The 114622-nt window shown below is 59.7% G+C and carries 106 protein-coding genes and 1 pseudogene (1 of these 107 cut by a window edge); 57 read left to right on the top strand and 50 right to left on the bottom strand.

Translation table 11 applies throughout. The annotated features are described in order from the left end of the window. From PMI18_RS28390 to tssA (PMI18_RS28325), 14 genes are all read right to left on the bottom strand, one after another. A partial coding sequence (locus PMI18_RS28390; RefSeq protein WP_007894463.1) for a hypothetical protein occupies positions 1 to 232 on the bottom strand: 232 nt, incomplete at its 3' end. A 12-nt stretch (positions 233 to 244) separates the two neighbouring features. Continuing rightward, entirely contained in the window at positions 245 to 679 is a 435-nt protein-coding gene (locus PMI18_RS28385; protein WP_007894466.1) for a DcrB-related protein, read from the bottom strand. An 18-nt stretch (positions 680 to 697) separates the two neighbouring features. After that, entirely contained in the window at positions 698 to 2635 is a 1938-nt protein-coding gene (locus PMI18_RS28380; protein ID WP_007894468.1) for a type VI secretion system Vgr family protein, read from the bottom strand. A gap of 172 nt (positions 2636 to 2807) precedes the next feature. Further along, positions 2808 to 5486 carry a type VI secretion system ATPase TssH gene (gene tssH / locus PMI18_RS28375; RefSeq protein ID WP_007894471.1) on the bottom strand — a complete coding sequence of 893 codons (2679 nt, stop codon included), beginning with the start codon at positions 5484 to 5486 and terminating at the stop codon, positions 2808 to 2810. Next, the gene (gene tssG, locus PMI18_RS28370) at positions 5479 to 6531 is read right to left on the bottom strand and encodes a type VI secretion system baseplate subunit TssG (RefSeq protein ID WP_007894475.1); all 1053 of its coding nucleotides are present in this window, start codon (positions 6529 to 6531) and stop codon (positions 5479 to 5481) included. Before tssG (PMI18_RS28370) ends, tssH (PMI18_RS28375) begins: the two co-directional genes overlap by 8 nt. Then, positions 6495 to 8354: a type VI secretion system baseplate subunit TssF gene (gene tssF / locus PMI18_RS28365; RefSeq protein WP_007894477.1), complete on the bottom strand. Its 1860-nt coding sequence runs from the start codon at positions 8352 to 8354 to the stop codon at positions 6495 to 6497. The genes tssG (PMI18_RS28370) and tssF (PMI18_RS28365) overlap by 37 nt, the downstream gene beginning before the upstream one ends. Beyond that, positions 8351 to 8863 (bottom strand): type VI secretion system baseplate subunit TssE, encoded by a 513-nt coding sequence (gene tssE, locus PMI18_RS28360; RefSeq protein ID WP_007894480.1) that lies wholly within the window; start codon positions 8861 to 8863, stop codon positions 8351 to 8353. Before tssE (PMI18_RS28360) ends, tssF (PMI18_RS28365) begins: the two co-directional genes overlap by 4 nt. Next, positions 8857 to 9354 (bottom strand): hypothetical protein, encoded by a 498-nt coding sequence (locus PMI18_RS28355; RefSeq protein ID WP_238542568.1) that lies wholly within the window; start codon positions 9352 to 9354, stop codon positions 8857 to 8859. The genes tssE (PMI18_RS28360) and PMI18_RS28355 overlap by 7 nt, the downstream gene beginning before the upstream one ends. A 10-nt stretch (positions 9355 to 9364) precedes the next feature. After that, positions 9365 to 9805: a hypothetical protein gene (locus PMI18_RS28350; RefSeq protein WP_007894484.1), complete on the bottom strand. Its 441-nt coding sequence runs from the start codon at positions 9803 to 9805 to the stop codon at positions 9365 to 9367. Beyond that, complete coding sequence (locus PMI18_RS28345) at positions 9802 to 10260, bottom strand: T6SS effector amidase Tae4 family protein (RefSeq protein WP_007894486.1); 459 nt, start codon at positions 10258 to 10260, stop codon at positions 9802 to 9804. Before PMI18_RS28345 ends, PMI18_RS28350 begins: the two co-directional genes overlap by 4 nt. Before the next feature lie 82 nt (positions 10261 to 10342). Then, the gene (locus PMI18_RS28340; RefSeq protein ID WP_007894494.1) at positions 10343 to 10831 is read right to left on the bottom strand and encodes an Hcp family type VI secretion system effector; all 489 of its coding nucleotides are present in this window, start codon (positions 10829 to 10831) and stop codon (positions 10343 to 10345) included. Between the two features lie 233 nt (positions 10832 to 11064). Next, positions 11065 to 12558 carry a type VI secretion system contractile sheath large subunit gene (tssC, locus tag PMI18_RS28335; RefSeq protein WP_007894498.1) on the bottom strand — a complete coding sequence of 498 codons (1494 nt, stop codon included), beginning with the start codon at positions 12556 to 12558 and terminating at the stop codon, positions 11065 to 11067. Positions 12559 to 12573: 15 nt separating this feature from the next. Further along, the gene (gene tssB, locus PMI18_RS28330) at positions 12574 to 13083 is read right to left on the bottom strand and encodes a type VI secretion system contractile sheath small subunit (protein WP_007894500.1); all 510 of its coding nucleotides are present in this window, start codon (positions 13081 to 13083) and stop codon (positions 12574 to 12576) included. Between the two features lie 80 nt (positions 13084 to 13163). Next, positions 13164 to 14189 carry a type VI secretion system protein TssA gene (tssA, locus tag PMI18_RS28325; protein ID WP_007894502.1) on the bottom strand — a complete coding sequence of 342 codons (1026 nt, stop codon included), beginning with the start codon at positions 14187 to 14189 and terminating at the stop codon, positions 13164 to 13166. A gap of 404 nt (positions 14190 to 14593) precedes the next feature. Between tssA (PMI18_RS28325) and tagH (PMI18_RS28320) the strand changes: the two genes are divergently transcribed. The 12 genes from tagH (PMI18_RS28320) to tagQ all read left to right on the top strand — a co-directional run bounded on the left by tagH (PMI18_RS28320) (position 14594) and on the right by tagQ (position 31825). After that, the gene (gene tagH, locus PMI18_RS28320; RefSeq protein WP_007894503.1) at positions 14594 to 16000 is read left to right on the top strand and encodes a type VI secretion system-associated FHA domain protein TagH; all 1407 of its coding nucleotides are present in this window, start codon (positions 14594 to 14596) and stop codon (positions 15998 to 16000) included. 75 nt (positions 16001 to 16075) lie between these two features. Then, a complete protein-coding gene (gene tssJ / locus PMI18_RS28315; protein WP_007894506.1) occupies positions 16076 to 16588 on the top strand; it encodes a type VI secretion system lipoprotein TssJ in 513 nt (170 codons plus the stop codon). A gap of 16 nt (positions 16589 to 16604) precedes the next feature. Next, positions 16605 to 17939, top strand: a complete 1335-nt coding sequence (gene tssK / locus PMI18_RS28310) for a type VI secretion system baseplate subunit TssK (protein WP_007894507.1) — start codon at positions 16605 to 16607, stop codon at positions 17937 to 17939. Between the two features lie 6 nt (positions 17940 to 17945). Further along, on the top strand, positions 17946 to 19244 hold the full coding sequence (locus PMI18_RS28305) for a DotU family type VI secretion system protein (protein WP_007894508.1): 1299 nt from the start codon (positions 17946 to 17948) through the stop codon (positions 19242 to 19244). Beyond that, entirely contained in the window at positions 19241 to 22741 is a 3501-nt protein-coding gene (gene tssM, locus PMI18_RS28300; RefSeq protein WP_007894509.1) for a type VI secretion system membrane subunit TssM, read from the top strand. The genes PMI18_RS28305 and tssM (PMI18_RS28300) overlap by 4 nt, the downstream gene beginning before the upstream one ends. Beyond that, positions 22738 to 23388, top strand: coding sequence for a type VI secretion system-associated protein TagF (tagF, locus tag PMI18_RS28295; protein ID WP_007894512.1), 651 nt, complete (start codon positions 22738 to 22740; stop codon positions 23386 to 23388). The genes tssM (PMI18_RS28300) and tagF overlap by 4 nt, the downstream gene beginning before the upstream one ends. Continuing rightward, positions 23389 to 24120, top strand: a complete 732-nt coding sequence (locus PMI18_RS28290; RefSeq protein WP_033035613.1) for a PP2C family protein-serine/threonine phosphatase — start codon at positions 23389 to 23391, stop codon at positions 24118 to 24120. Beyond that, the gene (locus PMI18_RS28285) at positions 24117 to 27161 is read left to right on the top strand and encodes a serine/threonine-protein kinase (RefSeq protein WP_007894516.1); all 3045 of its coding nucleotides are present in this window, start codon (positions 24117 to 24119) and stop codon (positions 27159 to 27161) included. Before PMI18_RS28290 ends, PMI18_RS28285 begins: the two co-directional genes overlap by 4 nt. Continuing rightward, positions 27161 to 27877: an ABC transporter ATP-binding protein gene (locus PMI18_RS28280; protein ID WP_007894518.1), complete on the top strand. Its 717-nt coding sequence runs from the start codon at positions 27161 to 27163 to the stop codon at positions 27875 to 27877. Before PMI18_RS28285 ends, PMI18_RS28280 begins: the two co-directional genes overlap by 1 nt. Beyond that, on the top strand, positions 27877 to 29076 hold the full coding sequence (locus PMI18_RS28275) for an ABC transporter permease (protein WP_007894520.1): 1200 nt from the start codon (positions 27877 to 27879) through the stop codon (positions 29074 to 29076). The genes PMI18_RS28280 and PMI18_RS28275 overlap by 1 nt, the downstream gene beginning before the upstream one ends. Positions 29077 to 29113: 37 nt before the next feature. Next, the gene (locus tag PMI18_RS28270) at positions 29114 to 30811 is read left to right on the top strand and encodes a formylglycine-generating enzyme family protein (RefSeq protein WP_238542571.1); all 1698 of its coding nucleotides are present in this window, start codon (positions 29114 to 29116) and stop codon (positions 30809 to 30811) included. A gap of 84 nt (positions 30812 to 30895) precedes the next feature. Continuing rightward, positions 30896 to 31825: a type VI secretion system-associated lipoprotein TagQ gene (tagQ, locus tag PMI18_RS28265; protein ID WP_007894524.1), complete on the top strand. Its 930-nt coding sequence runs from the start codon at positions 30896 to 30898 to the stop codon at positions 31823 to 31825. A 130-nt stretch (positions 31826 to 31955) separates the two neighbouring features. Here tagQ and PMI18_RS31810 read toward each other — a convergent pair whose 3' ends face one another. From PMI18_RS31810 to PMI18_RS28250, 5 genes are read right to left on the bottom strand one after another with little or no spacing between them, the layout of a single operon-like run. Next, on the bottom strand, positions 31956 to 33062 hold the full coding sequence (locus PMI18_RS31810) for a lipase family protein (RefSeq protein ID WP_007894526.1): 1107 nt from the start codon (positions 33060 to 33062) through the stop codon (positions 31956 to 31958). Further along, positions 33011 to 34291, bottom strand: a complete 1281-nt coding sequence (locus PMI18_RS31815) for a hypothetical protein (protein WP_007894528.1) — start codon at positions 34289 to 34291, stop codon at positions 33011 to 33013. The genes PMI18_RS31810 and PMI18_RS31815 overlap by 52 nt, the downstream gene beginning before the upstream one ends. Beyond that, the gene (locus PMI18_RS28260; RefSeq protein ID WP_007894536.1) at positions 34288 to 35079 is read right to left on the bottom strand and encodes a hypothetical protein; all 792 of its coding nucleotides are present in this window, start codon (positions 35077 to 35079) and stop codon (positions 34288 to 34290) included. Before PMI18_RS28260 ends, PMI18_RS31815 begins: the two co-directional genes overlap by 4 nt. Next, positions 35076 to 35924, bottom strand: a complete 849-nt coding sequence (locus PMI18_RS28255; RefSeq protein ID WP_007894538.1) for a DUF4123 domain-containing protein — start codon at positions 35922 to 35924, stop codon at positions 35076 to 35078. The genes PMI18_RS28260 and PMI18_RS28255 overlap by 4 nt, the downstream gene beginning before the upstream one ends. Next, positions 35921 to 37948: a type VI secretion system Vgr family protein gene (locus PMI18_RS28250; RefSeq protein WP_007894541.1), complete on the bottom strand. Its 2028-nt coding sequence runs from the start codon at positions 37946 to 37948 to the stop codon at positions 35921 to 35923. Before PMI18_RS28250 ends, PMI18_RS28255 begins: the two co-directional genes overlap by 4 nt. 724 nt (positions 37949 to 38672) lie before the next feature. On the opposite strand from PMI18_RS28250, the gene tssA (PMI18_RS28245) reads away from it, so the two are divergent. The 26 genes from tssA (PMI18_RS28245) (at position 38673) to PMI18_RS28130 (ending at position 69220) form a co-directional block, all read left to right on the top strand. After that, positions 38673 to 40229 carry a type VI secretion system protein TssA gene (tssA, locus tag PMI18_RS28245; RefSeq protein WP_007894544.1) on the top strand — a complete coding sequence of 519 codons (1557 nt, stop codon included), beginning with the start codon at positions 38673 to 38675 and terminating at the stop codon, positions 40227 to 40229. Positions 40230 to 40261: 32 nt separating this feature from the next. Beyond that, positions 40262 to 40765 carry a type VI secretion system contractile sheath small subunit gene (gene tssB / locus PMI18_RS28240; protein ID WP_007894548.1) on the top strand — a complete coding sequence of 168 codons (504 nt, stop codon included), beginning with the start codon at positions 40262 to 40264 and terminating at the stop codon, positions 40763 to 40765. A gap of 28 nt (positions 40766 to 40793) precedes the next feature. Next, complete coding sequence (tssC, locus tag PMI18_RS28235; RefSeq protein ID WP_007894551.1) at positions 40794 to 42269, top strand: type VI secretion system contractile sheath large subunit; 1476 nt, start codon at positions 40794 to 40796, stop codon at positions 42267 to 42269. A 14-nt stretch (positions 42270 to 42283) separates the two neighbouring features. Next, complete coding sequence (tssE, locus tag PMI18_RS28230) at positions 42284 to 42691, top strand: type VI secretion system baseplate subunit TssE (protein WP_007894554.1); 408 nt, start codon at positions 42284 to 42286, stop codon at positions 42689 to 42691. Between the two features lie 10 nt (positions 42692 to 42701). After that, on the top strand, positions 42702 to 43226 hold the full coding sequence (locus PMI18_RS28225) for a PAAR domain-containing protein (protein WP_007894556.1): 525 nt from the start codon (positions 42702 to 42704) through the stop codon (positions 43224 to 43226). Between the two features lies 1 nt (position 43227). Further along, entirely contained in the window at positions 43228 to 43878 is a 651-nt protein-coding gene (locus PMI18_RS28220; RefSeq protein ID WP_007894559.1) for a hypothetical protein, read from the top strand. Then, on the top strand, positions 43875 to 44240 hold the full coding sequence (locus PMI18_RS28215; RefSeq protein ID WP_007894571.1) for a hypothetical protein: 366 nt from the start codon (positions 43875 to 43877) through the stop codon (positions 44238 to 44240). The genes PMI18_RS28220 and PMI18_RS28215 overlap by 4 nt, the downstream gene beginning before the upstream one ends. A 28-nt stretch (positions 44241 to 44268) precedes the next feature. Further along, positions 44269 to 44628 carry a hypothetical protein gene (locus PMI18_RS0129210; protein ID WP_238542569.1) on the top strand — a complete coding sequence of 120 codons (360 nt, stop codon included), beginning with the start codon at positions 44269 to 44271 and terminating at the stop codon, positions 44626 to 44628. 263 nt (positions 44629 to 44891) lie between these two features. Continuing rightward, entirely contained in the window at positions 44892 to 46679 is a 1788-nt protein-coding gene (tssF, locus tag PMI18_RS28210; RefSeq protein WP_007894579.1) for a type VI secretion system baseplate subunit TssF, read from the top strand. After that, complete coding sequence (gene tssG / locus PMI18_RS28205) at positions 46643 to 47650, top strand: type VI secretion system baseplate subunit TssG (protein ID WP_007894581.1); 1008 nt, start codon at positions 46643 to 46645, stop codon at positions 47648 to 47650. The genes tssF (PMI18_RS28210) and tssG (PMI18_RS28205) overlap by 37 nt, the downstream gene beginning before the upstream one ends. A gap of 13 nt (positions 47651 to 47663) precedes the next feature. After that, positions 47664 to 50312, top strand: coding sequence for a type VI secretion system ATPase TssH (gene tssH, locus PMI18_RS28200; protein ID WP_007894583.1), 2649 nt, complete (start codon positions 47664 to 47666; stop codon positions 50310 to 50312). 10 nt (positions 50313 to 50322) lie between these two features. Continuing rightward, the gene (locus PMI18_RS28195) at positions 50323 to 51840 is read left to right on the top strand and encodes a sigma-54 interaction domain-containing protein (protein WP_007894586.1); all 1518 of its coding nucleotides are present in this window, start codon (positions 50323 to 50325) and stop codon (positions 51838 to 51840) included. A 270-nt stretch (positions 51841 to 52110) separates the two neighbouring features. Further along, positions 52111 to 52251 (top strand): hypothetical protein, encoded by a 141-nt coding sequence (locus PMI18_RS28190; protein WP_007894589.1) that lies wholly within the window; start codon positions 52111 to 52113, stop codon positions 52249 to 52251. Between the two features lie 17 nt (positions 52252 to 52268). Further along, on the top strand, positions 52269 to 53465 hold the full coding sequence (gene tagH, locus PMI18_RS28185) for a type VI secretion system-associated FHA domain protein TagH (protein WP_007894600.1): 1197 nt from the start codon (positions 52269 to 52271) through the stop codon (positions 53463 to 53465). Between the two features lie 5 nt (positions 53466 to 53470). Next, positions 53471 to 53971: a type VI secretion system lipoprotein TssJ gene (gene tssJ / locus PMI18_RS28180; protein ID WP_007894602.1), complete on the top strand. Its 501-nt coding sequence runs from the start codon at positions 53471 to 53473 to the stop codon at positions 53969 to 53971. Between the two features lie 2 nt (positions 53972 to 53973). Next, positions 53974 to 55305, top strand: a complete 1332-nt coding sequence (gene tssK, locus PMI18_RS28175) for a type VI secretion system baseplate subunit TssK (RefSeq protein WP_007894604.1) — start codon at positions 53974 to 53976, stop codon at positions 55303 to 55305. Between the two features lie 5 nt (positions 55306 to 55310). Continuing rightward, positions 55311 to 56186 (top strand): type IVB secretion system protein IcmH/DotU, encoded by an 876-nt coding sequence (gene icmH / locus PMI18_RS28170; RefSeq protein ID WP_007894606.1) that lies wholly within the window; start codon positions 55311 to 55313, stop codon positions 56184 to 56186. Positions 56187 to 56199: 13 nt separating this feature from the next. Further along, positions 56200 to 59739 carry a type VI secretion system membrane subunit TssM gene (gene tssM, locus PMI18_RS28165; protein WP_007894608.1) on the top strand — a complete coding sequence of 1180 codons (3540 nt, stop codon included), beginning with the start codon at positions 56200 to 56202 and terminating at the stop codon, positions 59737 to 59739. Next, positions 59739 to 60467, top strand: coding sequence for a PP2C family protein-serine/threonine phosphatase (locus tag PMI18_RS28160; RefSeq protein ID WP_007894609.1), 729 nt, complete (start codon positions 59739 to 59741; stop codon positions 60465 to 60467). The genes tssM (PMI18_RS28165) and PMI18_RS28160 overlap by 1 nt, the downstream gene beginning before the upstream one ends. Then, the gene (locus PMI18_RS28155; protein WP_007894612.1) at positions 60464 to 61480 is read left to right on the top strand and encodes a serine/threonine-protein kinase; all 1017 of its coding nucleotides are present in this window, start codon (positions 60464 to 60466) and stop codon (positions 61478 to 61480) included. The genes PMI18_RS28160 and PMI18_RS28155 overlap by 4 nt, the downstream gene beginning before the upstream one ends. A gap of 28 nt (positions 61481 to 61508) precedes the next feature. Then, positions 61509 to 63557, top strand: a complete 2049-nt coding sequence (locus PMI18_RS28150) for a type VI secretion system Vgr family protein (RefSeq protein ID WP_007894614.1) — start codon at positions 61509 to 61511, stop codon at positions 63555 to 63557. 11 nt (positions 63558 to 63568) lie between these two features. Further along, positions 63569 to 64600: a tetratricopeptide repeat protein gene (locus tag PMI18_RS28145; protein WP_033035635.1), complete on the top strand. Its 1032-nt coding sequence runs from the start codon at positions 63569 to 63571 to the stop codon at positions 64598 to 64600. Further along, the gene (locus tag PMI18_RS28140; RefSeq protein ID WP_007894618.1) at positions 64597 to 67593 is read left to right on the top strand and encodes a hypothetical protein; all 2997 of its coding nucleotides are present in this window, start codon (positions 64597 to 64599) and stop codon (positions 67591 to 67593) included. Before PMI18_RS28145 ends, PMI18_RS28140 begins: the two co-directional genes overlap by 4 nt. After that, on the top strand, positions 67583 to 68086 hold the full coding sequence (locus PMI18_RS28135; protein WP_007894620.1) for a hypothetical protein: 504 nt from the start codon (positions 67583 to 67585) through the stop codon (positions 68084 to 68086). The genes PMI18_RS28140 and PMI18_RS28135 overlap by 11 nt, the downstream gene beginning before the upstream one ends. A gap of 331 nt (positions 68087 to 68417) precedes the next feature. Further along, positions 68418 to 68717: a DUF1311 domain-containing protein gene (locus PMI18_RS31780; RefSeq protein WP_007894623.1), complete on the top strand. Its 300-nt coding sequence runs from the start codon at positions 68418 to 68420 to the stop codon at positions 68715 to 68717. Then, the gene (locus PMI18_RS28130) at positions 68714 to 69220 is read left to right on the top strand and encodes a hypothetical protein (protein WP_007894624.1); all 507 of its coding nucleotides are present in this window, start codon (positions 68714 to 68716) and stop codon (positions 69218 to 69220) included. The genes PMI18_RS31780 and PMI18_RS28130 overlap by 4 nt, the downstream gene beginning before the upstream one ends. A 55-nt stretch (positions 69221 to 69275) precedes the next feature. Here PMI18_RS28130 and PMI18_RS28125 read toward each other — a convergent pair whose 3' ends face one another. Beyond that, complete coding sequence (locus PMI18_RS28125; RefSeq protein ID WP_007894625.1) at positions 69276 to 69656, bottom strand: DUF6124 family protein; 381 nt, start codon at positions 69654 to 69656, stop codon at positions 69276 to 69278. Positions 69657 to 70242: 586 nt separating this feature from the next. On the opposite strand from PMI18_RS28125, the gene PMI18_RS28120 reads away from it, so the two are divergent. Both PMI18_RS28120 and PMI18_RS28115 read left to right on the top strand, forming a co-directional pair. Then, positions 70243 to 70629, top strand: coding sequence for an SCP2 sterol-binding domain-containing protein (locus tag PMI18_RS28120; RefSeq protein ID WP_007894635.1), 387 nt, complete (start codon positions 70243 to 70245; stop codon positions 70627 to 70629). Between the two features lie 153 nt (positions 70630 to 70782). Beyond that, positions 70783 to 72141, top strand: coding sequence for a delta-60 repeat domain-containing protein (locus PMI18_RS28115; protein WP_007894638.1), 1359 nt, complete (start codon positions 70783 to 70785; stop codon positions 72139 to 72141). Between the two features lie 95 nt (positions 72142 to 72236). Here the strand turns inward: PMI18_RS28115 and PMI18_RS28110 are convergent, their stop codons facing one another. The 6 genes from PMI18_RS28110 to exbB form a co-directional block, all read right to left on the bottom strand. Continuing rightward, positions 72237 to 73637: an aminoacyl-tRNA deacylase and HDOD domain-containing protein gene (locus tag PMI18_RS28110; RefSeq protein ID WP_007894641.1), complete on the bottom strand. Its 1401-nt coding sequence runs from the start codon at positions 73635 to 73637 to the stop codon at positions 72237 to 72239. Between the two features lie 78 nt (positions 73638 to 73715). Continuing rightward, complete coding sequence (gene recG, locus PMI18_RS28105) at positions 73716 to 75791, bottom strand: ATP-dependent DNA helicase RecG (protein WP_007894644.1); 2076 nt, start codon at positions 75789 to 75791, stop codon at positions 73716 to 73718. A gap of 9 nt (positions 75792 to 75800) precedes the next feature. Next, a complete protein-coding gene (locus PMI18_RS28100) occupies positions 75801 to 76730 on the bottom strand; it encodes a hydrogen peroxide-inducible genes activator (RefSeq protein WP_007894647.1) in 930 nt (309 codons plus the stop codon). A gap of 267 nt (positions 76731 to 76997) precedes the next feature. Then, complete coding sequence (locus tag PMI18_RS28095; protein ID WP_007894649.1) at positions 76998 to 77744, bottom strand: energy transducer TonB family protein; 747 nt, start codon at positions 77742 to 77744, stop codon at positions 76998 to 77000. Then, positions 77741 to 78169 (bottom strand): TonB system transport protein ExbD, encoded by a 429-nt coding sequence (gene exbD, locus PMI18_RS28090; RefSeq protein ID WP_007894651.1) that lies wholly within the window; start codon positions 78167 to 78169, stop codon positions 77741 to 77743. Before exbD ends, PMI18_RS28095 begins: the two co-directional genes overlap by 4 nt. 6 nt (positions 78170 to 78175) lie before the next feature. Beyond that, the gene (gene exbB / locus PMI18_RS28085) at positions 78176 to 79132 is read right to left on the bottom strand and encodes a tonB-system energizer ExbB (protein WP_007894653.1); all 957 of its coding nucleotides are present in this window, start codon (positions 79130 to 79132) and stop codon (positions 78176 to 78178) included. A gap of 189 nt (positions 79133 to 79321) precedes the next feature. On the opposite strand from exbB, the gene PMI18_RS28080 reads away from it, so the two are divergent. After that, complete coding sequence (locus PMI18_RS28080) at positions 79322 to 80179, top strand: SDR family oxidoreductase (RefSeq protein ID WP_007894654.1); 858 nt, start codon at positions 79322 to 79324, stop codon at positions 80177 to 80179. 120 nt (positions 80180 to 80299) lie between these two features. Here PMI18_RS28080 and PMI18_RS28075 read toward each other — a convergent pair whose 3' ends face one another. The 6 genes from PMI18_RS28075 to PMI18_RS28050 all read right to left on the bottom strand — a co-directional run bounded on the left by PMI18_RS28075 (position 80300) and on the right by PMI18_RS28050 (position 85593). Then, positions 80300 to 81040 carry a hypothetical protein gene (locus PMI18_RS28075; RefSeq protein WP_007894656.1) on the bottom strand — a complete coding sequence of 247 codons (741 nt, stop codon included), beginning with the start codon at positions 81038 to 81040 and terminating at the stop codon, positions 80300 to 80302. A 57-nt stretch (positions 81041 to 81097) separates the two neighbouring features. Beyond that, positions 81098 to 81478, bottom strand: a complete 381-nt coding sequence (locus tag PMI18_RS28070; RefSeq protein ID WP_003177257.1) for a RidA family protein — start codon at positions 81476 to 81478, stop codon at positions 81098 to 81100. A gap of 24 nt (positions 81479 to 81502) precedes the next feature. Continuing rightward, positions 81503 to 83608: a bifunctional GTP diphosphokinase/guanosine-3',5'-bis pyrophosphate 3'-pyrophosphohydrolase gene (gene spoT / locus PMI18_RS28065; protein WP_007894658.1), complete on the bottom strand. Its 2106-nt coding sequence runs from the start codon at positions 83606 to 83608 to the stop codon at positions 81503 to 81505. 57 nt (positions 83609 to 83665) lie between these two features. Next, positions 83666 to 83929 carry a DNA-directed RNA polymerase subunit omega gene (gene rpoZ / locus PMI18_RS28060; protein ID WP_007894670.1) on the bottom strand — a complete coding sequence of 88 codons (264 nt, stop codon included), beginning with the start codon at positions 83927 to 83929 and terminating at the stop codon, positions 83666 to 83668. 167 nt (positions 83930 to 84096) lie between these two features. Further along, positions 84097 to 84717, bottom strand: a complete 621-nt coding sequence (gene gmk / locus PMI18_RS28055) for a guanylate kinase (RefSeq protein ID WP_007894672.1) — start codon at positions 84715 to 84717, stop codon at positions 84097 to 84099. Between the two features lie 12 nt (positions 84718 to 84729). Next, positions 84730 to 85593 (bottom strand): YicC/YloC family endoribonuclease, encoded by an 864-nt coding sequence (locus PMI18_RS28050; RefSeq protein ID WP_007894674.1) that lies wholly within the window; start codon positions 85591 to 85593, stop codon positions 84730 to 84732. Between the two features lie 268 nt (positions 85594 to 85861). Here PMI18_RS28050 and rph point away from each other — a divergent pair, with 268 nt between their 5' ends. Together rph and PMI18_RS28040 are read left to right on the top strand one after the other, a co-directional pair. After that, a complete protein-coding gene (gene rph, locus PMI18_RS28045; RefSeq protein ID WP_007894675.1) occupies positions 85862 to 86584 on the top strand; it encodes a ribonuclease PH in 723 nt (240 codons plus the stop codon). A gap of 29 nt (positions 86585 to 86613) precedes the next feature. Continuing rightward, positions 86614 to 86982, top strand: coding sequence for a DUF4870 domain-containing protein (locus PMI18_RS28040; RefSeq protein ID WP_007894676.1), 369 nt, complete (start codon positions 86614 to 86616; stop codon positions 86980 to 86982). 165 nt (positions 86983 to 87147) lie between these two features. Here the strand turns inward: PMI18_RS28040 and PMI18_RS28035 are convergent, their stop codons facing one another. Then, positions 87148 to 87927 (bottom strand): exodeoxyribonuclease III, encoded by a 780-nt coding sequence (locus PMI18_RS28035; RefSeq protein WP_007894678.1) that lies wholly within the window; start codon positions 87925 to 87927, stop codon positions 87148 to 87150. 82 nt (positions 87928 to 88009) lie between these two features. On the opposite strand from PMI18_RS28035, the gene pyrE reads away from it, so the two are divergent. Beyond that, a complete protein-coding gene (gene pyrE / locus PMI18_RS28030; protein ID WP_007894680.1) occupies positions 88010 to 88654 on the top strand; it encodes an orotate phosphoribosyltransferase in 645 nt (214 codons plus the stop codon). Positions 88655 to 88749: 95 nt separating this feature from the next. Here the strand turns inward: pyrE and PMI18_RS28025 are convergent, their stop codons facing one another. The 9 genes and pseudogenes from PMI18_RS28025 to coaBC all read right to left on the bottom strand — a co-directional run bounded on the left by PMI18_RS28025 (position 88750) and on the right by coaBC (position 94423). Continuing rightward, positions 88750 to 89133 carry a hypothetical protein gene (locus PMI18_RS28025; protein ID WP_007894682.1) on the bottom strand — a complete coding sequence of 128 codons (384 nt, stop codon included), beginning with the start codon at positions 89131 to 89133 and terminating at the stop codon, positions 88750 to 88752. Next, on the bottom strand, positions 89120 to 89329 hold the full coding sequence (locus PMI18_RS31380; protein ID WP_238542570.1) for a hypothetical protein: 210 nt from the start codon (positions 89327 to 89329) through the stop codon (positions 89120 to 89122). Before PMI18_RS31380 ends, PMI18_RS28025 begins: the two co-directional genes overlap by 14 nt. 89 nt (positions 89330 to 89418) lie before the next feature. Continuing rightward, positions 89419 to 89691: a hypothetical protein gene (locus PMI18_RS31385; protein ID WP_007894688.1), complete on the bottom strand. Its 273-nt coding sequence runs from the start codon at positions 89689 to 89691 to the stop codon at positions 89419 to 89421. 17 nt (positions 89692 to 89708) lie between these two features. Beyond that, on the bottom strand, positions 89709 to 89969 hold the full coding sequence (locus tag PMI18_RS28020) for a hypothetical protein (protein ID WP_007894689.1): 261 nt from the start codon (positions 89967 to 89969) through the stop codon (positions 89709 to 89711). 201 nt (positions 89970 to 90170) lie between these two features. After that, complete coding sequence (argB, locus tag PMI18_RS28015; RefSeq protein ID WP_007894690.1) at positions 90171 to 91076, bottom strand: acetylglutamate kinase; 906 nt, start codon at positions 91074 to 91076, stop codon at positions 90171 to 90173. 17 nt (positions 91077 to 91093) lie between these two features. Then, positions 91094 to 92497, bottom strand: a pseudogene (locus PMI18_RS28010) (phosphomannomutase/phosphoglucomutase); the annotation flags it as partial. Beyond that, on the bottom strand, positions 92488 to 92688 hold the full coding sequence (locus tag PMI18_RS0129225; RefSeq protein ID WP_033035623.1) for a hypothetical protein: 201 nt from the start codon (positions 92686 to 92688) through the stop codon (positions 92488 to 92490). The gene PMI18_RS0129225 and the pseudogene PMI18_RS28010, both read right to left, overlap by 10 nt. Positions 92689 to 92753: 65 nt before the next feature. Next, positions 92754 to 93209: a dUTP diphosphatase gene (gene dut / locus PMI18_RS28005; protein WP_007894692.1), complete on the bottom strand. Its 456-nt coding sequence runs from the start codon at positions 93207 to 93209 to the stop codon at positions 92754 to 92756. Between the two features lie 5 nt (positions 93210 to 93214). Continuing rightward, positions 93215 to 94423, bottom strand: a complete 1209-nt coding sequence (gene coaBC / locus PMI18_RS28000; RefSeq protein WP_007894693.1) for a bifunctional phosphopantothenoylcysteine decarboxylase/phosphopantothenate--cysteine ligase CoaBC — start codon at positions 94421 to 94423, stop codon at positions 93215 to 93217. Positions 94424 to 94558: 135 nt separating this feature from the next. Here coaBC and radC point away from each other — a divergent pair, with 135 nt between their 5' ends. Next, a complete protein-coding gene (radC, locus tag PMI18_RS27995) occupies positions 94559 to 95233 on the top strand; it encodes a RadC family protein (RefSeq protein ID WP_007894694.1) in 675 nt (224 codons plus the stop codon). Between the two features lie 79 nt (positions 95234 to 95312). Here radC and PMI18_RS27990 read toward each other — a convergent pair whose 3' ends face one another. Further along, the gene (locus PMI18_RS27990; RefSeq protein WP_007894695.1) at positions 95313 to 96902 is read right to left on the bottom strand and encodes an ABC transporter substrate-binding protein; all 1590 of its coding nucleotides are present in this window, start codon (positions 96900 to 96902) and stop codon (positions 95313 to 95315) included. 444 nt (positions 96903 to 97346) lie between these two features. On the opposite strand from PMI18_RS27990, the gene rpmB reads away from it, so the two are divergent. Both rpmB and rpmG read left to right on the top strand, forming a co-directional pair. Further along, positions 97347 to 97580: a 50S ribosomal protein L28 gene (gene rpmB, locus PMI18_RS27985; protein ID WP_007894701.1), complete on the top strand. Its 234-nt coding sequence runs from the start codon at positions 97347 to 97349 to the stop codon at positions 97578 to 97580. Positions 97581 to 97591: 11 nt separating this feature from the next. Further along, on the top strand, positions 97592 to 97747 hold the full coding sequence (gene rpmG / locus PMI18_RS27980; RefSeq protein ID WP_007894709.1) for a 50S ribosomal protein L33: 156 nt from the start codon (positions 97592 to 97594) through the stop codon (positions 97745 to 97747). Between the two features lie 82 nt (positions 97748 to 97829). On the opposite strand, the gene PMI18_RS27975 is transcribed toward rpmG, so the two are convergent. Next, a complete protein-coding gene (locus PMI18_RS27975) occupies positions 97830 to 98102 on the bottom strand; it encodes a hypothetical protein (protein WP_007894710.1) in 273 nt (90 codons plus the stop codon). 108 nt (positions 98103 to 98210) lie between these two features. Next, complete coding sequence (locus tag PMI18_RS27970; protein WP_007894712.1) at positions 98211 to 98573, bottom strand: cupin domain-containing protein; 363 nt, start codon at positions 98571 to 98573, stop codon at positions 98211 to 98213. 227 nt (positions 98574 to 98800) lie between these two features. Here PMI18_RS27970 and PMI18_RS27965 point away from each other — a divergent pair, with 227 nt between their 5' ends. Continuing rightward, positions 98801 to 100294 (top strand): aldehyde dehydrogenase, encoded by a 1494-nt coding sequence (locus tag PMI18_RS27965; RefSeq protein ID WP_007894714.1) that lies wholly within the window; start codon positions 98801 to 98803, stop codon positions 100292 to 100294. Between the two features lie 185 nt (positions 100295 to 100479). Further along, positions 100480 to 101625: an MFS transporter gene (locus PMI18_RS27960; protein WP_007894716.1), complete on the top strand. Its 1146-nt coding sequence runs from the start codon at positions 100480 to 100482 to the stop codon at positions 101623 to 101625. A gap of 185 nt (positions 101626 to 101810) precedes the next feature. Here the strand turns inward: PMI18_RS27960 and PMI18_RS27955 are convergent, their stop codons facing one another. Then, complete coding sequence (locus tag PMI18_RS27955; protein WP_007894720.1) at positions 101811 to 103391, bottom strand: phospholipase D family protein; 1581 nt, start codon at positions 103389 to 103391, stop codon at positions 101811 to 101813. 56 nt (positions 103392 to 103447) lie between these two features. Continuing rightward, on the bottom strand, positions 103448 to 104869 hold the full coding sequence (locus PMI18_RS27950; RefSeq protein WP_007894722.1) for an aminotransferase-like domain-containing protein: 1422 nt from the start codon (positions 104867 to 104869) through the stop codon (positions 103448 to 103450). Between the two features lie 179 nt (positions 104870 to 105048). Here PMI18_RS27950 and PMI18_RS27945 point away from each other — a divergent pair, with 179 nt between their 5' ends. After that, entirely contained in the window at positions 105049 to 105294 is a 246-nt protein-coding gene (locus PMI18_RS27945) for a DUF1127 domain-containing protein (RefSeq protein WP_007894724.1), read from the top strand. A gap of 143 nt (positions 105295 to 105437) precedes the next feature. Here the strand turns inward: PMI18_RS27945 and PMI18_RS27940 are convergent, their stop codons facing one another. Then, positions 105438 to 106751, bottom strand: a complete 1314-nt coding sequence (locus tag PMI18_RS27940; protein WP_007894726.1) for an NAD(P)/FAD-dependent oxidoreductase — start codon at positions 106749 to 106751, stop codon at positions 105438 to 105440. Between the two features lie 147 nt (positions 106752 to 106898). On the opposite strand from PMI18_RS27940, the gene PMI18_RS27935 reads away from it, so the two are divergent. Beyond that, a complete protein-coding gene (locus tag PMI18_RS27935) occupies positions 106899 to 107252 on the top strand; it encodes a YkgJ family cysteine cluster protein (protein WP_007894729.1) in 354 nt (117 codons plus the stop codon). A 126-nt stretch (positions 107253 to 107378) separates the two neighbouring features. Here PMI18_RS27935 and PMI18_RS27930 read toward each other — a convergent pair whose 3' ends face one another. Further along, the gene (locus PMI18_RS27930; RefSeq protein ID WP_003206849.1) at positions 107379 to 107867 is read right to left on the bottom strand and encodes an Lrp/AsnC ligand binding domain-containing protein; all 489 of its coding nucleotides are present in this window, start codon (positions 107865 to 107867) and stop codon (positions 107379 to 107381) included. 156 nt (positions 107868 to 108023) lie between these two features. On the opposite strand from PMI18_RS27930, the gene dadA reads away from it, so the two are divergent. From dadA to PMI18_RS27900, 6 genes are all read left to right on the top strand, one after another. Further along, complete coding sequence (gene dadA, locus PMI18_RS27925) at positions 108024 to 109328, top strand: D-amino acid dehydrogenase (protein WP_007894735.1); 1305 nt, start codon at positions 108024 to 108026, stop codon at positions 109326 to 109328. Further along, positions 109300 to 109653, top strand: coding sequence for a RidA family protein (locus PMI18_RS27920; protein WP_007894740.1), 354 nt, complete (start codon positions 109300 to 109302; stop codon positions 109651 to 109653). Before dadA ends, PMI18_RS27920 begins: the two co-directional genes overlap by 29 nt. Positions 109654 to 109763: 110 nt before the next feature. Then, the gene (alr, locus tag PMI18_RS27915) at positions 109764 to 110837 is read left to right on the top strand and encodes an alanine racemase (protein ID WP_007894743.1); all 1074 of its coding nucleotides are present in this window, start codon (positions 109764 to 109766) and stop codon (positions 110835 to 110837) included. A 128-nt stretch (positions 110838 to 110965) separates the two neighbouring features. After that, complete coding sequence (locus tag PMI18_RS27910; RefSeq protein ID WP_007894746.1) at positions 110966 to 111514, top strand: cupin domain-containing protein; 549 nt, start codon at positions 110966 to 110968, stop codon at positions 111512 to 111514. Positions 111515 to 111696: 182 nt separating this feature from the next. Continuing rightward, the gene (locus tag PMI18_RS27905; protein ID WP_033035626.1) at positions 111697 to 112113 is read left to right on the top strand and encodes a c-type cytochrome; all 417 of its coding nucleotides are present in this window, start codon (positions 111697 to 111699) and stop codon (positions 112111 to 112113) included. Positions 112114 to 112247: 134 nt separating this feature from the next. Continuing rightward, positions 112248 to 114170 carry an acetyl-CoA hydrolase/transferase C-terminal domain-containing protein gene (locus PMI18_RS27900; RefSeq protein ID WP_007894751.1) on the top strand — a complete coding sequence of 641 codons (1923 nt, stop codon included), beginning with the start codon at positions 112248 to 112250 and terminating at the stop codon, positions 114168 to 114170. A 128-nt stretch (positions 114171 to 114298) separates the two neighbouring features. On the opposite strand, the gene PMI18_RS27895 is transcribed toward PMI18_RS27900, so the two are convergent. Continuing rightward, on the bottom strand, positions 114299 to 114622 hold the 3' portion of the coding sequence (locus PMI18_RS27895; protein WP_033035628.1) for a xanthine phosphoribosyltransferase. The gene runs 249 nt beyond the window's last position; 324 of the gene's 573 nt are visible here — the last part of the coding sequence; its start codon lies beyond the right edge, outside the window; it ends in the stop codon at positions 114299 to 114301.

Consider the following 114622-nt stretch of genomic DNA (forward strand, 5'->3'; position numbering starts at 1 on the left):
CGGTCTTGCTCATGGCAAGGCCGACGATCGTGCCCACCACCAGGCCGAGCACGATGCACCCCAACCCGCCAGTGACGACGGTGATGCCGGTGGCCGCCACCACGGCGGCGGTGGCCAGCGCGGTGATCGCGATGTTGGCCGCGACCTCGAGCACACCGCCGAGGATGTCGGCCATCATCGAGGTGTGATCGAGCGCGTCGCCCAGTCGGGCGGCCCAGAGTGCATCAGACATGCAGGGTGCTCATCAGGCCGGAACGTCGAACAACAGCGAACTCTTGATGGTCGCCCAATGCGCGGCTTCGGCATCGCCAAGTTTCTCGGCTTTCACGTAGCTCAGGGCAAGCATTTTGCGGGTGCCGGGCAACACCAGTGCCAACTGATATTGGAAGACTTTGTCGTTGCCCTTGTTGAACTGGCTGCGCAACTCGATGCCTTCGACTTCCTGGCTGGCGCCCAGACGCACGACGACGCCCGGTTGAAAACGCAAGTCTTGCACCTGTTTTTCCAGACGCTTGAGCTGGTCGTCGAAGTTGCTTTGCAAGGTTTCGCCCTCGGCCAGCAAGCTGCGGCTGACAATCAGCGAAGTGCCCAGTTCAGGGAACTTGAGGATGTTGATCGACGCGTCTTGCAGTTCGCCTGCCGGCAGTTGGAACTGGAATTCATTGATTCGGTAAGTCATGGAACACAGATCTCGTGATTAGCCCTTGGGCTTGGGAAACGCGGCGTTAATGTTGGCGTCGATGCTGGCCTTGACGCCCTGACCATCAGGCGTGGCGCCAGCGCCGCCGCCGTTGTTCAGGTGCAGCACGCCGCCGGTGTTGATCTCGGCATCACCGCTGGCATAGAAACTGATTTGCACGCCGGTCAGGTTGATCTGGCCGCTGGCATTGAGCTCCAGGATGCTTTCACCACAAACCAGCCGCAGGTTCTCGCCCACTTCAATGACGTAGCTCTGGCTGATGCTGTCGGTCTTGCGCTGGCCCACCGAAAGAATGTCTTCCTGTTTGACGATACGCAGGCGGTTGTTGCCGATGGTCACCGTCTCGTTATGCCCAATGCTCTTGTTGCGGTCGTGGCCCACCGAGTGGCTTTCATCCACCTCGACCACGATGTCCTGATTGCGCTCGGCATGGATGTACAGCTGCTCGGCGCCTTTCTTGTCTTCCATGCGGATTTCGTTGAAGTTCGCCGGTGTGCCGCCCTTGCTCGAACGGCTTTTCATGCCGCTTTGGGTGGCGTTTTCCGGCAAGTCGTAAGGCACGGTTTGTTCGGCGTTGTAGACGCGGCCAGTGATGATCGGCCGGTCCGGGTCGCCTTCGAGGAAGCTGACGATCACTTCCTGGCCGATCCGCGGGATCTGCATCGAGCCCCAGTTTTTACCGGCCCAGGATTGCGACACGCGAATCCAGCACGAACTGTTTTCGTTGGACTGGTCGTGGCGGTCCCAATAGAAATGCACCTTCACCCGGCCGAACTGGTCGGTCCAGATTTCCTCGCCCTTGGGGCCAACCACCAGTGCGGTCTGCGGGCCTTTGACGATAGGGCGGTGGGTGTTGGGCAGGGGACGGTAGCTTTGTTGCGCGTCGATGCAGGTCAGGCTGCTTTCGAACTGCGCCGAAGCGCCAGCGCCGCCGGTTTCCCCGCTTTCCTGGGCGACGTAGTAACGGGCGCCGACGATCAGGTATTCGCGGTTCTGGTCCTGGCGGCTGAAGCCCGTGAGGCTGAACAAATGTCCCGACCCCAGGCCCCGGGCGTTGCCGGCGAACTCGACCTGTTCGTGCAGGGTCTGCAAGGCTTCGATGCGGGTGCGGGCGTAATGTTCGCCGTCTGCGCTTTGCACATAAGTGCCGGGATAGTCGTACAGCGGATAGTCGCCGGCGGTGTGCGGACGAGGCATGGCCGAGCGCACGTCAATTCGCGCGCTGGGGCGCTGGAAGTCATAGTCGTTAAGTTCCAGCGAACCCGGCTGGACTTCCTGGGCCAGGCGCCAGTCGTGAATGTGATCGCGTTCGCGCTGCTGTTCATTCTTGGGGTAGTAGGGCACCGAAGCGTAGCCGGGCACGCTGGTGTGGGCGCCATAGGCATCGGCCAGCACCAGCACATGACGACCCTGTTCATGGCGGAAGAAGTAGTAGATCCCTTCCTGCTCCATCAGGCGGCTGACGAAATCAAAGCTGGTTTCGCGATACTGCACGCAGTATTCCCACTCGCGATAGGGCCGGCTCAGGGCATCTTCGAAGTCGGAAAAACCCAGGTCGCGAAAAACCTGCTTGATGATCTGCGGGATGGTCAGGTTCTGGAAAATCCGGCAATCGGAGGTGCGGGTCAGCAGCCAAAGCCAAGGCCGCAGCGTGGCCTGGTAGCTGGCGAACTGACCCTGGTCGACGTTCTGGCTGCAACGGGCAACGATGCCATGGAAATAGCGCTCGCCACCGCCGTCCAGTTGCAGGCTCAGGCACATGGGTTTGCCCAGCAACTGGTTGAGGTCGATGGCGTTGTCCAGCGAGTGCAGTTGCAGCTCATAGTTGAACAGCCGCCCCAGCTCTTCGCCGCCGCCCATGTCCTTGAGCAACAGCACATCCGGCCCCAGGGGGCTGGTGATTTTTGCCAGGCGTGAGAGTTGCTTGAATAGCATCAGTTATCCCGTAAACGTTGTAATCGCCGCGCCGCTTTCTCCCTGCCGGAACCGGATCAAATGTGGGAGCTGGCTTGCCTGCGATAGCGGTATATCAGTCGACATCAATGCTGAATGTCACACCGCAATCGCAGGCAAGCCAGCTCCCACACTGACCGCATTCCTCCAGGGGCTATGCGGCGTCGCTGAAGTCGTAGTGCAATTCGTTATCCCGGGCGCTGATCCGCACGCCTGCCAGCGCTTTGCCTTCGAGCATGCGGGTGAGGAACTCGCGGCTCATGTCCGGCAACAGGCTGTTGGTCAGGATGGTGTCGATCATCCGCCCACCGCTTTCGGTTTCGGTGCAACGGGAGACGATCAGGTCGATCACCGCGTCGTCGTAATCGAAGGCCACTTTGTGGGTGTTCTCCACGCGCTTTTTGATGCGGTTGAGTTGCAGGCGGGTAATGGCCTTGAGCATCTCGTCGCTGAGCGGGTAGTACGGAATGGTCACCAAGCGGCCCAACAATGCCGGCGGGAAAATCTCCAGCAGCGGCTGGCGCAGGGCCTTGGCGATCTCTTCGGGCTCGGGCACGCTTTGCGGGTCTTTGCAGACCTGGGCAATCAACTCGGTGCCAGCGTTGGTGGTCAGCAGGATCAAGGTGTTCTTGAAGTCGATCACCCGGCCTTCGCCGTCCTCCATCACGCCTTTGTCGAAGACCTGGAAGAAAATCTCGTGCACGTCCGGGTGGGCTTTTTCCACCTCGTCCAGCAGCACCACGCTGTAGGGTTTGCGCCGCACGGCTTCGGTCAGCACGCCGCCTTCGCCATAGCCAACGTAGCCCGGTGGCGCGCCCTTGAGGGTGGACACGGTGTGGGCTTCCTGGAATTCACTCATGTTGATGGTGATGACGTTCTGCTCACCGCCGTACATGGCTTCGGCCAGCGCCAGGGCGGTTTCGGTCTTGCCCACGCCGGAAGTGCCCGCGAGCATGAACACGCCAATCGGCTTGCTCGGGTTGTCGAGGCCGGCGCGGGAGGTCTGGATGCGTTTGGCGATCATCTGCAGGGCATGGTCCTGGCCGATGATGCGTTTCTTCAGGTGCTGGTCGAGGTTGAGCACCGTTTCCAGTTCGTTACGGGCCATGCGGCCCACCGGAATACCCGTCCAGTCGGCAACCACCGAGGCCACGGCCTGGTAATCCACGGTCGGCAGGATCAACGGGGTTTCGCCTTGCAGGGCGCTGAGGCGCTGTTGCAGGTCCACCAGTTTCTCGCGCAGGACGTGGCTGTCTTCGGTGCCAACGTCGCGGTCTACCACGCCGACGCTTTCGCGCAGGGTGGCGCGGGTGGCGAGCAATTCGTCCACCAGGGTTTTCTCTTCGGCCCAGCGGCTTTCCAGTTCGGCCAGGCGTTCGCGCTCGGCGGCCAGCAGGTTTTCGCTGTTGCTCTGGCGGGCGCCGATGACGATGCCGATGGCGTGCTCGCGGGCGATGATTTGCAGTTCGGTTTCCAGCGCCTCGATGCGGCGACGGCTGTCGTCCACTTCGGCCGGCACGGCGTGCAGGCTGATGGCGACCCGGGCGCAAGCGGTGTCCAGCAGGCTCACGGATTTGTCCGGCAACTGGCGCGCCGGGATATAGCGATGGGACAGCTTGACCGAGGCTTCCAGGGCTTCGTCAAGGATCTGCACCTGATGGTGTTTCTCCATGGTCGAGGCCACGCCGCGCATCATCAACAGCGCCTTGTCTTCGGACGGTTCGGCGACTTGCACCACCTGGAAGCGACGGGTCAGGGCCGGGTCTTTCTCGATGTGCTTCTTGTACTCGGCCCAGGTCGTGGCCGCCACGGTGCGCAGGGTGCCTCGGGCCAAGGCGGGTTTGAGCAGGTTGGCCGCGTCCCCGGTACCGGCGGCGCCACCGGCACCGACCAGCGTGTGGGCTTCGTCGATAAACAGGATGATCGGTTTTGGCGAGGCCTGAACGTCTTCGATGACCTGGCGCAGGCGCTGTTCGAATTCACCTTTCATGCTTGCGCCGGCCTGCAACAGGCCAACGTCGAGGCTGCGCAATTCCACATCCTTGAGCGCCGGCGGCACGTCACCGGCGACGATGCGCAGGGCAAAACCTTCGACCACGGCGGTTTTACCGACGCCGGCTTCACCGGTCAGAATCGGGTTGTTCTGCCGACGGCGCATGAGGATGTCCACCAGTTGGCGGATCTCTTCGTCACGCCCGACAATCGGGTCAAGCTTGCCGCTGCGAGCCTGCTCGGTGAGGTCGACGGTAAAACGCTTGAGCGCTTCCTGCTTGCCCATGGCGCTGGGGGCCATGGCGCCGCTGGCTTCGCCAGGCACGCTGCCGGCGTTGAAACCATCACTGGCGCTGAGCGCATTTTCCGGCGAGTCACCGACGTATTCATCAAAACGCTCGCTCAGGGCCTCGGCCTTGATCTTGTCAAACTCTGCCGACAGCCCCAGTAGCCCATGGCGCAGGCTCGGCGTCTTGAGGATGCCCAGCACCAGGTAACCGGTACGCACCTGGCTTTCGCCGAACATCAGGCTGCCGTAGACCCAGCCACGCTCCACGGCTTCTTCCACATGGGAGGACAAGTCAGTGATTGAAGTCGAGCCCCGTGGCAAACGGTCCAGGGCGTCGGTCAGGTCCCGGGCCAGGCGCGCCGGCTCGATATTGAACTGGCGGATGAGGCGGTGCAGGTCCGAGTCCTGCAATTGCAGCAACTGATGAAACCAGTGGGCCAGTTCCACATAAGGGTTACCGCGCAACTTGCAGAACACGGTGGCGGCTTCGATGGCTTTGTAGGCCACGCTGTTGAGTTTGCCGAACAACGCGGCGCGACTGATTTCACCCATGCTCTTGGCTCCTTGAGGTGTGTGAGGTGTTGGCCTGCTCGGCGTAATGCCGGGCCAGTATTAAGTCCTTGGCATCTTTTTCGGGCTTGCCCAGCCAGGTATTGAAACCCAGGCGGAACTGGCGATTGAGTTGCAGCGCCGGTACTTCGGGCTGTTTCAGAACCAGGTTCAGGTCCCAGTCCAGTTCATGGCCCAGGTATTCGGCTACCCAGGCCACCAGCTCATTGAAGGGTTGGCTACCGGGCAGCATGCTCATGTAGTCATCCAGCTTGAGTGGCCCCAGGCGAATGCGGAATTTGTGCTGGCGATCCCAGACGTAACGGCCCAGGCAAAAATCCACGCCCAATCGATGAGCGCTGGCGCCCACGCGGCTGCGTTCCGGCAGTTCCAGCCATTGGCCGACGTACTCTTCGATCTCCACCGGCAGGCCGAAGTACTCGCTGAGAATGGCCTTCAAACCATCCGGGTAGCGGGTTTGTGCCGACAGATGACCGCTGTAGTGCAACTTCGCCGTATCAGGGATCAGCCCTTGTTTGAGCAGGCTCGGCATGCCCCGGCCGCTCAGTGCTGCCAGGCGTGCCGACCAGTAGTCATCGTCCGGGCGGTCATGGCTGACCGTCGGCCGCGCTTCGGCCCAGGCCCGGTAAAACAGGCTCAGCAGACGGTGATGGAACACATCCAGGAAGCGTTTACTGGTGCTGTCGGCGTTGTTGCGCTGGCGTTCGCGCACATATTCGGTGAGGTGCAGCGGCAATGGGCCGTTGGGGCCGCCGAGGCCGAAAAAGAACTGCTCCAGGCGCGCCGGCGCACCGTCGACGCCCGGCTGTACCGACGCCAGGGTCGCCGGGGCGAAGGTGCAATCGGCTTGTTGCCCAAGGCGCAGCGGATCATCGGCCAGACGCAACGAATGGCCCAGGCGCGGCAGTTCAGGCGATTCGCACTCGATGCGCCGCAACGCCTGGAAGAAGTCGTATTCCCAGGGCTCCTGGTGCATCGCGTCCAGAGTACTCACAGGGTCGGACGGCGTCCTGGCTTGGCTTTCCATCGCATGATCTCGCCGCGTTCGGTGGTACGGATCACCGTCTCGGTAAAACTGTTGATCGACACGTAGCGTGCCAGGAAGCGTTCGAACACTGCACCGAGCAAGAAGACCCCAGTGCCGCGAAACGCGTTTTCATCGAATTCCAGGGTGATCTCCAGGCCACGACCAAACACGATCGGGCCGGGCATCGGCAGGCGTCGGGTGCAGGCCTTGCTGCTGACTTCGCGCAGGCCTTCGATCTGCAATTGCAGCGCCGCGTCGTTGCTATCGCCATACAGGCGCAGCAGTTCGCGCAGGGCGGCGGCGCCCTGGCCTTGCTCGCTGAGGGACAAGTAATTCAGCGAGAGCTGGCTGATCAACCGCCAGGCCTTGGCATCGTGGGCATGGCTGGCGCGTGGACGGCTCGGGCCTGCCACGCAGCGCACCGCCGCGACAGGTGCGCTGTCGGCCAGGGTGAAGTCGGTCTTGCTGTTGCCCACACTCATGAACAGCGGCAGGTCGCGGTTGGTGCACAACGCTGTTACGCCCAGTTGGCGCAAGTCGTGACGATAAGGCGCCTGCTGGCTGTCCACCAGGCTGACGAAGGTTTCGCTGCCGATGTAAGTCGAGCGCGGGCCGTTACGCCGCTGGCCGCTGGACAGCACGCGGGGTTCGCGCCGCACCGTGTACCAGGCCTGGTCGCGACCGTAGCGAGACGGATCGCGTACCGCATAGAACGGCAAAAAAGGCTGCTCCGACCCGGTGCCGTGGCCGGTGAGGGTGGTCAGGGAATGAATCTCGAAATCCATCGGCCGGGTGCGGTCGGCGATCACATGGTGTTCATTGACCCGTTCCGACAAGTGAATGCGATCCAGGCGCTTGGGAAACAGGTTGATGGCCGGGGTGCAGAATGGCAGGAACTGCGCGGCTCCGACGCTGCCTTCCAGGCTCGGATCGTGACGGTCGAACAGCACGATCAATTCCAGTTCCTGGCCGTCGCAGCGTTTGACCGCCCGGCTCAATTGGGTGAAGTCGACAAACAGAAAACGGTGGGGCAGGGCGAAGTATTCCTGCAACAGGCGATAGCCCTGGAAGGCCCGCGAGACCACTGGCAGCGCGGCGTCGGTATCGTCGAATCCCTGGGAGCGCAGTGCGTCCTGCGGCAGGCGCTCCACCCAGTTACCGCCGGGCTGACGGGCGAACACGGCGCAGACGTTACCCAGCAGCTGTTCGTAGAGGCGGAAGGGCTGCTCGTCTGCTCCGTTGAGGTACAGCGGCAGGTTGTCCAGGGCCAGACTGTTGAACGGTAGTTCGGCGCCGGTGCGCAGGGTCAGGCGCAGGCCGGCCTTGGCCTTGGGTTCACTGGCGGCCAGGCGCCCGAGCATGGCGGACGGGTTGCCGAAGTACTCGGCCTGGCTGACTTGCAACGGCCACAACGTCACCGCGTGGGCGGTGCGGTACTCGCAGCAGGTTTGGGTTTCGCGGCCCAGGGCGGCGCGCAGGACCGTGTCCCGGGGCAGCGGGAAGCCACTGCTCAGCGAGCCTTCATCGGGGTCGGCCTGCAATTGCACCACGGTCATCGACGGTGTCGGCGCCAGGTAATGGGGGTACGCGATTTCCAGCAGGTTGTGGGTGAAGGTCGGGTATTCGGCATCGAGCTTGAGTTGTACCCGCGCCGTCAGATAAGCAAAACCTTCCAGCAAGCGCTCGACGTACGGGTCGGCGCAGTCCATGCCGGACAACGTCAGCCGACTGGCGATTTTCGGGTATTCCTGGGCGAACTCCGCCGCGCTTTCGCGCACGTGGTGCAATTCCTGGTTGTACAGTTCCAGCAGGCGCGGGTTCATGAGCGTCTCCGCTGTTCGGCGTTGATCACTCGCACATGGCCGGATTCCAGGTCCAGGTCGGTCTGCAGCATCAGGCGCAGCGGCACTGGCTGCGCCCAGAGATCGCCTTCGATCTCGAAACTCAGGGCGTTGTGGTTCATCTCGGCGGATGCCCGGGCCCGCACGCGCAAGGTGTTACGCAGAATCCGCGGTTCGAAGGTGGCGATGGCCTGGTGGATCAGCGCTTCAAGCGCCGCGATATCGACGTTCGACGCACTGTTGCCGGCCAGCGCCGGCAGCCCGAAGTTGACCACCGACGTGCCGGCCGGGGTGTGCAACGTCGCATCGGCGCTGAGCAACGAAGTGGTGTTGAGCAGCCACGCCAGGTCACGCAGCACCGAAGCTTTCAGTTGGGTCAGGGAGAGCACGCGCTTGTCGGCGCTTTCCTTGAGGTTGCTCGGGTCGTCGTCGGTCAACCGGTCCAGCAGGGACGGTTGCAGGCGATCGCGGGTGGCGATTTCGGTTACCACGAGAAATGCGCCACGAAACTTTTCTGGTCCATGACGCCGGTCATGCAGCCAGCACTATGAGCGACTTTCGACACTTCCATGGGCTGGCCCTTGATTTGGCGGATGGCCTGATACCGAGCGTCACAATCACGGCTCGGAGGGGGCTCGGGCGTGGAGTGCTCCACGATAATGATTTGGGCGTTGTTGAAGGTTTCGACCCGTGGCTGCCCCTTGCGGTCGACGCTCAGAAAACACGGCCACGGCATGTCCAGTTTCAAGAGGCTTTGGTCCTGTTTGCGTAACGCACATTGCTGATCGTGGTTTTCCAGAGTCAATGTTTGTCCGGCAAAAATGACTTGGTTGCTGGGTGCCGCGAGTTGCTTTTGTTCGGCCCAGGCATTAGCGCTCAACAGGAGGCCGCTAGTGAGCAGAATCAACAGGGTTCGCTTAGTCATTTCAACCCTCAAAGCCAACCTGTCATGAGTGATACGCAAAATCGTGGGCGATTGCATGTGAAGTCGCTTACCAAGTGAAAAGCGCTGTGTAGTCTTTCTGATCACCTGCACCGCGCACGCAACTGGCACTGCGTGCGACGATCGAAGGTTCGAGCTGGCCGTTGATTTGACGAATGGCGCGGTACTCGGACCGGCATTCACGACTGTTCGCGGGGTCAACGTTCACATGCAGCACGATCACGATCGGTACGTTGTTGAAGGATTCAATGTGAGCCTTGCCCTGTCGGTCGACCGCAAACTGGCAAGGCCATGGCATTTCGAGGGCTAGCATGCTCTGATCTGGTTGACGCAACATGCATTGCTGCTGGTCGTTCTCCAGCATCAATCGTTGTCCGCCCAAGGTGACGACTTGATCCTCGGAAGCTGGAGTAGTTTGCTGGCCGGCGCACGCCCACAGGCTCGACAACACGCAGCACAAGGCCGCCAGGTTTCGGCTGGATTTGATCATGTCAGCTCCCAGAACCAGATGGCTTTGGATCGGTAGGCAGGGTCGTTGTAGCGGCCAATGGTCAAGCCACGATTCCATAGGTCGATATGATCGCCGGTGCGACCGTCCGGTGACTCTCCTACCTGCTGAAAACAATCCTTGAAGAAGATGAGCCCGGTCTTGTCTTGCAACTTGCGGCGTTCTTCGGCACTGCCACCGAGAATCTGTGGCCGCCCCAGATGATGCTTCCACAACCAGTTCGCCAGTGATTCGGCACCCCTGGCGTGCTCATGTGCACATTTGGGTTCGGTATAGGTGGATTTGTTGACCTTGATGGTCAGCTCTGCATTGAGCGTCATGCTCATGCGGATAGCACACTGGTTTGCCCAAGGCCCTTCACAGGGCTTTGCGTCAGGGTACTTAATCAGCAGATCGGAATACGCTTTCCACAAATTAATAAACGAAGGCTTGGCCATGACTCAGACACCGGATAGGAAAGGATTGGATTCGAGCAAGCACCAAAACACCCCCGGCGCATAACACCGGGGGCATCTTCGATTACACCTTGACGTTCTGGCGGATGTTCCAGCCGAACTTGACCGGCCCGCCTTCCTTGGTGCCGTCGGCTTTTTGCGGCTGGTAGTCCACCAGCACCTTGGCGAAGTTCAGGGTGAGGTTTTCGGTCAGGCGATCATCGCTACCCGAGCCGCCGGTGCTCAGGGAAGTGACCAGCACTTCTTCCAGGTTGATGATCATGTACTCGACCTGGCTTTCGCCACCGGCCTTGCGCACGGTCAGCTTGACCTTGTCGATGTGCTTGCCGCTGGCGCAGTGCATCATCAGGTTCGGTGAGGCTTTGTCGACGTACTTGGTCAGCGACAGGTCCTGGATGTTCACCTTGCCGGCACCACCACCGCTGCCCACGTGCATGTTGCCGGACTGAGACATGCCCCAGCTCCAGTTCAAGACGTCGATCTCGTCCTTGTGGGCCTTGTCCATGGACTCGCCCTTGATGTCGCCGATCTTGATGAAAATATCAACAGCCATGTTTTCTCCCTGTGTGGTCACTACCACATTGTTTGGTTAACGCCGACCTTGCGAAATCTGTTCAAAGCACCTGCAGAATCACGCTTTCTCGAGCCTGGTCCAATGCCAGTCAAGGCACAGAACCTGTGGGAGCCGGGCTTGCCCGCGATGCAGGCACTGCGGTTTTCAGCAGAACCGCGTTGATGCCATCGCGGGCAAGCCCGGCTCCCACACAAGCGTGCCGCCGCAGGTTTTTATGCGCCTTTGGCCGAAGGCAGCTTGGATACCAGGCGCAGCGACACGGTCAGACCTTCGAGCTGATAGTGCGGGCGCAGGTAGAACCTGGAGTTGTAGTACCCCGGGTTGCCTTCCACGTCCTCGACGATCACTTCGGCCGCAGCCAATGGGTGCTGGGCCTTGGTGGTTTCGGTGGAATGCGCCGGGTCACCGTCGACGTAGTTGAGGATCCAGTCCTGCAACCAACGCTGCATTTCGTCCTTCTCTTTGAAGGAGCCGATCTTGTCGCGCACGATGCACTTCAAGTAATGAGCGAAACGGCAGGTGGCGAACAGGTACGGCAGGCGCGCGGCCAGGTTGGCGTTGGCGGTGGCATCCGGGTCGTCGTACTCGGCCGGTTTCTGCAACGACTGGGCGCCGATGAACGCGGCGAAGTCGGTGTTTTTCTTGTGCAGCAGCGGCATGAAACCGTTCTTCGCCAGTTCCGCTTCGCGGCGGTCCGAAATGGCGATTTCGGTCGGGCACTTCATGTCCACGCCACCATCGTCAGTCGGGAAGGTGTGCGCCGGCAGGTTTTCCACTTCACCGCCAGACTCCACGCCACGAATGCGCGAGCACCAGCCGAAGTGTTTGAACGAACGGTTGATGTTCACCGCCATTGCGTAAGCGGCGTTGGCCCAGGTGTACTTGGAGCTGTCGGCACCGTCGGTGCTTTCTTCGAAGGCGAAGGCCTCCACCGGATCGGTCTTGGCACCATACGGCAGACGCGCGAGGAAGCGCGGCATGGTCAGGCCGATGTAGCGCGAGTCTTCCGATTCGCGCAGCGAGCGCCAGCCGGCGTATTCCGGGGTGGTGAAGATTTTGGTCAGATCGCGCGGGTTCGACAGTTCCTGCCACGAGCCCATGCCCATCACGGTCGGCGATGCGGCTGCGATGAATGGCGAGTGCATGGCGGCGCAGACTTTCGACAGTTCGCCCAGCAGTTCCACGTCCGGCGGCGACTGGTCGAAGTAGTAATCGCCCACCAGGCAACCGTAAGGTTCGCCGCCGAACTGGCCGTATTCTTCTTCGTACATCTTCTTGAAGATCGGGCTCTGGTCCCACGCGGTGCCCTTGAATTTCTTCAGGGTCTTGTGCAGGTCGGTCTTGGAGATGTTGAGCACGCGAATCTTCAGTTGCTCATCGCTCTCGGTGTTGTTGACCAGGTAATGCAGGCCACGCCAAGCGCTTTCCAGTTGCTGGAAATCGGGGTGGTGGATGACCTGGTTGACCTGGGCGGTGAGCTTGGCGTCGATGGCGGCGATGATTGACTCGATCGACTTGATGGCGTCGTTGGACACCAGGTCGGTCTGCGCCAGGGCCTGTTCGGCCAAGGTGCGCACGGCGGTCTCGACGGCTTCGCGAGCGCGTTCGGTCTTGGGTTTGAATTCTTGCAGCAGCAGGGAGGCGAACTCGCTGGCTTCTTCGGTGGTGCTCAGTGTCTGAGCGTCTGCACGTACTGAATCGGTCATGATCATTCGTCCTGATTAAGCCTGAGGCTCGGCTGGCTTCGGCGCACTGGCAAGCGCCTGGAGCAGCGCCGGATCCTTGATGGCCTTCATGATGATTTCTTCGGCACCGGTCTTGCCGTCCATGTAGGTCAGCAGGTTGGCCAGTTGGGTGCGCGCTTCGAGCAACTTGTTCAGCGAGTCGACTTTGCGCGCCACAGCGGCCGGGCTGAAGTCGTCCATGCTTTCAAAGGTGATGTCCAGGCTCAGGTTGCCTTCGCCGGTCAGCTCGTTGGGCACGTGGAACGCGACGCGTGGCTGCATGGCCTTGAGGCGTGAGTCGAAGTTGTCGACATCCACCTCCAGGAACTTGCGATCGGCCACAGGTGCCAGAGGCTCGGCGGGCTTGCCGGCGAGGTCCGCCATGACGCCCATGACGAAGGGCAACTGGACCTTTTTCTCGGCGCCGTAGAGCTCGACGTCGTACTCGATCTGCACTCGAGGCGCACGGTTGCGCGCGATGAATTTCTGAGAACTTTGCTTCGCCACGTTGCTGCTCCTGGTCGCTCAAGCGACGGTGTTGGCGTCATCGGTGGTACCGGTGACGTGACTGCGTGATCCGTTCGCTTTTATTCGCTGTCTGGTCCGCGCAGGTTTTCAAATTGGCTCATGCCATCGGGAATCAGGTTGCGCACGATGGCCGCAAAGTCGGCGTGCACCAGATGCTTCGCCCGGTTCAACAGCACCGGCAGTGGGCTGGAGGGCTCATGACGGGTGTAGTACGCAAGAATCCGGTCCAGGCTGCGCAGCACGTCGTCGCGGTTGTTGATTTCGCCAGTGCCGGTACTGCGCGGTGCGCTCGGTGTGGTGGCGTATTCAACCGGCGCGGTGCTGTCTTCGCTGAGAGTATCGGGCAAGGGGCTGTCGCCGTTCTGGGGGGCGAACTGGCCGAGAATCTGCAAGGCCATTTTGAGCGGTTGCTTCAATGGGCCAAGGTCAACGCCCTGGGCGGAACCGATTTGTTCGCTGACCTGTTGCTCGATGGCCTCGGCGACGCTGCGGGCCTCGTGCAAAGCGGCGCGGGTGATTTCCAACTGTTCGGGATCGCTGTCCAGGAACGCCCCGGCGAGCTGCTCGGCGCCGAGGCTTTCGTCAGGGAAGCTTTGCAGGCCGCTGGCATTGGCGGCGGCGCGCAGGCTGACAGCACCAAAGGTTCGCGAACGGGCCAGGATGCTTTCGCGCAGCAGGCGAATGGTGGCATCGGACGTCAGGCCGGCGAGGGCATTGATGCGCACGGTGGGGTCGTTGTTGTCTTCGGCATCCAGGCGCGGATGCAGGTCGGCCCAGTATTGCTTGAGCAATTCGCTGATCAGTGTCAGGACGCGAGCCAGGCCGGTGACGCCTTCGAGGGCAAGGGAGCTTTGCAAAAGGAAATGGGTGATACGCAGGTCTTTGCTGCGTTGCAACAAATCCAGACTTTGCTGCTGGATGCTGCGCCATTCAGGCGGGGCGGCAGGCAATATCGAATCGCCCATGCTGCGCTCGGGCTGGCCTTGGGAATCGCGTTCCAGGCGCAAAAAATCCGCGTCATATTCCAAATCTTCGCCACAAGGCGAAGTCGCGGAAACGGCGGCAAGCAGCAAAGGCACTTCCACTGAATTTGATCTCCATATCGCCCGTTCGAGAGTCGGGCCGTTCACATGTAAGTTCCAAATGGAACTTCACATGTTTCCTTGAGGGTAATGGCCTTTTAGATATTCGGCGATCTTAAAGTGCCATCATCTATATTCAAGAAGTTATGCATTTTTGGTGTAGTACTTATGGCTTGTCAAGGTAAGCTATTTCCTATGTGTGACAGATGTGAAGTGCTTAACAACCCGCGCGACCGATAGGTCGAAGCAGGCACTGATGCAGGTTTTTTGTCACGCAAGCCGGTTAAGATCAGCAATCATGCTGTTAAAAGACGGTTTCAAGGTTGTTTTTGCAAGGTTGTCGGAGCGAGTCTGGCGGGAATGAATCCCGATTCGCCCGCGCGCAAAGTGTTCAGCAAGGAGGCAAGATGTCGCTGTGTTTGACTATCACTAGTTATCACAAAATTACCCCTGGCCAGTGCCCTGAGAAATCCATGGATCAGGGCGTGATGGCAATTGGCCGTAATTCTGATAATGACTGGGTATTGCCCGATCCAGAGCGTTTGGTGTCCGGTAAACATTGCGTTATTCAATATAAAGATGGCCGGTATTACTTAACTGATAACAGCACTAACGGTGTGGAATTGGTCAAGGCCGGTATACGTCTGCGCAAGGGCAACAGTGAGCCGTTGCAAGATGGCGAAGTTATCCGCATCGGTGATTATGAAATCCAGGCGCGTATCGATTTCAGTCTGCCGGTGACCGACGGCAACCCTTTCGCCGATTCGTCCAGCAGCTTCGAGGCCCTGATGGGGCGTCAGGGCGCCGTCGTGAATACGCCGACGTCGTTGCCCGTGGCACCACCTGCACATTTTCAGGGCGTATCGGCCATGGACACGATGCCGGACCTGTTCGACTTTCTGACGCCGGCCAGCGTCCCGCCGGCCACTCAGCCCGACCATGTCCCGGCCGAGCAGCACGACTTCCGCCCACCGACCCCGATCCCCGTCCCAACGCCCGTGGCCGGGCCTGCGCCGCTGGTGTCGGCCCCGGTGATTCCGGAAGATTGGGACCTGTTCAGCGACAAGCCTGCACCGGTGGCGATCGCCCCGCTGCCTGTTACAGAGGTTGCGCCGCCGCCCGTACCTCACATCAGCGTACCGATCGAGCCGGCACCTCTTTGCGAACCACCCGTGGCCGTGGTCGAACGCCTGGTCGATCCGGTCAGCCCGGCCGACAATTCTCAACCCGACCTGTTGCAAGCCTTTCTGCGCGGTGCCGGGCTGGATCAAGTGCGTCTGGACAAGGCGCAGGCCGAGGCGCAAATGGAAAGCATCGGCCGCAGTTATCGGCTGATGGTCGAAGGCCTGATCGATGTCTTGCGCGCCCGTAGCAGCCTCAAGGGCGAGTTCCGCATTCAGCAGACGATGATTCAACCGGTGGAAAACAACCCGCTGAAATTCGCTCCCAACGTCGATGAAGCATTGCTGTTGCTGTTGCGCCACAGCAATCAGGCGTTCATGGCGCCGGACCTGGCCGTGCGCGACAGCTTCGATGACTTGCGTGCCCACCAATTGGCGGTGATGGCCGGCGTGGAAGCGGCGATCAAACACCTGCTGGCGCGCTTCGAGCCGGCGCAACTTGAAGAGCGCATGGGCAAGCCCGGTGGCCTGTCGAGCATTTTCAGTGGTTCGCGACAGGCCCAGTACTGGCAGCAGTTCACCGAGCTCTACAGCAATATTTCCCGCGAGGCCCAAGAGGATTTCCAGGACCTGTTCGGTCGTGAATTCAGCCGCGCCTACGAAGAACACAGTACAAGGCAGCGCCGCGGCTGAGCGTCGCCATCGCATAGCACCATTCCTAGCAAAAAACGGAACAACGGATAGCTGAAACGTCATTGAGGACGCAGGATGATTCCCAGGTTTTTACTCGCAGTTGCCACCGCGCTTCTGCTGACCGCATGTGCCAAGGATGCGGCCAAACCCCAGCCCGAAGAGGCTGAGGCCGAGGCCGATACGGCCGCCGTCGAGTTGCACTTTCACGCCATTGCCGGGCTCAACCCCGGCGCCACTGGCCAGCCAGCCCCGGTCCGGGTGCGTATTTTCGAATTGAAAAATGCCGCCACCTTCGGCCGTTCCGATTATTTCGCACTGGCCGAACGGGCCCAGGCGACGCTCGGCGCCGATCTGATCGATCAGGACGAAGTGCTGATCCAGCCCGGCCAGCAGTTGAGCCTGCAGCGCGACCTCGACCCGGCCACCCGCCATATCGGCGTACTGGTGGGGTATCGCGAGCTGGATCAATCGTTGTGGCGCGCGGTGATGAATGTCCCGCCGCGCCAATACACCGAATACCAGATCAGCCTCGACGTGCGAGCCGTGCGCAGCGCCGTTGTGGTTTCCCCATCCAGCCCTGCCCAATAAGCAATCGGAGCCCCCCATGTCCTGGAACAATCGTGTGGTCTGGTCGGAAGGCATGTTCATTGGAACGCAGCACTTTCAGCAGCATGACCGTTACCTGGAGAACCTCATCGACGCCCGGAGCCGCCCGTTGTCGGCCGGCGCCTGGGGGTTCTCCGAATTGCTGATCGACCAGGGTCTGCTGGCCCAGGGCAAACTGGCGATCATCTCGGCGCGGGGCCTGTTGCCGGACGGCACGCCATTCAACATCCCCCAGGATGACCTGGCGCCGAGCCCGCTGAATGTCGATGACAACCTGCGCGATGGCTTGGTGTACCTGGCCTTGCCGCTCAAGCGCGCCGGTGCGCGAGATACCGTTGACGAAGGCGAGGCCCTGGGCGCTGCGCGCTACGTGAGCCAGGTGCGCGAAGTCCGGGACGACAACGCGCCGTTCGAGAACCAGGCCCCCGTGGCCGTGGGGTCGAGGGCGCTGCGATTGTTGGTAGCCCAGGATGGCATCAGCGACTACGCCGCCATCGGTCTGGTACGAATCAAGGAGAAACGTGCCGACCGAGCTTTGGTGCTCGACGACACTTACATCCCGCCGCTGCTGGATGTGGTCGCCTCCAACCCCCTGGCGGCGTTTCGCAGCGAACTGCTGGGCCTGCTTCATCAGCGCGGCGAAGCCCTCGCCGGGCGAGTGGTGGCGTCCGGTGCCGGCGGTGCCTCGGAGATTGCCGATTTCATGCTGCTGCAACTGGTCAACCGTGCCCAGCCGCTGATCCAGCACTTGAGCCAGTTGAGCCCGTTGCACCCCGAGCGGTTCTACAGCGAGCTGGTGAGTCTGGCCGGGGAGTTCTCGACCTTTACTGCTTCCGGGCGGCGACCCCAGGAATACCCGCAATACCAGCACGATGACTTGGCGCTGAGTTTCGCGCCGGTGATGCAAGCCCTGCGTGAGGCGCTGTCGATGCTGATCGACAGCAAGGCCACGCCGATTCCGATTGTCGAAAAAGCCTACGGCGTCCACGTCGCGATGCTGGCCGACAAGTCCCTGCTCGACAGCGCCAGCTTCATCCTGGTGGTGCGCGCCGACGTGCCCGCCGAAACCCTGCGCGGCCACTTCGGCCAACAGAGCAAAGTCGGCTCGGTGGAGCACATCCGCAACCTGGTCAACCTGCAATTACCGGGCATTGGCCTGCTGCCGCTGCCGGTGGCGCCACGGCAGATCCCGTATCACGCCGGCTCCACCTATTACGAACTGGACCGGGGCAGCGAGCATTGGCAGCAACTGGCCAACTCCGGCGGTTTTGCGTTCTACATCGCGGGGCAATTCCCGGGGCTGAACCTGGCTTTCTGGGCGATCCGAGGATAAACCGCAATGAGCAACGACGATCGTACCCAATTCATGCCGACACCCGGTGGCCGTGGCGCCGACCCGGTCCGCCCGGAGGCTGGTCGCGCCCAGGCCGCGCCACTTTCGATGCCGGCCGCGCCGCTTTTGATCGGCAAGGCCGAAGGTCTCAACCCCCTGGAGAGCGCCGCTGGCCCGTTGCTGGCTTTGCTGACCCGTTTGCGCAACACCATTGCCCACCCGGCGCCGGCGAGCCTGCGCGCGCAATTGCTGGCCTATCTGCGCCAGTTCGAGGAGCGCGCCGAGGCTGCCGGCGTGCTGCGCAACGATGTGTTGCTGGCCCGTTACGCCTTGTGCACCGCCCTGGATGAAGCGGTGTTGAGTACACCGTGGGGTGGTGCCAGCGACTGGGGCAAACAGAGCCTGCTGATCACCGTGCACAACGAAGCCTGGGGCGGCGAGAAGGTGTTCCAGCTGTTGGAACATTGCCTGCAAAGCCCCCGCGAACGTTTGTATCTGCTGGAGCTGTTGTACCTGTGCATGTGCCTGGGTTTCGAAGGGCGTTATCGGGTCATGAACGACGGTCGCAGCCAACTGGAAGCCTTGCGTGAACGCACCAGTGCGGTCATCCGCAGCGCCCGTGGCGATTATGAGCGTGAACTGTCGCCCCATTGGCGCGGCGTCACCGTGGCCCGCGACCGGCTGGCGCAATTCATGCCGCCGTGGATCGCCGTGGCCATCGGCGTGGCGTTGCTGCTGGCACTGCTGTTCGGCCTGCGCTTGAAACTGGCCGCCGATGCCGAGCCGGTGTTTAAAAATATCCATGCGCTGGGCGAGATCCCGGTGCAGGCCATCGACCGTCCGGTGGTGCAACCGAAACTGATCGAGCGTCCCCGCCTGGCAGGCTTTCTGGCCGATGAAATCAAGGCCGGTCGGGTCGCTGTGGAAGATGCCGTTGACCGTTCAGTGGTGACCATCCGTGGCGATGAGCTGTTCGCCTCGGGCAGCGCCAGCATCGTCGACAATTTCCAGCCGCTGATGCTGCGCATCGCCGATGCCGTTCGCAAGGTCAAGGGCCAGGTCCGGGTGACCGGCCACAGTGACAATCGCCCGATTGCCACCTTGCGGTTTCCATCGAATTGGGCCTTGTCCGAGGCGCGGGCCAATTCGGTGCTGCAAATCCTTTCGGCCAAGACCGGTCAGCCCGAACGCTTCAGCGCCGAAGGCCGTAGCGACACCGAACCGTTGGCCTCGAACGCTACAACAGAGGGCCGCGCACGCAATCGTCGGGTCGAAATCACAGTGTTGGCGGAGGGGGTCGAGTGAAGGCGTTTTTCAGTTTTATCATCCGCTGGGTCATTCCGTTGCTGGGGCTGATCGCCCTGAGCCTGATCATCTGGTTTGTCGGGCCGCTGCTTGAATTCCTGGTGCCCGAAGGCCGGCGTTGGGCGCTGATCATTCTGGTGTTCGCGGTGTGGATCGCCTACCGGGTGTTTCGCATCATCCAGGCGCGCCGTCAGGCCGCTGAAGTCATGCGCAGCCTGGCGGCGCAAACCCCGCCAGACCCGACCAGCATCGCCACCTCTGAGGAGCTCGAAACCCTGCGCCAGCGCATGGACGAAGCCTTGGCGCTGTTGAAGAAAGCCAAGCTGGGCGGTGACGAGCGCCGTAACCTGTACGAGCTCCCGTGGTACGTGATCATCGGCCCGCCGGGGTCGGGCAAGACCACCGCGTTGGTCAATTCCGGGCTGCATTTTCCGTTGGCGGCGCAGTTGGGCGCCGGGGCAGTCCGTGGCGTTGGTGGCACGCGCAATTGCGATTGGTGGTTCACCGATCAGGCCGTGCTGCTCGACACCGCAGGGCGCTACACCACCCAGGACAGCGACGCGACAGTCGATAAAGCCGCGTGGCTGGGTTTTCTCGGCCTGTTGAAAAAACAGCGGGCCCGGCGTCCGATCGATGGCGCGTTTATCGCCATCAGCCTCTCCGACCTGCTGCTGGGCAGCGACGCCGAGCGCGCTGCCCATGCCGCCGCGATCCGCTTGCGTATCCAGGAGCTGTACACGCAACTGGGCGTGCGCTTTCCGATCTATCTGATGCTGACCAAGCTCGATCTGGTGCCAGGGTTCATGGAGTATTTCGATACCCTGAGCAAGGAAGAACGAGCGCAGGTCTGGGGTATGACCTTTGCCCTGGACGACGGTAAAAACAATGACAGCCCACTGGCTCATCTGCAAAGCGAATTCACCGGCCTGGAACAGCGCCTCAACGATCGTTTGGTGGAGCGTTTGCAACAGGAGCGCGACCCGGCGCGGCGCGATCTGATCTACGGTTTCCCGCAACAGTTCGGCGCGTTGAAGGATTGCCTGCAAAGCTTCCTTGAGGGCGTATTCAAACCCAACGCCTTTGAAGAGCGGGTGCTGTTGCGCGGGGTGTATTTCACCAGCGGCACCCAGGAAGGCAGCCCGATTGACCGGCTGATCGGCTCAATGGCCCAGAGCATGAACCTGGACCGCCAGCACCTGGCACGCCAGAACGGCACCGGGCGCAGTTACTTCATCGAAAAACTCTTCAGCGCCGTGGCCTTTGCCGAGCGTGGACTGGTGGGGGTCAACCCGAAAGTCGAACGTCGGCGCAAGTGGATCGCCCGGGGCGTTCTAGCCTCGACCGTGGCCCTGGTGCTGGTGGTCGGGACCTTGTGGTGGGTCAGTTACCGCGCCAACCAGGCGTATATCGCGCAAGTCGATCAGAAAGTCGCGCCCCTGGGCCAGGCCGTGCAGAACCTCAGCCCGGCACAACGGGACGTGCTTGCGGTGTTGCCTTTGCTCAACGCGGTGAAGCACCTGGCCGACGATTCGCCGAACTGGGCCGAAGGCCTGGGCCTGTATCAGGGCGACATGCTTGAAGCCGAGTCTGGCAGCGTCTATCGCAAGTTGTTGATCGCGGTCTTCGCGCCACGCTTGCTCACGCGCATCGAAGAGCAACTGCACGGCGGCGGCAATTCGGACTTCCTTTACGAAGGCTTGAAGGCCTACCTGATGCTCGCCGACAGCGAGCATTACGATGCCGACTTCATCAAGGCGTGGATCGCCCTGGATTGGGATCGCAGCCTGCCGCGCGACTTGCCGGCCGAGCAGCGTCTGGCCCTGGAGGAGCACTTGCAGGCACTGTTCGAGCGCCATCCGCCCACTGCACGTCTGGACCCGCGCCTGATCGACGACTTGCGCCGGCAGTTGCAACAACTGCCGGTGGCCCAGCGTGTCTATGACCGGGTCAAGCGGCAGAAACTGCCGGACGGCATCCCGGACTTTCGTATCAACGAAGCGGCCGGACGCGATGCCGCGCTGGTGTTCAGCCGCAAGAGTGGCAAGCCGCTGGGCGAACCCTTGAGCGGCTTCTTCACGGCCAAGGGTTACCGCCAAGGGTTTTTGCTGACCAGCCTGAGCCAGACCGGCACTCTGGCCGAGGAGCAGTGGGTGCTCGGTCGCGACCAGGCAGAACAACAGAACGTCGTCAGCCTGGCCGCCGACGTGCGCCGCCTGTACTTCCAGGATTATCAGCGCCAGTGGGACGCCTTGCTGGCTGATATCGACTTCGTGCCGATCACCAGCGTGGCCCAGGCCGCCGATGTGTTGCGGGTGATTTCCGGCCCGACCTCGCCGTTGAAAAAACTGCTGGTAGCAGTGGCGAAGGAAACCGACCTGCAACAGGAAGAACGCCTGCTGGCCGCCAAGGGCGTGCCGGTGGAGGGCGGGGTCGACAAGCTCAAGGAGCGCTTGGGCACCTTGCTCGGCCAGGAGCAGGCGACGCAAAACACAGCGGATGCCAGTGAAGATCCAATCACCGCGCATTTTGCCGAACTCAACAGCATCGTCAGCAAAAACGAAGGCGAGCCGGCGGCCATCGACGGCCTGCTGGCCGACATGAACGCCCTGTATGTGCAGGTCAGTGCCATGGTCGGCGCCAGCGGCGACGCCTTGCTCGGCGAAGCCAAGAACCAGGCTGCAGCGGCCGCGACACGGGTCAGCCTCAACGCCGAACGTCAGCCGCCGCTGGTGCAGGGCCTGGTCAAATCGGTGGTCAACTCCACCACCAACAGCATGATGGGCGGGGTACGCAATCAACTGAACGCGGCCTGGACCAGCGAAGTGGTGAACATCTATCGCCAGTCGCTGGCCGGGCGTTACCCAATGTCGCCGGGCAGTGCGCGGGATGCGACCCTGGACGACTTCGGCCAGTTCTTCGGTGTGGGCGGGGTGATGGACAACTATTTCCGCAAATACCTGCAGCCGTACGTGGATACCTCGACCCAGGCCTGGCGTTGGCAGCCGGGTGCCGCACAGAAGCTCGGCATCGCCCCGGGCGTGCTGCAAACGTTCCAACGGGCGGCGACTATCCGGGATGCATTTTTCCGTTCCGGTGGCACCCAGCCGATGGTGCGCTTCGAACTCAAGCCAGTGGCGATGGACGCCACCATCACCCAGTTTTTGCTCGACCTCGACGGCCAGCAATTGAGCTACGACCACGGCCCGAGTCGCCCCACCTCCATGCAATGGCCCAACCCCGGCAGCATCGGCGTGGTGCGGATCTCGATCATGCCGCCTTCGTCCAGCGGTCGTTCCGGGATCACCCTGGACGGGCCTTGGGCCTGGTTCCGCCTGCTGGAGCAATCGGACCTGACCGCCGGCAACTCGCCGGATCGCTTCAACCTGCGGCTGCGGGTCGACGGCGCCAGCGTCTCTTATGAGCTACGGGCCAACAGCGCCTTCAACCCGTTCAAGAGCCGTGTGCTCAGCGGTTTCAGCCTGCCGGAGCGTTTATGAGCACGCCGGGTTTCTATGGAAAGCTGGCCAGTCGCGGGGACTTTGTCAGCCGTGGCTTGCCGCAGAGTTTTATCGGCCCCTGGGATTCGTGGCTGGCGGCGGGCCTGCTCGCCAGCCAAAGCCTCGGGGACCGTTGGCTGGATGCCTATCTGGTCAGTCCGCTGTGGCGCTTCATGCTCGGGCCTGGTGTATGTGGACCGCAGGCCGCCGTTGGGGTGGTGATGCCGAGCATCGATCGGGTTGGCCGGTATTTTCCGCTGACGGTCGCGGTGCTGCTGGATCACGACGCTGATCCGGCGTCGGTGGTGGGCGGCTCGGATGTCTGGTTTGAGCAAGTTGAGCAATTGCTGTTGAGCACGTTGAGCGTGGAGGCGAGCTTCGAAGCCTTCGGTGCAGGGCTGGAGACGCTGGGCAGCCCAGCGTACCTGCCACGCGCGCCAAGCAGCCGTTTTGCTGGCTTGCATCGCTTTGATGCCACCGACCCGAAGGCGCGAATGACCGCGCTTGCCGAACTGGCCTGCGAAGGCGCAAGCCTGTGGTGGGGCCAGGGTTCGGAGCGTATCGCCCCTGCTTTATTGCGGTGCCAGGGCCTGCCGGCCGCCGCTGATTTTGCGCAATTTTTGCTCGGCCAAGAAGGTGTTGTGTAGATGTGTCCACGCGTTGGAAAGACGTTCAAGTCTGCAAGCAAGAGCCATGTCGGCATGGTCCGTCAGGTTAACGAAGATGCTTGCCTGGACCGGCCGGAAAACGGCCTGTGGGTGGTCGCCGATGGCATGGGCGGGCACGCGGCGGGCGACTACGTCAGCAGTCTGATCGTCGATAGCCTGCGCAACGTTGCCGTAGGCCGTTCGCTGGATGAATACGTCGCGGCGCTGAAAACCGACCTGCTGCGGGTCAATGCCGCCGTGCGTGAAGAAACCGCCAACCGCGGCGTGACCATGATGGGCAGCACCGTGGTGGCGTTGGTGGCGCGTGACTTGCGCGGAGTGTGCCTGTGGGCGGGTGACAGCCGTTTGTATCGCCTGCGTAACGGCCTGCTCGAAGGCATCTCGCGGGACCACAGTTACGTTCAGGATCTGCAGGACAGCGGCCTGCTCAGCGAAGCTGAAGCCCGGGTGCATCCACGGTCCAATATTGTCACCCGCGCTGTTGGGGTAGGGGCGCAGTTGGAGCTGGCGATGGTCGAGCTGCTGTTGATGCCTGGCGATAGTTACCTGCTGTGCAGCGATGGGCTGACCAAGACCGTCGAGGACCATGAAATCAGCGAGGTGCTGAGCCACGACGAACCCGGTGAAATCGTCAGCAGCCTGGTGTCCCTGGGCTTGATGCGTGGTGCTCCGGACAACATCACCGTCATCGTCGTGAAGGTGCCGTCATGAATTCCACGCTGAATATTCTGATCCCCGGCTATGACATCGACGGCGAGATCGGCGAAGGCGCCATGGCCAGCGTTTACCTGGCGACCCAGCGCTCGCTGGAGCGCAAGGTGGCGCTGAAGGTCATGGCCGCCGCGCTGGCGGCCGACCCGAGTTTCTGCGAGCGCTTCCTGCGCGAAGGTAAAACCCTGGCGCGCCTGTCTCACCCGCATACGGTCACCATCCATGACATCGGCCATGTCGGTGAACTGTATTACATGGCCATGGAATTCCTGCCCAACGGCACGCTCAAGGAGCGCATCGCCGCGGGCCTGACGCCGGAACAGGGCCTGATCTACATCCGTCATATCGCTTCGGCCCTGGGCTATGCCCATGGGCTGGGGCTGGTTCATCGCGACGTCAAACCGGCGAACATTCTGTTCCGTGCCGATGGCACGGCGGTGCTCTCCGATTTTGGCATCGCCAAGTCCATGGATGACCGCACCCAGTTCACCCAGGCCGGTTTCGCTGTCGGTACTCCCAGCTACATGAGCCCGGAACAGGCGCGCGGCCAGGATATCGATGGCCGAGCCGATCTTTATGCCCTGGGCGTGGTGCTCTACGAAATCCTCGTTGGCAAACTGCCGTATACCGGCAATGACGCACTCTCAACGGCCCTGGCGCATTTGACCGAACCGTTGCCGGAGCTGCCAATGCACCACGGTCGCTATCAAGAAGTACTGCGCAAGCTGTTGGCCAAGGATCCGGCCGACCGTTTCCCGAATGCAGCGGCGCTGTTGCTGGCGCTGGATAATCTGCCTCGGGAATCGGTTGAAGCGACCACGATCCGGCCATTGCCAATTCCGGTAGTGCCGATTGCGGTGAGCAATGACCTGGCGGGACTGACGCCGGTGTCCATCGATATACCGACCGGCCCCGCGCAGCCACAACCTCGATCCAATCCTGTTGCGCCGACTGTGAAGCCGACGCCGTCGTCCACGGTCTCGGAGCAGCGAAAGGGGCCGGTGTTCGCACTCGCCGCCGTCGCGGTGGCCGTGGCGCTGGTCTTGGGTGGCGCGGGTTATTGGTGGCTGTCCGGTGACGTCGAAGCCGACGCCAAGGTGCCGGTGGTTTCAGTACCGCCGGCCAGCCCGCCGCCGACCGTGGCGCCACCCGTAACCCCCCCCGTGGCACCGGAGGTCGATGGCGGTCAGCGGCCGCTGCTGATGGCCGGCAAAAAAACCTTGTTCCAGCGGGTACTCAGCAAGCCGGGGGCGAAACTCGCCAGCGACCCGGGGGCCACCCCTGACAAGGCCTTGCCGGCATTCTCGGTGCTTTACGTCTATCAGCGCAAAGAGGTCGATGGCAGCCCGTGGCTGCGTGTCGGCGCCGCCACCGACGGGCGCAGTGACGGCTGGTTGCCGGCCGCGCAAGTCAGCGACTGGAAGCAAAGCCTGGTACTCAAGTTCACCGAACGCTCCGGCCGTGCGCCGGTGATGTTCCTGCGTCAGCCCGGCGAAGTGGAGAGGCTGCTGGCCGATCCGTCGGCGGCAAAAAACCTGCTGCTCAAGGCCCAGCAGAATCACGAAGACAACCAACAGGTGCTGGCTCTGGAACCGGCCGCCAGCGCAGTTCCGCAGAACCAGTTTTACCTGTTGCCGATCTTCGATTCTCGCGAGAGCTTCGATGAGAACGGCCAGCCGGTGCAGTTGTTGAACGTGGCGTCCATCGACCCCGGCAATGCTCCAAAGGCCGCAACCAACAACACACCAATCACCACCGCCAATGCCGACGCGTTCCGCACCGCCGTGGTGTTGGTCGTTGACACCACCGTGTCCATGCAGCCCTACATCGATCAGGTCCGCGACGTCGTACACCAACTGCAAACCCGCATCGCCGAGCGGGGCGAGCAGGACAGTGTCAGCTTCGGCCTGGTGGGGTTTCGCAGCAGCACCCAGAAAACCCCGGGCCTGGAATACGTCGCCAAAACCTTGATCACCCTGGACCAGGGCCGCGACCCACAGCGCTTCATGGACCTGGCGCGGCAGGTCAAGGCGTCCACGGTCTCGAGCCATTCGTTCAACGAAGATGCGTTTGCCGGTGTGATGGAAGCGGTCGAGGGCATGGACTGGTCCGGCTATGGCGGGCGCCTGATTCTGTTGGTCACTGATGCCGGTGCCTTGCGCAAGAACGACCCGTATGCCGCCACGCAAATGAACGAAGCCGAAGTGCGCCAGGCTGCGCTGGGCAAGCAGATCAAGATCTACGCCTTGCACCTGCTCAGCGATGCCGGCAAGAAAACCCACAGCGGTGCGCAAAGCCAATACCGTACCCTGACCGCCGACGCCAACCCGCAGATCGGCGACCTGTACATTCCGGTGCCGGGCGCCGATGTACGCAAGTTCGGTGAGCGGGTGGACGAGATCGGTTCGGTATTTGCCGACCTGGTGCATCAGGTGCGTAGCGACAAGCCGCAAACCGTACCGCTACTGAGCGCCGCGCCGAGCCTGAGCGACAAATCGGCGGCCGTCGGCTATGCGATGCACATGGACTTCCTGGGGCGTAAAGCCGCCAGCCAGGCGCCGCAACTGGTCAGCGCCTGGACCGCCGACCGCGACCTGACCAACCCGGCACTGCCATCGTTCCAGGTGTGCGTGATGCTGACCAAGTTGCAGCTCAATGACTTGCAGCAATCGCTGAAACTGATTGTCGATGCCGCCCGCAAGACCCAGACCTCGCCGAAGAATTTCTTTCAGGAAATCGCCAGCGCCAGTGCCTACATGAGCCGCGATCCCTCGGCCTTGCGCAAGGGTGGCAACCTGGCCGATGGCGGGGTTCTGGGTGAGTACCTGGAAGGGCTGCCCTACCGCAGCAAGTCGTTGAACATGACCCAGGATTTGTGGCTTTCCTTGAGCGTGGCCGAGCAGGAGGACTTTATCGACGAACTGGACTCGAAAATCCGCCTCTACGAAACCTTCCACAACGACTTGGCCAACTGGGTGCGTTTCGGCGATGCCGAACCGGGTGATGCCTTGTACCGCGTTCCGTTGTCGACGCTGCCGTGATGCTGAACATGAACGCCGTGCACAAACACCGGGGGGGCGGCAGCCAACGCTACAGCCTGGTGATTCCACGGCTGCAACTGCGTGCCGGTGAGCAATTGGCGGTGGTCGGTCCCAGTGGCTGCGGCAAAAGCACCTTGCTGGATTTGCTGGCGCTGGTGCTGGCTCCGGATCAGGCCGCGCAATTTGATTTTGCGCCCGGCCAAACCCGCACGGACATTACCGGGCTGTGGCGCACAGAAGCGCAAAGTGCCTTGGCGGACCTGCGCCGCCGGCACTTGGGCTACGTGCTGCAAACCGGTGGCCTGCTGGATTTTCTGGACGTGCGCGGGAACATCGACCTGTCGCGCAAACTGCTCGGTTTGAAAGACGACGGCAGCGTGGATCGCCTGGCCGGGGCGTTGGATATCGTCGATCAACTGGGCAAGAAGCCGGGTGACTTGTCCGTCGGTCAACGGCAACGGGTGAGTTGCGCCCGTGCCTTGGCCCATGGGCCGCGTTTGCTGCTGGCCGATGAACCGACTGCCGCCCTCGATCCGCTGAACGCCGAACGGGTGATGCAGTTACTGGTGACCCAGGCCCGTGAACATGGCGTGTGCTGCGTCGTCGCCACCCACGATGAATCACTGGCCCGCGCCAGCGGTTTGCAGGTGCGGCGCATCAGTTGTCATCGCGACGTTGATGGCGGTGTCACCGCCACCCTCGGGGAGACCTGCTGATGCGCAGCGCGCTGGTGGCTTCCCTGGCCTGGCAGGATTACCGCAACGACGCGTGGCTGTCGGCCTGTTCGGTGCTGGCGCTGGTGGCGGTGGTCGCACCGCTGCTGGTGCTGTTCGGCTTGAAATTCGGCCTGGTCAGCAGTTTGACCGAGCGCCTGGAAAACGACCCGGCCACCCGGGAAATCATTCCCTTGGGCGGCGGCCGGTTCAGTGCCGCGTTTATCGAACAGTTGAGCCAGCGCAGCGACGTGGCTTTCGCCTTGCCGCGTACCCGGCAGATTGCCGCGACGGCGGACCTGACCGCTGGCGCTGCGACGGTGACCGTCGAAATGATCCCCACCGCCGCCAACGATCCCTTGCTGCTCGGCAGTCTACCGGAACCCCAAGGGCTGGATCAGGTGCTGCTCAGCCAGACCGCCGCCGAAAAACTCGGGGCCAAGGCCGGTGATTGGCTGCAGGCCAGTGTTGGTCGGCAAGTAGCCGGTCGTGGCGAGGCGCAGCGCCCTCGCGTCCAGGTACTGCGCGTACTGCCGCTGGAAGCCTTCGCCCGGGACGGATTGTTCGCACCGTTGGCCTTGCTGGAAGCGGCTGAAGATTACCGGGACGGCCGCGCCGTGCCAGCGCTCGGTTGGCCAGGTGATGCGGTGGGCGTGACGGAGCAACGGGTGTACCCGGCGTTTCGTCTGTACGCCCGTCGTCTCACGGATGTCGAGCCGCTGCGTCAGTACTTCGCTGCACAGAATCTGCTGGTCTCGACCCAGGCCCAAGCCATCGCCCAGGTGCAATCGCTGAGCCGCAACCTGTCGATCGTATTCTGGATCATCGCCGGATTGGCTTTGGCGGGAGCATTCGCGGCGATTTTTGCCGGTGCGCTGGCGGCGGTCGAGCGCAAGCGTCGAGCGTTGTCGGTGTTGCGCCTGCTGGGGTTTTCCACGGCGGCGCTGTTGCTGTTTGTTGTGTTGCAGGCGCTGTACAGCGCCGGCCTCGCGGCCCTGTTGAGCGCCGGGCTGTATGGCTTGGCGCAATCGGGCCTGAACCATTTATTTGCGCAGGCGCCGGGCGAATACGCCAGTCATCTGCTGGTGCATCACTACGCGTGGGCCTTGGTAGCCGTGCTCGGCGTCAGCGTCGTGGCGGCGGCCTGTGGTGGCTGGCGAGTGGCGCGTATCCAGGCGTTTGAAGGAATCCGAGATGTATAAGTTACTGGGCGCCGCCGTGGCGCTGAGCCTGGCCAGCATGGGCATGGCTAGTCTGGTGGGTGCCGATGAAAGCACCGACAAACTGGACAACCCAAAGCCGCTGGCCGACGACGTCAGCCTGCCGCTGCCGTGCGAAGGGCAGATGGTGTTCCGTTACGTCTACATCCTGGCGCAAGGCACTCTGGACGACCGCGAGATCAGCCTCGGCTATCCCTTCAGCGAGGGCGAGGCCGGTTATCAACAGTCGTTCATTTCCGGTTACCGCCGGGACTTTATCAACGGCCAGTTCACCCTCAAGGATCTGCCCAAGGATTGGGGCAAGACCATCACGCCGTTGATGCCCAAGACGGACGCCAAGACCCCGCTCAAACCGATGCTCTATTTCATCGGCAAATACGAAGTCACCGCCCGCCAATACGCCCAGGTCATGGCCCAGGCGCAATCGCTGGCCAGCGGCGAGCCGGCGCCCACCTGTGAGGCCCTGCAAGCGGAGACGCCGCAAGGCATGGCCGGGCGTTTGCCCAAGGTGAAGTTGTCGCGCTTCGAGGCCGAACGCTTCTCGGCGGTGTACAGCGCCTGGCTGATGAAATACCACAAGGACCTGCTACCGGTGAGCGGTCGCGGCACCTCGGCTGAAGATGGTGGGCTGGGTTTTGTGCGCTTGCCGACCGAAGTCGAGTGGGAATTTGCCGCCCGTGGCGGGCAGGCCATCAGCCGTCAGGATTTGGAAGGGCGCCTGTTCCCCCGACGTCTTGAGGGCAGCGAAAGCGACGGGCCACTGGCCGATTGGGCGGTGTTCAACCAAGTCGCCGGTGGCACTGGTCAGGCAGCGCGATTGATGCCGATCGGCACCAAACTGCCAAACCCCATCGGCCTGTTCGACGTGATCGGCAACGCCGCCGAGATGGTCCAGGAATCCTTCCAGCTCGTGCACGCCGGACGCCGCCAAGGCACCTACGGCGGCTTCGTGGTCAAGGGCGGCAACTACCTGGAAGGCGAGGGCACCTTGTTCACCGGGATGCGTCGCGAGTACCCGTTGTTCGCCGCCGACGGCACCGAGCAAAGCAACGAAACCACCGGGTTCCGGGTGGCGATTGGCGCGTTGTCGGCGCCACGTTCGCGCTACAAGGAACTGTTTGCCCAATGGCAGAAAGAAGGTCGGCTGGCTTCGCTGACCGATGCCATTGACGACGCCCAGGACCCGACCAAACGCCTGGACAGCATCATTGCTGCCAGCGTCGACCCGCGCCTGCAAGCCGAGTTGGGGCTGGTCAACGAAGAGCTCAAGCGCAACGTCTCGCTCATCGCCCAGCAGCGCGAGGAAGCGGCCGGCAACCTGATCCAGTCGGCGGCCCTGGTGGCCGAGACCGTCAACAACTACAACATCCGCCTGACCAATTTGCAGAAGAGTCGCCAGCAGGCCGTGGACGCCAAGGACGAGGCCAGCGCCAAGCTGTTCGCCACGGCCATCGACAATGGCCGCAGCGCGCTGGACGGCGCGGTGGCGATCTACATCGACAACCTGGCGACCGGCACGCGCTACACCGATGCCGTGATCCAGGCGCAGTTTCAACGCATCAAGGAAGAGTTGGAGCGCAAGCCGGTACTGGGCAAAAGCCTGGTAACGCGCGCAACGTTATTCGTTCGCCATGTCGGTGAATATCGTCAGCAACGACGAGCCGACCCGGCGGCGATATTGAAGGAATTGCTCGCATCGAACGCCCAGCGGTCTTGATCGTTCGTTGTACAGCGAGCTTGGAAGGGACTCAGGCGGCGGTGGGCCGTGCTGAGCTGGTCAAACTTAAAAGAGAACACAACTATGCTTTCCTCCCGTAAACCTGTTGCTTCGCTTTCCAAGCGTCACTTGCTGCTGATGGCCGTCGGCTTCAGCACCGTATTGACCGGTTGCGCCACGTCGCCGACCTCCAAGGTCGCCTCAAGCACCAAAGTCGAGTACTACCCGAACTGCTACGAGCCGGTGCAGCACCTGCGTGCCACCGATTCGAACATGACCAAGTCGGTTGTCACCGGCGCCGCCGTCGGCGCTGTCGGCGGTGCACTGCTGGGCGCCCTGGTCGATTCCGAGAACCGTGGTCGCAACGCCGCCATCGGTGCAGCGGGCGGTGCCCTGGCGGGCGGCGCGGCCGGTTACTACACCGAGCGCCAGAAGCAGATCGCCGATGACAACCAGCGCATCGCGTCCTACGCCTCCGACGTCAACAAAAGCGCCGCCGACATCGATCGCAGCACCGCATACGCCAAGACTTCGCAGCAGTGCTACCAGAACGCGTTCACCAAACTGGTCGCCGACCGCAAGGCCAAAACCGTCAACGACACCGAAGGCCGCAAGCGCCTGGCAGAAATCGTCGCAGGCCTCAAAGAGTCCAACGATCTGATCGTTGCAGTGAACGGCAAAGCCAGCGAAGACCTGAACAACTACACCCAGGCCTACGAAAAAGACCTGCAGCAAGTCGGCGTACAGCGCACTGACGTGGTCACCGTGGCAACCGCCGACACCACGCCAGTCGTGGCGCCGGCCAAGAGCAAAAAAGCGGTGAAACCGGCGAAAAAACCGGTACTGCCAACCGTGCCGAAAGAAGCGGTCACCACCGAGAAAACCCTGCAGACCGCACAAGCCAAACAGGCCGAAAGCAAACAGGTCGCCAGCGCAGGCAACACTCAAGTCAACAGCATGTGCAAGAACCCGGACCTGGGCGATTGGGCACCGGTGCCTTGCCCGAATGCTTGATTGAGTTTCTGTAGGTCTTCGATCATTCCCATGCTCTGCGTGGGAATGATCTGTACTGGCTACACCTTGGCGCTATGCGCCGCCATCTCCTGCACTGGCAAATGATCCAGCGCTCGTTTCACCAGTAAAGCTACACAATCGAATCAATATCCAGATGAAATGGCGTGCCTACGGCATGCCCTCCGGTCATTGCCGCAATGGCTGCGTCGTGGTCTTCGGCGACCGGTGGAATCATTGCCAACTGTTCCTGAACGATGTTTTCCGGATGGGCTTTCCAGCGCAGCAGATTTTCCTGCACCCACTCGGGCTGGTCGGCGTAGCTGCCATAAACGTCGGCGTCGATGACTGTCCGCTTGTGCAGCGTTAGCAGACGGGCCTTGGTTTGGCCGATCTGTTCGACTTCTTTTTCAAGATCCCTTATCGCTTGGGCATCTCGCTGGGGATTGGCATGAGCACGGGAGAGTTTTTCGATTTTCGCTTTGAGTGCGCTCAGCTGCCCTGAGACATTTGTCAGGGCGTCGCTGACCCATTGGAATTCAGTCAAAGTCACCAGCGAGCGTTTTTTTTCCAGCGCTTCCTGCCAGCGGCGCAGGCTGGCCCAGCATCCGGGAATGTAGCTGCCGACCATCGAGTGATGGCCGTTATCTATCACCTGCCGCAGAAATGAGTCGCGCTTGGGCAAGCCATCAAACTGCCGCAGCGCTTCGGCGCAACCATGATCTTTGATCGTGCTGCAACCCGGTTCCCAGAGGATGGAGGACCTGTGGCCTTCGCCGAATTCCACCGGCATAAAATGACGTAACTGGCCGTGATGCCCATATGGGTCACCCAGGAAATTAATGATCCCGCCTATAAAAAACGCCAAACCACCCACCGGGTGAAGGGCAAGTACCACCCCATGGGTGGCGTACATCGGAACGCGGTTGGATGGCGTGTTCATCCAGGTAGAAGGAACGCTCGGTACGGGGTCGTTGTGGAAAACGATGCGATGGTGGTTCAGCTGTTTTGCAGCTTCGATAAAGGTTGAGTCGGCGGCGCGGGGGGCGCCGTAGGTGTAAAGCACGATGTCTGGTGCATATTGTTCATCGCGTCGCAACATTTCAGCCAGCAACAGTGCTACCGCACCGCCGAGACTGTGTCCGCAAATCACCAGCTTTTGCCCAATGTAGAATTTTTCCAAATACTTCACGGCAAACGTGTAGGCCACTTTCGCTGCCCGATAAAAACCGTTGTGCACTTTGCCACCCCCTTCCTCGAAGGGTATTGGTGTGCATCCGCATCAAGCCAGGCGTCGGGTCCTATCTCACTGGTTCCCCTGACACTGATCAATATCAACTCGTCGTGATGGGTGATGAAGGCCTGTGTGTCCGAGCTTTCCTTGAGTTTGCGATCGTCAAGAAAGTGCAGCTTGGCCGGGTGTTCCTGCTCATCACCCAACTCTGGATTGTTGACTTCGGGGTAGAGCAACGGGTCGAACGGCACCACTTCCAGCCGTTTCGAGTAAGGCACCTCTTCATACAGCGGGTAGTACTTCTTCGTCTGCGAGGGATCGACTTTCCACAACTCATCAAATTGCGGCAAGGCATGACCGAACCAGTTGCCACTGCTCGGCCGCAGTGGAAAGGTCACGCTATCCGTTTCGACGGGTTGGGTATTCGGGTCTTGACCAAAGTCGGTGTAACTCAACGTCGACATCAGTGCCAGTTGATAGAGGTTGAGTGCGCAAAACTCGTTGCCAGTCGACAACATCGGCCGCAGCGCCCTCATCGGACGGACTTCCAGCACATGATGTTTGTTCGGCAGTAAGGCGATGCCTTTTGGCTTGGGCGGCGGCGGGGCGAACCCAAGTTCGAACATGCCCATGTCTGCTGGGGTCATGACAGCGCCCATTCCGCTATCCGGGGCATTTTTTTTCTGAGGCGTGAATGCTCTGGTTGTTGCGGGTTGGCGAAACAGCGAGTGCAACACCGTGTTGGGTGGGGTACTGCGCGAGGTCAAGGGTGGCAAATGCGCTACGTGCTTGACCAGTTCGCTCACTTCAATCTGGTAGTAGGCTTCGGGATCAGCGAGGTCTTTTGCTGGATTTGCGAGAGTACGTACGCCTGATTTGTCGACAAAGCGGGTTTTTTCGGCGCGTACTTGTAGTTCGGTGATGGGGAGAGGGTAGTTCGTTCTATCTCTTAGATCCTTGTAGAGCTCTTCTGATCCTTGGAAGGGCTGATCGACTATGAGCATTACTGGGCCGCAGTAGTGGTTATCCACTTTTCCGGCGCCTGTAGCATCCAACTTGCCGGTGTAGACAGCGTCTTCGTAATCGATGACTTCATAAATCAAACCTGCATAAGGTTTGCCGTCGCCGAATTCGTCTACTAACTGAAAGCTCGTCGAATGACCGCGTAGCGGGCAGGCGTGGATACTGCCACCCATAAAAGGCACATCACTCACTGCTAAAGTTTGAATGTTCATCGGGTTTCGTCCTTGCCTTCCGTGCAGCCTGGGTAAATGGTGCAGATCCGTTCATCCACCATTCTGAAGGTACTGAAATCTTCGTAATTTCCATTGCAATAGCCACGCTGGTCTTCAAAGCCTTTTCCCATACAGCGCTTCCAGCCTCCCGGGACTTTGACCCAAGTGTCACCCCAGCCTGGCAGTTCTTCATCCGCTAGCTTGATTTTCAGCGTTACGGTTTTCCCCGGTAACTGAGTCAGCGTATACGCCGTGAAAGGACGACTCCGGGCGACATTTCCCTCTTCATCCATTTTTTTGCAGGTAAGCAGTTTTATCAGGTAGCGTTTGGGGCCGACTGTGCGAAAAGCCCACTGGCATTCACCAAAGAACTCACCTACGCCGTCAGTGTTGAAAGTGCCCATTTGTCGCTCTAACAACTCTGGACGCACGGCAATTGCGGCATAGTCATAACTGCGGTTGCCCCGTCCAGGGCCAAAGATGCCCATGACTTCGACCTCCACACGTTTCAACGCCAGCGGGCACCCGCTCACGGTTCGGTAAAGCGGGATTTCGGAAGTCGCTTCGTATTCCATGTAGACCTTGTTGAATCCAAGCTGAGTACCTTTCCCGCCCGGCACGGTGCACGTTTGTCCTTGGGTGGGCACGTATTTGGCTGTCAGTTCGTACTTGAAGTCAGGCGGAAAATCGGGAACGAAAGTGAAACTGTTCGACTTGCCGAGCGCGGAACAACCCAGTGTCAGGGAGAGGCAACTGCCGAGGGTCAGGCTTTGAAAGATCCGTTTCATACAGGCGCATTTCCCTGCCAATAAAGCGCTTGCTCATATACCCGCTCAAAATGCGCCGCTGGGTCCTCTTCCGGTTTCGGTTGCCATGTCTTGGGCGGCAGGTAACCCGGCGCCTTCAAGCACTGAGTCAGCAAAAAATGCACCTGCTCCGGTTGCTGCCAGCCCCACAAACGGGCCAATTGAATCTGGCCCCATAACCAGTCATCCACATTCAGCTGTGTGGCGAGGGTCGCCAGGGCTTCGGTGTGCTCGCGGATGAGGTAGCGGCGAGTGTTATCGAACTGCACGTTCGCGTAGACAATGTCCGGTGTCGGGGTTTTCAACCAGGCCGGAGCGAGCGGCAGTGGATGTTCGCCGGGGTCAGGGTTGTCAGAGACCGTCCATTGTTCAGCGTGCCAGTAGCAGACGCTGGCGATCGGCCCAAGGTATTCGGCGCGCTGCTCAGGTTGCAGATAGGCCAGGGCGCGCCCCAGTACGCGGTTATCGTGGAAGCGATACACCGCTTGATTCGGTCGCTCACCGACTACCAGCCGGTCGCGCCAGTGAGTGACCAACGCATCAAGGTCAAAGTTGATCGCGCTCGCCAGCCAGCCCCAATGACGCTCGGGCGAATCGAGCAGTGCCTGGATGAGCGGATGTTTGACGGTGCCAATATGGAAAAGAAAAGGCCCTGCTGGCGCCATTGAGCTGGCTGCCGTCCCCACATACAAATTGCGGTACTGATCGGCTCCCAGTTCTTTGGCCAACGCCGTGCGCTCGTCGAGCTGACCGTCAGTGTCGAGCATCAGATAGAGATCCCGCCCGGATCGCGATTGCTCGTGTAGCCATTGTTCGAGTGCATTCATGCGACTTCTCCAATGCTGCATTGGCCAGCGAGACAAGCCTCGCAAAGCGGGCAGTAGTCCGCTGCCTGCTGGCGGGCGGCGGTGACGATTGACAGTGGGCTGGCGATGACGGGATTCGGATTACTGGTCACAGCCTGAAGCGCCTGTAGTGGCGCAATACCCGCCAGTGGCGCACCGCCCTCGACAATGGCCACGCTGCTGAAAATCCCGCCGGCGTTGATGACGATGTGGTGACCACCCGCCTTGAACGTCAGGCTCATGCCGGCATCGATCACCACGTGAGTGGCGGTGACATGCGTCTGTTGCCCGGCCTGAATCACCAGCGACCCCGTGGACGTCGTGCTGCTATTACCGCTGATAGTGATCCGTTCATCACCGCCGATCACCGTGCTGCGCACGCCTTGGGTGGTGTGGAGTTCCTCGCCTTTGATCAGGCTGGTGCTGTTGTTGTCCACCTGCTCGAAACGGTCGTTGCTGATCAGGCTGCGGCTGTCGTTGAGGATCAGTTGCTCGATGTCGCGTTGGGCGCGCAGGTAGATTCTTTCCTGCCCGGTGCGGTCTTCAATCGACAGTTCGTTGTAGCCGCCATTGCGCGGCGAGCTTTGGCTGCGCAGAACCGTTCTGGTCTTGTTCTCGGGCAACTGATGAGCGACGGACGTGACCTTGTTGACCACGCAACCGGTGATCAACGGTTGATCCGGATCGCCCTCCTGAAATGTCACGACCACTTCCATGCCGACGCGCGGGATGGTCACCGCCCCAAAGCCTTCGCCCGCCAAACTGGATGCAACCCTTAACCAGCAACTGCTTTTTTCGCTGTTGAGTTCTGCCCGATCCCAAGGAAACTCGACACGAACCCTGCCGTACTCATCGCAAAAAATTTCCTCTCCGGGCGGCCCAGTGACACACGCTGTCTGACAGACCAGCACAGGTTTTCGCGCAGGCATCGGTGGTCGATAAAACACGTTCCAGGGAACCGCGCTGAAGCGGTTGCGGTAGCCCTGGGTAAAACCGTCCTCAGGTTTGGCAGCGCTGGTAACTGACTCTTCAAGCACCTGGGGTTGCTTTCCAGCGTGAGTGACACTGAGCAACAGCCATCGATCGTTGCAGGTTTCGCGTGGGTGTTGCGTCAGGCTGAAAAAATGACCGCTGCGCAGGGTCGACTGGTCGCTTTCGCCTTCGGCTAATTGGTAATCGGTACGGTGCCGTTCCAGTGCCTGCCGGGCGAGCTGTTTACCGCGTTTTTCGCTCTCGAAAAACAGCGGGTAGCGATAGTCTTCAAGCTCAGGAGTGAACTCGGCGGTGAAGCGACTTTCCAGCAACAGACTCGGGCGTTTCAGGTCGTAGTGTCGGCGGGTGGTCGTGCTGGGGCGGGTGCTGAAGCGCAGGGAGAATTGGCTGACCACCGAATGCTCCGCCACCAGGCCGGAGTCCTGCTGATAAGGGGTTTCGCCCAGCGTGGGGAAGAAGGTCTGGTCGTCGGTGAACACCAACACATGGCCTTCCCGGGAATGCCGATGGTGCCACGCGATGCCATCTTCGGCACACAGCCGCTGGACGAACTCGAAATCATTTTCCCCGTATTGAGTGCAGTACTCGCGCTCCTGATTCGTTCCGATGTTGAAGGTGAACGCATCGGCCTGAATGCCATGCCCCTCGAGGACCTGAGCGATGATTTGCGGCACCGTCAGGTACTGGAAAATCCGTTGGTTGTGGCTGAACTGCAAGTAGTAAAGCGCGGGCACCAGGGTCAGGTGATAACGGGTCAGGCGTTTACCGGCTTCACCGACGAGCGCATCTTCGATACGGCCATGAATGCCGTCGCCATTGAGACCGAACTGGAGAAACGCCGGCTGGCTGAGCAAGCTTTCCAGATCGAAGTCAGGGTATTCGCTAACCAGCTCGATCTGGATCGAATACAAGGTGCTGATGGCTTCGGTGCCTCCAAAGGCCAGCACTTTGAAATCGTTGCGAACCGTTGGGATCAACAACGTGAAATGAGCAGCATTGGCCGGGGCGAACATGCGCTTATCCTTTTGCTTTCCGTGGCTCGTCCTTGAGCCGAAAGAGAAGACAAATCGCGGTGCCCAAGCCATGCCCGGCGTGAGCAAACGCAAACTGTCCAGCACGCTAACAAGAGAGCAAAAGAATGAATGTCGGACTCGTCCAAAAAGTCCGTCAGAGTTTTCCGCATTCCAAAATTGCGTCAGCAATGCGTGAATGGCTTTCGATACTTTTGTAAGAAGTTTGAGGCGAACTGAGTACGTATTTGTAGAAAGATGGGTGAAATACAAAGTGCCATCATTATGATGGCACTTTGTATTGCTTATTGTCAGTTATCGCTACGTCCATGGATGACTGTAACTTTTAGGAAAGCTCCTACATTTTTCATGTTTTATTTTTGTCATGCTGTGTTCCGTTTCAGGGTGTGAATGTCTTGTGATGATTGGCGGGGTTGATAAACCGCTCTGGCTCAATGGTTGCAGGGGTAATGGGTCGAGGGTGGGGAGGTCAAAACCGGCATCAGGGGATCCCCTGTCTCCTATAGGGTGATCTCCTACAGCAACAACGAAGACGCAGTTTTATTGTTTTATCGGATGCTTGCTAATGGCCATCATTGTGATTAGGATGCGCGCCTTGAAAGAGCGCGAACTCAATTGGATGAGACTCATCGCAGCTCTTTGATATTGTCCGGCGCCATTTCAACTCCAATGGCCGTGTGACTGTAATCCTAATTAAAGGTCACGGATGTCCTACTCAAGCAAACTTTCCGCTCATTACCTTGAACTCGCAAAGGCCTCTGTTTCAAAAGAGAATTTCGCGGGCGAGGATGTTCGCTTTTCGAGCGAATATGAGGCGTTGGAAAGTGAGCTGGGTAAAGCCTCGTCCATGCACGAAAGCGGTCAGATCGACTGGCTGAAAATCCGCGAAAACAGTGAAAACCTGCTGCGCACGCAATCCAAGGATTTGCGTGTCGGCGCCTGGTTGACCTGGGCGCTGTACCAGCGTGAATCCTTCCCGGGGTTGCTGGCCGGCCTCGGTTTGCTGCACCACCTCTGTGAAAATCACTGGGCCGAAATCCACCCGAACAAGGCCCGCACCCGCGCCGCAGCCATCAGCTGGTTGGTGCCGCGTCTTGAGCAGGTGCTGAACGAAAACGTCGCGATCAAAGAGCAGTTGCCGCTGTTCCGCCGTCTGGTCGAGCATCTGGAAGGGCTCGACGCCGCGTGCACCGAGCATTTGGGCGACGACGCGCCGTTGCTGCTGCCGATTTCCCGGCGTTTGAAAAACATGGTCCAGCGCGCCGCTGACAATCAGCCGGAGCCCGGTGTGGTGGGCGCCGCGGTGGCGCAGGTCAAGCAGGCCGCGACCCAGCTGTTAACTCCCGGCGCACCGATCGACAACGAAAAAGAAGCCCACAAGGCCCTGCGTGCCCAGCAGGAAAACGCCCGTCCATTGTGTGCCTGGTGGCTCAAGCAGAAAGCCACCGACCTGCGCGCCCTGCGCCTCAATCGCACGCTGCTGTGGCTGCCGATCGACGCGGTGCCCGAGCGTAACGCCGAGCAGATCACCGTTCTGCGCGGGCTGCCGGCGGACAAACTCAAGGCCTATCAGGACCGCTACGACCAGGGGAAATACGCTGATCTGCTGGTAGAGCTGGAGGCGAGCCTGGCGAAGGCGCCGTTCTGGTTCGATGGCCAGCGAATAGTCTGGGAATGCCTCCAGGGGCTGAACGCCGAGATGGCGATGCGCGAAGTGGAAATCCACTTCGCGCTTTTGGTTCAGCGCCTGCCCGGCATCATCGAATTGCGTTTTCACGACGGCGCACCGTTCGCCGATCCGGCCACCCGCGCCTGGATCGGCGCCCACGTCATGCCGCACCTGCAAAGCGCCAGTGCGCCGCGCAAAGTCGAGGTCGCCGATACCCAGCCGGCCTGGGAGCTGGCCCTGGAAGAAGTCTTGCCGGTTCTGCGCAAGGACGGCCTCAAGGCCGCCGTGCAGATTCTCAAGCAGGGCTTGCAAAGTGCCCACGGCGGGCGGGTTCGATTCTTCTGGCAGTTCGCCCTCGCGCGGCTGTGTTTCATGGCCAAGAAATACGAACTGGCCAAGACCCAACTCGAAACCCTCGACCAAACATTACAGGACTCAGGCCTGCACGCCTGGGAGCCCGATCTTGCGCTGGAAGTGCTGCATTTGCTGCATAGCTGCTGCGAGTTGTTACCGCAGAACCATGCAGTGCGTGAACGCAAGGAAGAGATTTATCGCAGGCTGTGCCACCTCGATCTCGAAGTGGTACTCGAATAGGCCCCCGGGCCACAACCGCAAGGAGAAAAGCCATGGCCAAAGAAGGCTCGGTAGCCCCCAAGGAACGCATCAACGTCACCTTCAAACCCGCCACCGGCGGTGCTCAGGAAGAGATTGAACTGCCGCTGAAACTACTGGCAATCGGTGACTACACCCACCGCAAGGACGAACGCAAAATCGAAGATCGCAAGCCGATCAGCATCGACAAGATGACCTTCGACGAAGTGCTGGCCAAGCAAGAGCTGAGCCTGACATTGAGCGTGCCGAACCGTCTTCAGGAAGAGAGCGACACTGAAGAACTGGCCGTGAAACTGCGCGTCAACTCGATGAAGGACTTCAACCCGGCCTCGCTGGTCGAGCAAGTGCCCGAGCTGAAAAAACTGATGGAACTGCGCGACGCGCTGGTGGCCCTCAAAGGCCCGTTGGGTAACGCGCCTGCGTTCCGCAAAGCCATCGAAGGCGTTCTCGCCGACGACGAATCCCGCGGTCGCGTACTGGGTGAGCTGGGCCTGAACGCCGCAGCCCAGGACGCCTGAGTCTCTATCAGCCAAGGAAGCCAACACCATGAGTTCGAGTGCAGCGCAGCAAAAAAGTAACGAGAATGGCGAATACAGCATTCTCGACAGCATCATCGCCGAAACCCGCCTGACGCCGGACGACGAAGCCTACGACATCGCCAAACGCGGTGTGTCGGCGTTCATCGAAGAGCTGCTCAAGCCGCAGAACAACGGTGAGCCGGTCAAGAAGGCCATGGTCGACCGCATGATCGCCGAGATCGATGCCAAGCTCAGCCGTCAGATGGACGAAATCCTCCACCACCCGGACTTCCAGTCCCTGGAATCGTCGTGGCGTGGCCTGCAGTTGCTGGTCGACCGCACCAACTTCCGCGAAAACATCAAGATCGAAATCCTCAACGTCTCCAAGGACGACCTGCTGGACGACTTCGAAGATTCGCCGGAAGTGATGCAGTCGGGCTTGTACAAGCACATCTACACCGCTGAATACGGCCAGTTCGGTGGTCAGCCGGTGGGCGCGATCATCGCCAACTACTACATGTCCCCAAGCTCGCCGGACGTGAAACTGATGCAGTACGTGTCCAGCGTAGCCTGCATGTCCCACGCGCCGTTCATTGCTGCCGCCGGCCCGAAATTCTTCGGCCTGGAAAGCTTCACCGGCCTGCCGGACCTCAAAGATCTGAAAGATCACTTCGAAGGCCCGCAATTCGCCAAATGGCAGAGCTTCCGCCAGTCGGAAGACTCCCGTTACGTTGGCCTGACCGTGCCGCGTTTCCTGCTGCGTAACCCGTACGACCCGGAAGAAAACCCGGTCAAATCGTTCGTGTACAAAGAAACCGTCGCCAACAGCCACGAGCACTACCTGTGGGGCAACACTGCCTACGCGTTCGGCACCAAGCTGACCGACAGCTTCGCCAAATTCCGCTGGTGCCCGAACATCATCGGCCCACAAAGCGGTGGTGCGGTTGAAGACCTGCCGTTGCACCACTTCGAAAGCATGGGCGAAATCGAAACCAAGATTCCTACCGAAGTATTGGTTAGCGACCGTCGTGAATACGAACTGGCCGAGGAAGGTTTCATCTCCCTGACCATGCGCAAAGGCTCCGACAACGCGGCGTTTTTCTCCGCAAGCTCGGTGCAGAAGCCGAAGTTCTTCGGCATCAGCGCAGAAGGCAAGGCCGCAGAACTGAACTACAAGCTCGGCACCCAACTGCCGTACATGATGATCGTCAACCGCCTGGCTCACTACTTGAAAGTGCTGCAGCGCGAGCAACTCGGTTCGTGGAAAGAACGTACCGACCTCGAGCTGGAACTCAACAAGTGGATCCGACAGTACGTGGCCGACCAGGAAAACCCGAGCGCCGAAGTCCGTGGCCGTCGTCCACTGCGCGCCGCCCAGATCATCGTCAGCGATGTTGAAGGCGAGCCGGGCTGGTACCGCGTCAGCCTGAACGTGCGCCCGCACTTCAAGTACATGGGTGCCGATTTCACCCTGTCGCTGGTTGGCAAGCTGGACAAAGAGTAAGCGGAGCCTAACTCATGACTGGATACGGCAGCCTTTTCGAACGCCTGGGTGGCGACGCAGACAAACGCGTCGGCTGGAGCCGCGAGGTCTCCGCCATGGCGTCCGTGGCTGCCCATCTGGCCAAGATGCTCAGCACCCGTGCGGGCAGCGTGCAAACGCTGTCCGATTACGGGCTACCCGATCTCAATGACATGCGCCTGAGCCTGCACGACTCCCTGAGTCAGGCCCGTTTGGCCATCGAGAATTTCATCGAAGCCTACGAGCCACGCCTGAGCAATGTGCGTGTCATTTCCCTGCCGCGTGACAACGATCAGCTTCGCCTGTCCTTCAGCATCGAAGGCCTGCTGGAAGTTGATGGTTTCAAGCGCCAGGTCAGTTTCGCCGCGCGCCTGGATGGCAGCGGTCAAGTGAAGGTCAACTAAGGAGACTCCGATGTCCGGCAAACCCGCAGCACGCGTCACCGACCCCACCGCTTGCCCGCTCCCCGGCCACGGCACCAACCCGATCGCCGCCGGTTCCGGCGACGTATTCTTCGACGGCCTCGCGGCCGCCAGCCAAGGCGATGCCTCGGCATGTGGTGGTGCGATGGTTGGCGATCTTGCGACGACTGTGTTGATTAACGGTAAACCAGCGGCCACGGTGGGTTCTGTTGGTACTCATGGCAATAAGGTTACGGCTGGGTCTTCGACGGTGATTATTGGGAATTCGCATACGCCGGTGCCGTTTGTGGCGCCAGTTCCGTTGAACATTTTTGGTTTTGATGTACGTATTCAGTTGATGGACCCGGTATCTGGAGCTCCACTTAAAAACGTTGCATACATCGCCACTCTTGAAGATGGCTCGGAAATTCAAGGTGTAACGGACGAGACCGGACTGTCTAAATCACTGGGTTCAAAAGCTCAAGTTCAGAATATTCAAATTTCGGCTATTCCAAATTGGTTGGTTAGGGGGGAGTGAAATGCCTCAGGCCGTAAAAATCGCAACTGTTGCGACAACTCCCGCGAAAGACCATACGCCAGTTCAAATTTACTTGGTAAGCGATCAAGACTTCGTAATTCCAGTCGTCTTTCCAGACTACAAGATTCATGTTGAGGCAATGGGTGTTAGTCACAAATTCTCTGATTTAGGTCACGCAGGTGTGCTGATTGTCAATGGGAAAACAGGTCTGACGAAGTATGGGGAATACGGACGTTATGAAGGCGCAGGTCCACCTGGAATTGTAAGGGTACGCCCCGTGTCTAACGTTACGATCAAAGGTGGAGCGATAACTGAATTGTCGCTCAAAAAAACCTTGAGGAGCATGTCTACGTCTTATGGGCAGTCGAGCAATGTATCCGGGGTCGTTCTTAGAGGCGCAGCCTTTGCTCAAGCCGAAGCGTGGCTGAAAAACAAAGAAAAAGACAACGCCAATATGGATAGAGAACCGTACAGCTTGAGAAGCCATAACTGCATGACGTTTGTGGCTGATTTGGTTGATAGTCTCAATCTCGGAGCGCCTAAAAGGTCATATTTCGCTGTGATACCAAAAGACTATATGGAAGATTTCCAAGAAACAAAGCCGGATCTGGATTACATATTTAGCACCGATACGCTGGAGATAAAAGATTGATCTGGTTGAAACGCTTTCTAATGGTTGTTGGCGCACTGTCGTTGTTGGTAGCTTTGGGGGTGATATTTTTTATGGACTTTTCAAAAGATAAGCCACATTTGCTCAGTGAATATCCTAATTCCCACTGGAGAGGTGGTGCCGATGGCGGTCAGTATATTGAAGTGACCAAGTCGGAGCCTCCTTATTATTTCGTGCAAGTAAGACATGAGAGTGGCGAGTTATGGGACGAAGGCTGGCTCAAGTTTGGAGATGAGAATAGTGAGCCGCTCACGGCTAATAGTGTGATCGCCTTCTCTGGAGAGGGTGTTATTTATCTTCAGCAGCGAAAAGTGCTTAGTTCAGATAAGGCGAAGGCGAAATAGCTTTAGTGAATCTTGAAAGGGTTGAAAAATGAAAGCTAAAAGGAACTGCCCCCGGTTTTCTGCTCCATTGCAAGGAGCGGAATTGACGAGCTGCGCGAAAAAAGTGAGGGCAATAATTCTACTGGCACTTGCATTGGTTTTGCCGTTCGCGGTGTTTGAAATCTATGTAGTAACAGCCCATGGATTTGCCGAGCCCTATAGCTATTTTTTCTCAGTTCCTTTGGCGGTTGTTTCTTTTCTGCTTGTGCAGCTCGTTGTTGGTTATGCCGTTGTGAAAGGCTGGGCCCTCTGCAACATGCAAGGCAATTACACGCTTTTGCTTGCATGGTTCATCACTTTATTTGTTCTGTTTTCACTCCCTCGGCTCGAACCCCGAGGGGGGGTGTAAATGAACGGCGTTTATTTTTTGTCTGCGCGGCATTTTGGTTGATGACCTCGATGTTTGGGGTGGCTGCCCTTTATCGATTCAATCAGTGGGTGTTCCGTGAAATTTTCTAATGGGCCGAACCCAATGATCGCTGCTCGTTCGATGAAGGGCAGGGTATTGCAGTGCCCGATCGCATTCCTGAGTTCCGTCCAATGATCAGGTCCGACATCGAGCGCAGTCCAAAGGCAGTTTTTTCATGAGATCTACTACCAGGCAGGTAACCCGTGTCCTTTAACCACTACTACCAAAGCGAACTCACCGCACTTCGCCAGTTAGGTCGTCGTTTCGCCGAGCGTAGCCCGGCGTTGGCGCCTTTCCTTGGGCAAGCCGGGCGGGATCCGGATGTGGAGCGGTTGCTGGAGGGTTTTGCCTTTCTGACCGGCCGCCTGCGCCAGAAGCTCGACGACGAGTTGCCAGAACTCAGCCATTCGCTGATGCAGTTGCTGTGGCCCAACTACATGCGGCCACTGCCGGCGTTCAGCATTTTGCAGTTCGACCCGCTGAAGCGTTCCGGGCCTGCGTTGAGGGTCGAGCGTGATACGCCGGTGGAGAGTGTGCCGGTCGATGATGTGCGCTGCCGTTTTCGCACGTGCTATCCGACCGAGGTGTTGCCGCTGGATCTGGCCGCGCTGACTTACTCGGTGAAGGGTGACGGTTCGCTGTTGAGCCTGCGCCTGGAGATGAGCGCCGACGGTCACCTTGGCGAGTTGGAGCTGAGTCGTCTGCGCCTGCACTTTGCCGGTGAGCGCTACATCAGCCAGATGCTTTACCTGAGCCTGTTGCGCAACCTTGAGGGCATCGAGCTGATCCCGCTGGATGGCGCCGGCAAACCCATCAACGGTGTAAGCGGCCAGCCGATGGCGTTCAAGATGCCCGGCGACCGTGTGCAGCCGGTGGGTTTTGCCGAAGAGGAGGCGTTGATCCCGTATCCGCTGAACACCTTCCGCGGCTACCGCTACCTGCAGGAATATTTCGCCTTCCAGGACAAGTTCCTGTTCGTCGATATCAACGGTCTGGACCTGCTCAAGGCATTGCCGGAAGACACGCTCAAGCAGATGCGCGGTCTCGAATTGCGTTTCGATATTCGCAAGAGCGGCATCATGCGTATGCGTCCGACCCTGGACAACGTGAAGCTCTACTGCACGCCGATCGTTAACCTGTTCGAGCACGATGCTTTGCCCATTCGCCTCGATGGCAAACAGGACGAATACCTGCTGTTGCCGGCCGAGTTCGACCTGCAAAACTGCGGCGTGTTCTCGGTGGAAACCGTGACTGGCTGGAAGCCCGGCGGCCTCGGTTATCAGGAGTACGTGCCGTTCGAATCCTTCGAACACGACCCGAGTTTCGACGTGCCCACCAGCCGTCCGCATTACAGCATCCGCCAGCGTTCGTCCTTGCTGCACGACGGCCTCGACACCTACCTGAGCTTCGGCATCCGCCACACCGAAGCTCACGAAACCCTGTCGATCGAGCTGATGTGCACCAACCAGAACCTGCCGCGCAAGCTCAAGCTCGGCGACATCTGCATGGCCTGCGAAGACACGCCGGAGTTTCTGAGTTTTCGCAACATCACGCCGGCCACCTCCAGCTTCGCGCCGCCGCTGAACCGTGACTTCCTCTGGAAGCTGATCAGCAACATGTCGCTCAACTATCTGTCGCTGGCCGACGTCAATGCGCTGAAGGTGATTCTCGAAACCTACGACCTGCCGCGCTACTACGACCAACACGCAGAAAAAGTCAGCAAACGCCTGCTGGGCGGGCTCAAGTCGATCAAGCACCAACACGTCGACAGATTGCATCGAGGGTTGCCGGTACGCGGGTTGCGCACTGAGCTGACCATCGACCCGGAAGGGTATATCGGCGAGGGCGACCTGTTCGTGTTCGCTTCGGTTCTTAACGAGTTTTTCGCGCTTTACGCCAGTCTCAATTCGTTCCACGAGCTGCGGGTAAAAAGCACACAGGGAGAGGTGTACCAATGGACACCACGTATGGGCCTGCAGCCCCTGCTTTAAGCGGGCTGACCCGGGTAATACGCGAGTACTCGCTGTTTCAGGCCGTGCTGCTGGTGATTGACCGGCTGCGCGATGCACACCCGCACCTGAGCGAAGACGACCTCTACGACCAGCTGGAATTCCAGGCCAACCCGAGCCTGGGTTTCCCTGGCAGCGACGTCGATCGCGTGGAGTTTTTCAAAGAGCATGGGCAGATGCGTGCGCGTCTGCGTTTCAACCTGATCGGCCTGGTCGGTTCCGGTTCGCCGCTGCCGGCGTTCTATGGCGAACAGGCCCTGGGCGACAGCGAAGACGGCAACCCGACCCGCAACTTCCTCGACCTGTTTCACCATCGCCTGCAACGGCTGATGCTGCCGATCTGGCGCAAGTACCGCTACCGCGCGAGCTTCCAGAGCGGCGCGCTCGATCCGTTTTCCTCGCAGCTATTTGCGTTGATCGGCCTCGGTGGCGAAGAGATCCGCAAGGCCCAGGAACTGAACTGGAAACGCCTGCTGCCGTACCTCGGCCTGCTCAGCTTGCGGGCGCACTCGGCGGCGCTGATCGAAGCAGTGCTGCGCTACTACTTCAAGCACGCCGAACTGACCATCGAGCAGTGCATCGAGCGCCGCGTTGAAATCCTCGACGAGCAACGCAATCGCCTGGGTCGCGCCAACAGCATGCTCGGCGAAGACCTGGTGCTGGGCGAACACGTGCGCGATCGCAGCGGCAAATTCCGCATTCATATCCGCGAACTCGACTGGCAACGCTTTCACGAATTCCTGCCGATCGGTTTCGGCTACCAGCCGCTGTGCGCGCTGGTGCGGTTCACCCTGCGTGACCCGCTCGATTACGACATTCGCCTGGTGCTGCGCCAGGAAGAAATCCGCGAACTGCGCATCGGTGAGCAGAACGCCTGTCGCCTGGGATGGACCAGTTGGCTCGGCCGCGAAAAAGCGGACGGCGTGGTAACCCTGGGCAGCAAAATTCATTAAGGACAGATGACACATGATCAACGTAGACCTGCAACAACTTATCCAGGCGCTGGACGCCGAAACCCGTCGTGATCTGGAAAGTTCTGCCGAACGCTGCGTCGCCCGTGGCGGCAGCAAGATCCTCGTCGAAGACCTGCTGCTGGGCCTGCTGGAGCGCCCGCAAGGCCTGCTCGCACGTGCGTTGCAAGATGCCGAAGTCGATGCCGGCGAACTGAGCGCCGCATTGCAGTCGCGGGTCGAGCACAGCGCCTCGCGCAACCCGGTGTTTGCCCCGGAACTGGTGCAGTGGCTGCAAGACGCGTTGCTGGTGGCCAACCTCGAGTTGGGCCAGAGTCAGGTCGAACAAGCCGCGTTGATCCTCGCCCTGCTGCGCAACCCGATGCGTTACGCCGGCAGCCGCTATCAGTCGTTGCTGGCCAAGCTGAACATCGAGCGCCTGAAAGAATTCGCCCTGTCGCAGAAAGAACAACCGGCCACCGGTAAACCCGCCGTGCCCGGCGAATCGCTGCTGCAGCGCTTCACCCACAACCTCACCCAACAGGCCCGCGACGGCAAACTCGACCCGGTACTGTGCCGCGATGGCGCGATCCGCCAGATGGTCGACATCCTCGCCCGTCGCCGCAAGAACAACCCGATCGTGGTCGGTGAAGCTGGCGTCGGTAAAACCGCGATCGTCGAAGGCCTGGCCTCGCGCATTGCGGCCGGTGAAGTGCCGCAAGTCTTGAAAGGCGTTGAGCTGCTGTCGCTGGACATGGGCCTGTTGCAGGCCGGTGCCAGCGTCAAAGGTGAATTCGAGCGTCGCCTCAAAGGCGTGATCGACGAAGTCAAAGCTTCGCCGAAACCGATCATCCTGTTCATCGACGAAGCCCACACCCTGATCGGCGCGGGCGGCAATGCCGGCGGCTCCGACGCGGCCAACTTGCTGAAACCGGCCCTGGCCCGTGGCGAGTTGCGCACCATCGCCGCCACTACGTGGGCGGAGTACAAGAAGTACTTCGAAAAAGACCCGGCTCTGGCCCGTCGTTTCCAACCGGTGCAACTGCACGAACCGACTGTCAGCGAAGCGGTAACCATCCTGCGTGGCCTGGCTCAGGTCTACGAGAAGAGCCACGGCATCTACCTGCGCGACGACGCAGTGGTTGCGGCGGCCGAGTTGTCTGCTCGCTATCTCGCCGGCCGTCAGTTGCCGGACAAAGCCGTCGACGTGCTCGACACCGCGTGCGCCCGTGTGCGCATCAGCCTCGCCGCCGCCCCGGAAAGCCTGGAGCGCTTGCGTGGTGAGCTGGCCGAAGGTGGCCGTCAGCGTCAGGCTCTGCGTCGTGACGCCGAAGCCGGTTTGCTGATCGATCACGAAGCGCTGGACGCTCTGGAAGATCGCCTGGCCGACGCCGAAGAAGAAAGGGTCGCTCTGGAAACCCTCTGGACCGAACAAAAAGCACTGGCCGAGCGCCTGCTGGACCTGCGTCAGCAACTGGCCAAGGCCCGTGAAGCCGCTGCCGTCGAACCGACCATCACGGTTGAAGAAGACGCTGAAGGCACCGTGATTGAAACCTTGCCAATAGACGAAGCACAAAGCGTCGCGTCCCTGGAAACTGCGCTGAACGAAACTCACCGCGCCCTGACCGATGCCCAGGTCAAGGAGCGTCTGGTGAGCTTCGAAGTCTGCCCGCGTCTGGTGGCCGAAGTGATCAGCGCCTGGACCGGCGTGCCGTTGGCGCAACTGGCCCGCGAACACAACGCCAAGGTCGCAAGCTTCGCCACCGACCTGCGCACACGTATTCGTGGTCAGGAGCAAGCGGTTCACGCCCTCGACCGTTCGATGCGCGCCACTGCCGCTGGCCTCAACAAGCCTGATGCACCGGTCGGCGTGTTTCTGCTGGTCGGCCCGAGCGGCGTCGGCAAGACCGAAACCGCGCTGGCCCTCGCCGATTTGCTGTACGGCGGCGACCGCTTCATCACCACCATCAACATGTCCGAGTTCCAGGAGAAGCACACCGTCTCGCGTCTGATCGGTGCGCCACCGGGCTACGTCGGTTACGGCGAGGGCGGCATGCTCACCGAAGCCGTGCGGCAGAAACCGTACTCGGTGGTATTGCTCGATGAAGTCGAGAAAGCCGACCCGGACGTGCTCAACCTGTTCTACCAAATCTTCGACAAAGGCGTGGCCAACGATGGGGAAGGGCGCGAGATCGACTTCCGCAACACGCTGATCCTGATGACCTCGAACCTGGGCAGCGACCGCATCAGCGAACTCTGCGAAAACGGTGCGCGGCCGACTGCCGAAGTCCTCGAAGAAACCATTCGCCCGGTGCTCAGCAAGCACTTCAAACCGGCGTTGCTGGCGCGCATGCGCGTGGTGCCTTACTACCCGGTCGGTGGCCCGGTGCTGCGCGAGCTGATCGAAATCAAACTCGGCCGTTTGGGCGATCGCCTGAACCGTCGTCAGCTCGATTTCACTTACTCCCAGGACCTCGTCGATCACCTGGCCGAACGCTGCACCCAAAGCGACAGCGGCGCACGCCTGATCGACCACTTGCTGGACCTGCACGTGCTGCCGTTGGTGGCTGACCGTTTGCTCGACGCAATGGCTACCGGCGAAAACCTCAAGCGTGTGCATGCGACGCTCGACGGTGACGCCAGCGTGATGTGCGAGTTCGCCTGAGGTGGGTGTGATGTTCACTCAAGTGCCGCAACCGCTGGTCTATGCCGAAGCCTTGCTGGTGCAGTTCGCCAGCCTGTCGCGCGCGGCGGACGGTGCTGCGCTGCTGGGTGACTTCGTGCGCGGTTTGGCCGAGCTCAGCGGCTGCGAGCTGACGCAGCTGTACCTGCTGGACGCGACCCATACCTGCCTGGGGATGAACGCCGAGTGCCTGAACGGCATTCTGCAACCTCGGGAAGGGGCGAGCCTGCCGGCGGATTACAACGGTGAACAACTGCTGCAATTCTCCTTGTGCCAGAACCGCGTGGTGTGCCTCAGCGAGCTGAGCGGCAGCCTGCACGAAACCAGTTTTCTACCGCTCCAGGCCACGCCCTGGCAGTCACTGTTGTGCGTGCCGTTGGTCAATCAGCAAAAGGCTGTCGAAGGTTTGCTGCTGTGTGCCAGTCACCGGCAGATCGACCTGCAAGGCTTTGCTGATTCCCTTGGTCAACTGGGCTCGTTCGTGCTCGGCCAATTGCACTTGCTGCAACGTTTGCGTCGGCCGGCCGGCGATACACGACCGGCGTCGGTCAGTGTCCCGAGCGTCAGCGGTTATGGCTTGATCGGCAAGAGCGCGGCGATGCGCCAGACCTATTCGCTGATCAGCAAAGTTTTGCACAGCCCGTACACCGTGCTGCTGCGCGGCGAAACCGGCACCGGCAAGGAAGTGGTCGCGCGGGCGATTCACGACTGCGGTCCGCGACGTTCCCAGGCGTTCATCGTGCAGAACTGCGCGGCGTTCCCTGAGAATCTGCTGGAAAGTGAACTGTTCGGCTACCGCAAAGGCGCCTTCACCGGCGCCGACCGCGACCGTGCCGGGCTGTTCGACGCGGCCAATGGCGGCACCTTGTTGCTCGATGAAATCGGCGACATGCCGTTGTCCCTGCAAGCCAAGCTGTTGCGCGTATTGCAGGAAGGCGAGATTCGCCCGCTGGGTTCCAACGACACCCACAAGATCGACGTGCGCATCATCGCCGCGACGCACCGGGATTTGGCGGTGCTGGTCAGCGAAGGCAAATTCCGCGAAGACTTGTACTACCGCCTCGCGCAATTCCCGATCGAGCTGCCGGCCCTGCGTCAGCGCGAAGGCGACATCCTCGATCTGGCCCGGCACTTCGCCGACAAGGCTTGCGCGTTTCTGCAACGCGATGCCGTGCGTTGGTCCGACGCGGCGCTGGATCACCTGTCCGGCTATGCCTTCCCCGGCAACGTTCGCGAACTCAAAGGCCTGGTCGAACGCGCAGTGCTGTTGTGCGAAGGCGGCGAGTTGCTGGCCGAGCATTTCTCCCTGCGCATGGAAGCCATGCCGGAAGACAACAGTCTGAACCTGCGCGAACGCCTGGAGCAGGTCGAACGCAGTTTGCTGCTCGACTGCCTGCGCAAGAACGACGGTAACCAGACCCTCGCCGCCCGCGAACTCGGATTGCCACGCCGCACGCTGCTGTACCGCCTCGGGCGCCTGAATATCAATTTGGGTGATTTCGATGGTTAACCCCATTTTTGAGCGGCGAAATCCTGTGGCGAGGGAGCTTGCTCCCGCTCGACTGCGCAGCAGTCGCAATCCAGCCAACACGGTCTGCCTGAATAAACGGGACAGCCGGTTTTGGGGCTGCTCCGCAGCCCAGCGGGAGCAAGCTCCCTCGCCACAAAGGCAGCGCTCAGGCCCCATGGCTAGAGTGCTCGAACCTGCCTCATTCGCTTCTAACAGCGCCGCCCAAACGGGTCGGCGCTTTGTGCTTTGTCTACCCCTGGAGACCCTCTGATGCCTGTTCGTCACTGGCAAGCCGTCCTGCTGACCCTCGTCGTTCTATGCGGCCTCGGCGGCTGTAGCGGCAATTACAAATACAACGACAACACCTATCGCCCATTGGGTGATCCGCAGGCGGTCAATCGCGGCAAGTGACCGCAAGGAGTATCACCATGGAACTGGTTTTCGAAATGCTGAATACCAAGCAGTTCGTGCCCACGGATTTGTGCCAGAAGACCTTCAAGCAGGCCGGTGGCGTGATCGGCCGGGGCGAGGATTGCGACTGGATCATCCCCGACCGCAAGCGTCACCTGTCCAACCACCACGCGTTGATCAGCTACCGCGAAGGCACGTTTTTCCTGACCGATACCAGCAGCAACGGTATCCAGGACAGCGAAAGCGGTGCGCGTCTGCGCAAAGGCGAGCCAATGCGCATCGAGCACGGCAGCGTATACGTGCTGGGTGACTTCGAGATCCGCGCGCGACTGGTGCGCGACCCGGCGACGTTCGACGTTGAAGCTGGCCGTCCGCAGGCCGCGGGCAGCATCATTCCAGACGATGCCTTCCTCGACCTCGACCCGCTGAATGCCCTCGACCAGCAAGAGCGCGTGTATTCGGAAATCGACGAACTGATCTCCCCGAGCACCACCATCGAAGACACCCGTCAGCGTGCCGACTATGCGCGCATCGACATGGAAAGCCTGATGGTCCCGGAGCTGATCGACGCCCCGGCAGAGCCTGCGCCAGCCCCGAAGCCTGCGGCTGTGGCGCGTCAGAGTGAAGGCTTCTGGGAGCACTTCGGTGCCGCCCTCGGTGTGGACCTCAAAGGCCTCGACCACGACGCTCGCGAAGCCCTGGCCCTGAACGCAGCACGCCTGCTCAAGCAAAGCGTCGGCGGTTTGCAGCAGAGTCTGCGCACCCGCAGTGAACTGAAAAACGAACTGCGCCTGGCCCAGACCACGGTGCAAGGCACCCATAAGAATCCACTGAAATTTGCCGTCGATGCCGGTGAAGCGCTGGGCATTTTGTTGCAGGGCAACAAGCCGGGTCAGTTGCCGGCCGAGCAAGCGATCTCCCGTGCGTTCCGCGATTTGCAGGCGCATCAGGTGGCGTTGCTGACTGCCAGCCGCGCCGCTGTTCGCGGCACCCTGGAACACTTCTCGCCGCAACAGCTGACCCTGCGTTTCGAGCGCGACAACAAGCCGTTGCTCGCCACCTCCGGCAGTCGCTGGAGAGCCTACGGGCGTTATCACCAGGCTCTGCGTCTGGACGATGACTGGAGCGAACGCCTGCTGGCCCGCGACTTTGCCCAGGCCTACGAAGAACAGATCCGCCTGATTTCTACCCTTCACACCGACCACCAAGGATGATGCGCATGTCTCGCTGCTCGACCGCTTTTTTCAAGACGCTGACGGCGCTCATTGCCCTTGTGCTGTTGGCCGGATGCTCGTCGTTGTCGCCGTATTCCAAAGTGACCAAAGTCAACCTGAAGCTCACCGGCAGCGATCAGCTGAACCCGGACCTCAACGGGCGTCCGTCGCCGATTGTCGTGCGTCTGTTCGAGCTCAAGCACCCGGTGACATTCGAGAACGCCGACTTCTTCAGTCTGTACGAACGCGCCAAGGAATCCCTGGTCCCGGACCTGGTGGCCAGCGAAGAACTCGAGCTGCGCCCGGGTGAAACCGTCGAGCTCAAGCTCAGTGTGGAGGAGGGCAGCCGTTACGTCGGCGTGCTCGCGGCTTACCGCGACCTGCCGGAAACCAAATGGCGCTACACCGTGCAAATCACTCCGCTGGAAGTCACCGTGGCTGACCTGACCCTCGATCGGGCCGGCATCCGCAATACCCATGAAACGCTCGCCAAGGCGGATGACTGATCATGAATTCCCATAAAGTCATTTGGCAGGAAGGCATGCTGCTGCGTCCGCAGCACTTCCAGCACAACGATCGTTACTACGACCACCAGATGAAGACCCGTACCCAGTTGCTGGGCAGCTACATCTGGGGCTTCCTGAACCTGGAAATCGACTTGCAGTTCCTCAACATGGGCAAACTGGTGATCAGCCAGGCCTCGGGGATTCTGCCGGACGGCAGCCTGTTCGAACTCGGCGGCAACACCGAGCCGTTGGCCCTGGACGTGCCGCCGAACACTGGCAACACGCCGATCTACCTGGCGCTGCCGCTGGTCACCGGTAACCACATCGAGTCTCGCCGCCCGGAGCAGTCCGACGTGCTGGCACGCTACACCGCGTACGACGCGGAAGTCGCCGACTCCAATGCCGGCGACGACTCCGCCAGCCAGGTCAGCTGCGGTCGTCCGGACTTCAAACTGTTGCTCGGCGAGCAGCAGAGCGACCAGGCCTACGTGAAGCTGAAAATCTGCGAAGTGCTCGACACCACGCCCGACGGCGTGATCAGCCTCGACCCCGACTTCGTGCCGACCTACATTCAGGCGCACTCCTCCAGCTACCTGCTGTCGTGCCTCAAAGAAGTCATCAGCATGCTCGGCCACCGGGGCGACACCATCGCCGAGCGGATCAGCTCCAACGGCAAGGTCGGTGGCGCGGAAATCGGCGACTTCATGATGCTGCAACTGATCAACCGCACCGAAATGCTGCTGCGCCATTACCTCGGCCTGGAACAGGTTCACCCGGAAGAGTTGTACCGCACGCTGCTGACCATGCTCGGCGATCTGGCGACGTTTTCCAGCGAGAGCAAGCGCCCGCGTCTGGACAGCCGTTACCAGCACAGCGACCAGGGCGCGAGTTTCCGCAAACTGATGGAAGCGATTCGTCAGGTGCTGTCGATGGTGCTCGAACAGCACGCCATCGAACTGGTGCTGCAAGCGCGTCAGTACGGGATCATCGTGTCGCCCTTGCACGACCACAAACTACTGGGCTCGGCCTCGTTCGTGCTCGCGGCCAGTGCCAACTGCGACTCCGAGGAACTGCGTCATCGCTTGCCGGCGCACCTCAAGGTCGGCCCGGTGGAGCGCATTCGCCAACTGGTCAACCTGCACCTGCCTGGCATCAAGGTCAAACCGTTGCCGGTGGCCCCGCGGCAGATCGCGTTCCACTCCAACAAAACCTATTTCATCCTCGAACTCAGTTCCGAAGACCTGGCGCAACTCGAGCGCTCCGGCGGCTTCGCGTTTCACGTGTCCGGCGAATTCGCCGAGCTTGAACTGAAATTCTGGGCCATCAGGAACTGACCGACATGATCAAGGACATGGAATACAACCAGGACGACAAAACCGTCCTGCTCGACCGCCAGGGCCACGGCCCGGCGTCGAGTCCGCTGACTGACTTCGCTGCACCGCCGCGTTTCGAACAGCTGGAAGAGCGGATGATTTACGCCGCGCGTTTGCGCCCGGCCGAAGCGTTCAACATCAGCCTCAATTCGTTGGTGGCTGCTGCTTCCGAGCTGCTGTCGGAAGTGGTTCGACTCAAGCACAGCGACACCCGCGAAGACCTGTACGCGCTCAACGAGCGACTGACTGCCGGGCTCAAACTGTTTGAAGTGCGTGCGCTGCATAACGGCGCTGAAAGCAGCCAGGTGATGGCCGCCCGTTACGTGCTCTGCACCGTGGTCGACGAAGCCGTCGTCACCACGCCGTGGGGCAACGAAAGCGAGTGGTCGCAGATGAGCCTGCTCAGCAGCTTCCACAACGAAACCTTCGGTGGCGAGAAGTTCTTCCAGCTGCTCGATCGCCTGTCGAAAAACCCGGTCAAGCACCTGCCAATGCTGGAGCTGATGTACCTGTGCCTGTCCCTCGGTTTCGAAGGCAAGTACCGGGTGCAAGCCCGCGGCATGCTCGAACTCGAAGGCATTCGCGATGCTTTGTATCGGCAGATTCGTCAACTGCGCGGCGACGTGCCGCGTGAGCTGTCGCCGCATTGGGAAGGCTTGAACGATCAGCGTCGCAGCCTGGTGCGCATCGTGCCGGCGTGGATGGTGGTGCTGTTCACCGTGGTTTGCCTGGTGGTGATGTATTCGGGTTTCGCCTGGGTACTGGGCGAGCAACGCGAAACCGTTCTGCAACCTTACCAGCAGCTGGATCCGGCCGCGGTTCAGCCACAGTCGAAGCCGTAAACAGGGACGTGTGATGAAAAAGTTTTTCAAGAAAGTCGGCGCATTCCTGCGCCAGACCTGGGTCTGGACCTTGCTGCTGGTGCTGTTCGTCGCGCTGCTGGTGTGGTTCGTCGGGCCGCTGCTGGCGGTCAATGACTACAAGTTCTGGGAAGGTTCGACCTCCCGCCTGCTGACCATCAGTGTGCTGTTCCTGATCTGGGGCCTGACCATGGTCTTCGTCAGCTGGCGCGCCGGTGTGCGCAAAAAGGCTGTGGAAGAAACCGAAGACGGCCAGGACCGTATCCGCCGTGAAGAGCTGATCGACGAAGAGCAGAAAGAGCTTCGCGTGCGCTTCAAGGATGCGTTGAAAACCCTGAAGACCTCGAGCCTCTATCGCGGTCGCAGCGAACGCTGGCGCAGCGATTTGCCGTGGTACTTGCTGATCGGCCCGCAGGGCAGTGGCAAGACCAGCCTGCTGGACTTCTCGGGCCTCGAGTTTCCGATCAACAAGATCGACCGCAAACTCACCCGCGACACCCTCGGCACTCGGCATTGCGACTGGTACTTCGCCGACCACGGCGTGCTGATCGACACCGCCGGGCGTTACCTGACCCAGCCGGATGCGGAAGTCGATGGCAGCGCCTGGAGCACTTTGCTCGACCTGCTGCGCAAGCGCCGCCGCAACCGTCCATTGAACGGTGTGCTGGTGACCATCCCGGTGGAAACACTGCTGGGCGGCAGCGAGCAAGACCTCGACACCCTGGCTCGCCAGGTGCGTGCGCGTCTGCAAGACGTGCATCAGAAACTGCACGTCGACGTGCCGATTTATCTGGTGCTGAGCAAGGCCGATCGCCTGCTCGGTTTCGACGAGTTCTTTGATCAGCTGACCCGCGAAGAAAGCGATCAGGTACTCGGCACCAGCTTCCGCAAAGAGCAGAGCGGCACCGACGTGGCTGTACTGCGCGCCGAGTTCGAAGAGCTGCTGCGTCGCCTGAACAGCCAGGTGATCATGCGCATGCACCAGGAGCGCGACACCCAGCGCCGTGGCCGCATCCTCGACTTCCCGCATCAACTGGGGCAGATCGGCGAGCGTCTGTGCCTGTTCGTCGACATGGCGTTCACCGGCAACCGCTACCAGCGTGTCAGCCAGTTGCGCGGTTTCTACCTGACCAGCGCGCCGCACCTGACTCAGGAAATGGACCAGACCACCGCCGGCATCGGCGCCAATCTGGGGATGAACACCGGCGTGCTGCCGACCCTGCGCAGTGGCCGTTCGCGGTTCATTCACCATTTGCTCAGCCGAGTAATTTTCCCCGAGGCCGATCTGGCCGGTCTGGACAAGCGCGAACGCAGCTGCATCCATTGGGGCCAACGTGCGTTGTACGTGGGTGCACTGGCGGCACTGGCGCTGTTCGGCATGCTCTGGGCTGGCGGTTTCTCGGCCAACTATGAGCGTCTGGAAAACCTGCGCTCGTTGGCGCAAACCTGGAATCAGCAACGCTCGGCCCTGACTGCGCGCGATGATTCGATGGCGGTGCTCAAGACCCTCGACACCCGCTACGCGGCGACCCAGATCTTCCCGAACAAAGGTGACGTGTCGTACCACGAACGCGGTGGCCTGTACCAAGGCGAAGACGCCAATCCGGTGGTCAAGAGCGCTTACGAGCGTGAGCTTGAAGCGCAATTGCTGCCACGGGTTGCGACCCTGCTGGAAGGGCAGATCCGCGCCAACATGAAGGACCGCGAACGCCTGCTCAACAGCCTGCGTGCGTATCTGATGTTGAACATGAAAGATCGCCGCGATGCCGTTTGGCTCAAGGATTGGGTCGCTACTGACTGGTCCTTGCGCTACGCCGGCAACACCGCAGTGCAGAACGGCTTGAACACCCACTTCGAGCGTTTGCTCAAGCAGCCGTTTATCTACCCGCTGAACGAGCAACTGGTAGCGCAGGCGCGTCAGGTGTTGCGCAGCGAGTCGCTGGCCAACGTGGTTTACCGGATGCTGCGCGAGCAGGCTCGCAACCTGCCGGAATACCGCCTGAGCCAACACATCGGCCCACAGGGTTCGTTGTTTGTCGGTACCGATTACGTGATTCCGGGGTTCTACACCCAGCAAGGCTATCAGCAGTACTTCTCGGTCCAGGGTTCGGCGCTGGTCACCGATATCCTGCGTGACAACTGGGTACTGGGCGAAGGCTCGGGCATCAGCGGCATGGACTTGCGTCGCCTGATGGTCGAACTGGAGCAGCTGTATTTCCGCGACTACGCCAATTTCTGGAGCGAAGCGGTCGGTCAGGTGGCATTGCCACCGATCAACGACGCAGGCGAGGGCGCCGAGCAACTGGCGGGCCTGACGTCCGCCAATTCCCCGGTGCTGCAACTGCTGGTGGAAGTGCGCGAGAACACCCGGTTCCCGGCGGAAGCTGAACCGGTTGATGAGGCCGCGGATGCCGCTGCAAAACTGGGAGAGCAGAAGGGCAAGCTCGGCAAGTTGGGCAAACTGGCGTCGGCCGCAGCGGATGCGGCGTCTGACGTGGCCGCGACCAAAAACCTGCCGGACACCGCGAAGAAGTCCCTGCAACGTCGCTTCGAACCGCTGCATCGTTTGCTGGACGACAACAACGGCCCGGCCGCTGACCTGACCCCGGCACTGACAGCACTCAACGACCTGCAACTGCAACTGTCGAGCCTGGCCCGTGCCAGTGCGCCGGAGCAGGCTGCGTTCGAAATGGCCAAGACCCGCATGAGCGGCCAGCGTGATGCGCTGAGCAACTTGCGCAATGCCTCGAACCGTTTGCCGCGCCCTGTCAGCGTGTGGTTCAACGTGCTGGCCGAAGACACCTGGCGTCTGGTGCTCAACGATTCCTACCAGTACCTGAACCAGCGTTATCAGAGCGAGCTGTACAGCTTCTACGGCAAGGCGATCAACAAGCGTTACCCGTTCAGCGCCCACAGCACCAGCGACGTTGCGATCAGCGACTTCCGCGAGTTCTTCAAGGCCCAGGGCATCGCCGATCGTTTCTTCGACAACTACATGCGTCCGTTCGTGAGTGGCGATCCAGGCAACTATCGCCTGCGCAGCATTGACGGTCACAGCATGCCGATCTCCAAGGTCTACCTCGACCAGATGGCCGCGGCACAAGTAATCCGCCAGAGCTTCTTCGCCAGCAACCCGGCCGAGCCGCAAGTGCAGTTCAAACTTGAGCCGTACACCCTCGACCCGGCCGTCAGCCGTTCCGAGTTCAAGTTTGGCGACAAGACCATTGAATACCGTCACGGCCCTATCGTGCCGGTGTCATTCAAATGGCCGACCGACGCTGAAGACGGTCGCACCAGCCTGGTCCTCGACAAAATGGCCGGCCGCCCGATCGGCATCGAGAAGAACTCCGGCCCATGGTCGCTGTTCCGTCTGTTCGACCTGATGCAAACCGAGTACCTGACCGGTCGCGACGTGCTGGTGCTCAAGGCTGACGTGGGTGGCCTGCGCGCCAACTACTTGCTGACGAGCCAGCGCACGCCGAACCCGTTCGACATGGGCGTGCTGCGTACTTTCCGTATGCCGGTGCAGCTCTGATGCTGGTTGCCAGTCCCTGGCGCAGCGCTGCGCGTACCGATCCGGGCAAGGTTCGGGCGCGCAACGAAGATGCTTTTCTCGACTGTCCACAGCAGGGGCTGTGGGTGGTCGCGGACGGCATGGGCGGTCATCAGGGCGGCGATGTCGCTAGCCAGTTGATCGTCGCCAGCCTGGCGGAATTGCCGGTGCAGGACGACTTCGACGAACGACTCAAAGGTATTCGCCAGTGCCTGCACTGGCTCAACCGCCGATTGGGTCAGGAGTTGACCGTCACCGCCGGGCGCCACGACAGCATCATGGGCAGCACCGTGGTGGCGCTGCTGGTGGAAGGCAATCGCGCGGCCTGCATCTGGGCCGGCGACAGCCGCTGCTACCTGTGGCGCGGCCAGCGTTTGTATCAGCTGTCCAAGGACCATTCGCTGCAACAACAACTGATCGACGAGCAGAACATGAGCGTCGAGCAAGCCCAGGCTCACCCTGCCGCCCATGCCTTGACCCGTGCGGTCGGGGCTGCCGAGCAGCTGACCCTGGACGTGCTCGAACTCGAGGTCTATCCCGGCGATGCGTTTTTGCTGTGCAGCGACGGTTTGTATCAAGGGCTGACTAGCGATGCCCTGGGCAGCGCCCTGAGCCTGACCGCGCCGCACGTTGCGCTGGAACGTCTGTTCGACGGCGCTCTGCGTGGTTCGGCCCGGGACAATCTGACAGCCGTGGTGATCCGCCAATGACTGAACTCATGCCACTGATCGACGACCTGCTGGTGACCGAGGAAGAAGACAATAACCTGACTTACTTCGCCTTCGCCACGCCTCTAAACGGAAAGCCGCATCAGGCCGAGCCTGCGCTAGCGCCGACCCGGGCCAGTATCGGCGAACTGCCGGACGTGCTGGCGGGACGTTACCGCATCGAGCGCCTGCTCGGTGCCGGTGGCATGGGCGCGGTTTACCGTGCACGGGACTTGCTGAGCGAACAGTTCGGCGATCCCGATCCTTACATCGCGCTGAAAATACTCAGCGAAGAATTTGCCGAATCGCCGGACGCCAGCGCCTTGCTCTACAGCGAGTTCGCCCTGACCCGACGACTGCGCCACAACAACGTGCTGCGACCGCACACCTTCGAAGTGGACACCGACTGCCAGCGCGCCTTCATCACCATGGAACTCATGCGTGGGCTGACCCTGGACAAATTACTCTGCGAGCGGCCTCTGGGCCTGCCATGGAAAGAACTGCGCGACATCGCGCTGCCGCTGCTCGACGCGCTGGCCTACGCCCACGCTCGCGGCGTGCTGCACGGTGACATGAAGCCGAGCAACGTAATGCTCAGCGAAGACGGCGTACGCCTGTTCGACTTCGGCCTCGGCCAGGCGCAAGAGGGCATCTTGCCCGGTCTGCCACACCTGAGCCGCAACCGCTTCAACGCCTGGACCCCCGGCTACGCCCCCCCCGAACTGCTCGAAGGCCAGCCACTCTCGGCCAGCGCGGACGTGTACGGCGTGGCCTGCGTGATCTACGAGCTGGCGGGCGGCAAACACCCGTTCCGCCGCTTGCCCTCGACCGAGGCCCGCGACGGGCACCTCGAACGCGAGCTGCAAGCACCCAAGCATCTACCGAAACACTGCTGGCCAGCCCTGCGAACGGCGCTGGCTTTCGATGCGGCCAAGCGCACCATCACCGCCGCCCAATTGCGTGACGCCATGGGCGCCACTTCGTCCTGGCTACAACGTCTGCGACTTCGGGCGTAACGGATGACATTCGAACAGGGAGCACTTTATGTTCAACCCAGCTAACGAAACGCACTTCAGCCTGACCGTCGACGGTTCTCAAGGCGATCAGGTCGGCGACCTGCAAGTGCTGTCGTTCACCGGCACCGAAGGCATCAGCCAGCCGTATCGCTTCGACCTCGAACTGGTCAGCGAAAACCCGGATCTGGACCTGGAAAAGCTCCTGCACAAGCAGGCGTTCCTCGCATTCGACCCGAAAGGCAGTGGCATCCACGGCCAGATCTACCGCGTCGCCCAAGGCGATGCCGGCAAGCGCTTGACCCGCTACAAAGTCTCCCTGGTGCCGCAGCTGCAATACCTGCATCACCGCACCAACCAGCGCATCTACCAGCAGATGTCGGCGCCGAAAATCATCGCGCTGATCCTCGAAGAACACGGCATCAAAGGCAACGCCTACAAATTCCAGTTGAGCCAGCCGTGCCCGGACCGCGACTATTGCGTGCAATACGACGAAACCGACCTGCACTTCGTCCAGCGCCTGTGCGAAGAAGAAGGCATTCACTACCACTTCCAGCACAGCGAAAAAGCCCACCAACTGGTGTTCGGCGACAACCAGACCGTGTTCCCCAAACTCGGCCAGCCCACCGCCTACATACAAGGCAGCGGCATGGTCGCCGACGAACCAGTGATCAAAGGCTTCAAACTACGCCTGGAAACCCGCACCGGCCGCGTCACCCGCCGCGACTACGACTTCGAAAAGCCCAACCTGCGACTTGAAGCCGGCTATAAACCCGACGGCGAAAGCACTGAACCGGACCTCGAAGACTACGACTACCCCGGCCGCTTCCTCGACCGCGCCCGCGGCAAATTCCTCAGCCAACGTGCCCTCGAACGCCACCGCGCCGACTACCAGCAAGCCGAAGGCCATGGCGACCAGACCACCCTCGCCAGCGGCCACTTCCTGGAAATCTCCGACCACCCGCGCACCGAGTGGAACGACCTCTGGCTACTCACCGAAATCGTCCACGAAGGCAAACAGCCGCAAGTGCTCGAAGAGTCCGTGACCAGCGACACCACCGACAACAAAGACGACTTCCACCAGGGCTACCGAAACCGCTTCCTCGCCACCCCGTGGAACGTCTTCTACCGCCCCGCCCTGGAACACCCCAAACCCCGCGTCCTCGGCAGCCAGACCGCCATGGTCACCGGCCCCAAAGGCGAAGAAATCCACTGCGACCAATACGGCCGCATCAAAGTGCAATTCCACTGGGACCGCGAAGGCTTGGCTGATGACAAAACCAGCTGCTGGATGCGCGTCTCTTCGAGTTGGGCCGGCGACCGCTACGGCGCCATCGCCATCCCGCGTATCGGCATGGAAGTACTCGTCACCTTCCTCGAAGGCGACCCCGATCAACCGTTGGTGACTGGGTGCCTGTACCACAAGGAAAACCAGGTTCCCTACGACCTGCCTGCGAACAAAACCCGCACCGTGTTCAAAACCCTTAGCTCACCGGGGGGCGGTGGGTTCAATGAACTGCGGATTGAAGACAAGAAGGGAGCCGAGCAGATTTTTATTCATGCCCAGCGGGATTGGGATGAAAACATCGAGCACGACCAGAAGATTCGCGTGGGGAATGAACGCCACGACACGGTGGTGAAGAACACCTACACCGAGCTGAAGGCTGAAGAGCATCGGACCACGATTGCGGATCGCAAGAGTGAAGTGCGGGTGGATGATCACCTGACGGTTGGGCAGAACCAGCATGTGAAGTTGGGGACTGCGCAACTGACCAGTGCGGGGAAAGAGATTCACCTGAAGGCTGGGGACAAGATTGTTATCGAAGCCGGGATGGAACTCACGGTTAAGGCCGGGGGGAGCTTTATCAAGCTGGATGCGGGTGGGGTGACGGTGGTTGGGCCGGTGGTGAAGATTAACGCGGGTGGGTCGGCGGGGAGTGGGACTGGGATTGGGATTAAGCCGCCGGTGTTGCCGGGGGCTGCGGATAAGGATAAGGCGGGGAGTTTGATGGATCAGGCGTTGGGGAATGCGGTGCCTGAGAAGGTTAAACCGAAGGCTTTTTTTGTGTTTTCTGAGTGATGAAGTTCGTGATGACAACAAACAAAAACGCAAGGCAGTTCAGGTGGTGCTCCATCGCACTGTTGACGTTGGGTATGTGCAGCGGCGCCGTTGCCTCATCGCCCAGTGACCCGCAATGCCCGAGTGGCAACTTTGCAGAGTTCGCCCAGGTTTTCTCATCTCAACCGGAGATACAGAAGGCATTTATTGCCTCGTCCGTTCAGGAACTTCGAGTGGTTGCCGATGACGACAAGCCAAAGGTTGTCCAGCGCAATATCAAAGCGCTGGACGCTGCCGAGTTGAACGTTCTTGTGCCGGAAAATGCTGCTGCGTCGAGCCTAACTATTAAGGTCGATTTACCGAACAAGCTGATCGTTCGTGACCAGGCGGGCAAATTTCTAAAGGTTTTCGTCTTCAAACACGGCGACTGTTGGGTTCTGGATCGTGTCGAAGATTGGTCGCTTGAAAACGTATCTGATGTTGTGTCTCGGACAGAGAAACTATTGCCAGGTCAGCGAGAGCTGAGGAAAGGTGCATGGTTTGACAGACTGGCTAATCATGCATCGCCTGAATCGGGTGTTTATTTGTACGCAGCAGCACTGGATAGCTACTTGGCCGGAGCGCAAGAAGGTTCGCCGCAAGCTGCACTCGCTGCTGCGGGAATCAGTCTTTCTGGGCAAGCTCCACGCCTGGATAACAGCAAAATTGTGGATCTTTTGATTGCTGCTTCAAAAAACATTCCAGACGCAGGCGTGACGCTTGCGAATTTTTACTGCGATGAGGGTGAATACGACGACAAGCACGTCTGTATCAACCCGCAACAGTCAATGGCTGCATTGGAAAGCGCCGCGAGCCGAGGCTCAGTAGACGCACTGAGCCAACTGGGTGAGGTGTATGAAGTCGGCACCATCGTCCCTGCTGACCTGCCCCGAGCAATGGCGTGTTATCAGGAGGTTCAGAAAACGGACCCTGAGTCCGGTACGCGAGGTGTTGACCACTTGGCGGCTCAAGGCGTCGTCGCTGATGACTCAATTCAATGTCTTAAAGCAGGGAGCTTCCGATGAGTACCGGACTACTCGAACAGCGGGCTAACTACCCGCATTCCCAATATGAATACGGTCCAGCGAAAGGTTACGCCGATGCCGACGGCGACGGTCGAAAGGAAATCGACTGTTCAGGTCTGTTGTACCGAATGCTGAAGGACGCGGGATATTCAATTCCATACCTGACAACGGGACAGCTGAATGTTGACGTAACCCATTTTGACGTCATTCCGCTCGCGAACGTCGAGCCCGGTGATATTGCACTCTGGATCAATTTCCACGGGCATACGGGGGTAGTCGAGACCATCAATTCGGTGCGGAACGCGGGGGATTTTTTCGGTTCGCAATCCTCATCAGGGCCTAAGTCCGCCAAGTACGGGCACGGTAGCGGTTACTGGCCAATGCCAGAAAAGTTCTTGCGTCCGAAACCCCAATACAGAACGGGTGCACAACCGGCACCAGCGGCTGCTCCTGCTCCAGCCCCGGCAGCTGCTCCGGCGGGCCCTGCACCGTTGATGAACTTCCAATATCCGTTCCGCAAGGCTGACGGCAAACAGTTCACTGATGCTGAAGAACTCTACAAAGTCCTTGAGGGTGAGACCTCGGGTCATTACCTGCTGGGTAGCAACAAATTTTGGCACGGTGGTATTCACATCACCGACAAAAGTGCTCCTCAGTGCGTGCTGAATGAACCAGTACGTTGTATGGCTGATGGTGAGGTCGTTGCGTATCGGCTCAATCAGGACTATCTGGAGTCAACCTTTGGTGACAACGAGAAAAAGCTGAAATACTCCAACTCCTTTTGCCTGGTACGTCACGAGTACAAGTCGGCGCCTAACCCGGAAGAAGGACCGAACAAGGGTAAGCAAAACAAGCTGATCTTCTACAGCCTCTACATGCACCTCTTACCGTATAAGCGCTATCCGTTATCACCGGATGAAACGCCAAAACCGAAGGTGACCATGAAGGTAGGGGACTTCAAGGCTTATGACGAGGCGCCCTTGTCGAGCGACATAATCTCCCCCGGTAAAGTGACTAACGGTACCAAGCTTGAAGTCCTGGAGCAGAAAGACGTTAACAACATCACATACGCCAAAGGCAAAATTCTTTCCGGCAGCGTGAAGGCTGGTTCGAACAAAGTTCGCGACGTAGGGACTGAAATTTGGTTCGCCTATTTGAAGGATGGTGAGCCATACAAAAACTCCCAACATCACCGCATTTGGGCAGCAGACGTCATTCCAGAGCGCGCCCGGCCAAATTACTGGCAAGGAAAGGTTAAAGCTAGGGCGACTAAACGGTTGCCTATACATCAGAGTCCGGCGAATCCAACGAACGGACAGCCTGCCGGTGCGCCCGTCGATGGCGGCCTGGAGTTGGCCGTCAATAGTGTTATCGAGTTCGATAGCAAAGAAATCGTTAACCTAGTGATTGGCAATAAATTAAGGCGCATGGCCTCATGCACACTGGTGTCTGGCGGAGTATGGCAGCCAACGGGGAATGCACCGCCGACATTCTGGACGAACGTCGAAAACGATCCGGCAAGCCAGTATGTGCAGTGGGAGACGGTGACTCCTACGGACTTTGATAGCGTTGCATCAACCAGCACCGGCATCAAGGCTGGCGATCCGATTGGTTACTTGGGACAAACCGAAAACCTCACAGGCGAAGACGGTGGCGTGGCAAGCAAGTATCAAGTACATGTCGAGATATTCACTGCCGAAGCTGACGTGAAAGAATTCCTTAGGAACTCTGCCGGTTTGAAGATTGGCAAGCAGTATCTGTATCTACCTGTGGGGGCCGAACTGAAGAAAAAAGCACCGGCGGGTGGCACCACGCCACTTAAGAAGGAACATGCTGTTGATCTGCGTAAGGCTCCAGTTATCAAAGAGGGCAGCGACGACTATTACGAAGTCAGAGTGACAGAGGATGACCAATCGATCACTGGCCTTGTAAAGAAGGCCGGCGCAGAAGTCATCACGCAGCATGATTGGGAGAAGATGGGTTTTCAGATTGTTGAGGAAACAAACGCCACAGCGGATGGTTTTCTCGATCCGGAAGACATGCCGCAATTTTTCAAGGGTTTCTTTGCAAAAATTGACAAAAACCACGATGGTGAAGTTGATCCGGGCGAGCTCGCTGACGCACTGAAGAACGCTGATACGAGAGATCAGTGGGCCAAATTTATTGCTCATCATCCGACTGAGTGGAAGAGTAAAGCCGATGCACCTAAGTGGAGTAAGTTAGATAAGTTGTTGGAGCTGTCGCCGAAAACGTTGAAGCATGAAAAAGAAAGAATAAGTAAGTATGTGTTTTGGGAGGAGCTTTCTGGGAGCGCAGTTATCAACTCTGAAGTTGTTTGGCACTTTCATCCGGTTGAGTTTGTCAGGACGCACTTGTTGAAGCGTGCGCCGTCTGGATGGGCCCATAGCGCATTTGCAAATTTGTTGGGTAAAGTGGAATCGAATAACGATTACACGGCTTACAATGCTACAACACCTGTGCTTAAATCATTCTACAATACAAATCTGACATCTCTGACAATTGCTGAGGTTCAGCAGAAGCAAGAAAATGATGAAATGTTTGCAACAGGGCGGTACCAACTTATCACGCCTACTCTAGCTGAGGCCGTAGATAAGCTTGGTTTGGATACGTCTCAAAAATATGATGAGGCGATGCAGGATAGAATATTTGTTGATTACCTGATTAAAATAAAAAGGAAAGCCATAATTAATTATCTGGAAGGGGATGGTGATGTGGAGGATGCAATTTACGCGTGGGCGAAAGAATTTGCGTCGGCAGGCGTAAGGCAAGGAAAGAAAATCAGCTCTATAGTTTTGAAGGATGCTGCAGGCGTCCCAATTCTTCACCCTGTAACTCATAAAAAACAGTGGGTCGAGCGACATGCTCAGTCGGAAGGAGTATCTTTCTATCAAGGCGATGGGCTGAACTCTGCTCATATTACACCCGACGAAATGGTCCGTGCACTCGAGGAGTCTAAAAGAAATGCTGGGTAAATTTTTGTCTAAAACACTTCTATTGCTTTGTTTTATTAGTGCTTTAGCGTTTGCGGCGCCTCCATCATTTTCAGAATACGACGCCGGCACTTTGTATAAGGGCGCAAGTCATCCGTTAGCTAAAATTGATACCGCGGGTCAGCGCTGGGATGAATTAAGAAATAATGCCGCAAAAAAAGCAGTAAACTTTGCAGGTCATTACATTCTTTTTACCGGTGAGTGTGGTGGTGGTTCAATTTGTGGAGAAGTCATTGATGCGAAAACTGGGGAGGTTGTAAGGAGCTTGCCGAATGCTTACAAGGCAGACGATGAGGAAACTGAGGAGTCGTTCGATATAGATTTTAGGGCTAATAGCAGGTTGGTTGTGATAATGGGGGTCGCTCAAAATCGGGAAGTGGATGCTAACAACAATAAAGTCTCGCGAAAATATAGAACTAGATATTATGAGTTTGATGGTAAGGAATTCCATTTGGTTGCCAGTGAAGATAGATAGTGGGGTGGTAGAAGGTTTTGGTTTGATATGAGTCTGGTACATGAGCGGTTGTCAAAAAAGCAGGTGGATTTATGTAAAGAAAGTTAGGTGTGGGTAAGTAAATCTGTCCCGCTTTTCTATGCTTTATTATTTTTCTCCTGTGATCGGTCGTGGCGTCGATGGTTTCGGTTCATGCACAGGAAACCTGCAACCACGACAGCTTTACCTATCCCTATTTGATCACTTGCGGCCAGCAAAGCTACGAAAAAGTCGACGCTGTGTTGAATGAGCAATACAAGAAAACCCTGACCAGCTTGTCTCTCACAGACAAAAAGCAAAGCAACTAACCGATGTGCAAAGGAGTTGGGAGCGCTTCAAAGAAGCGTATTACGAGGATCTGTATCAGGCCGTTTTGCCGGGAGCTGAGGCGCCTATCGAGAAGCTAGCGTGTTTGGCGCAGACAACCAGTGCCCGCTTGGGTGAGCTCATTTATCTACAGACCGGCCTGCCCAATGATGGCTTTTACAAAGCTGCATCGTTGATGGCAGGGCAGGACCGTGAAAACGGTCTGAAGACCTCGATCAATCTGCTGGGGGGGGGGACTTCGACGATCCGGTTTGGAAGCAATATGCGGATGGGCAGTGTGAGATGAGTTTTCGACTGTTTCTGCGCTGTGCGAATGCGTTTTCAGTTGCCCATGAACCGCTAAAAGGAATGATCGGGTTGAAGTCTTTTTCGTTGTTTTTTGTAGCCCTGCTACTCATCTGTCCGATGGCTGCTCACAGCGAAGTCACAACTGAGGTCTATTGCTTCCGCTCGCAGAAAGACAAAGACATCAATTTTGAGTTTAGAAGCTATTACGACTCGGGTTCCAAATGGAGCGGCGCAAGCGTCAAGTACAGTAAATCGAAGGAGGCCATTTCTCTCGTCTATAAAGATTCCGAAGAAAAGGTGCTCGATCCGAGTCGGCCCTCTCAGTTCACGACAAGATGGGTTGAAGTGTCTGAAGGTTCGGTGACCGGAGATTATGGAATGGTCAGTCAGGGGGCTCTGATTTACGGAATGGTCTATACGAACTACAAATCCGGAAAGAAATCCGTATTCGAGCAGGATAGCAATATGGACTCGCCGCCCGAGACAGGCTGCCAGTGGTGAGCCAGGGGTCATCAAGAAAGGGGACTTAACGTCCCCTTTTTCTATCCGCTGTCCGTTATGCCTTAGCCCGATACTCCGCCGGATTCGGCGAATCAATGTGATCCAGCGCTCGCTCCACCAACAACCGAACCCCATCTGCCAATCTGCTTAGCGCCAAGGCTAAGGAGCGCCGTTCTCCATCAACATCGTCGGCCAGGTTGGCAGCGATGGCGCTGATGGACAGCAAGTCTTCTGAGGCGTTGGCCAGGAGGGCTTCGGTGTCGATGTCGGGGGAGACGGTGAAGAGTTTGCCTTTGCGCTTGGGTTTTTCAGTGTGCAAAGGGCCGAGGTGGTGGTCTAGGGCGCGTTCGGCGGCTTCGTGGAGTTTTTTCGAATCGAAGGATTCGTAGGGGGATGTGGCTGGGTTTTCAGGAGGATTCGGTGTTGGCTTGATCATTGAAATAGTACCGATATTAGGAGCTAACACCGTTTCGCTTGCGCTTCGAATGAGGTGGCAGCTGTGTATAGGTGTGCAAGACCGGAATCGGCAAACCGGCAAACCCGAAGGTCTCCCATACACAGCCGCCATAACGATTCGCGAGCATAAGAAAACGCTCGATGAATAGCCATAACCGATTGTGTGCCGATTCTGGACTTGCACGTCCGAGTCACCGATTTTGCGGTGACGAACAGAGGTTATCGATGAGGGACCAAGCTGCCTAGTTCATGGACAGCCCCACGTTTTGAAGGAAATGTCCGAGAAGTTTGAGGGCATCAAGATCAAAAGATCGCAGCCTTCGGTAGCTCCTACAGAATGTGTTTCTTCAGGTGTAGGGCGGGTGTTGGGTGTGACGCGGGGCGTCACGGGATGCATTCCCTCGCGGGAGCGTGGGAATGATCAGGGTTGAGGCGGTAAAGCGTGACTTGGCGGTCATCATGCGGGAAAAGCGGTTCATCTTCTTCTAACGCAACCCGACGGTGGCGTTCTGGCTTGAAGCCGCTACACTGCGCCGGCCGTTCACTTTTCTCTTGAGGCTGTGCGCATGAAATTTCGTTTTCTTCTGTGGATGCTGGGTTTGTTGATGGGTAAGGCCAGTCGGACTAATCCTGCGTTTCAGCAGCAGTTGGGTGACAAGGCATTGGTGTTTCAGCTACAGACCCTGGACGGGAAGGTGGCGCGGCATTTCGTGGTGAAGGATCAGCGCATTACCAGTAAGTCTGGCGTGTATGCCGAGCCGGCGTTTGCGATTGCGTTTAAGGATGCGGCGTATGGCTTTGCCACGATGCAGGCGAAGAACAAGCAGTTGGCGTTTATGACCGGGATTCAGGACAAGTCGATTCAGATCAAGGGCAACCCGGCGTTGGTGATGTGGTTTCAGGGGTTGACCAAGTATTTGAAGCCGCGGAAAAAGACTTCGACCGTTCGTTGAGGACTAGAAACTCGTGGCTCGATTAGTCGGTAATATGGCTCGGAGTGACCATTAAACTGTCATTTATGGCAGGTGATGTCCGTTTCGTCGTCGTGTTTCACTGTGGTTGATGGTCCTTGATGGACAACTTTCACACCACGATGGAGCGCGGTCATGACTCAGGTACAGAAAGCAGCAGGCACTCTTGATCCGGCCTTTGGTACGAACGGCGTGGTAACACTGCCGTTCGAAGGCGTTGTTGGCAGCGTTCCCGTTGCCGTTCTCTCCCAACCTGATAACAAATTACTCATTGCGGTAGCCACCACTAAGCCGCAGAACGCGCCTGCCAAGATTGCACGGCTGGAGGAGAACGGCAGCCTCGACCTTAAATTCGGTACCGGGGGCATCGTTGAAATCCCTTTCGATAAAGGAACATGGTTTTCACCCCGCCACCTGCATTCGCTGACGAATGAAGGATGGTTGATCACGGGGACTGCTGAGCATGAAGCGCTACCAGGCCGCGTGGATCTGGCGGTCGTACGCCAGTTCAAGGACGGCGCTCTGGACACCACCTTCGGTAAGGACGGTAAAGTCACCCTCAACATCTATGACCTTATCGACTCGCCTTCTGGTGAGGGTATCCATTTTCTGACCCACCGCCGCGACAAAGATCGTGACGATTCATTAGCCGATAGTGCAGGTGATGTCGGTGCGACCACCATCGCGCAACACGACGGAAAAATCGTCTTGGTCAGTACCATTTTTTTTGAGTTCAACGACCTGAAAGGGATTGTGATTCGCCTGAACGAGGATGGCTCGCTGGACACGAGCTTCAACCTCCAAGGCTTCTTGCTGGTCGAGTTACCAGACATCGAGCATGTCTGGAACTATGCGTCTGGCGTGGCGGTACAGCAGGACGGCAAGGTGCTGGTTTGCGGTGATTTTAGCCGAGCCCCCGATGATGAATACCCTGATGCCTACGTGATTCGTTATGACCAGAGCGGCAACATTGATGGTAAGTATGGTGACAAAAAGAACGGTGTCGTCATTGTCGCTGATCCCCAAAAAGGGCTCGCTCTGGGCTCGATGAGTTTGAAACCTGACGGTGGACTTATCGCGACTGGCTCTGCATTTTGGCGTCGATTGCCCGATGGTTTGATTGTTTCCCTTAATGCCAGCGGAAGTTTCAATTTGGTGTTTAACAATGGGAAGCCATTGTTCTCTGACTTTCTGGATGAGGGTGTGTCGTGGCTACGGAGCATTTTGCAGAAGGATGGAAAAATCATTGTCATCGGGCAAGGAGGCGGTTCGTTTATCGATGAAAACAGCTCGATGGTGACTGCACGCTATCTCGCCGACGGCTCTTGGGATCACACGTTTGGTGATAACGGCTGGGTTGTCTTCAATGATGAAAAGGGGATCGACCTCCACAGGGGCGGTGCGCAGATGTCGGAGAATCGCCTGGTTGTTTGCGGGTATGCGATTAATCCACCCAACCCTCTTTGGGGGAGTGTGGTGCGTTATCTGGGGTGAGGCGGTCAGTTAGACCACGGTGGATTCATCGCGGGCAAGCCCGCTCCCACAGAGATCGCGTAAATCCTGTGGGGCGAGGCTTGCCCGCGATGCTTTTAAGCCTGACTGAATTGCGAAGCCAGTTCGCGCAGCAGCACTTCAGCCTCAAGCACTTTGCTGACCACGTCGTTGGCTTTGTCGCGAGTCAGGCCGACGCGTTCCAGCAGGGCGTCGGGGATGTCTTCATCCGGGCCGGAGCCGATGCCGCGACCGCGCAGCAGGCGCACGGCCAGGCAGACGAGGTTCGGGTATTCGGCGTAGTCGCCGTCGTAGCTTGGGTCGTGCTGGAAGCGCAGGGAGGTGGCCAGTTCTTCGGGCATGTCCCAGTAGCGCATCAGCCATGAGCCGATCTGTTCGCGGCTGATGCCCAGCAGGTGTTGTTCCACGTAGCTGTGGCACAGGTGCGGGTTGACTTCCAGGTGGCGGCAGATCAGCGAGAAGTGCGGCGGGAACACGTGGGCCAGCAGCAGGTAACCGAAGTTGTGCAGCAGGCCGGCGAGGTAGGTCAGGCCGGCTTCCGGGCGCTGGGCGCGGGGCATGGCGCGGGTCAGGCCTTCGATGACGGCGGCGGTGTAGATCGATTGCTGCCAGTACGGCGTGGTGTGTTGCGGGTGGTCTTTGGGCAGGCTCAGGGTTTTGCCCAAGGCCAGGCCCAATGCCAGGTTGATCACCAGGTCGAAACCCAGCACCCGGACGATGGCGTCTTCCACTGAACGAATCTTGCCCGGCGAGGCGTAGTACGGCGACGCTGCCCAGCTGACGACTTGTGCGGCCAGGGCCGGGTCGGTTTCGACCACGCCGGTGATGTCGTCGATGGTGGCGTTGGGGTCGACGCGCAGTTTGATGATTTTCTGCGCGGTTTCGGCCAGCGGCGGAATCTCGATGGTCTCTTCCAGACGCTGCTGGATGCGTCGTGCGGTGAACGCTTGCACGGCCTGGGTGATTTCCTCGCGGTCATCGTCGGGGCGATCGAGGTTCGGGCGGATGCGGTTCACGGCTTCGCCGAAGTTGCCGGCGCTGGCCTTGGTCAGCATGGTTTTGAAAGCGTCGCTGGAGATTTCCAGCAGCACGCCCGGCTCGCCCGAGTTGATCAGCAACATCGGTTCGCGCAGCAGGCTTTCTTCATACAGGCACGGCGAGCTGGTGAGTGCCGGCAGGCCGGGCAACAGGCTCAGGTTGTGTTTGCCGAGCATTTTTACCAGGCGCTCGGTGGATACGGCAGTCAACCGGCGGCCAGTGAGTTCGGCTAGGCGGTTGAGGTCCAGCAATTGGCTCTGGGGAAAAAGCACCATGAGCGCGCCGACGGCATCGTCCAGCAGAACTGCCTGCACTTTACGCGCGGCGTTCAGGCCGTGATGGTCGAGGACTTCTTCGTAGGCGATGTCCAGCTTGCCGAGCAGCAGCCGAATAACAGACGGAGCGTGCGGGGTTTCGGGGGCGAGGGCAGCTTCTGTCATGGCCTGTATCCGTTTGCAAACAATTGCAGGAGTATAACCAGCTTGTTTAAAGCCAGGGTTCAGAAACTGCGACAGTGCTCACACTTGGCCGTATTGCTGCCCATGGCGTAGCCAACGATCGAGCAACGGGCTGACGTGGTCCGGCCAACGCTCGAGCAAGGCCTGAGCGGCGTCGCGTACGGCGGGCAGCAAATCGGCGTCGCGCATCAGGTCTGCGACTTTGAATTGCAGCAGACCGGTCTGGCGCGTGCCGAGCATTTCGCCGGGGCCACGCAGTTCGAGGTCTTTTTCGGCGATGACAAAACCGTCGTTGGTTTCGCGCATGATGCCCAGCCGCTGACGGCCGATCTGCGACAGCGGTGGATGGTAAAGCAGCACGCAATGGCTGACGGCGCTGCCCCGGCCGACACGGCCACGCAGTTGGTGCAGTTGCGCGAGGCCGAGGCGTTCGGGGTTTTCGATGATCATCAGGCTGGCGTTGGGCACGTCGACGCCGACTTCGATCACGGTGGTGGCGACCAGCAGTTGCAGGTTGCCGGCCTTGAACTCGGCCATCACTGCGGCCTTCTCGGCAGGCTTCATGCGACCGTGGATCAAGCCGACTTTCAACTCGCCGAGGGCGGCGGTGAGGTCTTCATAAGTGGTTTCGGCGGCCTGGCAGGTCAGCTCTTCCGACTCTTCGATCAGCGTGCACACCCAATAGGCCTGACGCCCTTCAGCACAGGCGCCGCGCACGCGCTCGATCACTTCGACGCGACGAGTGTCGGTGACCAGCACCGTGTTCACCGGGGTACGGCCGGGCGGCAGTTCGTCGAGGATCGAGGTGTCGAGGTCGGCGTAGGCGCTCATGGCCAGCGTCCGAGGGATCGGCGTGGCGGTCATGATCAGTTGGTGCGGACACATCCGCCCGCCGACGCCTTTCTGTCGCAATGCCAGGCGCTGCTGCACGCCGAAGCGGTGTTGTTCGTCGATGATCGCCAGTGCCAGGTTCTTGAACTGCACCTCTTCCTGAAACAACGCGTGGGTGCCGACCACCATTGGCGTACCGCTGGCGATTTGCTCCAGTGCGGCGACGCGGTTTTTGCCCTTGAGCTTGCCGGCCAGCCACGCGACTTCGATGCCCAGCGGTTCGAGCCAGCGCTTGAAGGTGATGAAGTGCTGCTCGGCGAGGATTTCGGTGGGCGCCATCAATGCGACCTGATAACCGGCCTCCAGCGCCTGAAGCGCGGCCAGCGCGGCGACCACGGTTTTGCCGGCGCCGACGTCGCCTTGAATCAGCCGCAACATCGGCTCGTGCTGACTGAGGTCGTAAGCGATTTCGTTGCCGACCCGTTGTTGGGCGCCCGTTGGGGTGAAGCCGAGGTTGGCCAAATACTGTTGTGGCAGCTTGGTGGCTTTTGGCATCGACGGCGCGCGCAGGGCACGCATGCTCTCGCGCAGGCGCTGTTGGGACAGTTGATGGGTCAACAGCTCTTCGAAGGCCAAACGGTGTTGCGCCCAGTGATGACCGAGGGCGAGTTCGTCGACATCGGCATCGGCGGGCGGGTGATGCAAGTAGCGGATCGCATCGGCCAACGGCGCCAGTTGATAGTCCCGGGCCAGTTCGGTCGGCAGCCAGTCGGGCAGGCTGCTGGGGCCGAGCAGGGTCAGGGTTTGCATGCACAACTGGCGCAAACGCTGTTGGGTCAGGCCTTCGGTGAGCGGGTAGACCGGGGTCAGGGTTTCATCCACCGGCGGCGGCTCGTCGCCGGTGATGGCGCGGTACTCCGGGTGGTAGATCTCCAGTCCCGAGGCACCGGGCCGCGCTTCGCCGTAGCAGCGAATGCGCGTGCCGCGTTTGAGGCCTTCTTTCTGGGCGTTGCTGAAATGGTAGAAGCGCAGGCTGAGCCCGCCGGTGCCGTCCTGCAGACGCACCACAAGGCTGCGGCGCCGGCCCATGACCACGTCGGCGCCGCTGACGGTGCCTTCGATCACGGCATCCTGACCCGGTCGCAAATGGCCGATCGGGACCACACGGGTGCGGTCCTGATAGCGCAGCGGCAGGTGGAACAACACGTCCTGGAGATTCTCCAGGCCGACCTTGGCCAGTTTCTCGGCCATGGCTTCGCCGACACCCTTGAGTGCCGTCACCGACACTTGCGACAACTCGGTCATGGCAGCCGCTTAACCGGCAACCACCGGCGCTGGCGGCTTGGCCACCGAGCACAGGCGAATGGAGTCAGCGAGGATTTCAATCGCCTTCGGTCGCGGGAAGCTCGCGCGCCAGGCGATGGCCACGGTGCGAAACGGCACGGGCGCGCTCAGTGGGCGCACTTCGATCACGCCTGGGGCGTAGTGGTGGCTGTCCACCGCCGAGAGCGGCAGGATCGAAATACCCAAACCGGAAGCGACCATGTGGCGAATGGTTTCCAGCGAGCTGGATTCCACCGTGGTGTGCTTGGCGCCGTCGTTGCCTTTGGTCAGGGTCGGGCAGGCTTCCAGCACTTGATCGCGGAAGCAGTGGCCTTCGCCGAGCAGCAGCAGGCTCTTGTCGTTGAGCAGAGCGGCGTCGATGGATTCTTTTTGGGTCCACGGGTGCTGGGCCGGCATCAAGACGTAGAACGGCTCGTCGTAGAGCTGCAAGGTCAGCACGTCGGCTTCGTTGAACGGCAGGGCGATGATGATCGCGTCGAGCTCGCCGTTGCGCAGTTTGTCGCGCAGCACGTGGGTAAAGTTTTCTTCGATGTACAACGGCATCTGCGGGGCGACCCGGTGCAGTTGTGGAATCAGGTGCGGAAACAGATACGGGCCGACGGTGTAGATCGCGCCGACTTTCAGCGGGGCGGTCAACTGGTTCTTGCCGGCCTGGGCCAGTTCGCGAATGCCTTGGGCCTGCTCCAGGACTTTCTGTGCCTGGGCGACAATGCCTTCGCCGACCGGAGTCAGGCGCACGGCGCTCTTGCTGCGCTCGAAAATCAGCACACCGAGTTCGTCTTCAAGCTTTTTCACGCCCACCGACAGGGTCGGTTGGCTGACGTGGCAACGCTCGGCCGCGTGGCCGAAGTGCTGCTCTTGGGCGAGGGTAACGATGTAGCGTAATTCTGTCAGAGTCATAGCAAGCGTCCATGAAGTTGCGGGCCAAGCATACCGGCTGCAATCGATAGACGCACGTTATCAGACTGAGTGTGTTGAGTGACACTGGGCAATGCAGGTTTGCCGTTGCCAGATATGCAAAAGGCACCTTTCGGTGCCTTCCATAGGTTGTTACATAACCCTGTGGGAGCGAGCCTGCTCGCGATGGCGGTTTAACAGTCAACGAGGATGTTGAATGCTATGGCCTCATCGCGAGCAAGCTCGCTCACACATTGGTTCGGCGATGTCTTAACGACGGCGTTCCAGCGAGTAAACAAACGGCGCAACGATTTCGATGGAGCCGTTGTTCAGCATGTCGGCCGGTGGCTTGGGCAGCGGTTGGGCGCGGCGGATCATTTCCAGGGTGGCCCGGTCCAGATCGGCGTTGCCGGAGCGGCCCACCAGTTCGAACGACAACACGTTCCCTTCGGCATCCACCACGAAGCGCAGACGGTTCAAGCCTTCCTTGCCCCGCTGCTGTGCACTGGCCGGGTACTTTTTGTACTTGGCCAAGTGCGCGAGCAGGGTGCCTTGCCAACTGGCCTTGGCCGCTTGCTGCGCCGGTGATGGGCCGGGTGCCGGCTGAGCGGATTTCTCCGTCGGTGCCTGGGTCGGTTGCGCGTCGCTCGGTTTTTCCTCGGAGGGCTTTTCCTTCGGCGGTTCTGGCTTTTTCTCCACAGGCTTGGGCGGTTGAGGCTTCGGCTTGGGTTTGACCGGTTTCGGTACAGCGATCTCGGCCTTCGGCGCTTCAGCCAATTTCGGTATCGGCAGTTCTTCCACCGGGGCCGGTGGCTGTGGCGGCGTGATCACCTTTGGCGGTGCGGGTGGTGGCGGGGCCGGAACCGGCGCCAGCTCGACCATCATCGCTTGTGGCGGCAGCTCGATCGGCGGGCGCGACGTCCAGTTCAGCGCCAGCGCAATGGCCAGCGCATGGACGCCCAGCACCACGGCCAGGCTCCCGCTGTAACGCGTCAGCTTTTGGCGCGTGTTGATCATTTCTTGGCTGCCGTCTCGAGTCCGACCAGGCCGACCTTCAGGTAGCCAGCGGCACGCAGGGCGTCCATCACGCTCATCAGGTCGCCGTAGTCCACGCCTTTGTCGGCCTGGAAGAAGATCGTCGTGTCTTTCTTGCCCTGGGTCTTGGCGTCGAGTGTGGCACCGAGGGTCTCGGCCTTCACTTCGTCTTCGCCGAGGAACAGGCGCTGGTCAGCTTTTACGCTGAGGAACACCGGTTTCTCTGGCCGCGGCGCCGGTTTGGCGGTAGAGGCGGGCAGGTCGACCTTGATGTCCACGGTGGCCAGCGGCGCCGCCACCATGAAGATGATCAACAGCACCAGCATCACGTCGATGAACGGCGTGACGTTGATTTCGTGGTTCTCGGCCAGATCGTCGTCTGCGCCTTCTTTCAAATGCAGGCCCATGGCCGATTACCCCACTTTCACCATGTGCGGTTGCGAGCTGCGCTGCTCGGTCGGCAGGTGGTCGAGATCACGGCTGACCAGCAGCAGGACTTCTGCCGAGGCGTCGGATACTTGTGCCTTGTAACCGGCAATGGAGCGGGCGAAGACGTTGTAGATAACCACTGCAGGAATCGCTGCAACCAGGCCAAGCGCGGTCGCCAGCAGGGCTTCGGCGATGCCGGGAGCCACGACGGCGAGGTTGGTGGTCTGGGTTTTGGCGATGCCGATGAAGCTGTTCATGATGCCCCACACGGTGCCGAACAGGCCGACGAACGGCGCGGTGGAACCGATGGTGGCTAGTACGCCGGTGCCGCTGCTCATGTTGCGACCGCAGGCCGCGACGAGGCGCTCCAGGCGGAAGCTCACGCGCTCCTTGATGCCTTCTTTCTCGCGGCTGTTGGCCGACAGGCGCATTTCTTCCAGCGCGTCGTGGACCAGCAGGTTGGCGAGGGTGCCTTCCTTGGCTGCCGTTGCACTGGCTTCTTTAAGGGTGGCGGCTTTTTTCAGGTGGACGATTTCAGTGCGCAGACGACGCTTGGCGCCCATCAGCTCGAAGCCCTTGGCGATCCAGATGGTCCAGGTGATGATCGAGGCGATGGCCAGGCCGATCATCACGATTTTCACGATGATGTCGGCGTTCTGGTACATGCCCCACGGCGACAAGTCATGGGCCATGCCCAAGGTATTATCAGCTTCGAGGACTTCCGGCACGTCAGCGGCGTCCACGGCCTGGACCGGATCGGTCGCGGCAGGTGTCACGGCAGGCGCGGCGGGTGTTTGAGCGGCAGCAGGCTGTGCGGCCGGTGCTTGTGCATCAGCGAATGCGGCGGTCGGCGCCAGCATCAGGCTGAGCAGCAGGGCGGCCACCGCGCTCCAGGCGCGAGGTCGTTTGGTTGGCGAAGCGGGGAATTGATTGGGTGTCATGCTGGCCGGACCTGAGAGGAAAAGACGGTAAATGTTCTTCCAGGCCTCGTGAGGCCGAGAACAAAAGTGGCAGGCATTATTGCAAGTAATTCTTGTTAACAAAAGTAATAGAGTATCTTTTTTTCCTTCATTGCTAGCCGCTGGTCCCTTGCCGGCGCTAGTCTGTGACTTTCCGATGGGAGTTTTCTGATGTCCGCGCCTTCTGTTTTGATCGCCGGTTGCGGTGATGTCGGCAGTCGTCTGGCCACGCAACTGTTGGCTTGCGGGTGGGAGGTTCACGGCTTGCGGCGTGATGTCTCACGCCTGCCACAGGGCGTGATCGGCGTTGCCGGCGACTTGTTCAATAAAGACTGCCCGGCGACCTGGCCAATCGGTGCGGTGGATTACCTGGTGTATTGCGCGGCCGCCACTGATCACAATGAGGCGGGTTACCGCGCCGCTTATGTGCAGGGTTTGCAGTACGTGCTGGAATGGCTGAACGACTACGGGCAAGTGCCCAATCGACTGCTGTTCGTTTCCAGCAGCAGCGTTTACGGCCAGCAGGATGGCGAGTGGGTCGATGAAACATCGCCGACGGTGGCGGGTGGTTACTCGGGTCGTTTGATGCTCGAAGCCGAGCAGGTGGCGCTCGATAGCGGCATCCCGGCCAGTCTCGTGCGCCTGACCGGCATTTATGGTCCGGGTCGAGAGTGGCTGCTGACCCAGGTCCGCCGCGGCTATCGCGTGGCGATCGATCCACCGTTGTACGCCAACCGCATTCACGTCGATGACGCGGCGGGGTTGCTGGCGTTTCTGCTTGAGGCGGATCGACGCGGGGTGGCGCTGGATGATTGCTATATCGGCGTCGACGATGCGCCCGCGCCGTTGGCCGAGGTGGTGGGCTGGTTGCGGGAGTACCTAGGCGTGACTGAATGGGCCGAAGACGCCAGTGTGCGTCGTGCCGGCAGCAAACGCTGCAGCAATGCCCGGGCGAAGGCGTTGGGCTGGGAGCCGAAGTATCCGAGTTTCCGCGAAGGGTATGCCGCGATCCTCGAAGGCCTCTGCTGACTGTAGGAGCGAGGCTTGCCCGCGAAAACGTCGTAATATCCAACCTCTTTGTTGACGGTTATGACGTCTTCGCGGGCAAGCCTCGCTCCTACAGGGTTCTGCGTTGGCCTCAGGGCCGGGTTACTGTTTTTCCAGCAACCACTTGCGATCGCCCGGCGTAAACGAAGGCATCTCGTCCGCCAGTGCGGTATTCACCGTCTGGAAAATCTCCAGTTCCTTGCCCTTGCGCGCAAAGATCCAGGTATTGCCCTGGCCGTTCGCCTGCAGCCAGATGTTGTCGTTGCCGCCGCTCATCGACGCGCAATCGCCCGCCAGGCACAGGGCATAACGATCCGCACCGGGCAGGCCGGCAACCTGGCCGTCGGCCTGGAACTGCACGGTGTTGCCTTCGCCGGGGCCGCTGAGAATTTTCCAGCTGCCGCCCATATAAGCCGAATACAGCGCTCGCTCGAAACTCGCGCCAATCGGTGCGCCTTCCGGTGCCGGGACCGTTGCACGGTCGAAAACCTGCTCCGGCTCGTTGTCGTTGGCGGCCTGGCTAAGTTGTTTGCCATCACGCTTCAGCTCGCTGGCGGAGCTGCCATAAAAGTCGACTTTCCAGGCGCCGGACTCTTCGCCCAGCAGCTTGCCTTCGACATTTTCAAAACCATTGGTGTAGCGGGCCTGACCGGCTCTGGTGTTGACGTCCCATTCCAGGTTCGGGCCATAGGCCTGGAGCGCTTCCCGCAGGGGGCCGCCTTTGGATGCAGCATCGATCGCCGACTGATTGATCCAGGTGCCGCTGATATCACGGTCGGCAGGGTCGCTGGCACAACCGCCCAAGAGAAGGGCGACCAGCGAGAGAGCTAGCGCTTGGCGCATGGTGGAATCCTTTCAAAGCAAGATCGGCGCAGCCTTTGGAAGGCTGCGCCGGACACATTACTCGATGACCAGAATGGCATCCATTTCAACCTGCGAACCCTTTGGCAGGGCTGCTACGCCGATGGCGGCGCGGGCTGGGTAAGGTTGGTCGAAGTACTTGCCCATGATCTCGTTGACCTTGGCGAAGTGGCTCAGGTCGGTGAGGAAGATGTTCAGTTTGACGATGTCCTTGAACGAACCACCGGCTGCTTCAGCCACGGCTTTGAGGTTCTCGAACACCTGGACGGTCTGGGCTTCGAAGCCTTCAACCAGTTCCATGGTTTTTGGGTCCAGAGGAATCTGACCCGACATGTAAACGGTGTTGCCAGCCTTGATCGCCTGGGAATAAGTACCGATGGCGGCCGGGGCCTTGTCGCTGTTGATAACGGTCTTGGTCATGTATGACTCCTTGTGAAGGGTGGGCTACGCGCGCATACGGGTGATGCGAATCACCCCGGTCAAGGCGCGCAGTTTCTTGATCACGCGGGCCAGGTGCACGCGGTCGTGCACACTGACCACCAGTTGGACCACGCTGATACGACCGTCGCGTTCGTCCATGCTGATTTTTTCGATATTGCCGTCGGCCGCGTTGACGCTGCTGGCCAGCAGGGCGATCAGGCCGCGCTGGTGTTCCAGTTCGACGCGCAGCTCGACATTGAATTCGCCGGTAACATCCTTGGCCCACGAGAGCTGGATGCATTTTTCCGGGTTGTGGCGGATTTCGCTGATGTTGCGGCAGTTGTCCAGGTGCACCACCATGCCTTTGCCCGCGGACAGGTGACCGACAATCGGGTCGCCCGGAATCGGCGTGCAGCACTTGGCGTAACTGAGCACCAGGCCTTCGGTGCCACGAATCGCCAGCGGGCCTTCCGGACTTGGCAATTGCTCACCTTCGCCGAGCAGGCGGCGGGCGACCACGTACGCCATGCGATTGCCCAGGCCGATGTCTTCGAGCAGGTCTTCGATCAGTTCAAGGCGGTATTCGTGGAGCATCAGCTGCACGCGCTCGGCCGGGATTTTTTCCAGGGAGCTGTCGAAACCGTTGAGTACCTTGTTCAGCAGGCGCTCGCCGAGGCTGATGGATTCGGAACGGCGCTGCAGTTTCAGCGCATGGCGGATGTGCGTCCGCGCCTTGCCGGTGACCACGAAGTTGAGCCATGCCGGATTCGGCCGCGCGCCGGGGGCGCTGACGATCTCGACCGTGGAGCCGCTTTGCAGCGGTTCGGACAGCGGCGCGAGACGACGATTGATCCGGCAGGCAATGCAGCTGTTGCCCACGTCGGTGTGCACTGCATAAGCGAAGTCGACAGCTGTGGAGCCTTTTGGCAACTCCATGATCCGGCCTTTGGGCGTGAACACGTAGACCTCGTCCGGGAACAGGTCGATCTTCACGCTTTCGATGAATTCCAGCGAGTTGCCGGCCCGTTGCTGCATTTCCAGCACGCCTTTGACCCACTGGCGGGCGCGGGCGTGAGTGCCTTTGGGCTGCTCGTCGCCGCTGGATTTGTACAGCCAATGGGCGGCGATGCCGTTGTTGGCCATCTCTTCCATTTCACGGGTGCGGATCTGGATCTCGATCGGTACACCGTGCATGCCGAACAGCGTGGTGTGCAGCGACTGGTAGCCGTTGGCCTTGGGGATTGCGATGTAATCCTTGAAGCGACCCGGCAACGGTTTGTACAAATTATGTACAGCGCCTAGCACGCGGTAGCAGGTATCGACCTTGTCGACGATGATCCGGAACGCGTAAACGTCCATGATCTCGTTGAAGGCCCGACGCTTGCCGCGCATTTTCTTGTAGATGCCGTAGAGGTGTTTCTGACGACCGCTGACCTCGCCCTGGATGCCATCGATGGCCAGGCAGTGGCTGAGGGACTCTTCGATCTTGTTGACGATTTCCTTGCGGTTGCCCCGGGCGCGTTTGACCGCCTGGTTGATTCGCGCGGAACGCATCGGGTGCATGGCCTTGAAGCCGAGGTCTTCGAATTCTATGCGAATGGCGTGCATGCCCAGCCGGTTGGCAATGGGCGCATAGATTTCCAGAGTTTCCTTGGCGATCCGCCGGCGTTTTTCGCCGGACAGCACTTCCAGGGTTCGCATGTTGTGCAGGCGGTCGGCCAGCTTGACCAGGATCACGCGAATGTCGCGCGCCATGGCCATGGCCATTTTCTGGAAGTTTTCGGCCTGGGCTTCGGCTTTGGTCTCGAAGTTCATCTGGGTCAGTTTGCTGACCCCGTCGACCAGTTCGGCCACGGTTTCGCCGAACTGCGCTTGGAGCGCTTCCTTGGCAATACCGGTGTCTTCGATCACGTCATGCAGCATGGCCGCCATCAGGCTTTGATGGTCCATATGCATGTCGGCAAGAATATTCGCCACTGCAAGAGGATGCGTGACGTACGCCTCACCGCTGCGGCGGCGTTGGCCGTCGTGGGCTTGTTCGGCGTAGAAGTACGCTCGGCGGACCAGGTTGACCTGGTCCTTGCCGAGGTAGGTCGATAAGCGATCGGCGAGGGCGTCTATGCTCGGCATGATGATTCCTGCCGTTCGTTGTGACCCCGCGCCGTGCTACGTCGACCAGGCATGGACTTATACTGCCTCGTTGGACTCGTCCTCGAACGCTGCGAACAGCGGTTCGTCTTCGACGATTTCTGCGTTGGCGATGAACTCGTAGCTCATCAGGCCTTCGGCGATTTCACGCAGCGCTACAACAGTAGGCTTGTCGTTTTCCCACTGAACCAGGGGCTCTTTGCCGCCGGTGGCCAGTTGACGGGCACGCTTGGTGGACAGCATGACCAGTTCAAAACGGTTTTCCACGTGGTTCAGGCAGTCTTCAACGGTTACGCGGGCCATGGTATTCCTCGGAGCGAATGCAATATGCGCGCTGCCCGGGTGGGCGAGCGGACTCAACAGTTTAAAAAATCACCAGCGATTAGGGAAGCGCTGATTTTTTGATCAGGCTCTTCAACGCGCTATAAGTGCCAATGTAAAGCCCTTGCAGCGCTTTTGGGAAGTGCTCTTTAGCCGAGCAATTCAGCCAAAAGTTTTCCGTTACGCTGCTGCTGACGCTTTTGATGCAGCTGATTGGCGCGGAAAATCGCCTGCAAATCACGCAGCGCGTGGGCGAAATCGTCGTTGATGATCAGGTAGTCGTAGTCGACGTAGTGGCTCATTTCGCTGACGGCTTCACGCATCCGGCCTTCGATGACCTCGTTGCTGTCCTGGCCGCGATTGTTCAGGCGCTGACGCAAGGCTTCCAGGGACGGCGGCAGAATGAAGATCGAGCGGGCCTGGGGCATCAACTTGCGCACTTGTTCTGCACCCTGCCAGTCGATTTCCAGAATCAGATCGTGGCCTTCGTCCAGGGTCTGCTGCAGGTGGCTTTGTGAGGTGCCATAGAGATTGCCGAACACTTCGGCGCGTTCGAGGAAATCCCCGTGCTCGATCATCTTCACGAACTCGCTGCGTTCGACGAAGTGATAGTTCACGCCGTTCACTTCACCGGGGCGCATGGCGCGGGTGGTGTGGGAGACCGAGACACGGATCTCCTGATCAGCGTCGGTCAGGGCCTTGACCAGACTGCTCTTGCCCGCGCCCGAAGGGGCGGAAATGATGTACAGGGTGCCGGTGCTGTGGGTCATGTCGGGTTTGCCTTACTCAATATTCTGCACTTGTTCGCGCATCTGCTCGATCAACACTTTGAGGTTGACCGCCGCTTGGGTGCTGCGCGGGTCGAAGGCTTTGGAGCCCAGTGTATTGGCTTCGCGGTTGAGTTCCTGCATCAGGAAGTCCAGGCGCCGACCGGCAGCGCCGCCGGACTTGAGTACCCGGCGAACTTCGATGATGTGAGTGCTCAGGCGATCCAGTTCTTCGGCGACGTCACTCTTTTGCGCGAGCATGACCATTTCCTGCTCCAGTCGCTGCGGGTCGAGGTCGGCCTTCATGTCGGTGAAGCGGTCGAGAACTTTCTGGCGTTGGGTGGCCAGCATCTGCGGGACCAGCTCACGCAGGATCACCACATCCCCTTCAATAGAGGTCAGGCGCTCATTGATCAATCGCGCCAGCTCAGTGCCTTCGCGCTCGCGACCGGCCTTGAGTTCTTTCAGGCCCTGATGGAACAGCGCCAGGGCTTCGGCATTCAGCGCTTGCGGGTCGGCGGCATCAGCCACCAGTACGCCGGGCCAGGCCAGGACTTCCAGCGGGTTCAGTGCGGCCGGGTTCTTGATCAGGCTGGCGACTGTTTCGGCGGCAGCGACCAGTTGAGCAGCGCGCTCACGGTCCACTTGCAGCGGTTTGCCGGTGCTTTCTTCGGTAAAGCGCAGGGTGCATTCGAGCTTGCCCCGGGACAGTTCCTGGCGCAGGGCTTCGCGGACCGCGCCTTCGAGGTCGCGGAAAGATTCCGGCAGACGCAGGTGGGGTTCCAGGTAGCGGCTGTTGACCGAGCGCAATTCCCAGCTCAGGGTGCCCTGGACGCCGGCTTTCTCTACGCGGGCGAAGGCGGTCATGCTGTGCACCATGGAGGTACCTCGCAATGCAGGTCAGCGCGTAACCCATGGTTCGCGGACCCGCTATCTGTGAATTAAAGCCGACAGGCAGCAAAGGCGCAGGATTGTAGCGCAGTGGGGCGGATGCGCCCAAACACACGCTGTGACAAAGAGCTGCAGGCCGTCGGCTAAGCTCTATTCAGGGGCTTCAATCGTCGGGCGATTTTTTTAGAAGTGCCCACTGGCGGCCCACGGCTCTATAATGCTCGGCAGTTTTCCGTCCTCCGTACAGGTAATCCCTATGAAACGTCCAAGTGGTCGCGCTGCCGATCAGCTCCGCTCGATCCGCATTACTCGCAACTACACCAAACACGCCGAGGGTTCTGTACTGGTCGAGTTCGGTGATACCAAAGTCATCTGCACCGTCAGCGTCGAGAATGGCGTGCCGCGTTTCCTGAAAGGCCAGGGCCAGGGTTGGTTGACCGCCGAATACGGCATGCTGCCCCGCGCCACCGGCGAGCGTAACCAGCGTGAAGCGAGCCGCGGCAAGCAAGGCGGCCGTACGCTGGAAATCCAGCGTTTGATCGGCCGTTCCCTGCGCGCTTCTCTGGACATGACCAAGCTGGGCGACGTCACCCTGTACGTCGACTGCGACGTGATCCAGGCTGACGGCGGCACCCGCACCGCGTCCATTACCGGTGCGATGGTTGCATTGATCGACGCCTTGAAAGTGATCAAGAAGCGTGGCGGCCTCAAAGGTGGCGACCCGCTCAAGCAAATGATCGCTGCCGTTTCGGTGGGCATGTACCAGGGCGAGCCTGTGCTTGACCTTGACTACCTGGAAGATTCGGCTGCCGAGACTGACCTCAATGTGGTGATGACCAGCACTGGCGGCTTCATCGAAGTACAGGGCACTGCCGAAGGCGCGCCGTTCCAGCCGGAAGAGCTGAACGCGATGCTGGCACTGGCGAAGAAAGGCATGATCGAGATTTTCGAACTGCAGAAGGCTGCACTGGCTGACTGATCGGACCCGATCCACACAAGGAGGACGCCATGAGTGACGAGCAACTGCCGCTACCCACACCGAGCCGAGAGGTTCGTCAGTGGGCGATGTTTTGTCACCTGTCCGCCTTGCTGGGGATCTGGCTGCCATTCGGCACGCTGATCGGGCCGCTGATTCTCTGGCAGATGAAGCGCGAGTCAGACCCGTTCATCGACGCGCAAGGCAAGGAGGCGCTGAACTTTCAGATCACCGTCGCCATTGCTTCGGCTACCTGCTTCCTGCTGATGGTGGTGATCGTCGGGTTCTTCCTATTTGGTCTGGTCGCGATCGGTGCGCTGGTGCTGACGATCATTGCTGGCGTGAAGGCCAATGAAGGGTTCCCTTACCGCTACCCATTCACGTGGCGCCTGGTAAAGTAGCTTCGCCTTTGTAGGAGCGAGGCTTGCCCGCGAAGAGGCCGGCACATCCAGCACATATGCTGGCTGTTAAATCGCTTTCGCGGGCAAGCCTCGCTCCTACAGGAATCAAGTGCGCACAAAAAAGCCGACAGCGATGTCGGCTTTTTTGCATCTGCGAAAAGACGCTTAGATCGTCAGCGTCCAGTCGTAGTCTACGATCAACGGTGCGTGCTGCGAGAACCGTGGCTGACGTGGCAGGCGTGCGCTACGTACGAAACGGCGCAGGCCCGGGGTCAGCAGCTGGTAGTCGAAACGCCAGCCCAGGTTGAGCATCTCGGCCTGTTCGTTGTCCGGCCACCAGCTGTACTGGTCGCCTTCACGGCTGACTTCGCGCAGGGCATCGACATAACCCATGTTGCCGACAATCTCGTCCATCCAGGCACGCTCAGGTGCCAGGAAGCCCGGGGATTGCTGGCTGTCGCGCCAGTTCTTGATATCCAGCTTCTGTTGCGCCACGTACAGCGAGCCACAATAAATGTACTCGCGACGTTTGCGTCGCTGTTTATCCAGATAACGGGCGAAGTCGTCCATTAGCTTGAACTTCTGGTTCAAGTCTTCATCGCCGTTCTGCCCCGAAGGGAGCAGCAAGGTCGCGATGCTGACCTTGTCGTAATCGGCTTGCAGGTAACGCCCGTAGCGGTCGGCCGTCTCGAAGCCGAGACCGCTGATGACTGCCTTCGGTTGCAACCGCGAGTACAAAGCCACGCCACCTTGGGCGGGAACTTCAGCTTCGCAGGCATAAAGGAAGTAGCCATCCAGTTGGAAGGCTGGATCGTCCAGTTCAAAGGCGGAGGCGCGGGTGTCCTGCAGGCAGATGACGTCGGCATTCTGTGCTTGCAGCCAACTGAGCAAACCACGCTCGACTGCAGCCTGAATCCCATTGACGTTCACACTGATGATCCGCATAAGTGGCCCCAAAAATCGCGTGCGGGTATGATACACGGCGTCTACCTAATTAGCTAAATCCGTGGTATTTGGGGTTTTTTTCATGCAAGCGTATCAGCGCGACTTCATTCGTTTTGCCATTGATCGTGGCGTTTTGCGCTTCGGTGAGTTCACCCTGAAGTCCGGGCGCACCAGTCCTTACTTCTTCAATGCCGGCCTGTTCAACTCGGGTTCTGCCCTGGCGCAGTTGGGGCGTTTCTATGCGGCAGCCATCGTCGAGAGCGGTATTTCGTTCGATGTGCTGTTCGGCCCGGCCTACAAAGGCATCCCGTTGGCGGCGACTACCGCCGTGGCGCTGGCCGAACATCATGGCCGTGATCTGCCATGGTGCTTCAACCGCAAGGAAGCCAAGGCCCATGGCGAAGGCGGCAGCCTGGTCGGCGCGCCATTGACCGGCGACGTGCTGATCATCGACGACGTGATCACCGCAGGCACGGCGATTCGCGAGGTGATGCAGATCATCGCCTCCCAGGACGGCGCCAAGGCCGCGGGCGTATTGATCGCCCTGAACCGTCAGGAGCGTGGCAACGGCGAATTGTCGGCCATCCAGGAAGTGGAACGTGACTTCGGCATCCCGGTGATCAGCATTGTTTCGTTGAACCAGGTGCTCGAGTTCCTGGCGGATGATCCGCAGCTCAAGCAGCATTTGCCTGCCGTCGAAGCCTACCGCGCCCAATTCGGCGTCTGACGCCATCCCCTGTGGGCGCCACAAAAGGTGGATTGTCACAAGGATTGCAGGCAAAAAAAGGCCCCGCTCAGCCAGGCTGAGCGGGTTTTTTTTTGTCAGCGCAGTCTTCGCCATTTTCCTATTAGTTTCAGCGTCAATCCCAAGTTGAACAGCGCAAACACCAGCAGCGCTACAACGACCATCACGTACAGCGTGCGATCTACATCGAAATCCCACAGATCCAGCGTGCTGCTGCGCATGATCCGCACGGCGGCCGGCAGATTGACGTAAAACAGCGCCATGAAGGCGCAAGTCAGCGGTACGGCGCAGCCCAACAAAACGCTCATCACTTTCCCTTGGCTGCGTTTTCTGGCCAGCGGGCCTGATTGTTTTTCATCCAGTTCCAGCGCTTCATGCAGCCTGGGCCACGCCAGATTGAACATGAAAGTGGTCAGGGTCAGCAGCAAACCGCTGACCGCGATGATGTCACTGAACGGCATTCAGACCGAGCGTCTGGCACAGCAGGGCGTGGGAGTCTTCGCTGATCTCGAACTGCCCGGCGCTGCCTTTGCGTTTGGTGATGGGTTTGAAGGTCGGCTGGTTCTGCGTGATCAGCATGTTCAGTTCATCACGGATGACGTCAGAGCTGATCACCACCAGGTAAACCGTTTGCGCATGCTCTGCGGATTCGATCACGGCCCGCATGCTGTATTGAAGAATCTCATCCAGTTGATTGCGAAAGCGTGAAACCGTGTTCTTCAGCAGGGTTTTGCTTTGACTTTGAGTCAGTTGGAAGATCGTTGATATCTGCGATTCGGTCGGCAGCGTTTGCCCGAATAGCTTTGAATCAAATACAGCAAACGATCCTGCTTTGCCTCATCGGCCCTGCTGGGCATGCCGCCTTCGACCAGCATTTTCAGGTATTCGGTCAGACTCGCCCTGGCTATTCGCTGTAGGGCATGAGCGATTTCATGGTCGGAAATTCTCAGGGTTTTTTTGACCGGTTCCTTTTGTTCCAGGTCGAAGGCCTGGGCGTCGATCGTGAATGAGATCTGCATGGCTCAGTCCTCCAGGATTATTCTTTGCTGGTGCTGCTGAGTGTCTCGGCCTTTTTGATCTCGACGGGTTTATTGGTTTTTTCTGGGTACGGATCAATAGCGGCATCGCCCTGACCGGTAAGAATTTTCCAGCCATGACGGGTGTGTGGTGTTTTCCGGAGCTGCGGGCAAGGTGGCATCGAGGTCTTGGCCTGATTCGAGTACTCGTGACCGCAATCGACGCAGGCATAGGTGCCAGGTGAAACATCGCTGCCGTATGGGGCATAGTCTTTTTGCATGGGTAGATCTCCTGTGGACTCAGGGAAGATCCTATGCAGATTGGTTACTTCGCGATGTCAGACGTTTCGCTTAGTCAGGTCAGGCATTTCTTGCGCGCATAAAAAAGATCGCAGACTTCGTCAGCTCCTACAGGGTTTTCGTACATCCGAAAATCCACTGTCGTAGAAGCTGCCGAAGGCTGCGATCTTTTTAAGTTTGAATCAGTGACGCTTGCGATTGCTGATCAAAGTGCCCACACCGGTGTCGGTGAAGATTTCCAGCAGAATCGCGTTCGGCACTCGACCATCGATGATCAACGAGCTGCCCACGCCGCCTTGTACCGCTTCCAGCGCGCAACGAATCTTCGGCAGCATGCCGCCATAGATAGTGCCGTCGGCGATCAGGTCGTCGACCTGTTGAGTCGTCAGGCCGGTCAGTACCGTGCCCGACTTGTCCATCAGGCCGGCGATGTTGGTCAGCAGCATCAGCTTCTCGGCTTTCAGTGCCTCGGCCACTTTACCGGCCACCAGATCGGCGTTGATGTTGTACGACTCGCCGTTGGCGCCGACGCCGATTGGCGCGATCACCGGGATGAAGTCGCCTTTGACCAGCAGGTTCAACAGGTCGGTGTTGATGCCGACCACTTCGCCGACGTGGCCGATGTCGATGATTTCCGGCTGGGTCATTTCCGGCGTCTGACGGGTGACGGTGAGCTTTTTCGCGCGAATCAGCTCGGCATCTTTGCCGGTCAGGCCGATGGCGCTGCCGCCATGACGGTTGATCAGGTTGACGATGTCTTTGTTGACCTGGCCGCCGAGGACCATTTCCACCACGTCCATGGTTTGCGCGTCAGTCACGCGCATACCATCGATGAAGTGGCTCTCGATCGACAGGCGCTTGAGCAGGTCGCCGATTTGCGGGCCGCCGCCGTGAACCACCACCGGATTGATGCCGACGGCTTTCATCAGCACGATGTCGCGGGCGAAGCCGGTTTTCAGCTCCTCGCTTTCCATCGCGTTGCCGCCGTATTTGATCACCAGCGTCTTGCCGACATAGCGGCGAATGTAAGGCAGCGCTTCGGACAGGACCTTGGCGGTGTTGGCGGCGGCTTCGCGTTCGAGGGTCATTCAGGGCTCCGGGTGAATCAGAACGGTAGTTGGAGATCAGGTGCAACACGCTTCAACTGGACGTGGAAAACGTCCTTGATGCGCTGCAATTCAGCCTCGTCATCGGCCTCGAAGCGCAGCACCAGCACCGGTGTGGTGTTGGAGGCGCGAACCAGGCCCCAGCCTTTGGCATAGTCGACTCGCACGCCGTCAATGGTGGTCAGGTCGGCGCCTTCACCCCATTGCGCATCGTGCAATGCATCAATGATGCTGAATTTGCTCTCTTCGGTCACATGGATATTGATCTCTGGCGTAGAAATATCGTTCGGGAAGGTTGCAAACAACTCTTCCGCGGTGGATTTTTCCTTGCTGAGGATCTCCAGCAGCCGTGCGGCGGCGTAAATGCCATCGTCGAAACCGAACCAGCGTTCCTTGAAAAAGATATGCCCGCTCATTTCGCCGGCCAGCAGGGCACCGGATTGTTTCATTTTCTTTTTGATCAACGAATGACCAGTCTTCCACATCAGCGGTCGACCACCATATTCCTTGATCAGCGGAATCAGGCGGCGGGTGCATTTGACGTCGAAGATGATTTCCGCGTTCGGGTTGCGCGCCACGACGTCGCGGGCGAACAGCATCAACAGACGATCAGGGAAGACGATGCTGCCGGTGTTGGTGACAACGCCCACGCGGTCGCCGTCGCCGTCGAAAGCCAGGCCCAGGTCGGCGTTGGTTTCCTTGACCTTGGCGATCAGGTCGACCAGGTTTTCAGGCTTGCCCGGGTCCGGGTGGTGATTCGGGAAGTTGCCGTCGACTTCGCAGAACAGCGGGATGACTTCGCAGTTCAGGGCTTCGATCAGCTGCGGGGCGATTACGCCGGCCGCGCCGTTGCCGCAATCGACCACTACTTTCAGGCGACGGGCCAGTTTGATGTCCTGGACGATTTCAGTGTTGTAGCGGTCGAGGATTTCGACCTTGGTGATGCTGCCCTTGCCGCTGCTCAGGTTGTTGGTCTTGAGGCGGTCGTGCAGGGCCTGGATCTGTTCGTTGGCCAGCGTGTCGCCAGCGATGACGATCTTGAAGCCGTTGTAGTTCGACGGGTTGTGACTGCCGGTGAGCATCACGCCGGATTTGCCAGCCAGTACGTTGGCGGCGTAGTACAGCGCAGGGGTTGGCACCAGGCCGACGTCGCTGACGTGGCAACCGCTGTCGGCCAGGCCCTGGATCAGTTGTTCCACCAGTTCCGGGCCGGACAGGCGACCGTCACGGCCGACGGACACATTGGGTTCGTTCTGGGCCAGGCTCTGGGAGCCGATGGCGCGACCAAGCCAATAAGCGGTTTCAGCGTTCAAGAATTCCGGGACGGTGCCGCGAATGTCGTAGGCGCGGAAGATGCTGTCGGGGAATTTGGGTGCGACTTGGGCTGGGGTGCTCATTTCTGGAAATGCTCCATCTCTAAAGTGGCTGGACAAACCTGCGAAAAATTCGTGGGCTGGCTCAAACTGAAGGGTATGACGGCGTTTTCGGCAGAGAGTTCGTGGTGTGTAAAGGCCATGCCATCAGCATCGGCGAACAATTGGCCGGCCAATGCCTTGATTTCCAGTGGTAAACCTTCCAGATGACGTCTTTGCAATTTTCATCCTTAAAATGCAGAGGACAGGTCAGGCCGGGCAGGGCTCCCAGCCTGAGTGCCGATGATCAGTGGCTGCCCGAGTGTCCGAAACCACCGGTACCACGCTGGGTTTCGACGAACTCTTCGACCATTTCAAAATGCGCTTGAACCACCGGTACCAGCACCAATTGGGCCAGGCGTTCGCCTACCACCATGTTGAAATCGGTCTGGCCACGGTTCCAGCACGACACCATCAGCGGGCCCTGGTAATCGGAGTCGATCAGGCCGACCAGATTGCCCAGCACGATGCCGTGCTTATGGCCAAGGCCTGAGCGCGGCAGGATCAGCGCGGCCAAACCTGGATCGCCAATGTAGACAGACAGGCCCGTCGGAATCAGCAGGGTTTCGCCCGGCTTGATGACGGTGTCTTTTTCCAGCATGGCGCGCAGGTCGAGGCCAGCGGAGCCAGGGGTGGCGTACTGCGGTAGCGGGAATTCGGTACCGATGCGGGGGTCGAGGATCTTGGCTTGCAAAGCGTGCATGTAAATTAAACCTGGTTCAGACGTTCGGCGATAAAAGTGATCAGCTGGCGAGCGATTTTGCTCTTGCTGGTCTGGGCGAAGAGTGTGGCGTGCAGTTCACGGTCGATCACGCTGCAGGCGTTTTCTTCGCTGTTGAAGCCAATACTCGGGTTCGCGACGTCATTGGCGACGATCAGATCGAGGTTCTTGTCTTTCAACTTGCGGGCAGCGTAATCGAGCAGATGTTCGGTTTCGGCGGCGAAGCCGACACTGAACGGACGGTCGGGACGGGTGGCGATGGTGGCCAGGATGTCCGGGTTGCGCACCATCTGTAGCAACAAGCCGTCGCCGTTCGTAGGGTCTTTCTTGAGTTTCTGTGGGGCGACGACTTCCGGACGGTAGTCCGCGACCGCTGCTGAGGCGATGAACAGGTCGCAAGGGATCGCGGCTTCACACGCGGCGAGCATGTCGCGGGCGCTGACCACGTCGATGCGCGTGACGCGATCCGGAGTCGGCAGGTGCACCGGGCCTGTGATCAGGGTCACGCGGGCGCCGGCTTCTACCGCGGCTTCGGCCAGGGCAAAGCCCATTTTTCCGGAGCTGTGGTTGGTGATGTAGCGCACCGGGTCGATGTTTTCCTGGGTCGGGCCGGCGGTGATCAGCACGTGCTTGCCGGTCAGCGCCTGGCGCTGGAAGCAGTCTGCCGCGCACTGGGCGAGGTCGGTGGCTTCGAGCATGCGGCCCATGCCGACGTCGCCGCAGGCCTGGCTGCCGGAAGCCGGGCCGAAGACCTTGAGGTCACGGCTTTCGAGGGTTTGCAGGTTGGCCTGGGTCGCCGGATCGCGCCACATGGCCTGGTTCATCGCCGGGGCAACCGCGACCACCGCGTCGGTGGCCAGCACCAGCGTGGTCAGCAGGTCGTCGGCAATGCCTTGGGCCAGTCGGGCGATCAGGTCCGCGGTGGCGGGAGCGATCAGCACCAGGTCGGCCCACTTGGCCAGCTCGATGTGGCCCATCGCGGCTTCGGCCGCCGGGTCCAGCAAATCGAGATGGACCGGATGCCCGGACAAAGCCTGCATGGTCAGCGGGGTAATGAATTCGCTGCCGCCACGGGTCATGACCACGCGCACTTCGGCGCCCTGATCGATCAGGCGGCGAACCAGCTCGGCGCTCTTGTAGGCAGCAATGCCGCCGCCGACGCCCAGAACGATGCGTTTCCGATACAGCCGCTGCATAGGTCTGCCTTTCATTTCGTTGATGACTGCATGGCGATACCCCCTCCCCAGGAGTGAAATCGCCCGCAAAAAAGATGGGCTACGATATCACAGCGACCGCTACGGAACAGCGGCGCCCACAGACATGGAGGTGTTATGAGCATTCGCGATTGGCCGGCGGCCGAGCGGCCGCGGGAGAGGTTACTGGAGTTAGGCTCGGGGAGTCTTTCGGACGCCGAACTGCTGGCGATTTTTTTGCGTACCGGCGTATCCGGCAAAAGTGCGGTAGATCTGGCGCGACACTTGTTGACTCAGTTTGGCGGGCTGCGTTCGCTAATGGAGGCTGATCAAAAAACATTCAGCAAACAATTAGGGCTCGGACCCGCGAAATTCGCTCAGTTGCAGGCAGTTCAGGAAATGGGCAGACGGCATTTGGCTGAACGCTCGCGTTACAAGTCGGCGTTGGAAAATCCGCAAGCTGTGCGTGATTATCTGAAGTCGATGCTCCGCCATGAGCCCCACGAGGTGTTTGGCTGCCTGTTTCTGGACTCCAAGCACCGGGTATTGGCGTTCGAAGCGCTGTTTCGCGGCTCCATCGACAACACCAGCGTCTATCCACGGCAGGTGGTCAAACGCGCTCTGGCTCACAACGCCGCAGCGCTGATCCTGTGCCATAACCATCCGTCGGGTAACCCCGACCCCAGTCAGGCCGACCGAATGCTGACCAAGCGTCTGCAAGAGGCGCTGGATTTGATCGATGTGCGGGTGCTCGACCATTTCATCGTCGGTGACGGCGATCCGCTGTCCATGGCCGAGTATGGGTGGATGTGAGGGAGGCAGCGGCAAGCTTCAAGTTTCAAGCGGCAAGCTGGAGCGAGTGCGCGGAATGCTTGAGCTTGCCGCTTGTAGCTTATGGCTTGAAGCTGATTTTTGAGTAGTCCTGTCGGCCGAACGGACTGACCTGATAGCCCTGCACATCCTTGCGAGTCAGCGCGAAGGCGGTTGGGTGAGCCAGCGGCAGCCACAACGCCTGTTGCTGGATCTGCGCCTGGGCCTGTTCGTAAAGCTTGGTGCGTACACCTTGCTCGCCAGTGGTCTTGCCGGCGCTGATCAGCTTGTCCAGATCCTGGTTGCAGTAGCGGGCGAAGTTGGTGCCGGATTTGACCCCCGCGCAGGAAAACTGCGGCGTGAGGAAGTTGTCCGGGTCGCCGTTGTCGCCAGCCCAGCCCATGAACAGTAGATCGTGCTCGCCGGCCTTGGCGCGTCGAATCAGCTCGCCCCATTCGATCACACGAATCTCGGCCTGGATGCCGATTTCCGCCAGATCGGACTGCAGCAATTGCGCCCCGAGGCTCGGATTGGGGTTCAGCAGGCTGCCGGAAGGGCGGGTCCAGATGGTGGTCTGGAAACCATTCTTGAGCCCGGCCTTGGCCATCAGCGCACGGGCCTTTTCGACGTCATGCGAGTAGCCCGGCAAGCCTTTGGCGTAGCTCCAGGTGTTGGGCGGATATGGGCCGTTGGCGGGTTCGGCGGTGTCTTCGAACACGGCTTTGACATAGTTGGCCTTGTCGAACGCGAGATTGATCGCCTGGCGTACTTCAGGTTTATCCAGCGGCGGATGCTGGCTGTTGATGCCAACGAAGGCGGTCATGAAGGCGTCAGTCTTTTCGACTTTCAGGGTTGGCTCTTTCAGCGCCGCCTGTACGTCCAGAGGCTTGGGTGACAGGGCGATCTGGCACTCGTTGCGGCGCAATTTCTGCAAACGCACGTTGGCATCCGGAGTGATGGCAAAGATCAGCGGGTCCACCGACGGCTTGCCACGGAAGTAATCCGGGTTGGCCTTGTAGCGAATCGAGGCGTCTTTCTGAAAACGCGTGAAGATGAACGGGCCGCTGCCGATCGGCTGGCTGTTGAGTTTTTCCGGGGTGCCGGCCTTCAGCAGTTTGTCCGCGTACTCGGCCGAATAGATCGAAGCGAAACCCATGCTCAGAGTGGGCAGGAAAGTCGAATCCGGGTGGTCGAGGGTGAAGCGGATGGTCAGCGGGTCCAATGCGTCGATCTTCTTGATCAACGCTGGTAATTGCATCGACTGGGCGTGCGGGAAACCGCTCTGGGCGACTTTGTGCCATGGGTTTGCCGGGTCGAGCATGCGGTCGAAGCTGAACTTCACGTCTTCGGCGGTCAGGTCACGCGTCGGGCTGAAGTATTCGGTGCGGTGAAATTTCACCTGCGGGTGCAACTTGAAGACGTAGGTCAGGCCATCGGGCGTGACTTCCCAGCTGTCCGCCAGGCTGGCGACCACTTTGCCGCTGGCCGTGTCGAAGTCCACCAGGCGGTCCATCAGCACGTCGGCCGAGGCGTTGGTGGTGGTCAGCGAGTTGTATTGCACCACATCGAACCCCTCCGGGCTGGCTTCAGTGCAGACGCTCAAGGCGGCAGCATGGGCCAAGGGGCTCAGTAGAAGCGGGGCGAGCAGCAGCGGTAGGGCAGCAAGGCGCATGGTCGGATTCCTTTACAGATCGAAGGCCCATCTGCAAGTGCAGTCTGGAAAAGTCTTACCCTAGTGGGCTCTTTTGCAAATGACTATCCCCTTTTTCATTTTAAGGGGACTATGTGCGCTTGTTTCGGTGATGCGGGCCGAAGAAAACCCGGAATCGGTCGGTTGGCCGATTCTCTGCGACGAGCGGTCTTAATCGACGACAGCCTTTATCCAAGGCGCCCGGTGGCCGAAAAATGGGGAATTTATCAAGTCCGCGCACACGGAATGTTGTTGCTCTCCAGTCTTTCTGGTATAAAGCAGCGCTCTTTTCTAGGGGCCCGGTTCCTTCACTGTAGGTGTAGCCGGTAAGACCTCTAAAGAAACGCGGCGCCTGGCGCCAAATGACTGAGAGATTAAGCGGCCAACCCATGCCGGGTTGGGCATGTGGTTTTAGAGGGCTGAGGCATGTCGAGAGTATGTCAAGTTACCGGTAAGGGTCCGGTGACTGGGAATAACATTTCCCACGCAAACAACAAAACCCGTCGTCGTTTCCTGCCGAACCTGCAGCATCACCGCTTCTGGGTTGAAGAAGAGAAACGTTTCGTGCGTCTGCGCGTATCTGCCAAAGGCATGCGTATCATCGACAAGCGTGGCATTACTGTCGTGCTGGCCGAAATCCGCAAAGCTGGCAAGATCTAAGGGAGCTAATCATGCGTGAATTGATTCGTTTGATTTCGAGCGCCGGTACTGGTCACTTCTACACTACCGACAAGAACAAGCGCACTACTCCGGACAAAATCGAGATCAAGAAATTTGATCCGGTTGTTCGCAAGCACGTGATCTACAAAGAAGGCAAAATCAAGTAATTGATTTTCCCTCTTACGAAAAAGGCCCGTATCGCGAGATACGGGCCTTTTTTGTTGCCAGATGAACGGTTACACCGGGCGATCAACCGCAGGACATTCCAGTAATCTTCAAGTCCAGATCGGTGATGATTTTCAGGCGGTCTGGTTCAAATTCTTGTGTGACGGGATTGACTATAACCTTGGCTGCGCGTGCCTGTGCGCGAGCCTGCTCCAAAACCGTCCGGGTCAAATATTCGCCGATGAGATAGCTGGCCCGGTGCGCATAGCACTGCTTCGATTCGGCGGCGTGCGCCTGCATCTGGGTCATTGCAATGGTGAGACCTACCAGAAGCCCAGTGGTGAAGAGTCTGTTCATGAATTTTCGCTTCCATGTGAAAGATGATGGTATGGCTCCTTTTTCCAGGAGCCATACCAGCATCCGCCATGGTCAGCGAAGCCGTGCGGTAACTATTTATCGTGAATCTCAGGCCTTCTGTTCAAACACCACATAAATCTTGCGGCAAGGCTCCAGCACTTCCCAAGTACCGCGAAACCCTGCCGGGATCACGAACCGATCACCTACACGCAAGGTCTTGGCGTTGCCATCGTCGTCGCGCAGCACTGAAACCCCCTGAAGGATTTCGCAGTATTCGTGCTCGGTGTAGTTCACTCGCCACTGGCCGACTTCGCCCTCCCAGACACCTGCATTCATCTGGCCGCACGGGCTGTTGTAATGGTTGTACACCGCTTGCTCCGGGTCGCCCTTGAGGACTTTTGCCGGGTCTGGCCGATAGCGATCGGGCTGGGTGTTGGCCTGGCTGAAATCGACGATATCCTGAATGCTCATGCTGGTATTCCCCCGTTATTGCGCTGGAAAATTGAAAGTCTATGTTTATTAAAATGAACATCGCAAGGCCGTTTGCCAGCCTTGTGTCAAATATATTGAAACTTCACCGGCCGCTGGTTTAGGGTAACGGTTGCCTTGAGCCGAAAAGCAGGCTGGCCGGGCAGAATTCCTGACAGCACCCGCATAGAACGCGGGGCACTCGTATTCAATAAGAGGAGGACACTCGTATGACCACCCTGACTCGTGCCGACTGGGAACAGCGGGCTCGCGATCTGAAGATCGAAGGCCGCGCCTACATCAATGGCGAATACACCGATGCCGTCTCCGGCGAGACCTTCGAGTGCATCAGCCCGGTCGATGGCCGTCTGCTGGGCAAGATTGCCAGCTGTGACGCCGCTGACGCCCAGCGTGCCGTGGACAACGCCCGCGCCACTTTCAATTCCGGCGCCTGGTCGCGCCTGGCGCCGACCAAACGCAAAGCCACCATGATCCGTTTCGCCGGCCTGCTGAAACAGCACGCCGAAGAGTTGGCCCTGCTCGAAACCCTGGACATGGGCAAGCCGATCAGCGATTCCCTGTACATTGACGTTCCAGGCGCGGCGCAAGCCCTGAGCTGGAGCGGTGAAGCCATCGACAAAATCTACGATGAAGTCGCCGCCACCCCGCACGATCAACTGGGGTTGGTGACTCGTGAGCCGGTCGGTGTGGTCGGTGCGATCGTGCCGTGGAACTTCCCGTTGATGATGGCCTGCTGGAAGCTCGGCCCGGCGTTGTCCACTGGTAACTCGGTGATCCTCAAGCCTTCCGAAAAATCGCCGCTGACTGCCATTCGCATTGCGGCGCTGGCCGTTGAAGCCGGTATTCCAAAAGGTGTGCTGAACGTGCTGCCGGGCTACGGTCACACCGTTGGCAAGGCCCTGGCCCTGCACAACGACGTCGACACCCTGGTGTTCACCGGTTCGACCAAGATCGCCAAGCAACTGCTGATCTACTCCGGCGAATCGAACATGAAGCGCGTCTGGCTCGAAGCTGGCGGCAAGAGCCCGAACATCGTGTTCGCCGATGCGCCGGACCTGCAAGCCGCCGCCGAAGCCGCTGCCGGTGCCATCGCCTTCAACCAGGGCGAAGTCTGCACCGCCGGTTCGCGCCTGCTGGTCGAGCGTTCGATCAAGGACAAATTCCTGCCGCTGGTGATCGAGGCCCTGAAAACCTGGAAGCCGGGCAACCCGCTGGACCCGGCAACCAATGTCGGTGCACTGGTGGATACCCAGCAGATGAACACTGTGCTGTCCTACATTGAGTCCGGTCACACCGATGGCGCCAAACTGGTGGCGGGCGGCAAGCGCATTCTTCAGGAAACCGGTGGCACTTACGTCGAGCCAACGATTTTCGATGGCGTGAGCAACGCGATGAAAATTGCCCAGGAAGAAATCTTCGGTCCGGTGTTGTCGGTCATCACCTTCGACAGCGCTGAAGAAGCCATTGCGATCGCCAACGACACGCCTTACGGTCTGGCCGCTGCAGTCTGGACCGCCGACATCTCCAAGGCTCACCTGACCGCCAAGGCGTTGCGTGCCGGTAGCGTGTGGGTCAATCAGTACGACGGCGGCGACATGACCGCGCCGTTCGGTGGCTTCAAACAGTCCGGCAACGGTCGCGACAAATCGCTGCATGCGTTCGACAAGTACACCGAGCTGAAGGCGACCTGGATCAAGTTGTAAGTCAGTAAAGGAGCCCGAATGTAAATCGGGCTCCTGAACGACGCAGATCCCCTGTGGGAGCGGGCTTGCTCGCGAAGGCGGTGTAACAGCCAACATTGATGTTGGATGTGATGGCCCCTTCGCGAGCAAGCCCGCTCCCACAGTGTTTTGTGCTGTACATAAAAATATCCACAGGAGCGTGGAACATGCGTTGGGCGACGTATTTCGCCGTTTTGGCGTCTGTCTTGAGTGTCGGCCTGGCCCTGGGTGTCAGCATGCCGTTGGTGTCGTTGCGTCTGGAAGGCTGGGGTTACGGTTCGTTCGCGATCGGCGTGATGGCAGCGATGCCGGCCATTGGCGTACTGCTGGGGGCGAAAATCTCCAGCCATCTTGCGGCCCGTCTTGGCACGGCCAATCTGATGCGCCTGTGCCTGTGGGCCGGGGCGGTCTCCATCGGCTTGCTGGCGCTGTGGCCGAGCTATCCGATCTGGTTGGTGCTGCGGTTGATGATCGGGGTGATCCTGACGCTCGTCTTCATCCTTGGCGAAAGCTGGATCAACCAACTGGTGGTCGAGCAATGGCGCGGCCGATTGGTGGCGCTGTATGGCAGTAGCTATGCGCTGAGTCAGCTGGCCGGGCCGTTGCTGTTGGGTGCGTTGGGCACCGAGCATGATTATGGCTTCTGGGTCGGTGTCGGTTTGCTGATGACGTCACCGTTCCTGCTGTTGGGCCGCGACGGCGCACCCACCAGCGAAGCCTGCAGCGTAACCCTCGGTGACTTGTTGACCTTCTGCCGCGGCTTGCCAGCGATTGCCTGGGCGGTGTCGCTGTTCGCTGCGTTCGAAGCGATGATCCTGACCTTGCTGCCGGTCTATTGCCTGCGTCAGGGATTCACGACGGAAATCGCCTTGGCGATGGTCAGCACCGTGGTGGTGGGTGATGCTTTGCTGCAATTGCCGATTGGCGCGCTGGCCGATCGCTTGTCACGGCGTACGTTATTCACCGGCTGTGCGATGCTCTTGTTGCTGTCGAGTCTGGCGATTCCGTTGCTGATCGACACGCTACTGATCTGGCCGCTGTGGGTGTTGTTTGGCGCCAGCACCGGCGGGTTGTTCACCTTGTCGCTGATCCTGATCGGCGAGCGTTATCGCGACGATGCGCTGGTGCGCGCCAATGCCCATATCGCGCAACTGTGGGGCATTGGTTGCCTGATCGGCCCCTTGGCAGCCGGTGCCGGGAGCCAGTGGATCAGCGGGCATGCCTTGCCATTGCTGATGGCGGCGGGCGCGTTGGGACTGGTGATTCTGGTATCGCGACAAGGGGCGTTTGGGACAGTTGCCGAACCAGCCTGAGCGCTGCACAACCCTGTGGCGAGGGGGCTTGCCTGTGGCGAGGGAGCTTGCTCCCGTCGGGTCGCGCAGCGGCCCTGAATCATGCGCCACCGCTTATTCAAATAGAACACGGATGCCGATTTGCGACTGCTGCGCAGCCGAACGGGAGCAAGCTCCCTCGCCACAATTCATCACCAGCGTCCTGACTACAACATCCGCTCCAGGCCGACCATGCTGCTGAACCATGAATTGAAGTGTCGCCACCAACCTCCCGGTTCTTTGGTCAATGTGCGCTGCTTGCCGTCATCTTCGGTGACCCAGATAATCTGCCCCTTTTCCAGCCGGGCCTGATAGCTGAGGGCAGGCGCCATACCCTCCAGTGCCAGTTCGCGCACCCGTCCGGCGAGCTGCGGGTTGTCTACCAGGACCCCGACTTCGGTGTTCCATAGGACCGAGCGCGGGTCGAAATTGAACGAGCCGATAAAGGCTTTCTGTCGGTCGAAAATCATCGCCTTGCTGTGCAGGCTGGAGTCGGAACTGCGGTAGGAGCTGCTGCCGCTGTGAAACAGGCGCGGTCCGCTGCCGCTATCACCGTTATCGCCGGGCTGGCGACGCAATTCGAACAATTGAACCCCATGCTCCAGCAAGGCTTTGCGATAAGGCGCGTAACCACCGTGCGTGGCCGGTACGTCGGTGGCTTCCAGTGAGTTGGTCAGCACACTGATCGATACGCCGGCATCGGCGCGACCGGTCAGGTAAACCAGCCCCGGTTGGCCGGGTACGAGGTAGGCTGAGACCATGATCAGCTCTTTGTTGACCCCATTGAGCTCGGGCGCCAACTGGGTGGTCAGCAACAAGTGCGGGTCAGGTTCGCCGTCGGACAGCACCTTGCTCGGTGCGTCCCACAGTGCCTGGTTCCAGGCCCAGATCAGCTCCCGGCGCCAGACATTCAGGCGCGGGTGAGTGGTGTAGGCCATTAACTGCTGATAAAGCGCGTGGTTCTGTTTGCGCGTTTCCTCCAGGGACTCGTCCAGTCGGATCCGGGTGTTTCTCAGATCCCTGGCTGTCGGCTTGGTCGAGAGAAACTGCTCGATCGGCTTGCTCAGGGCGCTGTTCCAGTACTGGTCGAAGCTGTGTCCCAACTGCTCTGCAACCGGTCCGACACTGAGCATGTCGATGTCGGTGAAATTCAGGTTGGGCTCGGCATCGAAATACTCGTCCCCCAAGTTACGCCCGCCAACGATAGCTGCGCTGTTGTCCGCCACCCACAGTTTGTTGTGCATGCGCCGGTGTTGCTGCGACAGGTTGAAGAACCGGCCCATCGTTCGCGTAACGACGGTGCTGCGGCCCAGGTGCAGCGGGTTGAATACGCGGATCTGAATCTTCGGATGGGCGGCGAGGGTCGCGATGATCCGGTCCAGGCCATCGCTGGTGGTGTCGTCGAGCAGAATCCGCACCCGCACGCCGCGGTCGGCGGCCTTGAGCAACTCGCTCACCAGTATTCGTGTGCTGATGCCGTCATGGACGATGTAGTACTGCAGATCGAGGCTGCTTTGAGCGTTGCGAATCAGCTCGGCGCGGGCGGTGAAGGCCTCGGCGCTATCGGAGAGCAAGCGAAAACCCGATTGGCCCTTATAGGGGAGGGCCTGGGCCTGGATCGAACGGCCGAACGCCGAGCCCGCCGCCGGCAGGGCCTGACTCGGTTCGCGAGGGACATTGAGTGTTGTACAACCACCAAGGAGCGAGGCGAGTAACAGAAGAGCAAGCAGGGGCTGTCTGATTCTCACGGAGCGTATTCCGGGTGGTGGCGGTTAGCATATGGACGCCGCTTCCCGAAGAAAGGTCAGTCGGTTTCCGCCAGCAGTTTGATGGCTGTCGCACCGACCTTGCGCACTGCTTCTTCGATCTGCGGGGTTGTTTTGGCAGCGTAGTTCATCCGCAGGCAATTGCGGTATTTGCCCGAGGCGGAAAAGATACTGCCGACAGCAATCTGCACGCCTTGATCATGCAGCGCGCGATTGAGTTTCAGGGTGTCGAAGCCCTCCGGCAGTTCGACCCACAGCATGAAGCTGCCTTGCGGACGGCTGGCCCGGGTACCGGCGGGGAAATAGCGGGTTACCCAGTCGATCATCGCGTCGCGATTGCGCTGGTATTGCGTGCGCATCCGCCGCAAATGTGGTTCGAAGTGCCCGGCCTTGAGAAATTCGGCAATCGCAATCTGTGGTTGCGGCGCGGTAGAGCCCGTGCTGATGTACTTCATGTGCAGCACCCGTTCCAGATAACGGCCCGGTGCGACCCAACCAATGCGCAGGCCTGGTGCCAGTGTCTTGGAAAAAGAACTGCAGAGCAGGACGCGGCCGTCTTCGTCGAAGGATTTGATCGTGCGCGGGCGCGGGTAGGTGTAGGCCAGTTCGCCATACACATCGTCCTCGATAATCGCCACGTCGAAACGCTGTGCGAGTGTCAACAACGCACGTTTGCGCGACTCCGGCATGATGTAGCCCAGCGGGTTGTTGCAGTTGGGAGTCAACTGTATGGCCTTGATCGGCCATTGCTCCAATGCCAGCTCCAAAGCCTCGAGGCTAATGCCGGTGAGCGGATCAGTGGGGATTTCCAGCGCTTTCATGCCCAGGCCTTTGAGCGTCTGCATGGCGCCGTGAAAGCTCGGTGAATCCACGGCGACGATGTCACCCGGCTCGCAAATGGCGCGGATGCTGGTGGACAGCGCTTCATGGCAACCGGTAGTGATCACCAGATCATTGGCGCTCAACTGGCAGCCGGAATCGAGCATCAGGCGAGCGATCTGTTCGCGCAATTCGAGGGTGCCGTAGATGTTGTCGTAATACAGACCGGGCATGTCCTGACGACGACTGATTCGCGCCAGGCTGCGCAGCAGCGGTTTCATGGTCGGCGTGGTGATATCCGGCATGCCGCGACCCAGTTGCACGACGTCCTTGCGCGGTACGGCGCGGATCAGTTCCAGCACTTGATCCCACTGCGAAATATCCACCGGTCGCTGGGCCGGCCGGCCAACCGCTGGCAGCTCCGGCAGTTCGCGACTTACGGGCACGAAGTAGCCGGACTTGGGTTTGGGCATCGCCAGGCCAACGTCTTCCAGCACTCGATAGGCCTGCTGCACCGTGCTCAGGCTGACCCCGTGTTCAACACTCAATGCCCGCACCGAGGGTAACCGGTCGCCGGGGCGATAAAAGCCCTGTTCGATACGCGTGCCGAGCAACTCGGCGAGGTTGACGTAAAGGGTCATGGCGCAGTCTCGGTGTGAGTGATTCGGTTAACCAGTACAGATGGGGCGAAAATATGTGATTCAGAGGCTGAAACGGAAAATCTGTATGGAGTTAATACGTTCTTGTTGAATCTGTAATGCTTTTCGCCGTCCGCGCATCATGAAAGCTCTGGCTACCCAAGTAAACAGGAGCGACGAAAATGAACGGCTTGAGCGATGTGCGGCTGACGTTACACAGTCAGGAACTGGCGGCAGGGCAAAAAAACGGCACACGCGAGGCGGTGATGCGCAACGCGCCGTCCTGCCTGGGTCGCTGGGGCCTGTTCTGGCATCGTCTGCACACGCGCAAGGTGTTGCTGGAATTGACACCGGAACAGCTCAGGGACGTCGGATTGAGTCTGGAACAGGCGCAGGAGGAGGGGCTAAAGCCTTTTTGGCGGATCTGAATATTGCGGCGGTTTATAGATCCATTCGCGGGCAAGCCTCGCTCCTACACAGATTCGCGTCGATTACGGGATTGCCGCTCGACAAAATCCCTGTAGGAGCGAGGCTTGCCCGCGAAGGCGTCGACACAGACGCCGAAAATCTTTCAGACCAACTCCTTCATCCGATGCCACAGCATCCCCAACGCCAACAACGGCGAACGCAAATGCTTGCCACCCGGGAAGGTGATATGCGGCACCTTGGCAAACAGGTCGAAACCTCCGCTCTGCTGGCCGCTGATGGCCTCAGCCAACAACTTGCCCGCCAGATGCGTGGCGTTCACCCCATGGCCGGAATAGGCCTGGGCGTAATACACATTAGGCTGCTCCTTGAGCCGACCGATCTGCGGCAGGCGATTGGCGCCGATGCCAATCATCCCGCCCCATTGATAGTCGATTTTCACCCCGGCCAGTTGCGGGAACACCGCCAGCATCTTCGGTCGCATGTACGCGGCGATGTCTTTCGGGTCGCGTCCTGAATAATGGCAGGCACCACCGAACAGCAAACGTCGGTCGGCCGAGAGTCGGTAGTAATCCAGCGCCACCCGTTGATCGCAGACCGCCATGTTTTGCGGTAACAAGGCGTGAGCCTGTTCTGCGCTCAAGGGTTCGGTCGCGATGATGTAACTGCCGGCGGGCAGCACCTTGCCGCCGAGTTGCGGGTTGAGATCGTTGAGGTAGGCGTTGCAGCCCAGCACCAGCGTCTTCGCGCGAACCGTGCCCTGGGCGGTGTGGACCTTGACCTCGGGGCCGTAATCGATGCGGGTCACTGCCGATCGTTCGAACAGCTTCACGCCCAATTGTCGGGCAGCTGCCGCTTCACCGAGTGCCAGGTTCAAGGGGTGCAGATGTCCGGAGCCCATGTCGATCAGACCGCCGACATAGCGGTCGGAACCCACCACGCTGTGCATTTCATTGGCTTGCAGCAGACGGGTTTCGTAACGGTAACCGAGGCTGTGCAGCTCGATGGCGTCTTCGGCGAAGCCTTCCAGCTCTTGAGCCTTGTTGGCGAGGTCGCAGTAACCCCAGGTCAGGTCGCAAGGGATCTGAAAGCGCTCGATCCGCTGTCGGACGATTTCCACCGCTTCCAGGCCCATCAATTTCATCTGACGCACGCCGTCGACGCCGATCACGTTGGCGAATTGATCGAGACCATGGCCGACGCCCCGAATCAACTGCCCGCCATTGCGTCCACTGGCGCCCCAACCGATTTTGTGCGCTTCTAGCAGCACCACGCTAAAACCCCGTTCGGCCAGTTCGAGCGCGGTGTTCAGCCCGGAGAACCCGCCGCCCACCACGCACACGTCCGCAACCAGTTCACCTGTGAGCACCGGCAAATCGGGCTGCGGCAGGCTGCTGGCGGCGTAATAAGAGGCCGCGTGTTGATGGCTCGAGGCCGGTTGCTGAACGGGGGCGTTCATATCCGTCATCCTGATGCGTGTGTTTGAAAAAGTTGACGGAGCATAAGCCGCCGCTTCGGACGCGGGCAACACCGGTCGGTTGGCGCTGTCTGGATCGGGGCTTTTGCGTCAGAATCCCGGTCTATTCCAATTTCGGTCACCGCTTCGATGAGTTGCAACAGTCAGAAGATTCGCACGCTGCGCCAGCAGATTCCCTCTTTCGAGTGCGTGCCCGGCTGTCATGACTGCTGTGGGCCGGTGACCACCTCGCCCGAAGAAATGTCCCGCCTGCCGCGCAAGACCCGGGCCGAGCAGGATGCGGCGATGGATGAACTCAATTGCGTCCATCTGGGCCCCAATGGTTGCACGGTGTATGACGAGCGACCGCTGATCTGTCGGCTGTTCGGTACCACCAAGACGTTGCCATGCCCCAACGGGAGACGGCCGGTGGAGCTGATTCATCCACGGGTCGAGAAGCAGATTCATGAGTACATGGCTTCGACGCGGCAGGTTTTGGTTTAGTTGTTTGATCGTTCCCACGCTCTGCGTGGGAATGCCTCTTCGGACGCTCTGCGTTCGGCTCTGGATGGGACGCAGAGCGTCCCGGGCTGCATTCCCACGCGGAGCGTGGGAACGATCGGTGTAGGCTCAATCCGGAATCGGCAGGTTCAAGCTCTCTTTCACTTCTTCCATCACGATATAGCTTTTGGATTCGCGCACATGCGGCAACTTGAGCAGGATGTCGCCCAGCAGTTTTCGGTACGAGGCCATCTCGGAAATCCGTGCTTTCACCAGATAATCGAAGTCCCCTGACACCAAATGGCATTCCAGTACGTGGGGCAGTTTCAGCACCGCGCGTCGGAACTCTTCGAAAGTATCGCCGGATTTGTAGTCGAGGCTGATCTCGACGAACACCAGCAGGCTACCCTTGAGGTGCTGCGGATTCAGGCGGGCGTTGTAGCCCATGATGATCCCTTCGCGCTCCAGTCGTCGTACCCGTTCGGTACAGGGTGTGGTGGAGAGGCCGACCTTTTCCCCGAGCTCGGTAAAGGAAATGCGCCCGTCCGCTTGCAGGATCCGCAGGATGTTGCGGTCGATCTTGTCCAGCTCACGTTTGGTCTGAGTGTTGGTCCGCATAGGGGATGCGCCTCCGTGAAAAGGGTTTTTGCCGAGAATTGTCGCCAAATATAGGCACTTATATAGTGAAAAGCACTGGCTAATCTTTTTTAAACTGCCCACATCTTCGGTCTGCACAATAAACGTCAGCGGTAAGCCGCGATGAGGGATATGAAAATGCGCGTTCTGGTCTTGGGTAGCGGCGTCATCGGTACCGCCAGTGCCTATTATCTGGCACGGGCCGGCTTTGAGGTGACGGTGGTTGACCGTCAGCCAGCGGCGGCCATGGAAACCAGTTTCGCCAACGCCGGGCAGGTTTCGCCGGGTTATGCCTCGCCGTGGGCCGCGCCGGGCGTGCCGCTCAAAGCCATCAAGTGGCTGTTGCAGCGTCACGCGCCATTGGCGATCAAGGCCACCGCCGACATCGACCAATACCTGTGGATGGCGCAAATGCTGCGCAACTGCACCGCCAGCCGTTACGCGGTGAACAAGGAGCGCATGGTGCGCCTGTCCGAATACAGCCGTGACTGCCTCGACGAGTTGCGCGCCGAAACCGGCATTGCCTACGAAGGCCGCAGCCTCGGTACTACCCAACTGTTCCGCACCCAGGCGCAGCTCGATGGCGCCGCCAAAGACATCGCCGTGCTGAAAGAGTCCGGCGTGCCGTTCGAACTGCTCGACCGCGCCGGCATTGCCCGGGTCGAACCGGCCCTGGCCAGTGTCACCGACATTCTCGCCGGTGCCTTGCGTCTGCCGAACGACCAGACCGGCGACTGCCAGATCTTCACCACCCGCCTGGCCGAAATGGCCACGAAGCTGGGTGTGGAATTCCGTTTCGGCCAGGACATCCAGCGCCTCGACTTCGCCGGTGATCGCATCAACGGCGTGTGGATCGACGGCAAGCTGGAAACCGCCGATCGCTACGTGCTGGCTCTTGGCAGCTACTCGCCGCAACTGCTCAAGCCGTTGGGCATCCGGGCTCCGGTGTATCCGCTCAAGGGTTACTCGCTGACCGTGCCGATCATCAACCCGGCGATGGCCCCGACGTCGACCATTCTCGACGAGACCTATAAGGTCGCGATCACCCGTTTCGACAACCGCATCCGCGTCGGCGGCATGGCGGAAATCGCCGGTTTTGACCTGTCGTTGAACCCACGTCGGCGCGAAACCCTGGAGATGATCGTCAACGACCTTTATCCTCAGGGCGGCGATCTGGCCCAGGCGAGTTTCTGGACCGGCCTGCGTCCGACCACTCCGGACGGCACGCCGATTGTCGGTGCCACACCGTTCAAAAACCTGTTCTTGAATACGGGCCACGGCACGCTCGGCTGGACCATGGCCTGTGGTTCCGGTCGTTTGCTGGCTGACCTGATGGCGAAGAGAACGCCGCAGATCAGCGCTGAAGGCCTCGATATTTCCCGTTATGGCAACAAACTCAAGGAGTCCGCAAAACATGTCAATCCAGCGCCAGCTCACCAATGAACGCATGAGCCAGATCGTCGTCCACAACAGCACTGTTTATCTGGCAGGGCAGGTCGGCGATGACATGAGCGCCGGGATTGAACAGCAGACCCGTGAAACCCTCGCCAACATCGAGCGTTTGCTGGATCTGGCCGGGACCGACAAGAACCGCCTGCTGTCGGTAACGATTTACCTGAAAGACATCGACGCGCATTTCGCAGGCATGAATTCGGTGTGGGACCAGTGGCTGCCAAAAGGCGTCGCTCCGGCCCGCGCGACGGTCGAATCGAAGCTGTGCGAACCGCAAATCCTGGTCGAGCTGTCGGTTGTTGCCGCACTGCCATAACGCTGTACCGTAAAGCCAAGCCAGAAAGATCCCTCTCCCGGTGCTGTTGGCGGTTCACGCTGTCAGCCAGCGCCGGTTTTTTTTCAATGACCGACTAGAAGTCTGCCGCCATGCGTCCAGCCCGTGCCCTGATCGACCTTCAAGCCCTGCGCAACAACTACCGGATCGCCCGCGAAGTCACCGGGGCCAAGGCCCTTGCGGTGATCAAGGCCGATGCCTACGGCCATGGCGCGGTACGCTGCGCCCAGGCGCTGGAAGCCGAGGCGGACGGGTTTGCCGTGGCGTGCATCGAAGAAGCGCTGGAACTGCGCGCCGCCGGCATTCGTGCGCCAGTTTTGCTGCTGGAAGGTTTTTTCGAAGCCGATGAGCTGTCGTTGATCGTCGAGCATGACTTCTGGTGCGTGGTGCATTCGCTGTGGCAGCTCGAGGCCATCGAAAAAGCCGCGCTGAGCAAACCGATCACCGTCTGGCTCAAGCTCGACTCGGGCATGCATCGGGTTGGCCTGCATCCGGCGGATTACCAGGCGGCCTATCAACGGCTGCTGGCCAGCGGCAAAGTGGCGAAGATCGTGCTGATGAGTCACTTCGCCCGCGCCGATGAGCTGCACTGCCAGGCTAGCGCCGAACAGGTTGCGGTGTTCGAGGCGGCGCGTCAGGGGTTGTCGGCTGAAATCAGCCTGCGTAATTCGCCGGCGGTGCTCGGTTGGCCGCAGATTCCGAGCGATTGGGTGCGCCCGGGCATCATGCTCTATGGCGCGACACCGTTTGAAGAGGCCAATGCCGTGGCGTCTCGCCTGCAACCGGTGATGACCCTGGAATCGAAAGTGATTTGCGTGCGTGAACTGCCGGCCGGCGAGCCGATTGGTTACGGCGCGAAATTTGTCACCCCCAAACCGATGCGCGTGGGCGTGGTGGCGATGGGTTATGCCGACGGCTATCCACGTCAGGCACCGACCGGTACGCCGGTGCTGGTGGCCGGGCAGCGCAGTCAGTTACTGGGGCGGGTGTCGATGGATATGCTCTGTGTCGACCTGACCGACGTGCCGCAAGCCGGCCTTGGTTCGCCCGTCGAGTTGTGGGGCAAAAATATCCTCGCCAGTGACGTTGCGACGGCTGCGGGCACGATTCCTTACCAGATATTCTGCAACCTGCGTCGGGTGCCGCTGCTCTATTCCGGGGCCTGACGAAAAACGTTCCCGACCGAAAGTCGCTTCGCCAAACAGGATTCAGGCCCAAGTGTTGTAAATACTGAACGCTGTCGCCATGATAACGCTCAATATTCCTGCAACCTGAATCCCTGGAGGCTCCAGCATTGGACGTCGGTGAACGACTGCAATCGATCCGTAAGCTCAAAGGTCTTTCCCAGCGTGAGCTCGCCAAACGCGCGGGTGTAACCAACAGCACCATTTCGATGATCGAGAAGAACAGCGTCAGCCCCTCGATCAGTTCGCTGAGGAAGGTGTTGGGCGGGATTCCCATGTCCATGGTCGAGTTCTTTTCCGAAGAAATCCTGCAGGAAAAACCGACTCAGATCGTCTACAAAGCCCACGAACTGATCGATATTTCCGATGGGGCAGTGACCATGAAACTGGTCGGTCGGGCTCACCCGAGCCGGGCTATCGCGTTTCTCAACGAAATCTACCCGCCAGGCGCCGATACCGGTGATGAGATGCTCACCCATGAGGGCGAGGAAACCGGGATTCTGGTGGAAGGGCGGCTGGAACTGGTGGTCGGGCTCGAAACATTTGTGCTCGAAGCCGGCGACAGCTACTACTTTGAAAGTACCAAGCCGCACCGTTTCCGTAATCCGTTCGATGCTCCGGCGCGACTAATCAGCGCAGCTACCCCAGCGAATTTCTAAGAGAAGAGGCGTCCTGCCCGGATTGTGGAGACGCCCATGCTGTATTCCCATCCCACGACAAGACCCCTTCGACTTTGGGGTTGTTTCAGTGTGGCGGGCTTACCGCTATACTTGCGCCCGCCTGCGAACCGTGGCCGTGGGCGTGACTAGCCACCATTGAGGGTGAACGCGTGAATCTAATTATGAAAATGCTGGCCGTACCAGCAACCGTATTGGCCCTTTGGGCAGTCAGCGCACAAGCAGCGACCAACGACGATATTGCTAAACGTCTTGAGCCAGTCGGCCAGGTTTGTGTGCAAGGCAAAGAGTGCAAGGGGATGGAAGTCGCAGCATCTGCTGGCGGCGGTGGTGGTGCCAAGACCCCTGACGAAGTGATTGCGAAACATTGCAACGCTTGCCACGGTACCGGCCTGTTGGGCGCGCCGAAAGTTGGTGATGCTGCAGCCTGGGGCGAGCGCGCGAAGAAAGAAGGCGGCCTTGATGGCTTGCTGGCGAAAGCAATCTCCGGCGTGAACGCTATGCCGCCAAAAGGCACCTGCGCCGATTGCGCCGATGCTGAGCTCAAGGGCGCCATCCAGAAGATGTCTGGCCTGAAATAAGCCTTCATTTTCAGCGAAAAGCCGCTTACGAGCGGCTTTTTTGTGCGTGCGATTTACCCCTGAGGCTATGCTTTGCAGCAAAGACCCGGCAAGCTCGGTCCAACCCCAATTCATGGAACGGGCGGGAGGATCAGATGGTGCAGTTGTGTTCTATCGAACAGGCGGTCGATGACGTACTGGCACGGTTGCCAGCGCATATTCACATGGGCTTGCCGCTGGGGCTGGGCAAGCCCAATCACTTCGTCAACGCGCTGTATCAACGGATCGCGCAACTGCCCGAGCGGCAGCTGACGATTTACACCGCCCTGTGTCTCGGACGCCCGCCATTGGGCGATGGCTTGCAAAAGCGCTTCCTTGAACCCTTCATCGAGCGGGTGTTCGGCGATTATCCGGAGCTGGGCTTCCTCGCCGACCTGCGTCGCGACAGCCTGCCGGCCAACATTCACGTCAATCAATTCTTCCTGCAGCCAGGCAGCCTGCTTGACAGCGCATCGGCCCAGCAGGATTACGTCAGTAGCAACTACAGCCACGCCGCCCGGGACATCAATGCCGCCGGCTTGAACCTGGTCGCACAACTGGTCGCCAGCCACAGCGAGCATCCCGATCGCCTGAGCCTGAGCTGCAACCCGGACATCACCCTCGACTTGTTTCCGATGATCGCCAAGCGTCGGGCGGCGGGGGAGACGATCCTGATGGTGGGGCAGGTACACAACGATTTGCCGTACATGCCCGGCGATGCGGAAATCGGCATCGACACCTTCGACCTGCTGATCGACGCGAAAGACAACACCACGCTGTTTTCCACGCCGAATATGCCGGTGGGTTTCCAGGATCATTTCATCGGGCTGCACGCCAGCACGCTGGTGCGCGACGGCGGCACCTTGCAAATCGGCATCGGTTCCATGGGCGATGCCCTGACGGCAGCGTTGCTGGCGCGGCAGGCTGACAGTGACGGTTACAAGGCGTTACTGGCGGATCTGAATCTCAGCCAATGGGCGCAGTTGATAGAGCGCGAAGGGGGTATCGAACCTTTCGCCAAGGGCCTGTACGGTTGCAGCGAAATGTTCGTCAACGGCTTGCTGGTGTTGGCGGATGCCGGGATTGTGCGGCGCAAGGTCTACCCGGATGTACCAACCCAGCAGCAAGCGAATTCCGGCACGCTGGACGAGGCCGCGCAGACTGACGGCATCTCGGTGCACGGCGGGTTTTTCCTCGGGCCGCGCAGTTTCTATGAGCGCTTGCGCGAGTTGCCGCAGAGTAAGCGGCTCGAATTCAACATGACCCGCATCAGCTACATCAACGAGCTCTACGGTCAGGAAGAGCTCAAACGCTTGCAGCGCCTCGATGCGCGCTTCATCAACACGGTCTTCACCATGACCCTGCTCGGCGCGGGCGTGGCCGATCAACTTGAAGACGGGCGGGTACTGAGCGGTGTCGGTGGGCAATACAACTTCGTCGCCCAGGGCCATGCGCTGCAAGGCGCGCGTTCGATCCTGCTGCTGCGCAGTTGGCGCGAGTCGGGCGGTGAAGTCAGTTCGAATATCGTCTGGGAATACGGCCACTGCACGATCCCACGACATCTGCGGGACATCGTCGTCACCGAATACGGCATCGCCGATTTGCGGGGCAAGACCGATGCGGCGGTGATCGAGGCGTTGCTCAACATCAGCGACTCACGCTTCCAGCCGGGGCTGATCGAGCAGGCGCAGAACGTTGGCAAATTGCCGAAGCATTTCCGCCTCGATCCGCGGTTTGCCGACAACAGCCCACAGCGGTTGCAGGCCATTCAGGCTCGGCATTCGAATCTGTTTCCGGAGTATCCGCTGGGTTGCGATTTCACTGCTGAGGAACGGGATTTATTGCGGGCGCTGAACTGGTTGAAGAGCAAGTTCAAGCTCACGGAGATTCTGGAATTGGGCAAGGCTGCGCTGGATGCGCCAGCGCCTTCGGAATTTGCGGTGCATCTGGAGCGGATGCAGCTGACGAAACCGGAAGGGCTGAAAGAGGATTTGTTTCAGCGGTTATTGCTCACCGGCCTCAAAGCCACCGCACAATAACAGCCAACACAAAACAACTGTGGGAGCCAGCCTGCTGGCGATGGCGTCGTGTCAGTCAAAACCTTCATGACTGACAGACGGCCATCGCCAGCAGGCTGGCTCCCACAGGGGAAATGCGGTGCGGCTTTTTATTCGATGAAGGTTACAACGCCATCCTTCAGCGACTGCACCCGCGCCAACGATTCAACGCGATAACCCTGAGCATCCAGTTCCGCCCGCCCGCCCTGGAACGATTTCTCGATCACAATACCCAAGCCGGCCACGGTCGCGCCGGCCTGTTTGATGATCGAGATCAGCGCTTGCGACGCCTTACCGTTGGCCAAAAAGTCGTCGATGATCAGCACGCGGTCGCTGCTGGTCAGGTGGCGCGGGGAGATCGCCACGGTGCTTTCGGTCTGCTTGGTGAACGAGTAAACGGTCGCCGACAGCAGGTTTTCGGTCAAGGTCAGGGA

The sequence above is a fragment of the Pseudomonas sp. GM102 genome (assembly GCF_000282555.1).
GTDB lineage: Bacteria > Pseudomonadota > Gammaproteobacteria > Pseudomonadales > Pseudomonadaceae > Aquipseudomonas.

Coding starts and splice junctions, on each gene's coding strand:
- PMI18_RS28160 (WP_007894609.1), top strand. CDS start 59,739: ATGCTGGTTGCCAGTCCCTGGCGCAGCGCTGCGCGTACCGATCCGGGC.
- tagF (WP_007894512.1), top strand. CDS start 22,738: ATGAGCACGCCGGGTTTCTATGGAAAGCTGGCCAGTCGCGGGGACTTT.
- tagQ (WP_007894524.1), top strand. CDS start 30,896: ATGCTTTCCTCCCGTAAACCTGTTGCTTCGCTTTCCAAGCGTCACTTG.
- PMI18_RS27920 (WP_007894740.1), top strand. CDS start 109,300: ATGTCAATCCAGCGCCAGCTCACCAATGAACGCATGAGCCAGATCGTC.
- PMI18_RS28290 (WP_033035613.1), top strand. CDS start 23,389: ATGTGTCCACGCGTTGGAAAGACGTTCAAGTCTGCAAGCAAGAGCCAT.
- PMI18_RS28080 (WP_007894654.1), top strand. CDS start 79,322: ATGTCCGCGCCTTCTGTTTTGATCGCCGGTTGCGGTGATGTCGGCAGT.
- PMI18_RS31815 (WP_007894528.1), bottom strand. CDS start 34,291: ATGAACATTCAAACTTTAGCAGTGAGTGATGTGCCTTTTATGGGTGGC.
- tssH (WP_007894471.1), bottom strand. CDS start 5,486: ATGGGTGAAATCAGTCGCGCCGCGTTGTTCGGCAAACTCAACAGCGTG.
- PMI18_RS28380 (WP_007894468.1), bottom strand. CDS start 2,635: ATGCTATTCAAGCAACTCTCACGCCTGGCAAAAATCACCAGCCCCCTG.
- PMI18_RS28195 (WP_007894586.1), top strand. CDS start 50,323: ATGTTCACTCAAGTGCCGCAACCGCTGGTCTATGCCGAAGCCTTGCTG.
- tssF (WP_007894477.1), bottom strand. CDS start 8,354: ATGAACCCGCGCCTGCTGGAACTGTACAACCAGGAATTGCACCACGTG.
- PMI18_RS28145 (WP_033035635.1), top strand. CDS start 63,569: ATGACAACAAACAAAAACGCAAGGCAGTTCAGGTGGTGCTCCATCGCA.
- alr (WP_007894743.1), top strand. CDS start 109,764: ATGCGTCCAGCCCGTGCCCTGATCGACCTTCAAGCCCTGCGCAACAAC.
- PMI18_RS28035 (WP_007894678.1), bottom strand. CDS start 87,927: ATGCGGATCATCAGTGTGAACGTCAATGGGATTCAGGCTGCAGTCGAG.
- PMI18_RS28050 (WP_007894674.1), bottom strand. CDS start 85,593: ATGGTGCACAGCATGACCGCCTTCGCCCGCGTAGAGAAAGCCGGCGTC.
- PMI18_RS28345 (WP_007894486.1), bottom strand. CDS start 10,260: ATGGCCAAGCCTTCGTTTATTAATTTGTGGAAAGCGTATTCCGATCTG.
- tssG (WP_007894581.1), top strand. CDS start 46,643: ATGGACACCACGTATGGGCCTGCAGCCCCTGCTTTAAGCGGGCTGACC.
- PMI18_RS27975 (WP_007894710.1), bottom strand. CDS start 98,102: ATGAACAGACTCTTCACCACTGGGCTTCTGGTAGGTCTCACCATTGCA.
- PMI18_RS28340 (WP_007894494.1), bottom strand. CDS start 10,831: ATGGCTGTTGATATTTTCATCAAGATCGGCGACATCAAGGGCGAGTCC.
- PMI18_RS28140 (WP_007894618.1), top strand. CDS start 64,597: ATGAGTACCGGACTACTCGAACAGCGGGCTAACTACCCGCATTCCCAA.
- exbD (WP_007894651.1), bottom strand. CDS start 78,169: ATGGGCCTGCATTTGAAAGAAGGCGCAGACGACGATCTGGCCGAGAAC.
- recG (WP_007894644.1), bottom strand. CDS start 75,791: ATGACCGAGTTGTCGCAAGTGTCGGTGACGGCACTCAAGGGTGTCGGC.
- PMI18_RS28385 (WP_007894466.1), bottom strand. CDS start 679: ATGACTTACCGAATCAATGAATTCCAGTTCCAACTGCCGGCAGGCGAA.
- PMI18_RS27945 (WP_007894724.1), top strand. CDS start 105,049: ATGAACGGCTTGAGCGATGTGCGGCTGACGTTACACAGTCAGGAACTG.
- PMI18_RS27935 (WP_007894729.1), top strand. CDS start 106,899: ATGAGTTGCAACAGTCAGAAGATTCGCACGCTGCGCCAGCAGATTCCC.
- PMI18_RS28120 (WP_007894635.1), top strand. CDS start 70,243: ATGAAATTTCGTTTTCTTCTGTGGATGCTGGGTTTGTTGATGGGTAAG.
- PMI18_RS28305 (WP_007894508.1), top strand. CDS start 17,946: ATGAGCAACGACGATCGTACCCAATTCATGCCGACACCCGGTGGCCGT.
- exbB (WP_007894653.1), bottom strand. CDS start 79,132: ATGACACCCAATCAATTCCCCGCTTCGCCAACCAAACGACCTCGCGCC.
- PMI18_RS27905 (WP_033035626.1), top strand. CDS start 111,697: ATGAAAATGCTGGCCGTACCAGCAACCGTATTGGCCCTTTGGGCAGTC.
- rph (WP_007894675.1), top strand. CDS start 85,862: ATGAAACGTCCAAGTGGTCGCGCTGCCGATCAGCTCCGCTCGATCCGC.
- pyrE (WP_007894680.1), top strand. CDS start 88,010: ATGCAAGCGTATCAGCGCGACTTCATTCGTTTTGCCATTGATCGTGGC.
- tssA (WP_007894544.1), top strand. CDS start 38,673: ATGTCCTACTCAAGCAAACTTTCCGCTCATTACCTTGAACTCGCAAAG.
- radC (WP_007894694.1), top strand. CDS start 94,559: ATGAGCATTCGCGATTGGCCGGCGGCCGAGCGGCCGCGGGAGAGGTTA.
- PMI18_RS28020 (WP_007894689.1), bottom strand. CDS start 89,969: ATGCAAAAAGACTATGCCCCATACGGCAGCGATGTTTCACCTGGCACC.
- PMI18_RS27900 (WP_007894751.1), top strand. CDS start 112,248: ATGGTGCAGTTGTGTTCTATCGAACAGGCGGTCGATGACGTACTGGCA.
- tssE (WP_007894554.1), top strand. CDS start 42,284: ATGACTGGATACGGCAGCCTTTTCGAACGCCTGGGTGGCGACGCAGAC.
- spoT (WP_007894658.1), bottom strand. CDS start 83,608: ATGCCGAGCATAGACGCCCTCGCCGATCGCTTATCGACCTACCTCGGC.
- PMI18_RS28355 (WP_238542568.1), bottom strand. CDS start 9,354: ATGCAATCGCCCACGATTTTGCGTATCACTCATGACAGGTTGGCTTTG.
- tssJ (WP_007894602.1), top strand. CDS start 53,471: ATGTCTCGCTGCTCGACCGCTTTTTTCAAGACGCTGACGGCGCTCATT.
- PMI18_RS28350 (WP_007894484.1), bottom strand. CDS start 9,805: ATGATCAAATCCAGCCGAAACCTGGCGGCCTTGTGCTGCGTGTTGTCG.
- PMI18_RS28255 (WP_007894538.1), bottom strand. CDS start 35,924: ATGAATGCACTCGAACAATGGCTACACGAGCAATCGCGATCCGGGCGG.
- PMI18_RS27970 (WP_007894712.1), bottom strand. CDS start 98,573: ATGAGCATTCAGGATATCGTCGATTTCAGCCAGGCCAACACCCAGCCC.
- PMI18_RS27990 (WP_007894695.1), bottom strand. CDS start 96,902: ATGCGCCTTGCTGCCCTACCGCTGCTGCTCGCCCCGCTTCTACTGAGC.
- PMI18_RS28130 (WP_007894624.1), top strand. CDS start 68,714: ATGAGTTTTCGACTGTTTCTGCGCTGTGCGAATGCGTTTTCAGTTGCC.
- PMI18_RS28115 (WP_007894638.1), top strand. CDS start 70,783: ATGACTCAGGTACAGAAAGCAGCAGGCACTCTTGATCCGGCCTTTGGT.
- PMI18_RS31385 (WP_007894688.1), bottom strand. CDS start 89,691: ATGCAGATCTCATTCACGATCGACGCCCAGGCCTTCGACCTGGAACAA.
- PMI18_RS27960 (WP_007894716.1), top strand. CDS start 100,480: ATGCGTTGGGCGACGTATTTCGCCGTTTTGGCGTCTGTCTTGAGTGTC.
- PMI18_RS28040 (WP_007894676.1), top strand. CDS start 86,614: ATGAGTGACGAGCAACTGCCGCTACCCACACCGAGCCGAGAGGTTCGT.
- rpmG (WP_007894709.1), top strand. CDS start 97,592: ATGCGTGAATTGATTCGTTTGATTTCGAGCGCCGGTACTGGTCACTTC.
- PMI18_RS28270 (WP_238542571.1), top strand. CDS start 29,114: ATGGGCATGGCTAGTCTGGTGGGTGCCGATGAAAGCACCGACAAACTG.
- tssH (WP_007894583.1), top strand. CDS start 47,664: ATGATCAACGTAGACCTGCAACAACTTATCCAGGCGCTGGACGCCGAA.
- PMI18_RS27940 (WP_007894726.1), bottom strand. CDS start 106,751: ATGAACGCCCCCGTTCAGCAACCGGCCTCGAGCCATCAACACGCGGCC.
- coaBC (WP_007894693.1), bottom strand. CDS start 94,423: ATGCAGCGGCTGTATCGGAAACGCATCGTTCTGGGCGTCGGCGGCGGC.
- icmH (WP_007894606.1), top strand. CDS start 55,311: ATGATCAAGGACATGGAATACAACCAGGACGACAAAACCGTCCTGCTC.
- tssJ (WP_007894506.1), top strand. CDS start 16,076: ATGATTCCCAGGTTTTTACTCGCAGTTGCCACCGCGCTTCTGCTGACC.
- PMI18_RS28220 (WP_007894559.1), top strand. CDS start 43,228: ATGCCTCAGGCCGTAAAAATCGCAACTGTTGCGACAACTCCCGCGAAA.
- tssB (WP_007894548.1), top strand. CDS start 40,262: ATGGCCAAAGAAGGCTCGGTAGCCCCCAAGGAACGCATCAACGTCACC.
- PMI18_RS28135 (WP_007894620.1), top strand. CDS start 67,583: ATGCTGGGTAAATTTTTGTCTAAAACACTTCTATTGCTTTGTTTTATT.
- PMI18_RS28280 (WP_007894518.1), top strand. CDS start 27,161: ATGCTGAACATGAACGCCGTGCACAAACACCGGGGGGGCGGCAGCCAA.
- gmk (WP_007894672.1), bottom strand. CDS start 84,717: ATGACCCACAGCACCGGCACCCTGTACATCATTTCCGCCCCTTCGGGC.
- PMI18_RS27965 (WP_007894714.1), top strand. CDS start 98,801: ATGACCACCCTGACTCGTGCCGACTGGGAACAGCGGGCTCGCGATCTG.
- PMI18_RS28275 (WP_007894520.1), top strand. CDS start 27,877: ATGCGCAGCGCGCTGGTGGCTTCCCTGGCCTGGCAGGATTACCGCAAC.
- PMI18_RS28260 (WP_007894536.1), bottom strand. CDS start 35,079: ATGAAACGGATCTTTCAAAGCCTGACCCTCGGCAGTTGCCTCTCCCTG.
- rpoZ (WP_007894670.1), bottom strand. CDS start 83,929: ATGGCCCGCGTAACCGTTGAAGACTGCCTGAACCACGTGGAAAACCGT.
- PMI18_RS28150 (WP_007894614.1), top strand. CDS start 61,509: ATGTTCAACCCAGCTAACGAAACGCACTTCAGCCTGACCGTCGACGGT.
- tagH (WP_007894503.1), top strand. CDS start 14,594: ATGTCGCTGTGTTTGACTATCACTAGTTATCACAAAATTACCCCTGGC.
- tssC (WP_007894498.1), bottom strand. CDS start 12,558: ATGACCGATTCAGTACGTGCAGACGCTCAGACACTGAGCACCACCGAA.
- PMI18_RS28225 (WP_007894556.1), top strand. CDS start 42,702: ATGTCCGGCAAACCCGCAGCACGCGTCACCGACCCCACCGCTTGCCCG.
- dut (WP_007894692.1), bottom strand. CDS start 93,209: ATGCACGCTTTGCAAGCCAAGATCCTCGACCCCCGCATCGGTACCGAA.
- PMI18_RS28070 (WP_003177257.1), bottom strand. CDS start 81,478: ATGACCAAGACCGTTATCAACAGCGACAAGGCCCCGGCCGCCATCGGT.
- PMI18_RS28125 (WP_007894625.1), bottom strand. CDS start 69,656: ATGATCAAGCCAACACCGAATCCTCCTGAAAACCCAGCCACATCCCCC.
- PMI18_RS28250 (WP_007894541.1), bottom strand. CDS start 37,948: ATGTTCGCCCCGGCCAATGCTGCTCATTTCACGTTGTTGATCCCAACG.
- PMI18_RS28190 (WP_007894589.1), top strand. CDS start 52,111: ATGCCTGTTCGTCACTGGCAAGCCGTCCTGCTGACCCTCGTCGTTCTA.
- dadA (WP_007894735.1), top strand. CDS start 108,024: ATGCGCGTTCTGGTCTTGGGTAGCGGCGTCATCGGTACCGCCAGTGCC.
- PMI18_RS27930 (WP_003206849.1), bottom strand. CDS start 107,867: ATGCGGACCAACACTCAGACCAAACGTGAGCTGGACAAGATCGACCGC.
- PMI18_RS28095 (WP_007894649.1), bottom strand. CDS start 77,744: ATGATCAACACGCGCCAAAAGCTGACGCGTTACAGCGGGAGCCTGGCC.
- tagH (WP_007894600.1), top strand. CDS start 52,269: ATGGAACTGGTTTTCGAAATGCTGAATACCAAGCAGTTCGTGCCCACG.
- PMI18_RS28100 (WP_007894647.1), bottom strand. CDS start 76,730: ATGACTCTGACAGAATTACGCTACATCGTTACCCTCGCCCAAGAGCAG.
- rpmB (WP_007894701.1), top strand. CDS start 97,347: ATGTCGAGAGTATGTCAAGTTACCGGTAAGGGTCCGGTGACTGGGAAT.
- PMI18_RS28110 (WP_007894641.1), bottom strand. CDS start 73,637: ATGACAGAAGCTGCCCTCGCCCCCGAAACCCCGCACGCTCCGTCTGTT.
- argB (WP_007894690.1), bottom strand. CDS start 91,076: ATGACCCTCGAACGCGAAGCCGCCGCCAACACCGCCAAGGTCCTGTCC.
- PMI18_RS28025 (WP_007894682.1), bottom strand. CDS start 89,133: ATGCCGTTCAGTGACATCATCGCGGTCAGCGGTTTGCTGCTGACCCTG.
- PMI18_RS0129210 (WP_238542569.1), top strand. CDS start 44,269: ATGAAAGCTAAAAGGAACTGCCCCCGGTTTTCTGCTCCATTGCAAGGA.
- PMI18_RS28285 (WP_007894516.1), top strand. CDS start 24,117: ATGAATTCCACGCTGAATATTCTGATCCCCGGCTATGACATCGACGGC.
- PMI18_RS28075 (WP_007894656.1), bottom strand. CDS start 81,040: ATGCGCCAAGCGCTAGCTCTCTCGCTGGTCGCCCTTCTCTTGGGCGGT.
- tssK (WP_007894507.1), top strand. CDS start 16,605: ATGTCCTGGAACAATCGTGTGGTCTGGTCGGAAGGCATGTTCATTGGA.
- tssK (WP_007894604.1), top strand. CDS start 53,974: ATGAATTCCCATAAAGTCATTTGGCAGGAAGGCATGCTGCTGCGTCCG.
- tssM (WP_007894608.1), top strand. CDS start 56,200: ATGAAAAAGTTTTTCAAGAAAGTCGGCGCATTCCTGCGCCAGACCTGG.
- PMI18_RS28155 (WP_007894612.1), top strand. CDS start 60,464: ATGACTGAACTCATGCCACTGATCGACGACCTGCTGGTGACCGAGGAA.
- PMI18_RS27950 (WP_007894722.1), bottom strand. CDS start 104,869: ATGACCCTTTACGTCAACCTCGCCGAGTTGCTCGGCACGCGTATCGAA.
- tssC (WP_007894551.1), top strand. CDS start 40,794: ATGAGTTCGAGTGCAGCGCAGCAAAAAAGTAACGAGAATGGCGAATAC.
- tssG (WP_007894475.1), bottom strand. CDS start 6,531: ATGGAAAGCCAAGCCAGGACGCCGTCCGACCCTGTGAGTACTCTGGAC.